Below are 114,915 nucleotides of genomic sequence, written 5' to 3' on the forward strand. Positions count from 1 at the left end.
GGCTTTAAGTTTATCGGTGAAAAGATTAAGGAATACGAGGCATCAGGCCAGTATACCTTCCAATTCGGTTATGAAGAGAGCTACGGTTATTTAATCGGGGATTTTGCCCGCGATAAGGACGCCATTCAGGCTGCGCTTTTGGCAGTTGAAGTTTGCGCGTTCTATAAAAAACAGGGAATGTCTTTGTATGAGGCGCTCATCAATCTCTTTAACGAGTATGGTTTTTATCGTGAAGGGCTGAAATCCCTGACGCTGAAAGGCAAACAAGGAGCAGAGCAAATTGAAGCGATTCTTGCTTCCTTCAGACAAAATCCGCCGCAGAAAATGGCGGGCAAACAGGTTGTCACAGCAGAAGATTACGCTGTAAGCAAACGGACGCTTCTGACTGAAAACAAAGAAGAAGCCATCGACTTGCCAAAATCAAATGTATTGAAATACTTCCTGGAAGACGGGTCTTGGTTCTGTCTTCGTCCTTCTGGAACTGAGCCGAAGGTGAAATTTTATTTTGCCGTAAAAGGGTCATCTTTGGAAGACAGTGAACAGCGTCTTGCCGCCCTTTCTGAAGATGTAATGAAGACGGTGGATGAAATTGTTGAGTCGACGGCAAAATAATTCAAGTATGAGCTGGGTCATTGTAAATGATCCAGCTTTTTCTTTTTCTCATTCAAAAGTCTGAAAGAAAATCATCCTACAAGTGAAGTAATGAAATACAAAAAACTGGTATAATCTTAAATACAAGATCAATGCCGGAGTGAGAAACGTGAGCAAAACGAGGATGGAAAAATTAAAAACGCTGAAAACGATTGCGGAAACCTTAAATCAAGGGCACGATATCAAAGCAACACTGGATGAGGTTTTAAAAGAGTTGCTGAGTCTGACAAACCTTCAATCCGGATGGATTTTTCTGATCGAAGAAGATGGGTCTTATACGTTAGCGGCCGACGCTTATCTGCCCCCGGCTTTAAGCCGCAAGGAAAAAGTGCTGATGTGCGAAGGGGAGTGTTACTGCCTGACGAAATTCAATAACGGAGGGCTTAGAAAGGCTGCAAATATCATGAACTGCAAACGCATCGAATCAGCAGAAAACCTGCATTGTTTTGACACAGAAGGGATTACGCATCATGCAACTGTGCCTTTAGAAGACGGGGACAGAAGATTCGGATTGTTAAATGTAGCGGCGGCCGGAAAAACCATGTTTGATGAGGAAGAGCTGCATTTACTTGAATCTGTCGCCTTTCAGATCGGAACGGCAATCCAGCGTATGAGGCTTTCCGAATATCAACAAAAAAATGCTCTTTTAATGGAGCGTAACCGACTCGCTCAGGAGCTTCACGATTCTGTCAATCAAATGCTGTTTTCCGTCAGTTTAACTGCCAAAGCTGCGAAGACACTAACAAAAGATGAGAATTTACAGCAGATGATTGATTTCATCCAAAACCTATCACAGGACGCGCTCGCAGAAATGAAAGCGTTAATTTGGCAGCTTCGCCCCGGAGGATTGGAAAAAGGGCTGGCTGAAGCCATTAAAAGCTATGGTGCGCTCATTGGATTGAAGATCATTTTTACACAAAAAGGCTGTCCTGTTCTGACTGATGAGCAGGAGCATATGCTATGGCGTGTCGTACAGGAAGCTTTAAATAACTGCAAAAAGCATGCCGGAACGGATACGGCGTATGTCAGTCTGAGGGCTTCTTTGTGCCATGCGGAGCTGGATATAATCGATCATGGGGCAGGATTTCGCTATGAAGCGCATGCCGGTCTGCCTTCACTTGGCATCAAGGGTATGAAAGAACGGGCGGAAAAAGCCGGCGCTAAGTTTTGGATTGAGTCAGCGCTTGGAACTGGAACAAAGCTGTCCATCAGGCTTCCGCTAACAAGCCGAAAAGGAGGGGCGGTATGAAAATTGTCATTGCTGATGATCATCATGTTGTCAGGAAGGGTCTGCGTTTTTTCTTTGCCACCCAGGATGATATTGAAGTTGTCGGAGAAGCTGCAACTGGAATAGAAGCTCTCCGTGTTATCGAAGAGACAAAGCCGGATCTTGTGCTAATGGATCTGTCTATGCCCGAGATGGACGGCATTCAAGCCATTAAAAAAGCAATACAGCAATTTCCGGAGACGAATATCATTGTGCTAACGAGCTACTCTGATCAGGAGCACGTCATCCCCGCGCTTCAGGCAGGCGCGAAGGCGTATCAATTAAAGGATACGGAGCCCGAGGAATTGGTGAAAACACTAAGACAAGTGCATGCTGGCGAATACAAGCTTTCTACAGCTATTATGCCCCATGTGCTGACACATATGAAAAATCAGCACGACCCGGAAAAAGAAAAATACTATCAATTAACAAGAAGGGAAAAAGACGTTCTGACTGAAATAGCAAACGGGAAAAGCAATAAAGAAATCGCAGCCGCCTTGTTTATTTCAGAAAAAACAGTAAAAACCCATGTATCGAATCTTTTAGCAAAACTTGAAGTGGCCGATCGCACGCAAGCAGCGCTTTTCGCAGTGAAATATAATCTGAATGGAGAGATCTCAAAATGAACATGTTAGTCATAAATGGCACGCCTAGAAAACATGGCAGAACAAGAATTGCTGCATCCTATATTTCAGCTCTGTATCACACGGATTTGATTGATCTAAGCGAGTTTGTATTGCCGATTTTTAACGGTGAAGCTGATCAATCTGAACTGTTGAAGGTACAGGAACTTAAGCAACGCGTTTCTAAAGCGGATGCGATTGTATTATTATCGCCTGAATATCACAGCGGCATGAGCGGCGCTTTAAAAAATGCCTTGGATTTTCTAAGCAGCGAACAATTCAAATATAAGCCCGTTGCATTATTGGCAGTAGCGGGAGGCGGAAAAGGCGGCATCAATGCGCTGAACAATATGAGAACTGTGATGCGGGGTGTCTACGCCAATGTCATTCCGAAGCAGCTGGTGCTTGATCCGGTGCATATTGATGTTGAACATGCTACAGTGGCTGAAAACATTAAGGAAAGCATAAAAGAGCTTGTCGAAGAACTCAGCATGTTCGCAAAAGCAGGAAATCCCGGCGTCTAAACGCCGGGATTTGTTTATGTGAGAAGGGCTATTTGATCTTCATAAGTCAGCTCTGTGGCATGATCAATATAACGGAGAAGGGAATACAGCATCTTTTCTAAAACGGCGTAATCCTGTTCAAAATGATACGCATGCAGAAAATGCTCAATTCGTTTTGACAACAAATCGTCCTCTGTACGCACCATTAAAATTAATAAATTATCCCATTGAGAACGATGGGTGTAATAAAGCGCTTTATCGTAATCGGCATAATCCATGAATCGCTTCTCCTTTCTTGGGTGAGAAGTTCATGATTAGTTTATGCCGCATCCTCTGTAATTGACGGGGCAAAACTTGGCGTCTGCGGCAGTAAAGGGGTAGCAATATGAGGGAGACATAAAATCAAAATGCCTGAATGAAGATATCGCTTTTGGTAAACCTATGAGGGAATATATTCTGGGTACAGGAGACTGAAAAAAATGAAATCCCTGCCGTATACCATCGCGCTTCTTTTTTGCGGATTGATTATCGTGTCAATGGCTGCAAAAGGTCATTCAACGTACACAAACGAGTCCGTTCAAAAGTGGGAACAGCTTGCCTGGAGCAAAATTCAGGATGAATATAAGGGCGCTTCATTTTCTGATTATGCTTATATGGGGCGTACAGAGGTGAATGATCAGCAGACGAAAGATGTCTTTCGGGTGACAGTCAGACAGAAAGATGACACTTTTTCTGTTCGGGCCGAAGTCTATTTTCATCCGGTGACAAATCATATGATCAGCATCAATGTCTTTAGGCTCTAATAAAAAACTGTACAGCCGTTTAAGGCCGCACAGTTTCTGTTTTTAGAAATATCGTTTTGCACCGAGATAGCGCTGTTTCCAGTAAGAGTTATTCATATTGGAAATGACAACTCCGGAATCGTTGGCATTTATGAATTCCCCGTTGCCTAGGTAAATTCCGACGTGGGAAGGGCCGGCTTTATATGTTGTAAAGAAAACGAAATCTCCGACAGCAGGCTGGCTAACTGATTTCATTGTGTTCCAATATCCCGCTGCCGTTAATCTAGATACGGATGTGACTTTGTTCAGTACATAATAAATGAATCCGCTGCAGTCAAACCCGGACGGTGTCGTGCCTCCCCAGCGATACGGAACCCCAAGCTGCGCTTTAGCGGCTGAAATCATTGTGTTAATCTTCGCACTCGTTGAGCTGGTGGTGTTTGAAGAACCGGATGAAGACGATGATGAAGCTTTTCCGGAAATGACCAGCTTTTGGCCAACCTGCAAGACATCCGTTTTTAAATTGTTTTTCTCACGAATTTGCTGAGCTGTTACATTAAATTTTTGAGCAATCACCCATAAGGAATCACCGCTTTTCACCGTGTATGTAGTCGTCGTGCCGGAGCTTGCATTTGACGAAGAAGACGACGATGATGAAGAGCCTGAAGATGCTTTACCTGTCAGCTTTAATACTTGTCCAACGTACAGCACATCTGATTTCAGATTGTTGATATTACGGATTTGCTGTACAGTCAGGTTATAGTTGTTTGCGATTTTCCAAAGTGAATCACCGCTTTTAACGGTATATTTAGTTGTTGCTGAAGTTTGGTTCGATTTGGATGAATTGTCTTTAGAAGACGTATCAGAGCCGCTTGATTTTGTTTTCAACACCTGATTCACGTAAATGGTGTCTGATTTTAAGTTGTTCAAGACCTTCAATTCAGCGATGGACATATTGACTTTGTTTGCAATTTTCCAAAGTGAATCTCCAAGCTGCACCTTATATGTTCCCGTAGAAGATGAAGAACTTGAACTCTTATTAGAACTGCTTTTTGAACTGGAGCTTGAACTCTTATTAGAACTGCTTTTTGTACTGGAACTTGAAGAAACAGTACCGGACACCTTTAATTTCTGCCCAGCACGAATTAAATCGCTGCTTAGTCCGTTTAATTTTTTCAGTTCCTGCACCGACATTTTAAACTCATTTGCGATCAGCCAAAGTGAATCTCCGCTTTTCACTGTGTAAACAGAACTTCCGCTCTTCTTGGTTGTTGAGCTTGAAGTAGATGAAGAAGTGCTGGAATTGCTGCCTGGAATAGTAAGCGTCTGGCCGATCGACAGAACAGTAGTCGAAAGATGATTGGCGGATGTGAGGGCCGCCACACTGGTGTTATAGGTTTGGGCCAGTTTCCATAAAGAATCTCCGCTTTTGACCTTAATCGTTGCTGCTTCAGCTGGTGTCACTACTAAAGTTGTGCCGACAATCGCAGATGCTGTCAGCCCTGCTGCTAATTTCTTTTTCATCTTAGCTCTCCTTTTTCCCCCAATGATTTTGCATTTGCTGTTTCTTTTTTATATCGGCACATTTGTCTCATCGTTTTGCCTTTTTATAAAAATAGCCAAATTATCTTAACAATAAGGGGGAAAAAGGGCATAAAAAAAGAAGGAATCTTGATCTATTCCTTCATTTTTAAAAGCTTCATGATATCTTCTTTGTTTTTGACGAGGTCGCGCAGTGTGTATTTGTCTAAAACTGCGAGGTAGGCTAAAAGCGCTTCATTCAGCACATGTTTTAAGCCGCAAACCGGGGAAATAACGCAGAGATTCTTGTTCGCATCAAAACATTCAACAATATTAAAATCGTCCTCCGTTTTTCTGACAACCTCACCGATGTTGATGTCTTCAGGTTCCATGCCTAATCGTATGCCGCCGCCCCGTCCGCGTATCGTTTCTACGTAGCCGAGCTGGCCGAGCCTGTATATGACTTTCATGAGATGATTTTTTGAAATAGAATACGTTTCGGCAATCTGTTTTATATTTGAAAGTTCTCCGGGACGCTCTGCAGCCAGAAAAATCAACACTCTTAATGAATAATCTGTATAATTGGTTAACTTCATAATAAGACCTCAGAATAAGACATTTTCTATATCTTATCATAATCGATTGAAAAATGAAAAAAAAGGAATTAAAAAACATGCACCCAGCTGGGTGCATGTTTTTTGCTTACAGGTCATTCGGCGGATTTTGGTTTTTACGGTTTTTTTCGATTTCTGTGTTTTGCATTTTGCGTTCAAATGTAGACAGATAACGTGATGCAAAATCCTTACCGCCAAGGCCGAAGGATAAACCAAAAGCGAGTGCGAAGCCGCTAAGAACGATGATGAAGGCGGAATTGACGATTGTCGCAGCGACACCAAGCTGATCCAGGGCCATAAAGAAAGCAAGTGCGATAATCGTATATTTAGCAATAGGCGCTAAAGACTTGAATTCCTGACCTTTTATCATGCTTGCGAGCACTTTTCTCACCAATTCTCCTGCGTAAAGGCCGAGTCCGAGAATGAATACGGCGACAAGGACATTCGGCAGATACGCGATGACGCCGGTGGCAATTTGTACGAGAAAGTGCAGCCGAACAATTTGAAGCGCCTCAGCTGTAAAGAGCAGAATGACAATGATTTGCGCAATCATACCGACAACTTGAGACAAGGACAGCTTTGCAGGCGTTCCGGCTTCCATGCCCATTTTCCCTAAGACAGAATCAAAGCCTGCGCGATGGAGCAGTCCGGACACCATGGATTTCACCCATTTTCCTGTCCAGATACCCGCTAATACAAGCACGATGGCAATCATGATGTTCGGAAGCATGTTTAAAATCGTATTCAGCATAGAGACAGCCGGTTTTGAAATGCCGGCGACATCCAGCTGATCAAGCGCTGAAATGACCACCGGAATCATAATCAGCACATAAGCGATTGTTCCGATGACTGCTGAAAGGCTTGTGTCTTTTAAGTAAATTGATAAACCCATACGTGCCGCGAATCTTTCCGTGCCGATGCTTGCAAGGAAATTCGCAATGATATCACGGACAAGGCGAGCAACAAGCCAGCCGATTAATACGATAAGCGCCGCTGCAAATAATTTCGGCAGAAAAGCGAGCACGCTTTCCATCATATTTGTAAAAGGACCTGAAATGCCGCTGATTTTCAAAGAAGATAAGACCCCTGGCAGAAAAACAAGCAGCACGAGATAAAAGACAATTTGTGAAGCGGTATTGACAGCCTGGTGAATATCTTTTCCTTCAGACACCAAATTCCACTTGCGCAGTTTGTCACTCGTGTTCAGCTTCATCCCGATTTTTTTGACAAGGAAGCTCAAAACAGAGGCTGCAGCCCATCCTAACAGCAGAATGAGTCCGGCTTTCAGCACGCTTGGGATCGCAGCTGCAATCGCCGAAAGCATACTGACAAACGGCGATGCCACTGTTGTCAGGTGCAAAATGTTAAAGAATAAAATAAAGACGATGATCAATGCGATAAAATAAACGACCTTGCTTATGACTTTTTCCGAGGAATAGCGTGAAGGCTTTTTCCCAGCAAAGAGCTTGTCGTCGATTTTTGTTTTGCTGAGTCCTTTGTATACCGCTTTTTCAATGATTTTAGCAATAGCCCAGCCGATTAATAAAACGAGTAAAGCAATGATTACGTTTGGCAGCTTACTGAGATAAGAAGAAAGCACGTCTGCTACATTCAATTGGTATCGCTCCTTTTTCGTAGTATGGTGTGTGTTTACCCACTGATCCAATAAGCAAACAGATGAATGTGCCGGGGGAATTTTTTCTTGCCCGAGTGAGACTATCATCTTTTGTATGGCGGGCTCATACATTATAGATAAGTCCAAGTAGGGGGGATTCGGTTGAACGCGGAGGAGAAGAAGGGATTACAGCGGGCAATTGAGGAAATTACCGAAATTGCAAAAGGATTCGGCCTTGATTTCTACCCGATGAGATATGAAATCTGCCCGGCTGAAATTATTTATACATTTGGCGCGTACGGGATGCCGACAAGATTCAGCCACTGGAGCTTCGGCAAGCAGTTTCATAAGATGAAGCTGCACTATGATCTAGGGTTAAGTAAGATCTATGAGCTGGTCATTAACTCAGATCCATGCTACGCTTTTTTGCTGGACAGCAACTCACTGATCCAAAATAAATTGATTGTCGCACACGTTCTTGCCCATTGCGATTTCTTCAAAAACAACTGCCGTTTCCAAAACACGAAGCGCGATATGGTGGAAAGCATGGCGGCAACGGCTGAACGGATAAAACACTATGAGCAGGTTCACGGGATTAAAGAAGTGGAATCTTTTTTAGATGCGATCCTTTCGATTCAGGAGCATATCGATCCGTCGTTGGTCCGACCAAAGCTCCAATGGAGTGTGGATGATGAGGAAGAGGAGATTGAAGAGGCAGCCACGCCTTACGATGATCTATGGTCTTTGGATGAAAAGAAACCGAAAAAACAAGTGAAAAAATCGAAAAAACCGTTCCCGCCGCGGCCTGAAAAAGATATCCTGCTTTTTATCGAGGAGCATTCCCGAGAGCTGGAGCCATGGCAGCGTGATATATTAACGATGATGAGAGAGGAAATGCTTTATTTCTGGCCTCAGCTGGAAACCAAGATTATGAATGAGGGCTGGGCTTCCTATTGGCACCAGCGAATTATACGTGAGCTTGATTTAACCTCTGATGAAGCGATCGAGTTCGCCAAGCTGAATGCAGGTGTCGTTCAGCCGTCCAAAACAGGCATTAATCCTTATTATTTAGGGCTAAAAATATTTGAAGACATTGAGGAGAGGTACAACAACCCGACGGAGGAAATGAAGAAAATGGGCGTGCAGCCTGACTCCGGCCGGGAGAAAATGTTTGAGGTCAGGGAGATTGAATCCGATATCTCTTTCATCCGCAATTATTTAACCAAAGAATTAGTCATGCGCGAGGATCTTTATTTGTTTCAAAAACAGGGCCGAGATTATAAAATCATCGATAAACAGTGGAAGTCGGTGCGCGACCAGCTCGTAAGCATGCGGGTAAATGGCGGTTTTCCATATTTGACAGTAAACGACGGCGATTATATGAAAAATAACGAGCTCTATATTAAGCATTGGTATGAAGGAATAGAGTTAGATTTGAAATATTTGGAGAAGGTGCTTCCTTATTTATTCCAGCTTTGGGGAAGAAGCGTGCACATTGAGTCTGTGCTTGAGGATAAGGAAGTCATGTTTTCGTACGACGGAAAAGGTGTTCACCGCAGATATTTATAAAAAAGAGGATGCAGCGTTCTGCATCCTTTTTATTTTCCAGTTTTTAAAATCTTAAATATGATGTTTGCCTGGTCCGTATTGTTAATCAATCCGCGGAATTTTTCTTTTCCGGGGCCGTACGCGTATACCGGTACTTCTTCGCCGGTATGATCGGTACTCGTCCATCCGCTGTTGGAGCGAGTATTAAAAATCTTGATGATGGCTTTGTAGGCCCCTTTGCTTTTGTCAGCCTGTGCAGCTGCTTCAACGCTTTTGATTTCTTCAGATGTGACTTTCAGATTGCCATAGCGGGCGAGCACATCTTTAACCGGCTTGCCTTCACTGATTTTTTTGGCCATGAATTCAGGTGTTTTCTTAGCGGAGAGAATCGGTTCTGCGTGCCAATTCTTTTCCCCGTTTGCGCCAATGGTAAAGCCGCCGGTTGTATGGTCAGCAGTTGCAATCACAAGTGTATGTTTGTCTTTTTTCGCAAATTCAATCGCGGCTTTATAGGCCTGTTCAAAATCTTTAACCTCGCTCATGGCTCCTACTGTATCATTGTCATGGGCCGCCCAGTCAATCTGGCTCCCTTCGACCATCAAGAAAAATCCTTTTTTGTTTTGGTTCAGGCGATCAATTGCTGAAACCGTCATTTCTTTGAGAGACGGTGTTTTGCTGTCACGGTCGAGCGCTTTAGCAAGCCCTCCATCTGCGAAAAGCCCGAGCACCTGCTGATCTTTATTTTTTTTCAATGCTTGTTTAGTTGTCACATAGCTGTAGCCGGCTTGTTTGAATTCCTTTGTCAAGTTTCTGTCCTTGCGGTTAAAATAAGATTTTCCGCCGCCGAGCAGCACGTCTATTTTATGTTTGCCTTTTATTTTGTCATCCATATAGCTGTTGGCGATTTGGTCCATGTTTTTCCGTGATTCATTGTGGGCGCCATATGCGGCTGGAGTGGCGTGGTTAATTTCAGACGTGGCGACAAGCCCTGTTGACTTGCCTTGCTGTTTGGCCTCTTCAAGTACAGATTTCACTTTTTTTCCGTTTTTATCGACGCCAATTGCATTGTTATATGTCTTAACGCCTGTCGCTAATGCTGTTCCGGCTGCTGCTGAATCTGTAATATTATAGTCAGGGTCATCCGGATGCGTCATCATCATGCCTGTCAGGTTCCGGTCAAATTCTGTTAACTTCGGGTTATTCGGTGTGTCACCGTTATTTTTCATGGAACGGTAGGCTCTTATGTAAGGCGTCCCCATGCCGTCGCCTATCATCACAATGACATTTCTGATCTCAGCTTTGTCTTGTTTTTTGGCGCTGGCCTTTTCTGTTTGCTGAAGCTCAGCTCCGGCAAAGATTCCAGCTGTAAGGACAGAAACAGCGGCGATTGGCAGAAGTTTTGATTTCATATTTTGAAACAAACTCATTATTTTCATGCCTCCTTTAATGTATTCCGTTTATCATGTTAGGGAAATTTTGTTAAATGCGGCTGTTGATCATGTAAACAATAAGTAAAGCCTTGTAAGGAAATGAAAAAACGCTTTTCGTTATCTTGCCTTATTTGATGTAAAGCATTCATTTTTCAGAAAAATCTTTACCTCTCTGTCTTTGCATGATATGTTTGTTTAAATAAAAAAACTGCGGATAACCACAGCTCTCCTCGAATATTCTTTATCACTCATTTTTCCGATATGTGAGCCGACCCCGAAAGTTTTTCATTTATTTCCTTTATGTTGAAAAACATCCCATAAAACATGACAAAAGCACTCGTTTTTTGTCACCTTTGCAACGAAAATGAAATATTTAATACCCTTAAAAACTTTTTTTTAGAACGAATAATTAAGAAATTTGTCACATGAAGTCAAGACTATTTCTGATGGGAATCTATCCTTATAATAGAAATCAATAAGATTAATTAAAAAAAAGAGATACATATATAGAGAGTTAACATTTGGGGAGGAAAATATGAAAAAGCAAATCATTACAGCTACGACAGCAGTCGTTTTAGGATCGACGTTATTTGCAGGAGCGGCATCTGCACAAAGCATTAAGGTGAAAAAAGGCGACACGTTATGGGATCTTTCAAGAAAATACGACACAACGATCAGTAAAATTAAATCAGAGAACCACCTTCGTTCAGACATTATTTATGTGGGACAAACTTTATCGATTAACGGCAAATCTACAAGTTCAAAAAGCAGCAGTTCTTCTACCTCTTCTTCTACATACAAAGTAAAGAGCGGGGACAGCCTTTGGAAAATTTCAAAAAAATACGGCATGACAATCAATGAACTGAAGAAGCTGAATGGCTTAAAATCAGATTTGCTTCGTGTTGGACAAGTCCTGAAACTGAAAGGTTCAACTAGTTCAAGCAGCTCCAGCTCATCAAAAGTGTCATCGTCTTCAACTTCTACTTATAAAGTGAAGAGCGGAGACAGCCTTTCTAAAATTGCGAGCAAATACGGCACTACGGTTAGCAAATTAAAAAGCTTAAACGGCTTAAAATCAGATGTAATCTATGTCAACCAAGTATTGAAGGTGAAAGGAACAAGCACAAGCAGCTCAAAACCTGCTTCATCTTCATCATCTTCAAGCAGCAAAACGTCATCTACATCACTTAATGTGAGCAAGCTGGTTTCTGATGCAAAAGCGTTAGTCGGAACGCCATATAAATGGGGCGGAACGACAACTTCCGGCTTTGACTGCAGCGGATTCATTTGGTACGTACTGAATAAACAAACAAGTGTGGGCAGAACAAGCACTGCAGGATACTGGAGTTCTATGAAGAGCATTGCCAGCCCGTCTGTTGGTGATTTCGTCTTCTTCACAACATATAAATCCGGCCCTTCTCACATGGGGATTTACATTGGAAACAACAGTTTCATTCATGCAGGATCTGACGGCGTACAAATCAGCAGCCTGAACAACAGCTACTGGAAGCCTCGTTACCTCGGTGCGAAAAGATTCTAATTTTTAGAGAAAACCCGTTCATTGGAACGGGTTTTTTTCATTAGACGGAGCACAGGCGTTTTGGTTGCTCCTAAAAATGAAAATGTGATAAAAAATCCAAGAATTTTTTTTCTTTCTTATTTTCATAAAGGGCAATCGCGTAAGCGCCGGCATAGGGCAGCTGTACAGACTGATAAGGAATTCTGATCATCTGTTTCTCTGCTAACTCACGCTTTACTGTAGATAAAGGCAGAAATGAAACTCCGAGTCCTTCCTTGATAAACCGTTTCGTTATATGTGTTTGAGTGACCTTCATTGTTCTCACAAATGGAAAAGTCATTCTGACTTGACGGAGCAAGTCGTCCCAGTAATCAGGGTGATTGTGGGTCAAAAGCAGGTATTGTTCGAGCACCTCTTTGGCATCAATTTCGTTGTCTTCTATGAAACGCTTATCGGGCGGGGCAACAAGGACGACAGGGTCTTTGTATAGGCAGTGGCAGCTTAAAGAAGAAGACTGTACCTTTAAACAGCTTAGTCCGATATCTGCTTCCCCGGCTTTAATCAGTGACGCGATTTCCGCTGATTCGAAAATTGTAACCGCCATTTCTGTTTCCGTATTCATTGCTGTGTACCGTTTCATGACAGAAGGAAGCACAGTATCTGCAATAAGCGGAGAAACCGCGAGCTGTAAGGTTTGAGAGTAGCCTTGTCTCACTCTGTGAAGCTCTGCCATGCTGTTTTCATAATCATCAAGAAGCCTGAGCGCATACGGCAAATACGCCCTGCCTTCATCAGTCAGCTGGATTTGCCTGCCTTTACGCTCGAACAGCTTGCAGCTGATTTCTTTTTCTAATTGCTTGATATGTACGGTCACAGTAGGCTGAGATAAGAAAAGCGTTTCCGCCGTTTTTCGGAAGTTCTCATATTTTGCAGCGGTCACAAAGGTGTGAAGCCATTTGAAATCCATTTCTATTCTCCCTCTGATTAATATTTTTAATTAATTCCCTTTAAAATATTCATTATTTTTTAAATATTATATTTACTATAATAACAGAAAAGGATAGGGGGAATACAAATGGTACATTACGGATTAAAGGGAATTACATGTGTGGAAACATCCATTAGCCATATTGATGGTGAAAAAGGGCGTCTGATTTACAGAGGGCATCATGCAAAAGACATCGCACTGAATCACAGCTTTGAAGAAGCGGCTTATTTGATTTTATTTGGAAAACTGCCTTCAACTGAAGAATTGCAGGTATTTAAAGATAAGCTGGCTGCGGAACGGAATCTTCCGGAACATATTGAGCGCTTGATTCAATCACTGCCAAACAACATGGACGATATGTCGGTGCTGAGAACGGTTGTTTCAGCATTGGGGGAAAATACGTACACATTCCATCCGAAAACAGAAGAAGCAATCCGGCTGATTGCAATCACGCCTTCCATCATTGCATACAGAAAAAGATGGACGCGCGGTGAACAAGCAATTGCACCTTCTTCCCAGTACGGACATGTTGAAAACTACTATTATATGCTCACAGGTGAACAGCCTTCAGAGGCAAAAAAGAAAGCGCTTGAAACCTATATGATTCTGGCCATGGAGCACGGCATGAACGCATCCACTTTTTCAGCACGAGTCACGTTATCTACAGAGAGTGATTTAGTGTCAGCCGTCACGGCTGCTCTCGGCACGATGAAAGGTCCGCTGCACGGAGGCGCTCCTTCTGCGGTGACAAAAATGCTTGAAGACATTGGAAAAAAAGAACATGCTGAAGCATATCTGAAAGAAAAACTCGAAAAAGGAGAGCGCTTGATGGGATTCGGCCACAGGGTGTACAAAACAAAAGACCCGCGGGCAGAAGCTTTGAGACAGAAAGCAGAACAGGTGGCCGGCAATGACCGTGATCTTGATCTTGCGCTGCATGTAGAAGCAGAAGCGATTCGTTTGCTTGAAATCTACAAACCGGGACGAAAGCTGTACACAAATGTTGAATTTTACGCGGCTGCAGTGATGAAGGCCATCGATTTTGACGATGAATTGTTTACTCCGACCTTTTCAGCAAGCCGAATGGTAGGGTGGTGCGCCCATGTGCTGGAACAGGCAGAAAACAACATGATTTTCCGCCCATCAGCAAAATATACCGGTGCCATTCCCGAGGAAGTTCTTTCATAACATATTTTGGCGTTTATTCATTTCTGTCGTGTGGTAACGTTCAGTATCAACCACATGTCTAGGAGTGATGAATGTGAACCCAATGGACAGACAAACAGAAGGACAAGAACCGCAGCATCAGGACAGACAGCCGGGCATTGAATCAAAAATGAATCCGCTGCCGCTGTCAGAGGACGAGGATTATCGAGGAAGCGGAAAACTGAAAGGAAAAGTCGCGATCATTACTGGAGGCGACAGCGGAATAGGGAGAGCAGCAGCTATTGCCTTTGCTAAAGAGGGGGCTGATATCTCCATTTTATACTTAGACGAGCATTCGGACGCAGAGGAAACACGTAAACGGATCGAAAAGGAGAATGTCCGCTGCCTGCTTATCCCGGGAGATGTCGGGGACGAGAACCATTGTGAACAAGCTGTGCAGCAAACAGTGGACCATTTTGGTAAACTTGATATCTTAGTGAACAACGCCGCTGAACAGCATCCCCAGGACAGCATTCTCAATATTTCAACAGAACAGCTGGAAAAAACCTTTCGCACAAATATTTTTTCCATGTTTCATATGACGAAGAAAGCTTTGCCTCACCTGCAAGAGGGGAGTGCCATTATTAATACGACATCGATTACCGCTTATGAAGGGGACACGGCGTTAATTGATTATTCCAGCACAAAGGGTGCGATTGTCTCCTTTACGCGTTCCATGGCGAAGTCGCTTGCAGATAAAGGCATCAGAGTGAATGCGGTGGCGCCCGGTCCGATTTGGACACCGCTTATCCCGGCGACATTCCCTGAGGAAAAAGTGAAACAGCACGGCTTGGATACCCCAATGGGAAGACCGGGACAGCCGGTTGAGCATTCAGGCGCCTATGTTCTGCTGGCGTCTGACGAATCTTCCTATATGACAGGGCAGACCATTCATGTGAATGGCGGCCGTTTTATTTCAACGTAATCAACAAAAAACCAGCTCCAGAGCTGGTTTTTTTGTGTGGTAAGAAATTTCAAAATAAAAAATATGTCGATTTTTCTAACAATTTTGTTTTCATTTTTGCAATTTTATATATAATATTGAGTAGGAGAAAGGAATGATTCGCGACCAGTACAAATATAGTAGAAAAACAGAAAAATGACCATTGTTGCTCATTAATTCAGAAAATTCAAATAAAATATATAAAAATAGATGATCGGGAGTTGAAGGGGAATGAAAGGGAGCGTTTTTAGGAAGAAGAGCATTCAGGATTTAATCGCTGCGACGAGCGGGGAAAAATCTTTAAAAAGAGAATTAGGGGCATTTGATTTAACATTGCTTGGAATCGGCGCCATTATTGGCACAGGGATTTTTGTTCTGACGGGAACAGGTGCAGTCACGGCCGGTCCCGGGCTGACGATTTCATTTGTTGTGGCGGCGTTGGCTTGTTTATTCGCCGCCCTGTCTTACGCGGAATTTGCGTCAAGTGTGCCTGTTTCAGGTTCGGTGTATACATTCACTTATGCGACATTGGGAGAGCTTATGGCCTTTATTATCGGGTGGGATTTAATTTTAGAATACATGCTGGCGGTAAGTGCAGTGTCGGTCGGCTGGTCTGGTTATTTCCAATCGTTTTTATCAGGGCTCGGCATTCATCTTCCGGTTGCTTTAACAGCGGCACCGGGCGCAGTGAAAGGCACTTTTACCCTGTTTAATCTTCCTGCATTCGTCATTGTAATGGCGATCACATATTTGCTTTATTTAGGCATCAAAGAATCAAAAAGAGTCAACAATATCATGGTTATCTTGAAGATACTGGTTGTTCTGCTGTTTATCGCGGTGGCAGCCGTTTACGTGAAGCCGCACAACTGGCAGCCGTTTATGCCAATGGGCTTTGGCGGCGTGTTCAGTGCAGCGGCGCTCGTATTCTTTGCTTTTATCGGATTTGACGCTGTTTCCTCTGCTGCGGAAGAAACGAAAAATCCCGCGAAGGATCTGCCTAAAGGCATTATTTTCTCTTTACTGGTCTGCACGATTTTATATGTCACAGTATCAGCAATCATGACTGGGGTTATCCCGTTTGCTCAATTTGCGGGTGTGGATCATCCGGTTTCTCTTGTTCTTCAAAGCGCAGGGCAAAATTGGGTGGCAGGCATCATTGATATTGGCGCCGTGCTGGGAATGACAACAGTTATGCTCGTGATGCTTTACGGGCAGACCCGCGTCATGTTTGCCATGTCGCGTGACGGACTTGTGCCGGGTTCACTTTCTAAAGTGCATCCAAAGCACAAAACACCTTATGTAGCCACTTGGTTTTTCGGAACGATGTCGGCGCTTCTCGGCTCACTTGTTCCGCTGGATGAACTTGCAAAGCTGGTAAACATCGGGACGTTGTCGGCATTTGTCCTGATTTCTGTGGCAGTTATCGTTTTGAGAAAGAAGCAACCGGATCTTCCGAGAGCCTTTAAATGCCCGGGAGTTCCGTTTATCCCAGGCCTGGCGATTCTGTTCTGCCTGTTCTTGATTTTAAATCTGGGATGGGTGACGATTGTCCGCTTCCTAGTGTGGCTGTTAATCGGCTTGGTAATTTATTTCCTGTATTCAAGAAAGCATTCAAAATTAAATCAATAAATAACCTTTTGATAAAGAGAGCGGCCATACAGGCCGCTCTCTTTTCTGTTCCTGGCAAATGAATCTATAGAAATGAAGACAAAAATAAGAGATAATATAGGCTGGAAAGGAAGTGACGTTTATTGTCTGAGCAAAAACCAGTCCAATGGGCTTCGAAAATTGGTTTCGTCATGGCAGCGGCCGGCTCGGCTATCGGCTTGGGCGCGATTTGGAAGTTCCCTTACGTAGCGGGGACCAATGGGGGAGGAGCCTTTTTTCTTATCTTCGTGTTATTTACCATCCTCTTAGGCTATCCGCTTTTGGTGGGGGAATTTATTTTTGGAAGACGGAACCAGACGAATGCCATTGATGCATATAAAAAAGAAGCGCCGCGATCAGCTTGGTTTCTTACGGGGTGGATCGGCGTAGCCGCGTGTTTCTTAGTGCTGTCGTTTTACAGTGTAATCGGGGGATGGATTTTGCTGTATATCGTAAAAACGGCGTCAGGCTCACTGTCCGGGCTTTCTCAAGCACAGTATGGCGCTCTTTTTGCTTCTATTATCCAAAATCCGGTGCAGACGCTCGCGGCTCAGCTTGTCTTTATGGTACTTACTGTCATCGTTGTCGCAAGAGGGGTTCAAAAAGGGATTGAACGGGTAAGCGCGGTGATGATGCCGATTTTGTTTTTATTGTTTATTCTGCTCGTTCTTCGGTCTCTTACGCTTAATGGTGCAATGGAGGGCGTAAAGTTTCTGCTTGTGCCTCATTTCGGCGATCTGACTCCGGAATCCATATTATTCGCGCTGGGACAGGCCTTCTTTACGTTAACACTGGGGGTTTCGGTGATGGTGACCTACAGCTCCTATTTGCCGAAAACACAAAATATCCCTCGTTCGGCAGCCTCCATTGTCTTGATGAATATCATTGTGACACTCTTGGCAGGTTTGGCTATTTTTCCGGCGGTTTTTTCATTCGGTTTTCAGCCAAATGAAGGACCGACACTGCTGTTTACAGTGCTTCCGGCCGTTTTTGAACAGCTTCCGTTCGGCACGTTGTTTTTTATCGGTTTTCTCGTTGCGTTTTTATTTGCAGCCTTAACCTCAGCATTTTCGATGGTTGAAATTATCGTTGCCACAATCGGAAAAGGGGACGAAAAGAAGAGAAAAAAACTGTCATGGACGAGCGGGCTTTTGATCTTTTTGGTCGGAATCCCATGCTGCTTGTCTTATGGCGTATTGAGTGATGTGCACCTTTTTGGCAAAACATTTTTTGATATTGCCGATTTTACCGTCAGCAATGTTTTGATGCCTTCAGGCGCTCTGTTAATTTCTCTATTTATCCCGCTGAAAATTTCGAAAAGCGAACTCTTGGCTGAAATGCGAAATGGATCAAATGCAGGTAAAGCATTCTTTTACACATGGTTTTATTTGCTTCGTTTTATCGTGCCGCTTGCCATTATTATCGTGTTCTTAAATTTAATCGGAATTTTATCATTTTAAAAAACAGGCTCCGTTTCCGGGGCCTGTTTTTTATTTAATAAGATGATATCAACGGTGCCCATGCCGTTTTCAGATTTTGGATGCCGAGCCTGATATCCTCTTCTGACAAACCGCCATAACCGATTAAGACAGAAGCAAAAGGCGTCTGTTCTTTATATGAGGGAGACACGGGATAGATGGTTACACCGTGGTCTGCGGCTGCTTGTATTGCTTCTTCCTCACTTGCTGGAAACAAAAGACGCAGCAGGATGTGAAGCCCCGAGTTCTTACCGAGAATCTCAACGGTGTTTCCTAGTTCAGAGCGGATGGCTTCTAACAGGACAGCGTGTTTTTTTCGGTATAAGCTTCTCATTCTATTTATGTGTTTTTGCCACTCTCCGGTTTCGATGAAGTCTGCCAGTGTCAATTGCGAGTGAACAGAGACGGTCTGCTTCATTAACTGAGCACTGTTTTTGATCGGTTCCATGAGTTCAGGGGGCACAATCATGAAGCTGAGCCGCAAGGAAGGCAGAAGTGACTTTGAAAAAGTGCCCAGATATATGACTCTGCCATTCGGATCAAGACCCTGTAAAGACGGAATGGGATGGCCGCTGTAGCGAAATTCTCCATCGTAATCATCTTCTATAATGAATGAATTTGTTTCTGCCGCCCATGCCAGCAGCTCCTGTCTGCGGGTAATCGTCATAATGGTCCCAATCGGAAACTGATGCGAAGGAGTCGTATACATGAGATAAGGATTCTGACGGTAGAGCTCATCCGGCAGGACGCCTTCTGCATCAGAACAAATCGGAGTGACATCCATGTGATTTGCTTCAAACATCCTTCTTGAACGGTGAAAGCCTGGTTCTTCAAAACCGATTTTTGTACCTGGCTTTAGCGAAAGGCAAAGAATTTGCAGAAGCACGGTGGTTCCCGCGCCGATGATAATCTGGCCGGGCTCGCAATTTACTCCCCGAGACAGCCTGACGAATCGGGCAATCATGTGTCTGAGTTCGTATTCTCCTTGAGGGTCGCCAGAGGTGTGAAACGATCCGGAATAGCGCTCAAGACTTTTTACTATGCTTTTTCTCCATGCGTTAAAGGGAAAGAGGGTCGGATCAACGCTGCCCTGATGGAAGTCAATAGCAGGTGCGTTCTTTTGCTGTAATCCCGGCTGTACAGACTGCTGAAAAGGGTCAGGAGCTGTCGGGAAGCCTGGTTCTACTTCCGCCGCGAACCAGCCGATTTTCGGCTTGCTTTTGACATAGCCCTCAGCAGTTAATTGCTCATAAGCTCGTTCTATAGTTGCCGTGCTGACATCGAGCAAGCTGGAGAGCCTGCGTTTTGACGGAAGTCTTGTTCCCTTTGTTATTCGCGCATGTGAAATTTCTTGTTTAAAAAAGGTATAAAGCTGCTCATACAGCGGTGTTTTGCTCTTTTTATCAAGAAACGGCGTAATATCCATCTCATGTCTCCTTTGTAGCTGGCATGGTCATTTTTTCTGATATTGGCTATTTGGCAAATGCCATTTATTAGCTATGATCATTGTAACGAAAGGAAAGGGGATTGGGAAGATGATCCATATGAAACAATTAACCTCGAAAGAAGAATGGGCTGAGTCGTATCCGATTATGAGTGAATTGAGAACAGAACTGGATATGGAGACGTATTTACAAAGGCTTGAAGCCTGTGTGCAGAAAGAATCGTATATGCTGTTTGCCTTATATGAAAATACAGCAATCAGAGCGCTGTGCGGGGCTCTGCCGAGAGTTTCCATTCATAAAGGAGAGCACTTATGGATTGCGGATCTTGTTACAACGGCACCTTGCCGATCAAAGGGATACGGCAAAATGCTTTTGGATTATGCCTCAGACTGGGCGAGAAAAGCCGGACTTGGTTTTGTCAGTCTTTCATCTGGCCTGCAGCGTAAAGACGCACATCGATTTTATACAGATAAAATGGGTTTTACTATAGAAAGTTATTTGTTCCGAAAACCGGTATAACGAAAAAAAAGACGCCTGAAAAGGCGTCTTTTTTAAAAGCCAAACTGTAAATTCGTATCTACAGATACAATGGTATACACACAAATAATCACAAAGAGATTAAGGATGACGCCGAGCAGGCCGGGACCTGTGCGCCCTCTCTTGATGAAGAGTTCAACAACGCCGAACGGAACGGCAGCCATGGCGAACGGAAGCATTTGATAGGAATAAAACGTGACGTTGCTGATAATGGCCAAATTCAGCAACAGCAGGGACAGAACCGCTGTCCCGACAGAGATCCAGCCGAATACATTGTGTTCTTTAAAAATTCTTACCAGTTCCATAATTCCACCTCGCCGACATTCGCTGATTTTACAGATTTATTTTTCAGCATGCGCTGGATTTCCTTGGTTGGCCCTGTAACGACCGAACCGTATACATTGACACCGTTTTTCTCTACATAATCTAATCGGTTATCTACATTCAGGTCTTTTCGTTTTGAAATGACCTGAGCCCATTTTTCGTGTTTGGACATGAATTTCAGGGCGTTGATAAACTGATCGCCATTCGACTTGCCTTTTGTATTAAGGGCGGCCAAGAACTTTGAATCCTTTCCAGGATAGCCAAGAGGTTCTGTGGAAGCTGTCTTATTTGCCTTTTTCTCTGTTTCGATTGCGTTCCACAAAAAGCTCACATCATAGCCTTTGAATTTGTTATACACGTCTTTTGTCGGATATGCACGGTCATATGAAAGGTAGACCTCTGATACCGTTCCTTCAGGCAATGTGCTTAACGTTTTTTCTGCTTTTGCGGTCGTTTGTTCAGACTTGTTTGAAGGATGTGTAAAGTAATGGCCGGTTTTATTCACTTCTAAGTCATAGTAGTTTACTGCCGGCGCTTTTACTTTGTTATAAAACATTTCAACCCGTTCATTCCCTACGGCAGCCGTCTTCGTGCCAATCTGCTTTTGCAGCGGGAATTCCGTATTCATTCCAAATAGCTTCACTTGGCTTTTCAGTCCGGAAGTATCAACAAGAACATTCGGCATGGTCAGGGCTACAGTGACTGCGGCAGTTTCCATAAACTCATTGCCGGTGCTGTGTTTTCCACCCATTCCGTAATAGAGGTAGCTTCCCAGCGTACAAAGCGGCAAAATCATCAATGTCGAAATGACGGCAAGCACAGAAATTCGCAAATAAGACTTGCGTTTGCCGTAGGCTAAAATCGCTTTTTGTTTTTCAGGACTGATGCTGAGATCCCAATCGTTATCGTCCTCTAGTTCGCTGTCAATCAGTTCCTGATATACTTCGAGCTTCTCAAGTTCTTCCTCAAATGCAGTCATTTCCTGGTCGCTCATTTCCCCATTTTTATATTGATCAAAACGCTTTTTAAATTCTTCATTCATCATTAACACCTCTATTATAAAGTGCTTTCAGCCGCTGTCTGGCACGAAATAAAACACTTTTAAAATTCGCCTCTGAAATATTCATAATATGGGATGCTTCTTTGTAGTTTAACTCTTTTAAATAATATAGCGTTAAGGCCTCCCGATAATTATCGGGGAGCTCGGACATATAACCAGTCAGCACTTCCTTTATCTCTACCTGATGGGCAGGACTTTGAACAGCATTTTGAAAGAGGCTTCCGATTAAGTCATCAGAAATGGTTACTTCTTTCTTATGCTTTCTGACGTAATCAATGAAGGCGTTTCGCGCCACTTGAAAAAGCCAGGGCTTTACTTTGCTGTGATCATAGGAGTGAATGTGTATGTATGCCCGCATAAAGGTTTCCTGCAGCAAGTCTTCAGCAAGATGCTTGTCTTTTGTCATGGAGAGCAGGAACCTGTAAACATCATTCATGTACATTTGGTAAATTTCATCGATCGTCACTGCCTTTTCTCCCCTCTATGTTATACACGCATAAGAAAGGTTTAAAGTTGCACATTACATGCAAACGGCTTTTTTATACCTAATCAAACACCATTACTATATAGTACCCAAAAATGGCCGCAAAAGATAGTGCGGAGAAATGTTTAACATTTTTTCCAGAGGGGAAAAGATAGTGAAAAAGTGAAGGAGTGGCACAATGGAATATACCAGTATAGCAGATACAGGAATAGAAGCCTCTAGAATCGGCCTCGGCACATGGGCCATTGGCGGAACGATGTGGGGAGGCACTGACGAAAAAACATCGATTGAAACAATCCGCGCCGCTCTTGATCAGGGGATTACACTGATTGACACCGCACCGGCTTACGGCTTCGGGCAGTCCGAGGAAATCGTCGGAAAGGCAATCAAAGAGTATGGCAAAAGAGACCAGGTGATTCTCGCAACGAAAACGGCTCTGGACTGGAAGAACAACCAGCTGTTCCGCCATGCGAACAGAGCGAGAATTGTAGAGGAAGTTGAGAATTCTTTGAAGCGGCTTCAAACAGACTATATTGATCTTTATCAGGTGCATTGGCCCGATCCGCTTGTGCCAATTGAAGAAACGGCTGAAGTCATGAAGGAATTATATGATGCGGGAAAAATCCGGGCGATTGGCGTCAGCAATTTTTCAATTGAGCAAATGGATACATTTCGCGCCGTCGCACCTCTCCATACGATTCAGCCTCCATATAATCTGTTTGAAAGAGAGATGGAAGAGAGTGTTCTTCCTTATGCGAAAGATAACAAGATAACAACATTATTATACGGCAGTTTATGCAGAGGGCTGTTAACAGGCAAAATGACCGAAGAGTATACATTTGAGGGCGATGATCTGCGTAATCACGATCCAAAATTCCAGAAGCCCCGCTTTAAAGAGTATCTTTCTGCTGTCAATCAATTGGATAAGCTGGCGAAGACACGTTATGGAAAATCAGTGATTCACTTGGCTGTCAGATGGATCTTAGATCAGCCGGGAGCGGATATCGCTCTTTGGGGAGCAAGAAAGCCTGGGCAGCTTGAGGCCCTATCTGAGATTACAGGCTGGACGCTGAACAGTGAAGATCAGAAAGATATCAATACTATATTGGAAAATACGATATCAGACCCTGTCGGACCGGAGTTTATGGCCCCGCCGACCAGAGAGGAAATATAACAAAAGCTGAGGGCGAATCCTCAGCTTTCAGCGTGTCGACAAACCCTCGCATTCGTTGTCAGGCCTGCGCGTCGGTGCTCACGAATGATGAAGGGACAGCGGCTAAATGCTTAGGCGTCCTGCCCAAACACCGCTGTCATCACATCCTGTGAAAGTCTGCTCCATGCTAGCCTTTCCTAGACTCAAGGATTTTCAATCACGCTGAATAGATGACAAAAACATAAAATGAAAACCATTTTATGATTTTATCAACAATCTAAAAGCTGAGGGCGAATCCTCAGCTTTTTGGCGTTTTAACGGGAGAAATCTTAAAAATTAGTACCAGGTAATAAAAAATGTTGTTATAATAGATGACAGAAAGAATCATTGATTACGACAAAGGAAGTGCGATATGTATAAGTTTTGTGCAAATGCTTTAAAAGTTATTCTTTCTCTTCGCGGAGGAGTGAAGGTGTATAACAAAGAAAACCTTCCGGCCGATTCAGGTTTTGTCATCGCGTGTACACATTCCGGCTGGGTTGATGTGATTACACTCGGAGTCGGGATTCTTCCTTATCAAATACACTACATGGCGAAAAAAGAGCTTTTTCAAAATAAATGGATCGGTTCGTTTCTGAAGAAAATTCATGCCTTTCCGGTAGATCGGGAAAATCCCGGGCCAAGCAGTATTAAAACGCCGATTAAGCTGCTGAAAGAAGGAGAGATCGTCGGTATCTTCCCAAGCGGAACAAGAACCTCTGAGGATGTGCCTTTGAAAAGAGGTGCGGTGACGATTGCGCAAATGGGGAAAGCGCCGCTTGTCCCCGCTGCATATCAGGGCCCTTCAAGCGGAAAAGAATTATTCAAAAAAGGAAAAATGAAGCTGATTATCGGTGAGCCTCTTCACCAGGCTGATTTTGCCCACCTGCCTTCAAAGGAAAGACTTGCAGCAATGACAGAGGCTTTGAATCAGCGGATTAAAGAACTAGAGAATAAGCTTGATCAGCTATAAGGCGTTCTGAGAGATTGCCCTGAACTGTGAAAATAAGAAAAGCACCTTATACAAGGTGCTTTTCTTATTATGCTTCCTGCTGGTTAGCTGTCTCCAGAAGTTCTTCTTCTTGAAGCTTTTTCACTTCAATATATGCGACGTGGTGGCCGTCAATTTCATTAATGATGAATTCGCAGCCTTCTTCGATGATGGAATCATCTTTTTCAACATCGTATTTTTGAGTAAGGAACCAGCCGCCGATTGTGTCGACTTCTTCGTTCTCTAAATGAATGCCCAGCAGGTCGTTTACTTGGTCAATTAACACTTTTCCGTCAAGAATATAATGGCCTTCGCCGATTTTGCGGATTTCGCTAATTTCATCAATATCAAATTCGTCGCGGATTTCACCGACAATTTCCTCAATGATGTCCTCAACCGTCACAAGCCCGGCAGTACCGCCGTATTCATCAGACAAAATGGCCATGTGGACCCTCTCTTTTTGCATTTTGACAAGCAGGTCTTGGATCGGCGCAGATTCAATGACATGAATGATCGGGTTGACGAATTGAGAAATGGTGGAATCAACAGATACCTCACCGCTGATGCAGGCGGTCAGCACTTCTTTAATGTTAATAACCCCGATAATGTTATCTTTATCGCCCTCTTCCACAGGGTAGCGGGTATATTTTTCAATCTGAATGATGTCCATCATTTCAGAAATCTTGATATCATGCGGAAGGCTGACAATTTCGGTCCGCGGAATCATAATTTCTTTCGCGAGCCTGTCGTCAAATTCAAAGATTTTATTCACATATTTAAACTCTGATTGGTTGATTTCACCGCTTTTATAGCTTTCAGACAAAATGATTCGCAGCTCTTCTTCTGAGTGAGCCAGTTCGTTTTCTGAAACGGTCTCCAGGCCAAATGCTTTGGTCAATAACCGTGCGGAATTGTTCAAAAGCCAAATGAATGGGAACGCGATGCGGTAAAACCAAATCAGCGGTTTCGCAAACAGCATAGACACTGCTTCCGCCTTTTGGATAGCAACTGTCTTAGGTGCAAGTTCTCCGACAACAACGTGTAAGAACGTGATAATGGCATACGCAAAAATAAACGATATGACATGTGAAAGGGAACCTGGAACGTTCATTTGTACGAAAAGCGGGTGAAGCAGCCTTTCAATCGTTGATTCACCTAAAACCCCTAATCCGATGGAAGTCAATGTAATTCCGAGCTGACACGCAGATAAATATTCATCAAGATGCGTGGTCACTTTTTTTACGGCTATTGCTGCTTTATTTCCTTCCGCGATCAGCTGATCGATCCGTGAGCCTCTGATTCTGATAATGGCAAACTCAGATGCCACGAAAAATGCCGTCAGGGCGATTAAAACAGCAACTAAAATCAAATTCACTATGTCCAATTAGAACCTTCACTCTAGCAATGAGAATGAAGGTAACACCTCCTGTTAGATAAAATGGTTTTAACTTAACAGCAGCATAAATGATTGGAACACGGCGAGCTTTTCAGGCGGGAGTTTGCTTTTCAGCTTGTCACGATCCTCGGGCTTCAGCCGTTCAAACCGATGCAAGATTCCGGAGATGTTTTGATTCATATGATCAATTTCTAATGCCAGATTTCCAATTTCATCATCAAGTTTAGCTGAAGAGGGAAACTGGTTCTCCAGTCGATCTTTAATATCGGACAGGGCCAATCGCTGCTTCTTGCAATCTACAATAAATATAAGTCGTTTGAGTGCATTTTCGTCGTAGTAACGGTAATTTGAACAGGATCTGGCCGGCGTAAGCAGACCGAGATTCGTATAATAATCAACTGTCCGTTTCGTTACTCCGGCGAGTGCCGCTAGTTCACTGATGCGATAAGTCTCAGCCCCATCTATATCCCTCCCAACCATCACGTTATAGTTATGAGAATAGTTTAATATATGAACGGTGTCTTGCACAAGTTTATTGTTTTTTTCAGACCGGAATTGGAAGTTGTGGAATTCATCATCTGATTGAAGTAACATAGGAAGATAGAATTTTCAAATTTTTATATGCGGAAGGGACAGATGAAATTGGCTGGGTTATCCCGGGAAGTTGAAGAAAATTTAAATAAAGGATCATGGATTCGCAAGCTGTTTGATGAAGGTGCAAGGCTGAAGAAGGAGTTCGGGGAAGACCAGGTATTTGATTTTTCACTCGGCAACCCGATTGTTGAACCGCCTGAAGCTTTTAAGAGAGCGTTAATAGAGGAAGCTGAAAAAGGCAGCCACGGATACATACAAAACCAAGGGCTTCCTGCAGCGAGAGAAAAAGTCGCGCAATTTCTGGGGTCACGTTTTGAAGCTGATTTCTCAGCGGAGCGTATCGTCATGACGGTGGGCGCGGGAGGCGCTTTGAATGTTGCGTTAAAAAGCATCGTAAACCCTGGGGAAGAAGTCATTATTCTTGCACCTTATTTTGCCGAATATAAGTTGTATATTGAGAACTACGGGGGAAAAGCCGTCAGCTGCCCGTTGACAAGCCGGTTTGAGATCGACATTGAAGCGGTAAGGCAATCGATCACTCCACAGACGAAAGGGCTGATCCTCAATACACCGCATAACCCCACAGGCACTGTTCTCAGCCAGAAAAATATAGACGATTTAGGCGCTTTATTAAAAGAAATAGAAGAGAAGAGCGGCCAGACGATTTATGTGCTGTTTGATGAACCGTACAGTCAATTAATCTATGATGAAGAGCTTGCAAATCCGTTTCAATCGTACCATCGTGTGATATTGGCTAGCTCATTCAGTAAAGATCTAGGCATAGCCGGGGAGCGGCTCGGGTATATCGGATTGGACAGCCGAATGCCGGATGCGGACCTTTTGATCAACGCTTTTGTGTATTGTAATCGAACGCTTGGATTTGTGAATGCCCCTGTCATGATGCAGCGGGCTGTGGCACGAATGGATGATTTAAGAGTAGACGCGAGCGCTTATAAAGAGCGCCGGGATTTAATGGTAGACATTTTAAAAGAAGCCGGTTTTGAATTTGAAATGCCAAAGGGAGGTTTCTTTGTTTTTCCAAAATCGCCGATTGAAGATGAAGTTGCATTTTGCGTGCATGCCGCCCAAAAATACAAATTATTAATTGTGCCGAGCAGCGGTTTTGGAATGAGCGGGCATTTCCGATTATCCTTCAGTGTGCCGATCGAGCAGATTAAAAACTCACGGGACATTTTCATTTCTTTATATAAAGATTTTGCTTAAGAAGGCAAAGAAAAGAAAACAGTTTTCAAGGCTGTTTTCTTTTTATATCCGCAAAAACCTTCGTCTTCCAATCCAGACAGGCGCAGAATTGACAAGCAGGCATGCAGTTAAGGCTTTCTTCATGATAAAAGTCTAAAAATTAAAAATCATTTTTGGAATGAGTTGTGTTACAATAAAATATACAATTTATAATCAAACTTTGACTTTTGGAGGTGGTATGATGGGGCCCTCTGCTTAGGCAACAATACACCGCGTACCTCAATGTTAAGGAAAAATGATTATATCAGGAGGTGACTCCTTATCCTTTGTTGAGAGGATAGGGTTAAATGGACGATATTGACAGTCTGATTTTAATTGGCGTGCTCATTGCTTTAACCGCGTTTTTCGTTGCAAGCGAGTTTGCGATTGTTAGAGTAAGGAGATCCAGAATAGATCAGCTTATCACAGAAGGAAACAAACGGGCGATACTCGCAAGGCGTGTCATTACAGATTTGGATGAATATTTATCCGCATCCCAGCTGGGCATTACATTGACATCAATTGGACTTGGCGTACTGGGTGAACCGGCCTTTGAACGGCTGCTGCATCCATTGTTTGAACCGCTCGGCTTGCCGGACTCGGTTTCACATGCAGTCTCTTTTGCAGTCGCGTACGGCTTGATCACGTTCCTGCACGTTGTTGTAGGTGAACTGGCCCCGAAAACGGTCGCGATTCAAAAGGCAGAACAGCTGACTTTACTGATAGCGGGCCCTTTGCGTTTATTCTATTTGCTCCTGTTTCCGTTTATTTGGATCCTCAATGGATCGGCGCGGCTTTTATGCGGGATGTTCGGTTTGAAGCCTGCGTCAGAACATGATGGTTCCCATTCTGAGGAAGAACTCAGGATGCTGTTATCTGAGAGTTTAAAAAACGGAGAGATTAATCCGTCTGAATATAAATATGTGAATAAGATTTTTGAATTTGATAATCGGATCGCCAAAGAAATTATGATACCGCGGAAGGAAATGGCTGCTGTGTCAACTGAGATGACGATGGCCGAGATGCTTGAAGTCATGCTGAAGGAAAAATACACGCGCTGGCCAGTCACAGATGGAGACAAAGACAGTGTGATCGGTTTGGTCAATACGAAGCATTTGTTTTCTGATTTGCTGTTTATGACAGAAGAAGAACGAATGAAGATGACGATCCATCCGTATGTGAGGCCGGTCATCGAAGTGATTGAAACGATCCCGGTTCATGACTTGCTGATTAAAATGCAGCGCGAGCGCATTCATATGGCTATATTGTCGGATGAATACGGAGGAACCTCGGGACTTGTGACGACAGAGGATATTCTTGAGGAAATTGTCGGAGAGATCAGAGATGAATTTGATGAAGATGAACAGCCGCTGATCCAAAAGCTTGGCGACGGCCATTATGTGATGGATGGAAAGGTTCGGATCGATCAGGTGAACAGCCTTCTTGGCGCATCGATTCAAGAAGACGTCGATACGATCGGCGGGCTGATATTAAAAGAAAACATCGATATTGAGGCTGGTGAATCCATTCGCATCGGTTCATATACGATAAAGGTGCTGAAGATGGACGGCCGATTAATCAAGCAAATCGATATAAAAGAAGAAGCCGGCAACACAACCGGGATTACGGCGCACCACAAGCTGCCGCTGCCTGAGCCTGTGATGCTGAACAGTGCAACCTTGAGCGAGAAATAAGCTCAAGGTTTTTTTATATTGTGATTGTCCAGCCGCACCAAAATGCCAAAAGCGACCCGCAAAGTGTCAGGGCGATGTACAAGATGCTTTCTATTACACGTTTGGCCATAAGGAGTTGAATACTTTCAACGCTGAAAGTGGAAAAGGTCGTAAAGGCGCCAAAAAACCCTGTGCCGATGATAAGCGAGAGCGAAGCATTTGCAACGTGAAGTCCTGTAAATATTCCGAGCCCGAGAGCTCCGAGAATATTGACTGTCAGTATGCCAATGGGCAGGCTGAGACCTTTGGTTTTGGCGGTTATGACATTGCCAAGCCAGAAGCGAAGCATTGCACCAAGTCCGCCCCCTATGAAAATACCCGCTAGTGTCATCTTTCCTGCAGCCCCTTTCTTTGCTGAATGCCTGCTATGCGCCGTCCCGCAAAAACACCAATCAGTGCAAATATGATCCCTGATATCAATGAGGCTGCCACATATAAAAGAGCCAATGAGGGTTGTCCTTGCAAAAGCATCACTGTTTCCTTAGAAAACGTGGACATTGTTGTGAAGCCTCCGCAAAAGCCGGTGCCTAAAAAAGCCGACAGCAGAGGCCGTTTTGCCCCGGTCATAAAAAATCCGGTCAAAATGCCTAATAGAAGGCTGCCTGCCGCATTTTCCAGCCAGGTTGCCGCCGGGAACTGACCGGTGTGTATCCATAAGTTTAATCCGTATCGGAGGCAGGCGCCAAGCGCGCCTCCGATAAAAACCGCGCTATATATTTTCATGTTTGCCATCCTTTATGATGAAATCCGGGTAATCTGTAACGATGCCGTCCACGCCCATGGCTTGTAATTTTGCCGCTGTCTTTTGATTGTTGACAGTCCATGCAAATATGTTTAAGCCATTTTTATGGACGGAGCCGATCATCAGACGGTTGAGCCGTGTGTATTTTATATTGACATAGTTTGCAAAAGAGCGGAAGGCCTTCATCTGATTTCTGGACAGCATACCAAAGTTGGGCCTTGTAATGATGGCTGTCGGAATCGATGGATAAAGCTCGCGGAACCTTTGGACGGAGCGGAACTGAAAGGATTGAACAATATTATTGATAGAAAAAGAAAATTGCCCTAATAGCTGTCCCACCTCTTCTTCAATTCCGACTTGAGACGGATGGCCTTTTAGTTCAATTAAAAGGCCGATTTTTTTGTGGTAGCGCTTGAGCACCGCTTCCAGGGTCGGAATACGCTCTCCTTGAAAAGCGGGACCGTACCAGCTTCCTGCATCGAGTTTTTGCAATTCCTCCAAGGTAAAATCCTTAACAAAGCCCGATCCGTTTGTTGTTCGGTCAACCCTGTCATCGTGTATCACAACAATCTGCCTGTCTTTTGTAAGCTGGACATCCAGTTCGATCATATCTGCATTCATTTTCACCGCAAGGTCAAATGCGGCAATCGTATTTTCCGGAGCGTAGCCGGATGCTCCGCGATGGGCAATGATGTACAAGCTAAGTCAGCTCCTCGTATGGGCATTTCTGTTATTGTATCAAATCCATATATGCACCGCGATACAAACTGGTGAATTTTTTCTGCCATATCGGAATGGTCCGGGCTGAGGAATGCGTATAACTAAAAAAAGACACTCAGCGTATCAGAACACATTTCGTCAGAAAATTAGGTCTTTCGACATGTTCACAACAAAATATGATCCTTTATAATAGCAAAAAAGGAGGCGAGATCATGGGAAAAGGGAGAATCAGAGTGGAGGAAAGAATTAAAGCCGAAACGGATGCTGAAATGCAAAAAGCAACTCTCCTTGATCAGACACAAACGAAAAAAGGTAAGTGACTGTCCCTATTGAATCTGGCTGATAGATGAATTGAGAAATGACCCCGGCGTTTCGCCGGGGTTTTGTGCTGCAAAAGACATTTAAATGAACATCTTTACGAATATTTTAGTATAATAAACAATTGATTGGGATAGAGGGGAGACAGTCATGCCGGATTATCTGCAGCAGTATTTTACGCTTGATAACATCATACAAATCGGCATCAGCTTGGCGATTTTGCTGGTGTTTCTTATACTTAGAAAATTATTCACAAGATATTTCTTTAACCTGCTTTTTAATTTGACAAACCGGCCGAAAACAGAAATTTTTAAACAGGTGGTTCTGGCGTTTGATAAGCCGGCCAGATGGTTTTTTGTTGCCCTTGGGCTGTTTTTAGCGATCCGGTATTCACCGTTTTTAGATGAGCAAATGCCGGTCATCAGCAAAATATACCGCTCACTGATTGTGGCGCTCTTGTGCTGGGGTCTTTGTAATTTGACCGCAACATCGTCGTTTATCTTCCATAAGGTGAATCAGCGCTTCGAGCTTGACATGGATGACATTCTGGCCCCGTTTTTATCCAAATTGCTCCGTTTTGTGATCATTGCGCTCAGTGTCAGTGTGATCGCTCAGGAATTCAATTATGATGTCAACGGATTTGTAGCGGGCCTAGGTCTTGGCGGACTGGCTTTTGCGCTTGCCGCGAAGGATACCATCAGCAACTTCTTCGGCGGTATTATTATTATTACTGAAAAGCCGTTTACAATTGGTGACTGGGTGGAGACGTCGACAGTAACAGGATCAGTCGAGGATATTACCTTTAGGAGCACGAGATTCAGAACAGCACAGGGGGCGCTTGTAACGGTGCCGAACTCTACGCTGTCGATGGAAGCGATCACGAACTGGACAAGAATGACCAAACGCCAGATTACGTTTTCCATCCATGTGTCCTACGCTACGCCGATTGAGAACCTTGAACGCTCCATTCATTCTCTCAGAACAATGCTCTTAGAGCATGAGGGCGTTGATAATGAAACAATCATGGTCAACTTCGATACGTTTGCCGACAGCTACTACAATTTATTTTTTAACTTCTATACAAAAACGACAGTTTGGGCTGAAAACCTTAATATTAGAGAGGATATCAACTATAAAATTATTGAGATTTTAGGTGCAGAAGGTGTCCAGTTTGCATATCCCGGCCAAATGGTTGTTGTCAAGCAAAAGCACGAAAGCGACCCATTCCAGGTGAATCTAAATAAAGAGGAAAAGGAACGGGCTTAAAAGAGAGACTTCGTCTGACAGAGGCGGAGTCTTTTTCATGGTAAAATAAGAGAAAAAGGCGGTGTTGAGTTGGAAGCATTCAAAAGTATTCTACATGAAGCACAGCGAATTGTTGTGCTGACAGGAGCGGGAATGAGCACAGAATCAGGGATTCCCGACTTTCGTTCAGCAGGGGGCATTTGGACGGAAGATGCCTCAAGAATGGAAGCGATGAGCCTTGATTATTTTTTAAGTCATCCGCGTCTGTTTTGGCCCAAATTCAAAGAATTGTTCCAGATGAAAATGAGCGGCAGCTTTGAACCGAATGAAGGACACTTGCTTTTAGCTGAGCTGGAGAAGCAAGGGAAGCAGGTCGATATTTTTACGCAAAACATTGACGGTCTTCATAAAAAAGCGGGGAGCAGGCATGTATACGAACTGCATGGTTCTATCCAGACAGCAGCTTGTCCGGCATGCGGCGCCCGATATGATCTTCCCCATTTGCTGGAGCGGGAGGTGCCGGAGTGCACGGCGGCCGGAAACAATGGGGACATTTGCGGAACGGTTTTAAAAACCGATGTTGTTCTCTTTGGCGACGCCGTCATGCACTTTGACACCCTTTATGAAAAGCTGGATCAAGCAGATCTTTTATTGGTTATCGGCACGTCTCTCGAAGTGGCTCCGGCTAGATTTGTGCCTGAGGATGCAAGTCTGATTCCCGGCATGAAGAAAGTCATCATAAACCTTGAACCAACGTATTGCGACAGCTTGTTTGACATGGTCATCCATCAAAAAATCGGCGAGTTTGCCCGAAGTTTGGGCATAAAAAAGTGAGCCGCCTTATGCGCCTCACTTTTTTATTCATGAACAGGAACCATTGTGTCCTCTAACACTCCGAAGGAATAGCCTTTTTCTTTTAATTTATTGATTAGTACCGGCAGCGCGTTTACGGTAGCGGGAAGATCATGCATGAGAATCACATTCGGGCGGCCTGAAGAGCTGTGTTCCATATTTTCAAGCTGCTCTAACACGGCCGTCACATACTTTGAATTTCGGTATTTCCAGTCCATGCTGTCAATCGTCCAATCCCAGTACACAAAACCGTCTTTCTCAAGATTGCGGATTTGTGAGGGGGTTAGTGACGGCTTGCTTCCGTAGGGCGTTCTGACAAGAGCGGTTTTATATCCTGTAATGTCCTGCAGCGTGTCACGCGCCTCCTGCATTTCTTTTAGCGGAGATGTCGGTGTTTGATAGAACAATCTGTTATTGTGGGTAACGCCATGTAAACCGAGTGCGTGGCCTTCCTTTTCTGCTCTTTTCACAGCTTGTTTGAATTCGTTCATCCGCGGTGACAGCATAAAAAACGTCGCTTTTACATCAGCGCTTTTCAGTACATCGAGCAAGCGGTTTGTAAAGGCTGACGGGCCGTCATCGAAGGTTAAGTAAACCGTTTTATCTCCCATGTCCTGCTTTGTCTGCAGATGTTTTATCAGCAGATCGGGGGAGTCGTTTTTCAGCTTAAGGCTTTCCTTCTCATCTCGAAGCTGTCCGTTAGTTGTGACAGTGACTTCCTTTGCTTTCGTTGAACTGTTGGAATAACCCAAAATAACCATAAGCAAAAGCAGCACACATAAAACTGCTAAACTTGCAAATTTAAAAGCAAGCGAAACTGCAGAAGGAGAAGCCTCTCCTCTCGTTTGTCGCATAACAATCTCTCCATTGGCATAAAATCTCTACATAATGCTGTACAGCAGGCAGCTTATGAAGATGCCTTATGTTTACAACCTATGTATTACCAGTCAAGTATACAGGAATAAAACTGGAAAGCACATAGAAAATTTGTCGAAATGTCAGATTTTAAGGAAAAAATAAACTCCTTTCCGCTATAGATCTCTTGATCTTTCTGTTTTTCAGCTTGTCCAATATGGTAGAATTAGTGATAATGACAGCTTGAATGACATCAGGGACATCTCGAAAAGGGAGGGCTTTTATGAAGGTTTTAGTCAATGGCCGGCTGATTGGGCGCAGTGAAGCATCAATCGATTTGGAAGATCGCGGTTATCAGTTTGGTGACGGCATCTATGAAGTGATCAGGGTGTACAAAGGAGTATTGTTCGGCTTACGTGAGCATGCAGAGCGTTTTTTCAGAAGTGCTGCTGAAATTGGAATTTCACTGCCATTCAGTATAGAAGATCTCGAGTGGGACCTGCAAAAGCTTGTACAGGAAAATGCGGTCAGTGAGGGAGCGGTATACATTCAGACAACAAGAGGTGTGGCCCCGCGAAAACACCAGTATGAAGCCGGCCTCGAGCCGCAGACTACTGCTTATACGTTTACGGTGAAAAAACCGGAGCAAGAGCAGGCATACGGAGTGGCGGCCATTACAGATGAGGATCTTCGCTGGCTAAGATGTGATATCAAAAGTCTGAATTTACTGTATAATGTCATGATGAAGCAAAAGGCCTATGAAGCGGGAGCATTTGAAGCCATTTTACTTAGGGACGGCGTTGTTACGGAGGGTACATCCTCTAACGTTTATGCCGTTATCAACGGCACGGTGCGAACACATCCGGCTAACCGGCTCATTCTCAATGGAATTACACGGATGAATATTTTTGGACTGATTGAGAAGAATGGGATCAAACTGGATGAGACTCCTGTCAGTGAAGAAGAGTTGAAACAGGCGGAAGAGATCTTTATTTCGTCAACGACGGCAGAAATTATTCCGGTCGTGACGCTCGATGGACAATCGGTCGGAAGCGGGAAACCCGGACCGGTGACCAAACAGCTTCAGGCTGCTTTTCAAGAAAGCATTCAACAGGCTGCTAGCATTTCATAAATGAACGAAGAAAAGAGCCCGCTTTATACAGCGGAGCTCTTTTTATTTTTTAACAAATCCAATCAAAATGGAGATCATTGGCGATATATAGAGGAAGAACGTAAACGGGATGTAGTCTATGACTGGAACACCAAGTGCGCTCGCCATAAATGCGCCGCTGACGCCCCAAGGAATCAATGGGTTAATTAATGTTCCGCCGTCCTCTAATGATCTTGTCAGAAATTTTCGCTGGATGTTTCGTTTGTCATATAAAGATTTAAATGATTGTCCCGGTATTAATATCGATAAATACTGTTCGCCGGTTGCCAAGTTGACGCCGATGCTTGAGCAGACAGTTGCTGCAACAAGACGACCTTTTGAGCGGATGCCTTTCATGACGCCTTCCAATAGTGCAGAAATCAATCCGATTTTCTCCATCAATCCGCCGAGTGCAAAAGCAATCATAATGAGAGAGACAGAGCCCATCATGGATTGCAGTCCGCCTCTGTTGATAATTTTAGCGGCTGCCTCATTGTCAGTTTCGAAAGTTGTGCCATTTTGCAAAGCTGTCATAAACGCCTGCAGGCTGCTGTCGGGTACAAAAATAGCAGTCAAAATTCCCGAGGAAATAATTCCGGCAGTCAGAACGGGGATTACTGATACCCGTTTCATTGCCAGCAAAACGACTAAGAGCGGAGAAAGAAGGGCCCACGGTGTCACGTTTGCAGCATCTTTTATTCCGGTTATGACCTGCTGAATATTATCGGTTGAAGCAGCGTCCGCTGACACTGATGAACCGAGAAAGTAAAACAGAACGACAGTGATGAGCAAAGCTGGAATGGTTGTGCCCATCATATGGCGAATGTGTTCAAAGATCGGTATTTCGCCTATTCCAGCTGCAAAGTTGGTTGTGTCCGACATCGGCGACATTTTATCCCCAAAACAAGCGCCGCATATGACTGCGCCTGCTGTCCATTCAAGCGGAACGCCAGCCGCGCTCGCTACGCCAATCAGCGCTACCCCGATTGTGCTTACAGTTGTCAGGCTTGAGCCAACAAGTGTGCTGATGATCATACATGAAAACAAAGCAGTCAACAGAAGGTGGCTTGGTTCAATAAAGGATAGGGCATAAACTGTCACAGTCGGTATTGCGCCGCTGTACATCCAGGCGCCGATTAAGATGCCGATCAGCGCTAGAACAATAATCGGCTGTACGCCGTTTTTGATCCCGTCTACAATCCCTTTTTCAATACTCTTCCAGGAAAATCCAAACCATAAAGCTGCTGCTGAAAGCATGACAACACTTAAAAACAGCGGGATATGAGGTTCTACATGAAGCAAGAATAAGCAAGAAATAATAATGCATAACATGAATATAAATAAACCGACGGCTAACGGAAACGTCAGCTTTTTTTGAGAATCCAAAATAACACCCCATATTTATCTTTAATGCTTTTGTGCTTTTGGGCACGAAAGCATTATAACAGAAAAAAACGAAAATCTATGTTTTTTCACAATTATGAATATAAAAGAAGTGAGCACAGGGCGTGCTCACTTTACAATCAGGACGGGTATATCCGATTTCGCTGAAAGCTTTTCACTTACACTTCCGAATATTAGCTTTTTCAGCCTGTTTCGGTCTCTGCTTCCGGTTACGATCATATCGGCAGAAATGCGGTTTGCATGCTCGATAATTGATTCAGCCGGATCGCCTTCTAATATATCGATATCTCCATCTGCCTGCTGTTCATTCAGCATCATTCTGGCTTCGGCGATGACTTCTTCCGTACGGTCTTCATAGATCATTGGCTCAGGTGATGTTACATCCGATATCAGCGGATCAGGAACACTTGTCATGCCTCCGCTGATATAGCTTGCCTCAGCTGCGGGTCTGGGCGGGTCGATGACGGTCTGGTTGTCTTTCATATCATGTGAATGGGCGACGGTAATAGCGGCATTTACGGTTTTAGCAAGATCAATGGCTGTCTGAAGCGCTTTCTTACTATTTTCACTTCCGTCAAACGCAACGATGATACGGTCAGCATGGAACATCCTTCTCACCCTTTCAAAGCGTCTTACAACACTACTACCCGAATTTGAGCACAATTAACCTTTTCCTATTCAAGTAATGATTGACAATAAAAGGTTTTGTTTATATGATGATAAAAAGATGAAATCAGAATGGAAGGAGGGTTTGCTATGCCAAGGAATTTGCGTGTTTATCAAACAGTTTCATATTGGCGCGGCAAACCTTTTGTTCTGTTTTCGTGAACGGTTTTTTAGGTCGGACCGCGCGCTGAAAAGCGCTGTGCGTAACATATCGGTTAAAAAAGGCATGGAGCTAAACGCTTCATGCCTTTTTATATACAAAATCTAAGGAAAGACAGGTGTATGGGATGTGAAGACAAATATAGAGGCGAGGGCTGTTCGTGCCAAACTGGATGAAAAAAGCTGCAAGGAAAAAATAGAAGGCGGCTGATGAGGAGATGGGGATAGATGTTTTCAGTTTTGAAAAAGCTTGGCTGGTTTTTTAAGGCGTACTGGCTGCGCTATACGATTGCGATTGTCCTTTTATTAGCAGTCAATGTCATTGAAATGTTTCCGCCTAAGCTCTTGGGGAACGCCATAGATGATATGAAAGCAGGGGCGTTTACTGCGGAAGGGCTGCTGTTTTATATCGGTATCTTTTTTGTGCTGACGGCGGCCGTGTATATTATGTCTTATTTTTGGATGCATCAGCTGTTTGGCGGAGCGAATCTGATGGAGAAAATTCTTCGTACGAAGCTGATGGGGCATTTGCTGACTATGTCGCCGCCGTTTTATGAAAAAAACCGGACAGGCGATTTAATGGCACGAGGGACAAATGATCTTCAGGCCGTCAGTTTAACGACAGGGTTTGGCATCTTGACGTTAGTCGATTCTACGATGTTTATGATGACAATCTTTTTGACGATGGGGTTTTTGATCAGCTGGAAGCTGACCTTTGCCGCCATTATCCCGCTTCCAGTCATGGCGATTGCAATCAGTCTATATGGAAGTAAAATTCATGAGCGGTTTACTGAGGCCCAAAATGCGTTCGGGGCGCTGAATGACAGAGTGCTGGAATCTGTTTCAGGCGTGCGGGTGATTCGCGCGTATGTTCAGGAAACAAACGATGTTCGCCGGTTTAATGAAATGACCGCTGATGTTTATCAGAAAAATATGAAAGTGGCTTTTATTGATTCACTGTTTGAGCCGACGGTGAAACTGCTTGTCGGCGCAAGCTATCTGATTGGGCTCGGCTACGGAGCGTTTCTTGTATTCCGGAACGAGCTGACGCTTGGAGAGTTAGTGTCCTTTAACGTTTATCTCGGCATGATGATTTGGCCGATGTTTGCAATCGGTGAACTCATTAACGTGATGCAGCGCGGCAATGCGTCATTAGACCGGGTAAATGAAACTCTTTCTTATGAAACGGATGTGACAGATCCAAAACAGCCCGCTGATCTTAAAGAGCCTGGAGATATCGTTTTCAGTCATGTCAGCTTTACATATCCAAGCTCAACAAGTGACAATCTTCAGGATATTTCATTTACGGTACGAAAAGGGCAGACTGTCGGGATTGCCGGTAAAACCGGGAGCGGAAAAACGACAATTATTAAGCAGCTTTTGCGCCAGTATCCTCCAGGTGAAGGGAGCATTACATTTTCAGGTGTACCGATTCAGCAAATCCCTCTTGACCGTCTCCGCGGATGGATCGGATATGTGCCTCAGGATCATTTACTGTTTTCACGGACTGTAAAAGAAAATATTTTATACGGAAAACAGGATGCAACTGATAAAGAGGTTCAGCAAGCCATTGCCGAAGCACATTTTGAAAAAGATTTGCACATGCTTCCGTCCGGTCTGGAGACAATGGTCGGTGAAAAAGGCGTGGCACTGTCAGGCGGGCAGAAACAAAGAATTTCGATTGCGAGAGCACTCATGGCGAATCCGGAAATCTTGATTCTGGATGATTCACTTTCCGCTGTAGATGCCAAAACAGAGGCTGCAATTATCAAGAACATCAGAGAAAACCGCAAAGGAAAAACGACATTTATTTTGACACACCGATTATCCGCGGTAGAGCACGCTGACCTGATCCTTGTGATGGACGGCGGCGTCATTGCTGAGAGAGGCACGCATCAAGAACTGCTGGCCAATAATGGGTGGTACCGGGAACAATATGAAAGACAGCAGCTGTTCACGGCCGAAGAAGGGGGAGCAGGGGCATGAAAATAGGAAAAACGTTATGGAGATACGCACTCCTTTATCGAAAATTGCTGATCACGGCCGTCCTATTGCTAGCTGTCGCCGTCGGTGCAGAACTGACCGGGCCGTTTATCGGCAAGAAAATGATAGACGACCATATCCTCGGCATTGAGAGAACATGGTATGAAGCTGCGGAAAAAGATAAAAATGCCGTTCAGTTTCACGGCGTCTCATATGTCAGAGAGGACCGATTGCATGAGCCTGTTTCAAAAGCAAAAGAAGCGCATATTTATCAAGTGGGAATGGCGTTCTATTTTGTTGATCAGGCTGTCAGCTTCGACGGGAATAGAACGGTTTCTGACGGGAAGCTGACGATCACAAACGGAGACAAGAGCCGGGCATATGCTGCCGAAAAGCTGACTAAGCAGGAACTTTTCCAGTTCTATCAGCCGGAAATAAAGGGAATGGTGTTTCTGATCTGCCTGTATGGGGGCTTGCTTGTGTTTTCGGTATTCTTTCAATACGGACAGCATTATCTGCTGCAGATGAGCGCCAATCGGATTATTCAAAAGATGAGGCAGGACGTGTTTTCGCACATACAGAAAATGCCGATTCGCTATTTTGACAACCTTCCGGCCGGAAAAGTTGTTGCGCGGATTACCAATGATACGGAGGCTATCAGGGATTTATATGTCACAGTGCTTTCAACATTTGTGACAAGCGGAATCTATATGTTCGGGATATTCACGGCTTTGTTTCTGCTTGATGTGAAGCTTGCGTTTGTATGTCTGGCAATTGTGCCGATTATCTGGCTGTGGTCTGTCATATACCGGAGATATGCGTCATATTACAACCAAAAAATCCGCTCGATCAACAGTGACATTAACGCAAAAATGAATGAGTCAATTCAAGGCATGACCATTATTCAGGCTTTCCGCCATCAAAAGGAAACAATGAGAGAATTTGAGGAATTAAATGAATCACATTTTTATTTCCAAAACAGGATGCTGAATTTAAACTCCTTAATGTCCCATAATCTGGTCAATGTCATCCGCAATCTTGCGTTCGTCTGTCTGATCTGGCATTTTGGCGGTGCGAGCCTGAATGCGGCCGGGATTGTTTCTATCGGTGTGCTGTACGCGTTTGTCGATTATTTGAACCGGTTATTTCAGCCGATCACAGGCATCGTCAATCAGTTTTCAAAGCTGGAGCTTGCAAGGGTCTCCGCCGGGCGTGTTTTTGAACTGCTTGAAGAAAAGAATACGGAAGAAGCGGGTGAACCGGCGAAGGAGCGCGCGCTGGGACGGGTTGAATTTCGTGATGTGTCATTTGCCTATCAAGAAGGTGAAGAGGTATTAAAGCATATTTCCTTTACTGCGCAAAAAGGCGAAACCGTAGCGCTCGTCGGCCATACCGGATCAGGAAAAAGCTCGATTTTGAATCTTCTGTTTCGTTTTTATGATGCGCAAAAAGGGGATATTCTGATTGATGGGAGAAGCATTTACAACATGTCAAGACAGGAACTCAGATCCCATATGGGCATTGTGCTTCAGGACCCGTACTTATTCTCGGGTACAATCGGATCTAACGTAAGTCTGAATGACGAAAGAATGACTGAAGAAGAGATAAAAAATGCACTGCGGCAAGTCGGTGCTGAGCCTCTTCTAAAGAAGCTTCCGAAGGGCATTAATGAACCCGTGATTGAAAAAGGCAGCACGCTATCCTCTGGAGAGCGGCAGTTAATTTCTTTCGCTAGAGCTTTGGCGTTTGATCCCGCGATCTTGATTTTAGATGAGGCAACGGCGCATATTGATACAGAGACAGAGGCCGTGATCCAGAAGGCGCTTGATGTCGTCAAACAAGGACGCACCACCTTCGTCATCGCTCACCGGCTTTCAACAATCAGAAATGCTGATCAGATTTTGGTTCTTGATAAAGGAGAAATTGTTGAGAGAGGGAACCACGAGGAACTGATGGCATTAGAAGGCCAATATTATCAAATGTATGAACTGCAAAAGGGACAGAAACATTCCATTGCATAACGCTCAAAAAACCCAAAACAATCGTGTTTTGGGCTTTTGGTTTATGTAGTCAATAAGCCAGACCGACACGGTATCCGACATACTTACCTGTAACAAGCTCACGATATAAAAAGTCCGCAGTATCGCCGACCGAAATGCTTGTGCCGCCCTCAGGCAAAACGTTACGCTCCGTACGATAAACGCCGGTTGCTGTTCCGTCCGGGAGGTAAGTGGGGCAGATGATTGTCCAGTCTAATGATGATTCTTTAAGCATTTCGTATACTTTTGCATGCTCCTTAGCTGCGCGGGTCTGCTTTCGTTTCGATTCATTTGTTTCAAACCGGTATTTTCCCGGTTCATATCGGGAATCTAGGATCCCTGCGGTGCCGATCGTAATAAGCCGTTTGATATGCTGTTCCTCCAAAGCGGAGAGAATGTGTGCCATAGCAGTTGACAAGGTATCATCACCATCTGTGCCTAGACAGCTGATCACGATTTCAGCATTCTCCATTATTTTTTTCACATCTTCTAAGCGGCGGGCGTTCCCCATGACAGTTCTGTCTTTTGAAAGGGGAAGATCAGCATGTTGAGATCTGATCAGAGCGAAAATATCAAATCTTTCATCTGCTGCAGCTTGTGTTAAAAAGGCTTGTCCGACGCGGCCGCTGGCTCCTAGTAAAGCGATTTTCATCAAAAAACCTCCTCGCCTTTCATTATAAAAGGATGTTCTCAGTTTGAACAGCGCGGGAAAGAATACCTGTACAAATAAACAGAACGATGGGAAACATATTCATGAATCATGGATACACTTACGAACTGAACCAGCTCCCAATTCACAATGGTGATGAATGACACCCCGATTCCCTCCCTTTTTTTCTAGGATATGTGGAGCAGGAAAAAAGGGTGACAAAATAAAGAGAGCGCGGAAACCGCGCCCTCTATAGCCATTTATTGAATTGTTATTGAACTCTGCCGCCCATTTGCTGCTGAGCGAAAGATACTAAACGTTTTGTGATTTCTCCTCCGACAGAACCGTTAGCGCGAGAAGTTGTGTCCGCTCCAAGGTTAACGCCGAATTCAGAAGCGATTTCAAGTTTCATTTGATCGATAGCCTGAGCTGCGCCAGGAACTAGTAAGTCATTTGAAGAGTTTTGGTTAGCCATGTGTAAAATCTCCTTTTTATTTAGTATGGTTGGGTTAACTGGAGTTGCACCAGATCTGTGAACCCTTATCGGGTGTCACTGCCGCCTCGGCGTAACCCAATGCTTTGCCGGCTTGTTACTACGTATTATGTTAAAATGGCCGGAAACTCATGCGGAGAATTGTGTGGTAAATCTTGAGAAAGAAAAAAAGCTTAGCCGTTTAGGCTAAGCTAGTCATAAATATGAAAAAGCATCAGTTCATGTATCTCGTTTGTAAGAGCAGGCTCGTCAGCGCGGGCGGGAAACAAGTCTCCCCATTCAATCTCACCGCTCTTATGATAGATGCCTTCATAATGGGTCCCTTTATAATAAAATGAAATTTTCCATCCGGGCAGCTTTTCTTTTGGGAACAAAGGTTTCCAGCTGAAATGAGAAATCATTACGGCCACGCTCCTTACATTTGGTATCAATTGACCTAAATAAAAACGGCTTATGTTCATTGTATCATTGTTTCAGAACATCATTGAAGAGGCCTTAATATGCAGATTGTCCCAGCTTTGGATAAAGATAAGCCCGCTTTATTAAAAAAGCGGACAGGTTACGAAGGCCACAATGCTTCAGGAGATGTGATTGCCTTCTCAGATAAATATGACGCGTATTCAAAGCTTCTTCGTTTTGTAAGAGAATCAACATTATGCAAATTTGGATGAGAAAAAATGCTTCGGCCTGGGCGCGAATTCGCTTCAAACATCCATACTTTACCGTTCTGATCAATGCCAAAATCGAAACCGATCTCCCCGATAAACCCCTCGATATGATCATGAAGGACATGGCTTGCCGTCAGTGCCGCTGCAGAAAGCTTTTTTATGACCTCAACTCTTTCAGCGGGATCATCGTATACTTCCGCAAGTGTCTTTACAGTGCCGCCGTTAGAAAGGTGTGTTGTAATGCTGTTCTTTCCGGAAATTTTTACGGCGATTGCTGTCACTGTCCATTTTCCTTTTCTGTTTTTATTGGTATGGACACGGAAATCCGCTGGTTTGCCTTGAAATTCGATGAGATCAACACCTTGCTGAATGAGAAAGTCGGACGTGTTGTGCTGTTTTTGAAATTCTGCAAGGAATGAGGCGGCATCGGAATAATCAATCGAAGTAAATGTTTTGGCGTCATTCGTATGCTTTACCGTCAGGCCGCCATCTGTTCTTTTCAGCTGATAAATGCCGGTGCCGAGTGCTCCATTTGCCGGTTTGATATAGACTTTTTTGTATGCGCCACAGAGCTCATCTATCAGCTCCACAGACGGTGTCAGCTCGGATCTAGGCAAAAAGGGTGCCGTTCTCGGATCTTTTTCGAGCAATTGATGAACGTTCCATTTATTGAAAAACGTTTTATTAAACCATGGGATCTGATATTCATCGATCAGCCTCTTTTTTGTATGTTGCAAGAGAAGTGAATCTTCAATTTTTCGGTTCGGCAAACGGTCATAAACGACGTTCGGCAATGGAACGATTTTTTTCTCCCAGCCATTTTCCCTGTAAAGGAGGCCTTCAATCGTGCCTTCCTCCCAGTTGATTTGGTGCGCGCCAAAAACGAAGCAGTAGCCTCCGGCTTGCTCGTGTAACGTGACAAGCTTAGAAAAAAAGAGGGAACGATCCTTAAATGGACGTTCAAGAGATACAGTAAACCCTGCCGTAAAGATGCCGACTAACGGCCCGATATGCACTGTATGATCATGAATCAGTATATCAGCCCTGCTTCGGTGGGGAAGCAAAAGCTCATGAAACAGATTTTCAGAGAGAAGCACGGTTTGTTCCAGATGCCGTCTGTAAGCAACGTGGCATCTGACAACCTTCGTTCCGAATGCGGCATGCAAAAGTCCGTCTTGCTTCAGCGAAGAGGGCAGAAACAGGGTGTTTTCACTGGTTTTGTCTATGCCGATCAAAAACCGTTTAGGATTCACGCGGAAGAACTCCTTTCTGGCTTTGCTCAGAAAACAGAAATTGGCAGCGCTTTAGGGGACAAGTGTACAGCTGTTCTTTTTGCTCGGGAGAGACACGCAGAATTGACTTCCTGCCCGGTTTGGAATTGATATCTAAAATCCAAATTCTCCCGTCCTTTGCAAGACATATATCAAGACCGAGTTCAAACAACGGCCCGTAGCGCTCGTCAAGATAATACGGAACCGATTGGGTAATCGAAAACACATCATCTAGTAAAACCACTTGCTGTTTTTTCGGTATATCTTCAAACCAGGAGTCAAATGTCAGCGCATCAGATCCGCCTGACAAATTGGCCAGCAGTCCGTGTTTGTATCCGCGTCTTACTGCCTTTCCGACTGTATTCCATTCACCTGCTTCGTTTTTTTCCATAAACAGACGAATATCACAAGGGTATTGTTCCTTATCTTGAATGTTTAAGTAAGGCTGAAGCAAATATTGATGCTGAAGCACTTTTTTGCACCATGTCTTAAAAGAAGTCTGGTTGGAAAACGTTTTTGTCTGCTTATCCTTTCCAATGTGATAAGTAGCTGTGATGTTTTTCTTGCCCAGCTTCAAAAGAATCACGCCTCTGCCTCCCGCGCCGAATGCCGGTTTAAGGATGCAGGCTTTTTCTTTGGATAAAAAGGAGTGAATTTGTTCGTAGCGGCTCACCTTTATCGTTTCGGGAATATAGGGATTGATTACAGAGTGCTGCTGCAAATCGTGAAGGACGGTCCACTTATCGGGAAGACCCCGCCCGATAAATTCCGTTTTCGGATATTTTTTGAGCCACTCAACGATTGGTTTTGCTTTTTGGGAATGTGAATCCTTGCCGTAAAAACAGCGATCATAAATATAATCTGGAATCGCCATTTCAGTTTCGTTCCATGTGCTGCTGGCCGAATGATAGACCGATGCTTTGACACGCAAAGTGTCAGGTGAAATATCAAATGGTGTAAACCGGATGAAACGTATGCCGAATTCGGGTGCTCTTTTGGCCAGTTCTGCGGAATAATCCGCTTCATGCTGGCGGGATAAGGACATAAAACCGAGTGTTATCATGGTGAGACTCCCCCTTTTATTCAAAAGCTGCCGGCGGGTGTCCGCAGCTTTACACTAAATACATGTAAGACGAACGCAGCTGACGGTATTCTACTTTACAGAATACGATTCTCCACCTTGCCCTATTCCAAAAGAACAAGCTGATTTTCTAAGAACAGGAATTTGTCTCCTCGTTTGCTAAGTGATTGCATGAGCCTCTATAATACGTATAGGTACATAATCTATATGAAAAAAGCTGAAGCACAGATGGAGGAAGATGAATAGGAATGGGTATTGCAGGAACCTTTATTTTTATGATCGTGATCGGCGCTGCCATTGGAGCGGTGACCAATCATTTAGCAATTCAAATGCTGTTTAGGCCGTATAAAGCGTACTATTTGTTTGGGAAACGAGTTCCTTTTACGCCCGGGCTGATTCCAAGACGGCGAGATGAACTTGCAAAACAAATGGGACTGATGGTAGTCAATCATCTCTTAACCCCTGAAGGCATTAAAAAGCGGCTCGTCTCTGATGCAGCCAAAACGCAGGCTCTTCGAATGGGGGAACAGCTGATTCAAAGGCTGTCACTTTCTGAAGTGACAGTAAAAGAAGCGCTTGAAAAAGCCGGGATGAAGCGCCCCGAAAAAGCTGCTGATGCATGGATCAGCAGCTGGACCGATGATAAGCTGAATAAGCTTTTCCGCCAATACGGGGACCAATCGTTAAAAGAGCTGGTGCCTATAGAGGTGCAGGAAAAGCTTGAGGAAAAAATTCCGATGATTTCAGGATATATATTGTCACGGAGTGTCCGTTATTTTGAAAGTGATGAAGGAAAAATCCGTCTTGGCAATATGATTGATGACTTTTTAAAAGAGCGCGGCATGCTTGGAAGCATGGTGCAAATGTTTCTTGGCAATTCAAGCCTTGCGGATCGCGTGCTGCCGGAGCTGCTGAAATTCTTGCGGAATGAGGAAACAAATAAATTGCTTTCTGATCTCTTAAAAAACGAATGGGGCAAGCTGAGGGAGTATACGTTTAATGAAGCAGACGAAAAATGGAATGCAAAGGCGCTCATTTTCAGTTTGAAACGAAGAGTGCTGCAAGCATTTTCGACTGCCCCTTTCTTCAACAATACGATTGGCACGCTTACCGTCCGCTATGAATCTGAGCTGACCCAGCAAATGCTGCCGGCACTGTTAGACAAATTGCTTGAAGGGATTTCGTCCAATCTTGAAAGTGTCTTAAAACGGTTGCGTCTTGAGGAAATCGTGAAGGAGCAGGTGGATCAGTTCCCGGTGGAGCGTCTTGAAGAAATGGTGCTGTCCATTTCAAAAAAAGAATTTAAAATGATTACCTATTTGGGGGGCCTTCTCGGCGGAATGATAGGCGCGATTCAAGCACTGTTTGTCATCCTTTTTTAAGAAGAAATGGGTTTTGATTAATGAAAGGAGCTCCATAGTCTGTTATAGTGGAGTGGTATGTCAAACGGCAATGATGAAAGGAGCTATTTACAATGGCTGTTAATTTTTATGATGTAGCGTATGATCTGGAAAATGCATTACGCGGGAGCGAAGAGTTCACCCGTTTAAAAAACCTTTACGACGAAGTTAACGCAGATGAATCAGCGAAGCGCATGTTCGAAAACTTCCGTGATGTACAGCTTAGACTCCAGCAAAAACAAATGGCAGGAGAAGAGATTACACAAGAAGAAGTGACGCAGGCTCAAAAAACAGTTGCGCTTGTACAGCAGCACGAAAAAATTTCTCAGCTGATGGAAGCGGAGCAGCGCATGAGCATGCTGATTGGTGAATTGAACAAAATCATTATGAAGCCTTTAGAAGAGCTTTACGGCAGTGTTGAAGGCTAATAAGCAAAATCCCTTCTTGGATAAGAAGGGATTTTTTATTCATTCAGCAAACTTGGAAATCCAATGAATCTTTTACCTCTCCATTGATGATGACTGATAATGTATGAATTCCTTTGTAATGCTTTCTGGTGGTTAAATCCTTAAAGGATTGGATTCTTGTGTATGACTTCGTTTCGTTTTTTCGTATATTTGTTTCTGTTATTTTAAATACTTTCTGATGACGCTGGCCTCTTGCTTTTACAAAATCAATTGCGTACTCAATTCTTACTTTTTGATCCCTGTCTGAATGAATATAGAAAGAAAATTCAAGGCTTTCGCCAATAACTATACGTTTGGGCTGGCATGTTAAATCATGTAGTTGTATCGAATCAGCATTTTCATAACCAAAAAGCGCTAAGGCCTGTTTATCACCCTTTTTTAATAAGGTCCGATAGGCGTGTTTGATAATCCAGTCTGTATGGGGATGTGTTCCGTACCATTGATCTGCGACTTTTCTCAGTAAATGAGGATGCGTTTTTGATATATCATTAAGGTTGTTGGCCACGCTTTTCCTTACATATAAGGACTCGTCCTGCATCAGCTTCTCAAGGATCGGCAATACGGGGGAAGGGTCCGATTTCAAAGCCGGTATCGATTTTCCCCATGGCAGGCGGGGCCTGCTGCCTTCGCTCGCAAGTCTTCTCACGTGTTCATTTTTATGCTCAGACCATGCAAGCAATTGTGCAATCATCTTTTCTTGATCTAACAGCAAAAAAGGCCTTACAGCAAATTCTGAGGTCGAATATTGCGTAAAGTATTCCAATGCCTTTATTGATTCTTCCCAATGCGCTAACCCGTACTGTTCCACATAATCTGGAAATAAAATTCCGCTGAGTCCTTTAAAATGAGGGGCTGTATCCCGTAAAATTGTGAGCGCTTCAACGTATTGTTTTGGCAAAGTTTCGTATAAAGAAACTGTCACGCGGCGCATCCGCTCTTTTAAAGTGAGTTCAGGCCAGTCCTCCAGCCGTAATGTACCCAAGAATCTGTTTTTGTTAAAATCAGGATAGGATGACCTTACATGATGGATCAACTGAGATATCAGTTCTTCATTATATATTTCTTTTAAATCAGCCATATAAACACCGCTTTTTCGTTTATTATTTATATTGTATGGGAATGTACGTTCTGGATCAAGTGTATAGTCCTAAAAATTAACAACTGATCCTACCACGGATATACAAAAGTTGGTTACTTTTTTTAGTTAAAAAAACCCTTGTCATCGGAAAGGAAAACTGAGATAATAACATTGAAAGCGCCTACACTTACCTATTTCAAATGGATACGGTCGCATATCATGCCGTTATATAGAGGGGATAAGCAACAGAGAGTAAGTGTTCGGAGCGCATCATTGGTCAAACAAGGGGTTCCTGATACATGATTTTTCGTAAATCGAAATAACGATATTAGGGAGAATGGCTGCTTCGATCGTATCCTATCAACAAGCCATACATAAAGTCTGCTGAGCCAGGCTTTTTTTGCTTTAAGAAAAGGTTGTTCTAAACACAGAGACAGGGTCATATCCTATACACAAGTACAGTCATCAAGGAGGGGGACATCTCTGTGTCAAAACAATTGCTTGCCTTAAATATAGATGGAGCGCTGCTTCGGTCGAACGGGAAGATTCATCAGGCAACGAAAGACGCGATTGAATATGTAAAGAAAAAAGGGATTTACGTCACACTCGTGACCAACCGTCATTTTCGCTCAGCACAGAAAATAGCGAAATCGCTAAAGCTTGATGCCAAGCTGATCACCCATAGCGGGGCATATATCGCTGAGAAAATTGACGCCCCGTTTTTTGAAAAAAGAATTTCTGATGATCATACCTTTAACATTGTTCAAGTGCTGGAGAGCTATCAATGTAATATTCGGCTTCTTCACGAAAAGTATTCCATCGGAAACAAGAAAAAGGTGAATTCGAATTTATTGGGGAAAGCACTCATTCATCCGTCTGACCCGATCTTTTATCCAGTCCAGTTCGTTGAATCATTAAGCGATCTCCTCATGGATGAGCCGGTGAGTGCACCCGTCATCGAGGTGTACACGGAGCACGACATTCAGCATGACATTACAGAAACGATTACAAAAGCCTTCCCTGCGGTGGACGTGATTCGCGTAAGCGATGAGAAGCTGAATATCGTCCCGAAAGGTGTCTCGAAGGAAGCGGGTTTGGCCCTCGTCGCTTCAGAGCTGGGCCTGAGTATGGATGATGTCGTGGCCATTGGGCATCAGTATGACGATCTGCCGATGATCGAACTTGCCGGTCTTGGGGTAGCGATGGGGAATGCCGTTCCGGAAATTAAGAGAAAGGCAGATTGGGTTACAAGGTCCAATGACGAGCAAGGTGTCGCTTATATGATGAAGGAATATTTCCGAATGCAGCAGCGAAAAGGATTTCTTGATAAGTTCCACATGAAACGTGTGTAAAAAAGCCGCTCGCGCCCTGACAGGTGCGGCGGCTTTTTTGCCGGATTGATTTTAGCAGTTTATTTCTGTACACTAAAGAAAGTTTTGAATCTGATAAATTAGGTGATGAAGTTGCAAATTAAAATAGAAGGCATACATGATGACCGCCTGCATCGGCCTCTTCAAAATATTGCAAATTTGTTTTATGAAGAGTGCGAGCTTGCGTATGGCGGAGAGGAGCCCGCAGATTTTGTCATTTCTTTAGCGTTGTCACAAACGGATGAGCATGTGACGGTTTCGGGAGAAGTGAAGGGAACTGGCATAAAGGAACAGCATACAAAATTCTTTTCTCCCGGCATGACTGAAAAAGAAGCTTTTAAGCAAGTGAAAAACACAATTTCTTATGTGTATCTCAATCTTCTTCAGGCGCATACGGGCATTACGCAGAAGTGGGGAATCCTCACAGGAATCCGGCCCACAAAGCTGCTTCATAAAAAACTGCAAAGCGGAATGTCCAAGGAGCAAGCGCATGCTGAGTTGAAAAAAGACTATTTAATTCATGATGAAAAAATCATGCTAATGCAGGAAATTGTTGACCGTCAGCTGGCGGCAGTTCCGGATTTGTACCGAGTAAAGGATGAAGTCAGCATTTATATCGGCATTCCGTTCTGCCCGACAAAATGCGCGTATTGCACATTCCCTGCGTATGCCATCCAAGGACAGGCGGGCAGAGTCGGCTCATTCCTATGGGGACTGCATTACGAAATGCAGAAGATCGGTGAATGGCTGAAGGAGCATGATGTTAAGGTTACAACCATTTACTTTGGCGGCGGGACGCCGACAAGCATTACAGCGGAGGAGATGGATCTGCTGTATGAAGAAATGGTCCGCTCCTTCCCGGATGTGAAAAACATTCGTGAGATTACGGTGGAGGCCGGTCGTCCTGATACGATTACAGAAGAAAAACTCGCCGTTTTAAACAAATATGACATTGATCGGATCAGCATCAATCCGCAATCCTATGAAAACGAAACGCTAAAGGCGATCGGGCGGCACCATACGGTTGAAGAGACCATTGAGAAATATCATCTGTCACGCCAGCACGCCATGAATAATATCAACATGGACTTGATTATTGGTTTGCCTGGGGAAGGCGTGAAGGAGTTTAGGCACAGTCTTTCAGAAACAGAAAAACTGATGCCGGAATCCCTTACCGTTCATACTCTTTCATTTAAACGGGCGTCAGAAATGACGAGAAACAAGCATAAGTACAAAGTTGCCGGCAGGGAAGAGGTTTCTCAAATGATGGAAGACGCGGTAGCCTGGACGAAAGAGCATGGGTACGTGCCTTATTATTTATACCGCCAGAAAAACATTCTTGGAAACCTTGAAAACGTCGGATACTCTTTGCCGGGACAAGAAAGCATCTACAACATTATGATTATGGAAGAGGTCCAGACGATTATCGGCATCGGCTGCGGCGCTGCTAGTAAATTTATTGATCGGGATACAGGGAAAATCACGCATTTTGCGAATCCGAAAGATCCGAAATCGTACAATGAGCGCTTCGAGCACTACACGGACGAAAAAATCAAATATTTAGAGCAGATTTTTGAAAAAACGACAAAGCAGCACTGATTACAGTGCTGCTTTTTTTATCCCTGTTTTTTTGCGGGCTGAACCTCAGGCTTCCATTTAAATACCTTGTTCAGCAAGCGGTAAATTCGTTTTGATTCCTTTGTGACAAGCGGTCCTAAAATCGCCAGAATGAGGACATATAATGCGGCAAACGGCTTTAATGTGGCTGACAGTCCGCCGGCTATTCCGAGATTCGCAACGATAATCGAAAATTCTCCCCGCGATACGATCGTCAGCCCGATATTCGATGAAGCCTTATGAGAAAGCCCTGCGCGTCGTCCTGCCACCATTCCAGCGATAAAATTTCCCAGAATGGTCAAAATCACTGCACCCAACGCAAGCCAAACCGCTTCACCGAGCGAAAACGGATCGATGCTGAGGCCGAAGCTGAAAAAGAACATCGCACCGAAGAAGTCGCGAAACGGAACGACGAGGTGTTCAATCCTATCGGAATGCTCTGTTTCTGAAAAGACCAAACCGAGCAGCAGCGCGCCGATTGCTTCTGCTACATGAATCGTCTCGGAAAACCCGGCGATAAAAAAGAGCGCTGCGAAAATGACGATAATAAACACTTCGTTTGAGCGAATGTCCAACAGTTTGTTCAACAGCGGCGGGAGTTTTCTTGCTGCGATAAAAAACAGCAGCATATAACCGAAGGCGATCAAAATGGACAAGAGCGCACTCCCTACGGATGTCGCATCACCTAGTACAAGGCCGGAAACAACGGACAGATATACGGCAAGGAAAATATCTTCAAACATGATGATGCCGAGAATCAATTCGGTTTCCGGATTGGCGGTTCTTTTTAAATCAACGAGCACTTTTGCGACAATCGCACTTGACGAGATTGTGATGACGCCTGCGAGGATGAGGACTTCCAGAAAGGAAAATCCGGTGATAAACCCGTAAAGCAGTCCGAGGCTGAAGTTAATCAAAATATAAATCGTCCCGCCGACCGCGATTGATTTTCCTGATTTGATTAACTTCCCGACAGAGAATTCGAGTCCGAGATAGAAGAGGAGGAACAGTACGCCCATTCGCCCGAAAAACTCGATGATTTCACTGCTTTGAATAAATGTTAGATCAATAATCCCTATTTTCGGCGCGTGCGGTCCAACAAGCATTCCCAGCACAATCAGAAACGGAATAATCGAAAATTTAATTTTATTGGCGATCACACTGGCGATTGCCACAAGCACAAGTGCAGTTCCGACTTCAAATACAAGATGGTCCATCGGGGCTCACACGCCCTCTCCAGAAAGAAAATCGTGAATCAGTTTCTTCAGATGCTTTCTCTCACCTGAGAGGACAAGGGTGTCATTTTCTTCAATAATCGAATCGGCTCCGGGATTTAGGAGCTTTTCCTGGTTGTGTTTGATAATGGCAATCACAGTGACATCGTAATTCTGGCGAACATCAAGCTCTCCGAGTGTGCGCCCGATCGATTTGGCGCCTTTTTCGACCTTAAACCATTCAATAATCAGATCGCTGAAGGCCATTTCGATGGACTCCAGAGCTTGCGGTTTATAGACCATGCCCCCGAGAATAGCTGCAATTTGCCTTGCTTCAGAATCATCCAATGAAATATTTGAAAGAAGCTCATCCGGATCCCGGTCATTAAACCGGTAAATTTCCCTTCTTCCGTCATCATGAATGATTATCGTCATTTTTTCGTGGCTTCTTGTTTCGATTTCAAACTTTTTGCCGATGCCCGGCAGATCGTTTTCTTTAATATTCAATGAAAATCCCTCCGAATGTAGTGTTGGCAGTATGGGGTGAGTTACAAATAAAACTTGAGCAAATTATATTCGGAGGTAATTAGACTGGTATTTGACAGGGACGGCCAAAGCCTTTTCCAGCCTGTTTATCAGCGGTTCGTCAAGTGGTTTGACAGAGAGCTGCCTGACAGACTGCGCCAGCGGGCTGTACTCTTTGATCAGCTCAGCCGGGTGCATGCTGCCCGGCGACGGCGTTTTTGCCGATTGTGTTTCCTGCGGATATGAGGACATAGGCACATAGCTGTCAGTGCTTGCTTCAAACTGGGAAGGCAGAACCACGTCCGAAGGGGGAAAGTACACCATAAATAAACTTAACAGAAAACTGATCAGCAATTTATCCATGTTCCTTTCCTCCCTTCTCATCAAGATATCCCTTCTTTTTCACTATATAAAACTTTATGTTTCCATTCAAACAATATGCATTTTTCAGTATCTATTGACCTTGAAAAATAAAAAGGTTTATTTGAGGATGGCGGGGAATGTATAGGAGAAAGAAAAAAAGTAAGCGCATACATGGAGGTGCTTTATATGGAGTTTGTTCAATATGCATGTAATGGGGCCGTTGCAGAGATTATCCTGAATCGGCCAGATGCCCATCACGCCCTGAATGAACAGATGCTGTCTGAATTGAAGGAGGCAGTCGAAATGGCGGCTGAAAGCGAGGCGCTCATCGTTCTCCTGAGAGGAAGCGGCAAAGGCTTTTCGGCCGGTGGTGATATCAGGATGATGACGTCAGAGCATGACCCTGATCAATTTAAACGGCTGATGGATACGATTGAGGCTGTCACCCTGAATTTATATCAGATGAAGAAAGTGACAATTGCAGCCATTCATGGCGCTGCTGCGGGACTGGGCCTGAGTTTGGCGCTTTGTGCGGACATTGTGCTCGCTGAAAAAAACGCCGTCCTCGCGATGAATTTTATCGGCATTGGGCTTGTTCCGGACGGCGGAGGACATTATTTGCTTAAGAAAAGAATCGGTGAAGCAAAAGCGAAAAAACTGATTTGGAGCGGAAAAAAACTATCTGCTTCAGAAGCTGCCGATATGGGGCTTCTTGATGGGACATTTGCCGGAGACCCTGTCGAAGGCGCAAGACCCATTATCGAAACCCTGTTGGCCTCCCCTCTTTTGGCGATGATCGAAACGAAAGCTATTTTTCAAAGCCTCCAGATTGAAGAACTGAAAAAAGTGCTATCCCTTGAGCGCAGCGCCCAAGAGAGAATGAGAAGGACCAAGGATCACCAAGAAGGAATCCGTGCATTTTTAGAAAAACGGGAGCCGAAGTTTCAAGCGTAACAGATCAGCCGGAAAGCTGATCATCTGTGAAACAAAATCAGCTTTCCGGCTGCATTTACTAAACGATGAGTATGACTATGAAGCTCTTTTTCTTTTAAGAGGGCTTCACCATGCGTTTTTGCCGCTTCTTCATGTTCTGCCTCGAATCGCTCGTTTACCAGCGTGTTCCCCGAAGGATCAAATACGGTAAGGAAATAATCAGCCATCAGGTTTCTCCTCCATTTTAAGGTTTATCAGTCTTTCTTCATTTATATTCTAAAAAGGAAATCAAAATCCTTTATTATGCTTTATCCAAAATTAGTATATAATGGGTCAGGGAAGGAGGAGATTCAGTGCTTACAATTGATCACGTAACGAAGACATTTGGAGATTATAAAGCCGTTGACGGATTGGACTTAGATATTCCGGAACAGCAAATGTTCGGTCTGTTAGGCGCAAATGGAGCGGGAAAAACGACGACGTTTCGCATGATCCTAGGATTATTAAGCATTACGGAGGGCTCAATCAGCTGGAAGGGCCGACCTGTGAATTATCATATCAGCAACAAAATCGGTTATTTGCCGGAAGAGCGGGGCCTTTATCCGAAAATGAAGGTAAAGGATCAGCTTGTCTATCTCGCCAGATTAAAAGGGATGGAGAAGCGGGAGGCTGTAAAAGAGCTCGGGACATGGCTTGAACGCTTCAATATTACAGATTACGAGAATAAGAAGGTGGAAGAGCTTTCAAAGGGGAATCAGCAAAAAATCCAATTCATTTCGGCAGTTTTGCATAAGCCGGAGCTGCTTATTCTTGATGAACCTTTCAGCGGCCTGGACCCTGTCAATGTTGAGCTGCTAAAAGAGGCTGTGATCTCGCTGAAAAACAGCGGCGTTTCTATTTTATTTTCAAGCCACCGGATGGAACATGTGGAGGAGCTTTGTGAGAACCTTTGCATATTGCAGAAAGGAAGACCGGTCGTGCAAGGCAAGCTGAAGGAGATCAAGCGCTCCTTTGGCAAAAAGAACGTCACCATTCACTCCGATGACGATCTAAGCTTTTTGCAGTCTCATGAAGGCATTCTACAATGGAAGGAAACGGCCGACGGCGTCAAGCTGCAGATTGCCAATGAAGACATTTCTCAAGAGATTTTTGCGATGCTACAGGGAAAAGGGTTTATCAGAAAGTTTGAGCTTGAAGAGCCGTCACTGCATGATATTTTTATAGAAAAGGTGGGGGCCGTCTATGAATAAATTTTGGATCATGCTTTCTCATACATACAAAAATAAGATTATGGCAAAATCCTTTATTATTTCGACTGTCATCACGGTGCTGCTTGTTTTAGTTGTAACGAATCTGGAGTCGATCATTTCTTTGTTTCAAGGTGACGATGCGAAAGAAAAAATCGCCGTTGTTGATGAAACAAACGAATTATATCCGGTTTTTTCAAAGCAGCTGAAAGCGGTGGATACTGACGGCGATCTTGATGTGAAACTGTCGAAGCAATCGGAGGATGAGGTCACAAAGCAAGTCAAAGATGAATCACTCGATGGCATGCTCATCATCAAACGAGATGAAAAAGGGACCATTTCAGGAACATATAAAGCGTTAACGATTTCTGATGAAAGCACGTATCAAACGCTGCAGCAGGCGCTGACGCAAACCAAAACAGCTGTCGGAACAGCGGAGCTCGGCGTGTCGCAGGAAACGATTAGCAGCCTTTATGCGCCCGTTACTGTGGGGCAGAAGGCGCTGAAAGAAGGGGCAAAGTCTGAGGAAGAGCTTGGCCAGACGGTAGGGCTTGTTTACATTATGCTGTTCGTCATTTATTTTTCGGTGATTATGTATGCCAGCATGATAGCGATGGAGGTCGCAACCGAAAAATCTTCGCGAGTTATGGAAATCCTGATCTCAAGTATGCCGCCGATCCAGCAAATGTTTGCAAAGCTGCTTGGTATCGGGCTTGTCGGGATCACACAGCTTGCTATTATTATAGGAGCCGGTTCTCTGTCGCTTAAGCTGAATCAAAAGAGCGAAACGGCTTCATCTGTCGGCGGATTCCTTAATCTGACCGACGTATCTGCAACCACTGTCATCTATGCTGTCATTTTCTTTTTGCTCGGATACTTTTTGTACGCGACACTTGCCGCGTTTCTCGGCAGTGTCGTCAGCAGAATAGAGGACGTGCAGCAAACGATCACGCCGATGACGCTTTTGGTTGTCGCCGGTTTTATGATCGCGATGTTCGGTTTGAATGCGCCTGACGCAGGATTTATTACGGTAACTTCGTTTATTCCGTTCTTTACGCCAATGATTATGTTCCTGCGCGTCGGCATGCTTGATATTCCGTTCTGGCAGGCGGCTGTCGGAATCGGAATCACACTGCTCACCATTGTCATACTGGCCGTTATCGGCGCCAGAATTTATAAAGGCGGTGTATTAATTTACGGCAATTCAAGCGCGTTCAAAGCGATCAAACAAGCGCTACGTTTAGCGAAAAACTGATTGGAAAACAGCCTGGGGATTCTCAGGCTGTTTCTTTATTGACAGAACGTGCATTCGCAAGAATTCGGTGCTAAAATAAGGGTACTTCATCCTGGAAAGGAGCAGAATGTTGACTGATCTAACCTTTATTCATGCGGCAGATCTTCATCTTGACAGCCCGTTTTACGGGATATCGCATCTGCCGGAGCCGATTTTTGCCCGGATTAAAGAAAGCACGTTTGCAAGCGTGAGACATATGATAGACGCCGCAGTGAGAGAACACGTTGATTTCATTTTGCTGGCGGGAGATCTGTTTGATGAAGCCAATCGAAGCTTAAAGGCTCAGCTCTTTTTGAAAAAACAGTTTGATAGACTCAGAGAGTGCGGAATTTCGGTATACGTCATCTTTGGGAATCACGATCATCTTGGCGGGGAGTGGACGCCGATTGAATGGCCTGAGAATGTCCATATTTTTTCGTCCGCTGTTCCAGAAGAAAAATCGTTTTTTAAAGAAGGCAGGCGCATAGCAAGCATTTACGGCTTCAGCTATCAAGCCAGAGCGGTGACGGAAAACCAAGCCGCCCGCTATCGGAGATCAACTGATGCACCGTTTCATATCGGCATGCTCCACGGCACGCTGTCAGGATCTGAAGGACACGATCCGTATTGCCCGTTTACACATGACGACCTCGTGAAAAGCGGGATGGATTATTGGGCGCTTGGCCATATACATAAACGCCAAGTTCTATCTGCCGAGCACCCGGCAGTCATTTACCCGGGAAACACGCAAGCACGCCATATGAAGGAGACGGGAGATAAAGGCTATTATCTCGTTCATGTGACAAACGGAGATATATCTCATGAATTTCAGAGAGCGCATGATGTTCTGTGGGAAAAAGCGGCGGTTGATGTGACGGAGGCAAAGAATATGACCGCCCTCTTCCAAATGGTGGAGGACACGTTTTCGAAGCTGCGGAAAAAGGGGAGCCCTGTTTGTGTAAGGCTTGTTTTACAAGGGACGGCGCCGGAATGGCTGCTGGAGGCGCCAAAAGGCACCTTGGATGAGTTTCTTGAAGCTCTTCAGGAGCAAGAAGCGGAGGAGGAACATTTCGTTTGGCCTCTTAGATTGGACGATGAGACAGAAAACGAAGCAAACCTAACAAACCTTGATCCTTTTTTTGGCGGTTTATTTGAAGACATTGATCGCAGCGATCTGTCAGACGTGCTGGAAGGGCTTGAGCGGCATCCAGTGTATAGAAGGCACGCGGACCGGTTTAGCCAAGAGGAGGTAAAAGAAATAAAAGAGCAGGCACAGATATTATTGAAAAAACAGCTTAAGGTGCTTGATACATGAGGCGGTGACAGCTTTGCGAATTATATCTTTACATATCTACCAATACGGAAAATTTTCCAATCGAACCTTTCACTTTTCCGCCTCTCCTGTCCAAGTCATCTACGGATTAAATGAGGCAGGAAAAACGACGATGATGTCATTCATTGAAAGTATGCTGTTCGGTTTTCCGAAAACGAAAAAGTATGAACCGAAAACAGGCGGTGTCTACGGCGGTGTTCTTGAAGCTGAACATCCTGAGTATGGGGTGCTGAAGATCGAACGGACGAAAGGGACTGCCGAAAAACTAAGCGTGTACACAGAAAAGGGCGAAGTAAAGCAGGGAGATGTTTTAAAGCAGCTGTTCCAGGGCACAGACAGGTCGTTGTACAAAGCCATATATTCGTTCGACGTATTCGGGCTGCAGGAAATTCACGCCTTTAATCGGGACAAGATAGGGGAATTTTTGCTCTTTTCCAGCTTGTTTGGTGCTGAAGCCGTATCAAAGCTTGATTCAAGGCTGACGAAGGAAAGCGAAAGGCTCTATAAACCAAATGGGCGAAACCCTCAATTGAATCAGGAGCTGGAAACGCTTAAGCAGCTGGCAGTGAAGCTAAAACAGGCTGAAGCAGAGGAAGCGGGCTATCATCAGCTTCTCGGGGAAAAACGAATGCTTGAAGCCCGCCTTGCAGCCGCGGAAACCGAATTGAAAGAGACGGCGGGACATATCCGAATGATTGAGGGAGCGATTGAGCGAAAACCATTGCTAAATGAAAAAGCGACACTCGAACAGGTGATTGCAGAATGTCCGGAACATGCAGGACAATTTCCTGCTGACGGCCTGCATCAGCTGGAAAAATATGAATCCCATCTTCACCCGAAATCAGCACAGCTTGAGGCGCTTCGGGTGAAGCTGGCGGAGTTGGACAAACAGAGGCAAAAACTTATCCCCGATAAAGAACTATTGGCGAAAGAAACGCTGATACAAGAGCTTTCGGCAGCGTTTCATATGTACCAATCCTGGGGAGAACAGCTGGCCGCCATTCAGGCACAGCTGCGCCAGACGTCTGCGCAGACAGCGGCAGGGCTGGAACAGCTCAATAAAACGGATGAAAATGAGCTCCTGAATATGAACACCTCATATGATTATGAATGGCAGCTTCAGCAAGCGGTGCAGCAATATGTACAGGCAAGAGACAGAAAACGGCAGCTTGACGAGACGTTTGAACTTGCCCGGCAAGAGCTGGAAGACGCGGAAAAGGCCGTTCATGCCGCTTCGTCCGCGATTCTTGAAAACAGCCAAAGAAAAGATAAAGAAGCGGCTCTTAGAGCATATGATGAAACACAGGGGCAGCACCAAGAGCAAGCGAAGCTAAGAGAACAGCTGAAGTTTTTTGAAAGACAGCAGGCTAAACAGAAAAAGACTGTTATTGCAGCTGGTATGTTGTTCATCGTTCTCTTTTCTCTGCTGCAGCAATGGATTCCCGCCATAAGTTTCGGCGCTGCACTTATTGTGTATTGGCTTGTATCAGGAAAATCGTCTTCTCGAAACAGCCGAGAGACAAGACAGCCCATGACGGATATTTCACCAGCAGAAGCTGAAATGCTTAGAGAAGCGTTATGGGAGGATGACCGCAATAAGCAGCACCTTCTCACACAGCGTGCAGCGCTCCAGCAAAAAGAGGCGGCGTATGAAAGGGTCATCCAGCAGTTTGAACAGTGGGAAGCCGAAATGGCGCCGTCCTTTACACAGGTTGAGCGTTTTATGAATGAGCTCGGATTTAAGGAAGATCCATCATTTTTGCTTGATGCATACAGCTTAATGAAGGATGTTAAAAAAGAAGTGAAGAAAAAGCATGAGCTGACCATTGAAGCAGGCAGGCTGAAAAAGCACCGGAGAACATTCGAAGAACGCGTCAGTATGCTTCTCCCCGTGAATCAGAGTCAGGATATCTCCATTTCGGACGCCCTTCACACATTGCGGAAAAACATTGAACGTGAAAAAGAAATTGAGAAGCAAAAAAAGGAAATTGAAACAGATATTCATTATACAAAGGAACAGATGCTTGAACTTGAGCAAGAAATACAGTATTTCCACGCACAGATTGAACAGTTATTTGCCGCGGCTGCTGCAAAAGACAGAGATGCGTTTTTTGCCATAGCCGACATCAGCAGGCAATTGAAGGATACGGAGAACAAGCTTCATCACGTAAACGCACAGCTTCAAGGCGGGCACCCGGAGGAACTTGAACTGGCGGATTCCAATACGCTTTCTGAATTGAAAGATAAGCAATTTGTTGAGAATGAAAGAAAAGAGCGGCTGACTGAGGAGATCGAGCAGCTCCGCAGCCAAATCGCACTGCTCTCAGTCAAACAGGAACAATTAGAGGCTTCGGGATTGGTCTCAGACCTCAAGCTTCAAACCGAAATGCAAAAAGAACGTGTGAAAGAAACGGCTAAAAAATGGGCCTCCATACAAATGGTCAAACAGGTGATCAAAAACAAATTGGAGCGGCATAAAAAAATCGAGCTTCCGCGCCTTCTGGAGACGGCGGGAGAATTCTTCCGTCCTCTGACTGACGGAAACTACCAAACCATTTATTTTTCCGAAACGGATGATTCGATCATGGTTATGCATCGCGATGGAACTGTCTATCATGCGGAAGAGCTGTCACAAGGGACATGTGAACAGCTGTATACAGCGATCCGATTTGCTTTGGCCGTTACGCGCCAGGATGGGTCAATGCTTCCGTTCCAGCTTGACGACAGCTTTGTTCATTTTGATCAAGAAAGGCTGAAACGTGTATTACATGTTCTGTATGATTTATCCAAAGGCGGTAGGCAGATTTTGTATTTTACATGCCATGAGCACGTAAAAGATGCATTTCATAGCAGCCAAATCATCCATTTGGTGTCATAAAAGAGGTTCTATAGCTGAAAATCGGTATGTGATATACTGGTATTATGTAAGATACGGAGGGAGCTTTAATAGAATGGCTAAAGGGATTATGCTACATGAGGTTGGCGAACAGGTGGACCAGTATCTATTGATTAAATCCTCGACGAAAGGGATTGCAAGCAATGGAAAACCGTTTTTGACGCTGATGCTGCAAGACCAGTCAGGCGATATTGAAGCGAAGCTGTGGGATGCCAAGCAAAGTGATGAAGTGACCTATGCGCCGCAGACGATTGTTAAGGTCGTGGGGGATGTTCACCATTACCGCGGACGCACCCAGCTGAAGCTAAGAAATATCAGACCGGTAAGCGAGCAAGAAAACGTCAATATTGATGATTTTTTAGAAACCGCGCCGATTCCGAAAAATGAAATGATGGATACCATCACTCAATATATATTTGAAATGAAAAATCCGAATATCCAGCGAATCACAAGGTTTTTAGTTAAAAAACACGAAGCTGAGTTTATGGATTATCCGGCGGCTACGAAAAACCACCATGAGTTTGTCTCAGGTTTGGCGTATCATGTTGTCTCTATGCTGAACCTGGCGAAAGCAATAGCAGATTTATATCCGTCTCTTGATCGTGATCTGCTTTACGCCGGTGTTATCCTGCATGATCTTGGAAAAGTGAAGGAGCTGTCCGGCCCTGTTTCCACTTCATATACGGTTGAAGGCAATTTGCTCGGCCATATTTCCATCATGGTGACAGAGCTTTCTAAAGCGGCTGAGGAGCTTCAAATCGATTCTGAAGAGGTGTTAATTCTTCAGCACTTGATTTTGAGTCACCACGGCAAAGCAGAATGGGGCAGCCCGAAACCGCCGATGGTGAAAGAAGCGGAAATTCTTCACTATATAGACAATCTGGATGCAAAAATGAATATGATGGACAGAGCGCTTGAGCGCGTGAAGCCGGGCGAGTATACTGAACGTGTATTCGCACTGGAAAACCGTTCCTTTTATAAACCGACATTTCATAAATAACTTAAAAAGGACTGATGCTGACATATTCAGCTCAGTCCTTTTTGATGTGTCTTTCCCGCACATAACTCGTCTCATTCCCGCATATGGTTAAGAATAAAGAATCTATGCAAAGGGGGAGGAGCCCGTGTTATTTTTTCCATGGTGGGTGTATCTTTGTATTGTAGGCATCATTTTCAGCGCATATAAACTTGTGGCGGCAGCCAAAGAGGAAGAAAAAGTAGACCAGGCTTTTATTGAAAAAGAAGGGCAGATTTATATGGAGAGGATGGAAAAGGAGCGAGAACGCCGCAGTTCTCAGCAGCATGAAGAAGAAAATCAAAACCATTCCATCGCATAAAAAAAGCTGTGCGGCTCAATGAGCTGCACAGCTTTTTTATTATTTAGAACTGCTTGAAGAAGTGCTGTTGCTTGTTGAAGATGTATTAAATGTGTCTTTCAGATCTTTATCTTTTACTTCGATGTCAGCTTTCTTCATGACTTTTTGAACAGCTTCCTGAACAGCTGCGTTGTCATTTAATTTTTGTTCAAGCACTTCAGATTTCAGTTCTTTTTTCATATCATCATATTTGCCGCGTTCTTCTGTCTTTTTAATGATATGGTAGCCGTATTGCGTTTTGACAGGATCACTGACTTCACCTGTTTTTAATTTGAATGCAGCTTTGCTGAATGTTTCGTCCATTTGGCCTTCTTTTGCGAACCAGCCAAGATCCCCGCCTTTTGAAGCAGAGCTGTCTGTTGAGTATTCTTTCGCAAGGTCTTCAAACTTCTCGCCTTTTTTCAGCTTTTTCTCTACTTCTTCAGCTGTCTTTTTATCAGCAACAAGAATGTGGCTTGCACGGATTTTGCCTTTTAAGCCTTCCCAGTACTCTTTGATATCGGCGTCTGTTACTTTGATGTTATCTTTAGCCGCTTTTTGTGTCAGCAATTCATATTTTACTTGTTCTTTCAGGTAATCCTTGCCATATTGCTTTTCGAGGGCAGTATATTGATCGCCAAGCTGCGTTTTGTATTCTTTCAGCTTGTTGTCAATTTCTTTATCCGAAACTTTATACTTCTTGTCCAATACTTTTTCTTGCACTAGCTGTGTCAGTACGCTTGCGCCAGCTGTTTTCTTCATGTTTGTGTAAAGCTCGCCTTTTGTTACATCGCCTGCGTCTGTTTTTGCGATAACTTCTTTGTCGCCGCTGCTGCAAGCACTGAGAGCGAGGATGCTTGTAGCAGTGATAGCTGCTATTGCGATTTTCTTCATTGTTTTCAAACACTCCTAATCATTCCAAATTAAATTACCTATGCGTATCATAACATATTGTGGCTTTCTGTAAAAAGATTTTAAATAAAGGGCATTCGTCTAGTCAAACTTTTGCTGATGACATACTTATATATTGATCAAGAAAAGGAGGTATGTAACATGAGCGGAGGATACTCTAACGGATTCGCGTTGCTCGTAGTACTGTTCATTTTGCTTATCATCGTAGGTGCAGCTTACATCTACTAAGCAGCCCGAGGATCGCTTGCAACATAAGCGATCCTTTATTTTCACTAGCGCCTAATCGTTTCAAACATGAATTGCATAACATGTAATTGGTAAATAAAGCTTATTACAGGAGGTGCTTTTTAAGATGGGTGAAGTATTTGCAGGCGGATTCGCTTTATTGGTTGTGTTATTTATTTTATTGATTATCATCGGCGCTTCTTGGCTGTACTAATCAACATAAAAAAGCATAGCTGCTTCATCAGCAGCTATGCTTTCTTTCGTATTTACACTGTAAAGGAGATCTCCACAAACGAAGAGATCAGTAAAATTAATATAGATACATTAATAAATCGGAATACCTTATCTTGCCGCTCTTCAGGAATCTCTCTGACAAGGCATAATGTATTGGTGAGCCTGTTTATGAAATATAAAATAAACACGGCAGCCACGATAAAATAGAATAAAATGATGGGAGATTCCCCCTCTCTCTGAACTGTCCCATATTACATTACCAAATATTTATTAAAAAAGATAGAATGCAAATTGAAAAATCGCCACCAGCACCGGGGTTTGACTACTTTTCAACAAGAATATCCAAGCCGTCTGCTTCCTGATCAATAAAAGCGGTTTTCGGTGCTTTTATCAGCTTGAGAGCCAGCAGGAAATCAGGCAGACAGTAGCCGGCGTGAATGCCCGAGATCATGCAGAAATAATGAGCATGATTCGGAAATGCCAGTGCTGCGTAAAACAATACCGGTGTAATCAGCAAGAACGGGCTGACGAGTGAAATCAGCATTGTTGTTTTTGGTATACGTTTCCATGTGCGCATGCGCAATATGTAAAACTTTTTTTCTATTTTTCTTTTTTTGCAGATGATTGGCAGGACATGGATGACTTTATGTACAAATAAAATAACGACGAGCAAACCGCCGAATAAAGATACATATTCATCGCTTAAGCTTGTGCCAGGCCGCAGCAGCTCAAAAGCTAAAAAGGTAGATATAAAAACCAAAATCATAAAACATACAGCAGTTAATATTATGCGAACGGCGCCATAATCCTTCATGAGATTTATGGTCTTCCAGCAATTCATCAAAGTCATCCTTCCATACATCTTGAATAGAATCTCAAAATAATTTACTCCTCCCAAGAGAAAAAATCAATGCTTTTTTAAGAAAAAATATCATCCGGCAGGTATTTTTTTGAAACAAGCAAACAAACTGCGAAATATGGGGTTAGAACTTTCTTCTCAGTGAATTATCAGCTAAAATAAGATTAAAGATAGAAAGAAGTGGTGTGGATGGATTCGATGGATCATCGCATTGAGCGATTAGAATATTACATACAATTATTAGTGAAAACAGTTGATATGGACAGGTACCCCTTCTATGCGCTTCTCATTGATAAAGGGCTGAGCAAGGAAGAAGGGGAAGCGGTTATGAGGATATGCGATGAATTGTCGGAAGAGCTGGCAACACAAAAAGCGCAAGGATTTGTAACCTTTGATAAGCTCCTTGCGCTTTTTGCCGGACAGCTGAATGAAAAATTAGATGTTCATGAAACGATTTTTGCCCTGTATGAGCAGGGGCTTTATCAAGAGTTGATGGAAGTCTTTATCGACATCATGAAGCATTTTGATTAACTGTTTACAGGTTCGAGCTCTTCAGCCGGTTCATCCGCCGCACTGTCCTTTGCTTTTTTCTTCAGTTTTCCGTTTACGCTTTCAAAGTCATTGTCAATATTGGTGAGTGACGTTTCGAAAATTTCCATAAAATCATCGCCGTAGATATGGCGTATCATACACATCATTTCTGCCACTTCAGGAAATTTTCCGAATAAATGATACAAAGGCTGTGACCCTTTAAAAACAGCGTTGCGTGTCGGATCAAATTCCTCAAGCAAGCTCCAGAATACCTCGGTGCCTTCCTCAGTCAATTGGACATATGTGTTCCTTTTATCATTCAGCCGTTTGGAGAACCTTAAATATCCCCGTTCTTCCAGCTTTTTTGAAAAGTTGAATGCGGTTGATACGTGCATGACCCCGAACTTCGCGATTTCAGAAATGGAAGCTCCATTCAATTGATACGCAATCCATAAAATATGATGCTCATTAATATTCAGGTCATACGGTTTGAGCCATTGCTGCCAATCCTTCTCGATCGATTTCCAAAGAGCCTTGCTAAGCTGAGCCATTTTCTGGGTGAAGACCAGAGCTTCTTTCACATCATAGGGCGGTTCCACTCGATTCATTACGTCACCTGCTTCTCTTTTTCTTTTTCTCTATTATGCCAATAAAATAAAGATTAATAAAGATGAAAATGTAAGAATTTTTTAATAAATTCACAAACCATTGCGGCGGAAGGGTTTTTCGGCCAAAAAAAATACGGGTCCAATTTTGGCCCGCATTTTTTTCTTTTGAATAGGATATTAGTTTTGTAAGGTTTTCTCCAGCTGTCTGATTTTCTCTTCGATATCGGCAATTTCTTTTTGCAGATCCTGCTGGTGAGGCTTGATCTCTTCCTGCCATTTTTTAATTGACGTTTGGAGCTCGCCGCCCACGTCTTTAATAACATCCGTGCTTTCTTTTGCCGCTTTGATCAGCTGGTCTTTTAATGCAAGCCCGTCTGACTTTAAGCGTTTGATTGTTTCTTCAAAAGAATCATAATTGGTTTTCATTTTTTCACGCAGCTGCTTTCCTGAGGAAGGTGCAGTAAGAAGAACCGCTGCTCCTCCGATGATGCCGCCTACGAATAGTCCTGTTAATAGAGAACGTCCGCTCGCCATTTCAATCACCCCGTCTTTTTCTTCAAAATAGGATTCATTCAGCATTTTTCATTTTTGTTGAAAGCCTGAACTTCTATACATAGCTTGCTTTATTTTAGCATATTTTTTAAGTGAAAAGGAGGGAGAAGGTTGTCTGTCTTTTTGATTGTGTTATCCTGCATCACTCTTGCCTTCGCTTCAGGCGCTGTTTACTATATCAGACTTCTCAGCCAGGCTGCTTCTTATCCGCCCAAGAAGGTTATCCGGCAGAAAGCGCTTGTTTGTTCAACCGGAACCGCCTTTACACTATGTCTTATCTTTTTCACAAAACTCCTCGCTTAAAACATGCTGACATGCTGCGGGCGCTCTGTTCAAAAAAACCTCTCCCGGAAGCGGAAGAGGTTTTGTGTGACAATTATTTAGCAGCTTCCATAAAGCTTGAACGCCTTAAAATGGTTTGCACAATCGGATAAATAATGATCATTGAGATTGTATTCAGCACTGCGGCCGGCAGAACAACAGCCGCGAACAATGCGGCGAAACCGCCCGACAAACCGACGATCAATAAAGCTGACGATAGAAACACAATTCCTGATAAGATGGTCCCGATCACTGTCAGCACAGCGGCTGCACCTGTTTTTCGGCTCTTTCTGAACAAGAGAAACAGGGAGAAGAACAGAAACGCTGATACCGGTTTATCAATGATGTTAGGGATCTGTCCGGCTGGAAACGCGGTTGTAAGCGCGGAAATGATTCCGGTCACGATCCCGATGACGAGTACATTTTGCACCCGCGGGAACAGCAGAATGCCCATGAACATCATGATCAGCATCATATCTGGTTTCATGCCGCCTAAAAAGGGCGGAATAATGGAATGAAGCGCTGCGCCGATTGCGGCAAACAGAGCCATAATGACTAACTCTTTTGTTTTCATAACTATGCTCTCCTCTGCTAAGCTTTTTGCCCTCCAATAATATGCTCATCATTTATTGCGAAGGCTTTACAGAATGTGTTATGCAAACAGTATACCAAACGGACGGTTTGCATAGCCAGACTTTTTACTCATTTTCCTGCTGGAATTTCTTCATGAACGCAGCTAATTTTTCACAGTCTTCGAGAGAGACCGCGTTATAAATAGAAGCGCGGCAGCCTCCCACCGAACGGTGTCCGCCAAGGCCGATCATCTTCGCATCTTTTGCTTTCTGGACGAATGTTTTCGTTAATTCGTCATCCCGAAGCGTGAAGGTGACATTCATGCGTGAGCGGCTGTCCTTTCTGGCATGTCCTTTATAGAAGCCGTTGCTTTCATCAATACAGCTGTAGAGAACCTGCGCTTTTTGTTCATTGCGCTGTTCAACAGCTTCCACACCGCCGTTTTCCTTGAGCCATTCCAAAACGAGGCTCAGCATATAAATCGCAAATGTCGGCGGGGTGTTGTAGAGTGAATCCGCTTTGACATGCGTGGAATATTTCAGGATTTTTGGGACGTTCGCATTTTCATTTTTCAGCCAGTTTTTTTTCATGATGACTACAGTCACGCCGGAAGGGCCGAGGTTCTTTTGGGCGCCTCCGTAGATCACATCAAATTTGGACACATCGATTTTTCTGCTTAAAATATCGCTGGACATGTCGGCTACGAGCGGAATTGGAGAATTCGGAAACTCCTGCCACTGAGTGCCGAAAATTGTATTGTTGGATGTGATATGTAAATATGCGCCGTCTTTTACATCCGTAAGGTCAACCTCTGGAATATAGCTGTAATTGTCTGTTTCACTTGTAGCGGTGATAGACGTGTTCCCGAACAATTTCGTTTCTGCCAGTGCTTTTTCAGACCAAGCGCCTGTCATGACAAAATGTGCGGTTTTTTCAGGTGTTAAAAAGTTCATCGGAAGCATTGAGAATTGAAGGCTTGCCCCGCCTTGAAGAAACAAGATATCGTAATCTTCCGGAATGCCCATCAGTTCGATTAAGAGGCTTTTCGCTTTTTGGTGCACCGCTTCATACTCTTTGCTGCGGTGGGAAAGCTCCATAACAGACATGCCGGATTCGTTAAAATCAATAAATTCTTTCTGTGCTTTTTGCAGAACTTCCAGTGGCAGCGCTGCAGGACCTGCGTTAAAATTCGTTGTACGTTCCATTATGATCTCTCCCTGTTTTCCACGTTAATGTATAAAATAATACAATTATCCTATCACAAAAATTCAGTTTTTTGATAAAAAATTAGAATTATCAAAAGAAATTGACGGATGTTTGCGAAATGTTCACAAAATAAAATAACCTCATCTTATGATGAGGCCAGGCGTTTTGCGATAGAGGAAGAGATGTTCTGCAGATCCTCCGGTTTATAATCATCAGCATGCGTTTTCCAAACCGCTCCGAATCCATCTCCTTTTCCATAGCGAGGGATAATATGCATATGGTAGTGGAACACAGATTGTCCAGCTTTTTCGCCGTTATTGTTCAGCGTATTTAAGCCGATCGGTTCAAATTCATCCCGGATAGCGCGGGCGATTTTCGGAACAGCATGGAAATATTGTTTTGCTAATTCATCTGTAAATTCATATACATTCTCAATATGTGTTTTCGGAATGACAAGCGTATGGCCTTTTGTCACTTGGCTGATATCAAGAAAGGCAAGTACATGTTCATCTTCATACACCTTTGCGGATGGAATGTCGCCGGCGATAATTTTACAAAAGATACAATTCTCTGCACAATGCATGAGGGTTCCTCCTTATGAAATTGTTTAGTATGTATACACTCATCGTACCACAGAAATGCAGAAAATAGAAAACAGGATGAACGGCGAGCGTTCACCCTGAATGCAGAGGAAGAGCTTATATGAAGAAAATGTGTTATGCCTTTGGTAAGCACCTCATTTGTCAATAAAATGAAGACTTGTTTAATGCCTAACGATTCCTGCGATAAACACCTCATTTGACAATTTGCTTCATACATGAAGAATTCATCAATTCAGTGAAGAGAAATGGTTTGAGCATTGGACATGTTTATTTTCTATCCAACTGTTTCTAAGACGTCTTTGACAAACACCTCATTTTTCAGTTGATATGCTTTTCCTCTACAACTTTTATGATGTCCAGAACCCTGTCTCTTTATGACAGCAAATTCATCATTTGTTAAAAGGGAATTGTTTCAAATCAGGCCTTGTTTTTGGTACTATGAAGAAAAACACTATAAGGGGAGAAACTATGTCTCTGCTATCGGTAAAAGACTTAACCGGCGGATATACAAGGAATCCGGTTTTAAAAAACGTATCATTCACCCTTGAACCGAATCAAATTGTCGGCTTAATCGGGCTGAATGGTGCTGGTAAAAGTACAACAATCAGACACATCATCGGGCTTATGGACCCGCATAAAGGTTCAATCGAATTAAACGGTAAAACGTTTGCTGAGGATCCGGAAGGCTACCGTTCACAATTTACCTATATACCTGAAACACCTGTTTTATACGAAGAATTGACGCTGATGGAGCATCTTGAACTAACAGCCATGGCATATGGGCTGTCAAAAGAAACGATGGAGAAAAGGCTGCCTCCGCTTTTAAAGGAATTCCGAATGGAAAAGAGGCTGAAGTGGTTCCCGGCCCATTTTTCTAAAGGAATGAAGCAGAAGGTTATGATTATGTGCGCATTTTTGGCAGAGCCTGCGCTCTACATTATTGATGAGCCTTTTCTGGGGCTTGATCCGCTTGCCATTAACGCGCTGCTTGAACGGATGAATGAAGCGAAAAAAGGCGGGGCGAGCGTGCTGATGTCAACACACATTTTGGCAACGGCAGAACGCTATTGCGATTCGTTTATTATTTTACATAACGGCGAGGTGCGGGCGCGCGGCACGCTGTCAGAGCTCAGAGAGCAGTTTGGAATGAAGGACGCGGCGCTGGACGATTTGTATCTTGAGCTTACAAAGGAAGACGTTGGCCATGAATAATATGCTTGATATTTGGCAGTCGCGGCTGCAGGAGCATATCAAAGAAACAAGAACATACATGAAATATATGCTCAACGATCACCTCGTCATTGTTTTGATTTTTTTTCTAGCGGGCGCTGCAAGCTGGTACAGCAAATGGATACGGGACATTCCTGCTCACTTTCCGTCCTTTTGGGTGATGGCCGTGCTGTTTTCGCTCGTGTTGACAAGCTCTTATGTGCGAACGCTTTTGAAGGAGGCTGACCTTGTTTTCTTATTGCCTCTTGAAGCAAAAATGGAGCCTTACTTGAAGCAGGCGTTTGTCTACAGCTATGTGTCTCAGCTGTTTCCGCTTATTGCGCTGAGCATCGTTGCGATGCCGCTTTATTTCGCAGTCACACCGGGGGCTTCGCTCGTATCGTATGCCGCGGTCTTTGTCCAACTGTTGCTGCTGAAAGCGTGGAATCAGGTAATGGAATGGCGCACGACTTTCCAGAACGACCGCAGCATGAAACGGATGGACGTCATCATTCGATTTGCGGCGAATACACTCGTTCTTTATTTTGTTTTCCAATCTGTTTATATGTATGCGCTTCTCGTCTATGTCATTATGGCTGTTCTTTATCTGTATATGTCTTCCGCAGCAAAACGGAAAACATTTAAATGGGAGAGCCATATTGAGTCCGAATTGAGACGAAAGCAGCGTTTCTATCGGATTGCCAACCTGTTTACTGATGTGCCGCATTTGCGAAAGCAAGCCAAACGCAGAGCTTATCTCGACTTTTTGCTGCGGCTTGTGCCGTTTGAACAGCGCAAAACATTTGCCTATATGTTCACCCGCGCCTTTTTGCGTTCGAGTGATTATTTGGGTATTCTTGTCAGATTAACGATCGTTTTCGCGCTGATCATTATGTATGTCTCAGCTAGCCCGCTGATTGCAGCGGTTTTGACTGTGTTTGCCATTTTCATTACGGGCATTCAGCTTCTGCCGCTCTTCGGCCACTTTGACCATCTGGCGCTTCAAGAGCTGTACCCTGTGAAAAAAGAAACAAAGCTGAAAAGCTATTTCTCTCTATTAAAAACTGCACTTAGTATTCAAGCGATGCTGATGTCTGCTGCATCTGCCTATGCTGCCAGCTTGACCGGTTTTTTGTACGCGCTGATCGGTTCTGTCGTTCTGATTTTTGTTGTTTTGCCTTCTTATATGACAACCAGGCTGAAAAAGCACGGAAAGCTGTGAACTGAAAAGGGGTAATCAAATGACAGATAATCAGCTGCTGATGCAGGAAGCTTTGGAATGGAAAATGCATTTTTTGCGAAAGGATTCCATGTTTGAACGCTTTTCGAAGCGTGTCCAGACGAAGGTGAATGAACGGATTCCTGAAAAAATCCATACGGTCGTCACCGAGAGTGTAAGAAAAATGGTAGAAGCGACAATGGCCGGCTCTAATATCATCACTTATAAAAAGGATACAAGTGCACTGTCGCTCAGTGAAAAAAACGAATTGGCGAAAAAAACGATTGTTTCTTATCAGAAAGTGGCAGCTGCTGAGGGAGTCGGCACCGGAGCGGGCGGCATTTTTTTAGGCATTGCTGATTTTCCGCTGCTGCTTTCAATTAAGATGAAGTGTTTATTTACCTTGTCTTCCATTTACGGCTTTGATGTCAAGGATGCACAAGAAAGGATATTTTTGCTTCTCGTGTTTCAGCTTGCGTTTTCGAGTGATGATGGCCGTAAATCGCTTTTTTCTGTCATCGAAAATTGGGAGACGGAGAAAAAGAGCATCGACTGGAGAGTGTTCCAGCAGGAATATCGCGATTATATTGACGTCGTGAAGCTTTTTCAGCTTTTGCCGGGCGTAGGAGCGGCAGTCGGCGGAATTGCCAATTATAAGCTGCTTGCTCAGCTTGGAGAAACGGCAAGACATGTTTTTCATCTGAGGATATTAAAGGAAACAGCCGGAGAATAAACACTCCGGTGTTTTTTTATAGCTGATGATAGGTGATCGCAGCGCCGGCAAGGACCTTGGCCGCTGTCAGCATGGCTTTTTCGTTGATATCAAATTTCGGATGGTGGTGGGAATAAACTCGATCTGGCTGTTCGGGAGCGGCACCTGTAAAGAAAAAAGTGCCTTTCACGTTTTGTAAGTAATAAGCAAAATCCTCGCCGCCCATTTGCGGTTCACCGTCAATGACCTGCTGAACGCCCTCGGTATTCTTTGCGGTGCTCACCAAGTGGCTCGTTTCGGCAGGATGGTTCACAACCGCCGGATAACCCTGTTCATAGGTGTACTCATAGGACGCGCCGTGCATGCTGCATATTCCTTTTACAACCGCTTCAATTTCTTTCTCCAGAATGTCTCGGACATTTTCATCAAAAGAACGCGCTGTGCCGATGAGTACTGCTTGGTCTGCGATGACATTAAACGGATTGTCGGCGATGAAGGAGCCTGTCGAAATGACGGCGGATTGAATCGGATTGACTTTGCGGCTGACAATGTGCTGCAAAGAGGAAACGATTTGCGAACCGATCAGGACGGCGTCTTTAGTATCATGCGGATGAGCGCCGTGGCCGCCCTTTCCGAAGACTTTAATCGTAAATCGGTCTGCCGCCGCCATTACGGCGCCGGGGCGGCAGAGAATAGTTCCGAGCGGCTCAGTTGCCCAAAGATGAGTGCCGAATATCACATCCGCGTTTTCGAGACATCCGTCATCAATCATTGGCTTTGCGCCTCCCGGATAATATTCTTCTGCATGCTGGTGGATCATCACAAATGTTCCCTTCAGTTCATGTCTGTTTTGGTGAAGGACCTTGGCCACTGCGAGAAGAGCTGCGGTGTGGCCGTCGTGGCCGCATGCATGCATGACACCAGGCACTTTGGAGGCGTAAGGGACATCTTTTTCATCTTGAATGGGGAGAGCGTCAAAGTCGGCCCTCAAAGCGACTGTAGGGCCGGGTTCGCTTCCTTCTATATATGCTAAAACCCCTCTGCCGCCAACGTTTGTGCGGATTGGGACTCCTAACGATTCATAATAGGAAGCAATAAATGCGGCGGTTTTTTCTTCTTGAAATGAAAGCTCAGGATACATATGAAAATGGCGCCTGATCTCAACCATTTCTTCAAAACAGCCGTCGAGCTGTTTGTTTATCTCTTTCTGCAGTGTGGATATGGACAAAGCCGCTTCCCCCTTTTCTATGTTTTCCATGATTGTATAGAAAAAGTCTGAATATTTCAACTCATGCTGTTTTAAAGCATCATCACAGCTGCGAGGGTTGTCACCAAAAGGCCAATCGCAACGGGAATAAAGTTTTTTCTGGCAAGCTCAAAAGGATCAACTTTGCAAATGGCCGCGGCGGGAATCAACGCCCATGGGACCAGTGTTCCTCCGCCCACCCAGATGGCAGAGATTTGTCCGAGCGCGGTCAGAACGGCGGGATCGGCATGGAGAGCGGACGAAAAGAGCTTTGCGATGGAGCCGGCGAGAGAAATGCCAGAAAATCCTGAGCCGTCAAGGCCTGTTATGGCTCCAGCGGCAGTTAATGCAGCGGCGGCAAGCTCCTTTGACATAGGCATCATATGGGATAAAGCAATGCCAAGATCGTTGACAATGCCGTGGGAACCTTTAGGGAGTGAAGTGCCCAGTATGCTTTCATAGCCTGAGTCGCCAAGATAAAAGAAAGCGGCAATCGGGATGACGGGGCCGAAAACCTTAAAACCGAACTTAAATCCGTCAATAAAATAGCCGGTGATTTTTTCAAGCCCTTTATGCTTATACACGAAAAAATGAACGGTAAAGAGGATACAAATTGCAGACCCGCCAATTAACGCGGTTGCATCATTTCCTTGTAGGTTAAACAAGAGCATGCAGGCGATATCTGCAAGAAAGGCAAGCGGAATCAAAAAAGCCAGTATGGACCGCAGGCGTTTTGGCAAGTACAGCGAGTTGTCTTGTTCGCCGGAAAGAACGGGGGAAAAAGAAGCGGGATGCACCTGTTTTTTGCGTTCGCGCTGAATCATGATAAAGGCAGCGGTTGTTGTTGTCATACCCATAATCAGCACAAGCGGAATGCTGGCCGAGACGACATCACCGACTGGAATGCCTGCTGCATCTGCAGTCAGCTTTGGCGCCGCCTGAATGACAAAGTCTCCTGAGAGGGCAAAACCGTGTCCGAATAAGTTCATGGCCATGGCCGCGGCAAGAGGCGTCAAACCGGCACGTGCGGCTGCGGGGAGCAGGACGGCGCCGATCAAAGCGACACCCGGAGAAGGCCAGAAGAAGAGAGAAATGGCGAACATCAGGCCCCCAATCAGCCAATAGGCAGTCACGGGCCCTCTCACAAGGCTTGCAAAGGGAGAAATCATCGCTTCATTTATCCCTGTTTTTGTTAACAAATCACTCATTGAAACGATAAAGCAAATGATGAAAATCGTGGGCAGCAGTTCGCCGGCCGCATAGATAAAGCTGTGGAATAAACTGCTGACAGAAGCTGAAAGTGAATGGCTGGCCCATAGCGATATGATAAAAATGCCGAATAGAGAAATAAATGTCGTGTCTTTTCTCAGCAGCATAAATAGGATAATTGCACCGATAAAAAACACATACAGAACATGGACAGACAAAATCCCGACTTCCATCATCGATCACTCCTTCCGCTTACAGATTATTCATAGGCGGGCGGAAGGTGCCGGGACAGAGGGGAGGGTTATGATGGAAGATGAACATTGATCTGTTTCAGCTGCTCAATCAGATGATGCCTTAATACTCTATTCGCTTTTTGCAGATGTTTTGGGAAGCATTCAGGAGAAAAAATGACGCACCCATCAGCAAGCCAGTTTTTTCTATAGGCGATGATGCTTTCCGATGGCTCTAAATATGAATCATCCTCGTGCTGCATCTCGTAATCATCAAATCCGAACTGAAAACCGCAGCACGGGCAGATTTCATGAGAATGATTGCCTTCATGATCATATGGCGGTTCAGCCAATCCCTTAAACCCGCAGACTGGGCAAGTATGCTTCATTTTGCTTTCCTCCCAATAAAATAAGCTGCCGGACATGCCGGCAGCTATTCGACAGCGAAATATGTGGTGACATAGGAAGGCCGGGAGAAGATCGACGTTGTGTCAATTCCGGCAGATGTATCGCGTTTTTTGTGGGCTTCTTTGTAAGAACCGGACTGCTGCCAGTCTTGAAAGGCGCTTTCCGTTTCCCACAAGGTCAGAATGACATAGGTGTCACTGTCAAGCGGACGGAGCACTCGAATTGCTTCAAAGCCAGGCTCGTTTTCGACTTTTCCCGCTCTGTTTTTAAATCTGTTTTCAAACAGCGGACGCCCTTCCTGGGTAACGGCAATATTGTTCAATACTGCAAAACCGGGATGTTTGATCTCTCCGACTTGGTCAATGACTTCATAAGCGTGTGGTGCTTGGAAAACGGTATCTCCGTTTGTTTCATGAATTAAAATGGCGTTTTCCTGCCCCTGCATCAAAAGGATATTTTCTGAGGGATGCTTCTGTACGATCGTTTTTAAAAAATCGGCTGTCCCATATGTAATATAAACCTTCATATCAGCCACCTCCTGCTTGCTAGTATATCAAAACAATGGTATAAGTTTCTATTGGCGAGTGCTTCGGACATAATTCCAAACAATTTTTCCCATACTACCTTTAGAAAGGCGAGGTGAGTTCATGTTTAAGATAAAGAAAAAGAAACTTTTTATACCTATCATTATTTTAGTGTTAACTGCTTTTCTCGCTTTAATAGGATATATTTCAATTATTTTTCTCGGCCATTATGTCATAGATGAAAAAAAGCTTATTCTTCATGCTTCTTCAAAAATTGTTGATCAAAACGGAGATGAGGTTGCAAGCCTGTATACAGAAAATCGCGAACCGGTCTCGATCAATGAGATTCCAAAGCAGGTCAGAGAAGCGTTTATCGCTGTTGAGGATAAAAGGTTCTATGAGCATCACGGCATTGATGCAAAATCTGTCGGAAGAGCAGTGTATCGCGATATATTAGCAGGCGGAAAGGTGGAAGGCGGAAGCACGATCACCCAGCAGCTTGCCAAAAATATTTTTCTGACACATGACAAAACGTTTCTAAGAAAAACAAAAGAAGTGATCATTGCGATTAATCTTGAACGGGATTACAGCAAGGACAAGCTGCTTGAAATGTATTTGAACCAGCTTTACTTCGGACACGGGGTCTACGGCATACAAGCGGCGTCCCACTATTATTTTAATAAAGAAGTAAAAGATTTGACTGTATCTGAAGGCGCTGTTTTGGCCGCTATTCCGAAGGCGCCTTCTACGTACTCTCCGATTTTGCACCCTGATAAAAATAAGGAGCGGCGTGATACAATTCTAGGTATGATGAATGACCAAGGCTATATCAGTGCGAAAGAGGCTGTCACCGCACAGGGCCGAACGCTTGGGCTGCATGTGAAGAAACAGTCGGAAACACCTTGGTTTGACAGCTACATTGACCTTGTGATCAAAGAGGCGGAAGACAAGTATTCCATTTCCGGAGAGCAGCTTCTTCAAGGCGGATACACGATCAAGGTGCCGCTCGATTCGAAGCTGCAGAAGACGGCTTACCAGGTGATGAAAGAGGGAAGCTATTATCCCGGAACAGATCAGAATGCCGAGGGAAGCGCGGTCTTTATTAATAACAAGACAGGCGGTGTAGAAGCGGCCATCGGCGGAAGGGATTACACATCCAAAGGATATAACCGCGTCACAGCTGTCCGCCAGCCGGGTTCCACATTTAAGCCGCTTGCCGTATACGGACCGGCGATGCAGGAAAAGAAATTTAAGCCATATTCTCTATTGAAGGATGAGTTGCAGTCCTACGGAGATTATACTCCGAAAAACTATGACAGCCGGTATGAGGGTGAAGTCACTATGTCTGACGCCATTACGTACAGCAAAAACGCGCCGGCTGTCTGGACGTTGAATGAGATCGGCGTTGAAACAGGAAAATCTTATTTGAAAGCAAACGGCATTGATATCCCTGATGAAGGACTTGCTCTCGCTCTAGGCGGCTTGGAAAAAGGCGTTTCGCCGCTCCAGCTTGCCGGCGCGTTTCATACATTTGCCGCGAATGGAACGTATACGGAACCCTTCTTTATCTCGAGCATAATAGATGAAGACGGAGAAACAATAGCCGATCATATAGAGGAAGGAAAGCGGGTTTTCAGCAAGCAGACGTCTTGGAATATGACGAGAATGCTGCAGCAGGTAGTCAAAAAGGGAACGGCCACGTCCGGCACCTATCACGGTGACCTGGCGGGAAAAACAGGTTCTACATCTTATACAGGCGTCTCCGGCGCGACAAAGGACGCCTGGTTTGCAGGCTACACGCCGAAAATAACCGGGGCAGTCTGGATGGGCTATGACAAAACGGATCAAAACCATTATTTGAAAGCCGGAAGCTCATACCCGACGCGGCTGTTTAAGGATATTTTGACACAGGCAGGAGAAACCGGTCATGTGTTCACAAAGCCTAAAAACGTTAAAGAACTGGAAAGCCCGATTGAGCTGAAGCCGGTCAAAACACTCACAGCCGATTACACATTTAAAGCAGCGGGGCTCTTTACTATTGAATTAAAGTGGGACGCTCAAGAGGATGATCGGGCCGTATACAGAATTTATGTAAACAAGGACGGCGAGGAGACGCTTCTTGATTCGGTTGAAGGGAAGGGAAGCTATGAAATTCCTTATGCCAACTTATTTTCGGGCGCGTCTTATAAAATTGTGCCTTATAATACACAGACAAAAAGAGAAGGGGAAGGAACCGATTACGTTCAGCCAAAATTGTTTTCCTCTTAATGGAATTCGGCGATTTTTTGAACTTTGAGCTACATTTCTATACCATTTGCCTAAAACAAGGTATAGTGTAATAAGTCAAGAAATACGAACGTATGGTTGCCGTATGAAAGGTGGAAATCAGATGAGTAAACGAGAAACGTTTAACGAGACGTTTTTAAAAGCTGCGCGGGGAGAAAAAGCGGATCACACGCCTGTGTGGTATATGAGGCAAGCAGGGCGCTCACAGCCGGAATACCGCAAGCTGAAGGAAAAGTACGGATTGTTTGAGATCACACATCAGCCCGAACTTTGTGCGTATGTCACAAGACTGCCGGTTGAGCAATACGGAGTCGATGCTGCAATCCTTTATAAAGATATCATGACGCCGCTGCCGTCAATCGGTGTGGATGTTGAAATCAAAAACGGGATCGGTCCTGTGATTGATCAGCCCATCCGGTCTCTGGCGGACATTGAAAAACTCAGCCAAATTGATCCGGAACAGGACGTGCCGTACGTGCTTGAGACGATTAAACTGCTTGTCAATGAGCAGCTGAACGTCCCGCTCATCGGTTTCTCAGGTGCGCCTTTTACGCTTGCAAGCTATATGATCGAAGGCGGCCCGTCGAAAAACTACAATAAAACAAAAGCCTTCATGTACAGCATGCCAGATGCATGGAATCTGCTGATGTCCAAGCTTGCCGACATGATCATCGTGTACGTGAAAGCGCAGATTGAGGCAGGCGCAAAAGCGATTCAAATCTTTGATTCGTGGGTCGGCGCATTGAATCAGGCAGATTACAGAACATACATCAAACCCGTAATGAACCGGATTTTTTCAGAGCTCGCAAAGGAGAATGTGCCACTGATCATGTTTGGCGTTGGCGCAAGCCATCTTGCAGGTGATTGGCATGACCTTCCTCTCGATGTTGTCGGGCTTGACTGGAGACTCGGCATTGATGAAGCCAGATCAAAAGGAATTACTAAAACAGTGCAGGGCAACCTAGACCCGTCCATTTTGCTTGCGCCATGGGAAGTCATTGAGCAGAAAACGAAGGAAATACTTAATCAGGGGATGAAATCAGACGGCTTCATTTTCAATCTTGGCCATGGGGTATTTCCTGATGTCAGTCCCGAGGTTTTGAAAAAACTGACAGCATTTGTCCATGAATATTCACAAAACAAAAAAATGGGTCAATATTCCTAAGCATATCTTTTGGTATCTTAATGATATCCTGTCAAAATGTTTGTATCAGATCATTAAAGAGGGTGTAAACAGTGAGTAGAAAGAAAATGGGGCTTCTCGTGATGGCGTACGGCACGCCTTATAAGGAAGAAGATATTGAACGTTATTATACACATATCAGAAGAGGCAGAAAGCCTGAACCTGAAATGCTTCAAGATTTGAAAGACAGATACGAAGCGATTGGCGGCATTTCACCGCTTGCCAAAATCACAGAAGAGCAGGCGCATAATCTGGAACAGCACTTGAATGAAATTCAGGATGAGATTACGTTTAAAGCGTATATCGGACTGAAGCATATCGAGCCGTTTATTGAAGACGCCGTAGCAGAGATGCATAAGGATGGCATTACAGAAGCAGTCAGCATCGTGCTGGCGCCGCATTTCTCCACGTTCAGCGTTCAGTCCTACAACAAACGTGCCAAAGAAGAGGCTGAAAAACTCGGCGGCTTAACGATTACGTCAGTTGAAAGCTGGTACGATGAACCGAAGTTCGTGAAATATTGGGTTGACCGAGTGAAGGAAACATATGCGTCAATGCCTGAGGATGAAAGAGAAAACGCGATGCTTATCGTATCCGCACACAGCCTGCCGGAAAAAATCAAAGAATTTGGAGACCCGTACCCGGACCAGCTGCATGAATCGGCGAAATTAATTGCTGAAGGCGCAGGCGTTTCCGAATATGCTGTCGGCTGGCAAAGTGAAGGGAACACGCCTGATCCTTGGCTCGGACCCGATGTACAGGATTTAACACGTGATTTATTCGAACAAAAAGGCTATCAAGCATTTGTATATGTTCCTGTTGGATTTGTCGCGGATCACTTAGAAGTGCTTTATGATAATGATTATGAATGCAAAGTGGTGACTGACGATATCGGCGCAAGCTATTACCGGCCGGAAATGCCAAATGCCAAGCCTGAATTTATTGATGCTTTGGCAACAGTCGTATTAAAAAAATTAGGACGTTAAAGAAGGCGATGAACATGAGTGACGGCAAAAAACATGTAGTCATCATCGGCGGCGGCATTACCGGTTTAGCCGCCGCCTTCTATATGGAAAAAGAAATCAAAGAAAAGAATCTGCCGCTTGAGCTGACACTTGTTGAGGCAAGTCCGAGAGTCGGCGGGAAAATCCAGACTGTCAAGAAGGACGGCTATATCATCGAAAGAGGGCCAGACTCATTTCTGGAACGAAAGAAAAGCGCCCCGCAGCTTGTTAAAGACTTAGGTCTTGAGCATTTGCTTGTCAACAATGCGACCGGACAATCCTATGTGCTTGTAAACCGCACCCTGCATCCAATGCCGAAGGGCGCTGTAATGGGGATACCGACAAAAATTGCGCCGTTTGTTTCTACGGGTCTGTTTTCCTTGTCCGGGAAGGCGAGAGCTGCTATGGATTTCATCCTGCCTGCAAGCAAAACAAAGGATGATCAGTCATTGGGAGAATTCTTCCGCAGACGTGTCGGAGATGAAGTGGTCGAGAACTTAATCGAGCCGCTTCTATCAGGGATCTACGCAGGCGACATTGACAAGCTCAGCCTGATGTCGACATTCCCGCAATTTTACCAGACGGAACAAAAGCATAGAAGCCTGATTCTCGGCATGAAAAAAACAAGGCCTCAAGGCTCAGGCCAGCAGCTGACGGCAAAAAAACAAGGGCAGTTCCAGACTCTGTCAACCGGTTTGCAGACCCTTGTAGAAGAGATCGAAAAGCAGTTAAAGCTGACGAAGGTGTATAAAGGCACAAAAGTGACCAAACTCAGCCATAGCGGCTCTGGCTATTCGCTCGAACTGGATAACGGCGTCACACTTGATGCTGATTCAGTAATTGTGACTGCTCCGCATAAAGCGGCTGCGGGAATGCTTTCTGAGCTTCCTGCCATTTCTCATTTGAAAAATATGCACTCCACATCCGTGGCAAACGTCGCTTTAGGCTTCCCTGAAGGCTCCGTCCAAATGGAGCATGAGGGCACGGGTTTTGTCATTTCAAGAAACAGTGACTTTGCGATCACAGCCTGTACGTGGACGAATAAAAAATGGCCGCACGCAGCGCCGGAAGGCAAAACGCTGCTTCGGGCATATGTCGGAAAAGCTGGAGACGAATCCATTGTCGATCTATCAGATAATGACATTATCAACATTGTGTTAGAAGACTTAAAGAAAGTCATGAACATAAACGGCGAGCCGGAAATGACATGTGTCACCCGATGGCATGAAAGCATGCCGCAGTACCATGTCGGCCATAAGCAGCGTATCAAGGAGCTGCGTGAAGCACTTGCATCTGCGTATCCGGGTGTTTATATGACAGGCGCTTCTTTCGAAGGTGTCGGCATTCCCGACTGCATTGATCAAGGAAAAGCTGCCGTGTCTGACGCGCTTACCTATTTATTCAGCTAAAACCTCCGCTTTATCGCGGAGGTTTTTTTGATGTGCAATGGCAATATTGTGTAAAAAAATGATTGAATTGAACAGCAGGTTATGATACATTTGCATATGTACTTAATGACTAAAATGTTCAAACGGTCAGTTTCGAGGTGAATACAATGTCAATAGATCGAAAAAAGCTCATTTTGGAGGCGGCTACAAAGTCTTTCACGCAGTTCGGGTATAAAGCGACGACAATGGATCTTGTCGCAAAACTTGCGAACGTGGGGAAGGGAACCATTTATACTTTTTTCAAAAACAAAGAAGAGCTGTTTGACGAGATTTTCACTACTTTATTAAAGGAAATGAAGCAAAAAGCGGATGAAGCGATGGAGCCGAACCTTCCGTTCCATGAAAATGTGCACAGAGCGCTGTTTGCCATTCTGGAGTTCAGGAAAACACATCAGCTGACGATTAAAATTTTCCAAGAGAATGCCGAGATTGGTACAATGGCAGTTCAGGAAGTGATCCAGAAAATGGAGCGAGCCATACTGTCTTATATCAAAAGTAAGATTGAAGACGGGATCAAAAGCGGCGCAATCAAGCCGTGCGACCCTGAACTGACAGCCTTTGTGATGCTGAAGCTTTATATCGCGCTCATTTTTGACTGGGAAAAACAACACCCCCCGCTTGATAAAGAGACAATTGCGGGACTGCTTGAATTGTATGTTGTCAAAGGATTGTCAGCGAACTAGATAATCCTTTCTCTTTGCAAGAAAATGACCATTTTTCATGATGAGTCAGTTTTAGAATGGAGGCATCAGGATGAACACAATACGAAGTCAGTGGAAAGACATCGTAACAAGTAAAAAATTATTGATTCCCATCATCGCCATTTTGTTTGTCCCGCTTATTTACAGCGGCGTATTCTTAAAGGCTTATTGGGACCCGTACGGCACAGTTGACCAGCTGCCTGTCGTTGTCGTCAACCAAGACAAGGGAGCAACGTATGAAGGAGAAAAACTTCAAATCGGTGATGATCTGGTCAAAGAATTAAAGGATAATAACAACTTTGATTGGCATTTTTCCAATGATCTCGACCAATCGTTAAAGGACTTATTGAATCAAAAATATTATTTAGTTGTCGAGATTCCTGAGGATTTTTCTAAGAATGCCAGCACTGTATTAGACAAAAATCCGAAAAAATTGGATCTGAAATACCATACAAATGCAGGTTCTAACTATGTAGGGGCAACGATCGGCGAAAAAGCGATTGATAAACTGAAAGCCTCTGTTTCAAAAGAAGTGACCGAGCAATATACGAAAGTTATTTTTGATAACTTTAAAGATATCGCAAAAGGTTTGAGCGACGCGAGCAGCGGCGCGAAAAAAATTGATGACGGAACAAAGGATGCGAAAAACGGAAGCGCCCAGCTGAAAGAAAATCTGGCGAAGCTGAAGGAAAGCACCGCTACCATCAGTGACAAAACAGCGCAGCTTGCAGATGGAGCGGCTCAGGTGACGAGCGGCATCCAATCGCTTGACAGCTCCCTCGGAAAATTCCAGGACAGCAGCAACCAGATTTATGATAAATCTAGTCAACTTGCAGCAGGATCAGGCGAGCTGACAAGCAAGATGAATGAACTTCTTGCTGGACTTCAAAATGTGCAGAAGGGTACGCCTAATCTTACTAACGGGCTGGATCAGCTCAACAGTAAAGCCCAAGAAGCTTCTGAGAAAGCAGCAAAAGCGGAAAAGCTCATTAATGCGCTCGATTTAACGAAGCTTGAAACTGCTGTAAACAATCTGGAAAAATCAGAAACTGCGATGAAGGAATTTAAGAAACAGCTGTCTGACTTTGAACACAGCTTAAAAAACCGTGATCAGGCATTCAAAAATCTCATCAATTCGAGTGATTTCTTAACAGCGGAGCAAAAAAGCCAGTTGATCAGCTCTGTTGAAAAGCAGCTTCCGCAAGTTGATGCGCCTGATTTTGATGAAATTTTAAGTGGGCTTCCTTCAGCTGATCAGCTGCCTGACATCGCAACGATAAAAAGCTCTCTTGAAGACGTGAAAGCGCAGGTGGCGCAGGTGAAAGCCATGCCGGAAGCTACATCTAAGCTTTATAACGGCGCAAAAACAATCCAAGATGCAATTGACAGATTAACTGAGGGAGCTGATAAGATATACAATGGTTCACAGAAGCTGACAGATGGCCAAACTAAACTGACAGCCGGCATCGGTGAATATAATAAGCAGTTCGCAAAAGCAAAAGCGGGCTCAGAGCAATTGGTGACAGGAAGCAGCCAAGTATCCGGCGGATTGTTTAAGCTGTTAGACGGGTCTAAACAGGTCCAAAGCGGATCATCAAAACTTGCAGACGGATCTGCATCACTTGATACAGGTTTAGGCAAGCTATTGGACGGCACAGGAGAGCTGTCTAGTAAGCTGAAGGATGCGGCTGACCAAACAGGAGATATCGATGCTGATGATCAAACATATGGCATGTTTGCGGATCCGGTTAAAACCAAAGACGATGCCATTCATTCCGTTCCTAACTACGGTACAGGGCTGACACCTTATATCCTGTCAATGGGCTTATATGTCGGCGGCATCATGCTGACGGTTGTCTTCCCGCTGAAGGAAGCGTCAGGGCGTCCGAGAAATGGTTTTGAGTGGTTCTTCAGCAAATTCAATGTCATGATGCTTGTAGGAATCATTCAATCATTGATTGTGGCGACGGTTCTTCTATTGGGAATTGGTCTCGAGGTAGAGAGCACGTGGAGATTTTACGTGTTTACGATCATTACGAGTCTCGCTTTCCTGGCGATAATTCAATTTTTGGCTACAACGATGGGCAACCCGGGGCGATTTATCGCAGTCATTATTTTAGTGCTGCAGCTGGGAGCGAGCGGAGGAACCTTCCCGCTTGAATTGCTTCCGAATTTCTATCAAGTCATCCACGGCGCATTGCCGATGACCTACAGCATTAACGGATTCAGAGCGGTCATTTCAAACGGTGACTTTGGCTACATGTGGCAGATGGCCGGCGTCTTAATCGGCATCGCCCTCGTCATGATTGCACTAAGCATTACTTACTTTACAATGTTAAGCCGGAAGGAAGAATCATCAGAAGAACAGCCGGCTTCATAAAGAAAAAGAACTTGTTTCCTTGGAAACAAGTTCTTTTTTTTGTTACATTCCCCATTTAATAAGCAATCCTGTATAGGTTAATCCGCCGCCAAACCCGAAAAGCAAAACGATTTGATCTTTTTTCAGCTTCCCGGCTTTCACTGCGAGATCGAGCGCCAAAACAATTGAAACCGAAGACGTGTTTCCGTAGTGCTCAACACTAGTGAGCGTTTTTTCAATCGGGAACGGTGTTTTTTCACAAATTGACTCGATCATGCGCAAGTTGGCGCTGTGAGGAACAAACCAATCGAGATCATCAGAGCTGAGTCCTGCTTTATGTAAAAGCCGTTCAAATTCGCCAGGGACGGTTCTTGCGGCCCATTTATATACCTCGCGTCCGTTTTGCACCATTTTTCCAGAACCGACAAGCTGCACACCGTTTATTTCATTTCGCAGTCCGGCACGATACAAAATATCGCCGCCGTTCCCGCTTGTTCCTTGTACAGACGCAAGAAATCCCGGCGTCTCTTCATCTCGTTCCACTAACAGCGCACCAGCGGCATCGCCGAACAGAACGCATGTCGTTCGATCGGTATAATCCGTTACCTTTGATAACGTTTCTCCGGCGATGACGAGAATTTTTTGATGAAGGCCTGATGTGATCAATCCATTTGCCAAATGGAGGCCGTAAGTCAGTCCGGCGCACGTCGCATTAATATCCAGCGCGCCGGTGTTTTCCCAGCCGAAATATTCCTGTACGCGGCATGCCGTACTCGGAAAGGCGTAATCGGATGTGGTTGTGGCAACGAGGATCATATCGACATCATCAAGTGTTCCTTTATAACGGCTCTTGAGATTCTTCACCGCTTCTATGCATAAATCAGAGGTAAATTGATGTTCATCCGCAATCCGGCGTTCTCTCATTCCTGTGCGCTGAACGATCCATTCATCAGAGGTATCGACGATCTTTTCTAAATCTGCATTGGTTAAACGTCTGCTCGGCGCATAGGTGCCGATAGCTGTAATTTTTGCTTTTGACATATGAATCACTCCTTATGGTCAGATTATAACACTAGATATTAGTATCTGGTACTAAAAAGAAGGTTTTTTTACAAAAAAAGAGAAGTGTAGAATAGGGAATCTATGAAAAAGAAAAAGGAGGCTGAAAAATGGTCAGTCAAGAAGCAGTAGTCTTTTTGGCATTATCCGGGGCTATTGCGTTTCTGTTGCCAATCGGGCTGATTGTATGGTTTAAGCGAAAGTATGGCGCCTCGCTCAAAGTGTTTTTTATTGGCGCTCTCACGTTTTTTGTCTTCGCTCAGCTGCTGGAAGGCGGCGTTCATGTTTATGTACTGCAAGTGAATGAAATGACGAAAGAAGCGATGCAACATCCATTATGGTATGGCATTTACGGCAGCTTGATGGCCGGAATTTTTGAGGAGTGCGGAAGGTATATGATGATGCGATTTTTTATGAAGCGCCATCATACCTGGGCGGATGGTCTGGCTTTCGGGGCAGGCCATGGCGGGCTTGAAGCCATCCTGATTACAGGCTTGTCCTCTATCTCACTTATTGTATACGCATTTGCAATCAATAGCGGGACGTTTGAACAGCTTTTGGTCAATGGCGACGTCAAACAGGCGCTTTTGCCGATACAGGAGCAGCTGCTGCATACTCCTTCGTATGAATGGATGCTGGGCGGAATAGAAAGAATCAGTGCCATTGCCGTCCAAATTGGGCTGTCTCTGCTTGTTTTGTACGCGGTTAAAAGCCGCCGGCCGCTGTTTTTGTTGTATTCTATTCTTTTACATGCACTGTTTAATGTACCGGCGGTTTTATATCAGAGAGGAATCATAGAGCATGCTGCAGCTGTTGAAATCATTATTGCTCTGCTAGCGGCCGTATCAGTCTACTGGATTGTGAAAGCAAAAAGGCTGTTTCAATAAAAAGCCCAAGCAGCAGCAAAGCCTGCTTGGAAACATGTGAATGGAAATATTCAGTAAGCATGGGTCATCAGAATATTTCTGATTCAGTCTTTAGCAATGACAGCAAGAATGTCTGTGTTTTTTACAAGAGAAACAATGGTGTTTCTTTTTCTTCTTCTCGCAAGGGTCATGGCATTCTTTCTTTTTCTTGCAATAGTCGTGGAAATCTTTATCGAACCACTCGTCAAAGAACCAAAAATCATCGAACCAATCGTGACAACGACATTTCTGTTCATGTGAATGACGACAGCACATAGAAATCCCTCCTCTTCCCATGCTCTCTACAGCATATGAGAGATTGATAGGAAAAGATTGGACGGGTCCCTCGGGAAAAGAGTATATTTTAAGTAGAAAATAAAAGGAGGAATGCCCTATGACGTCCGTACGTAAAACGATGGAGCTCATTAAAGAACTTGTATCGATCCCAAGCCCGACAGGAAATACATATGAGGTGATCAATTATATTGAAAGCCTTTTAAAAGAATGGAAGGTAGAAACGGTTCGGAACCACAAGGGCGGCTTAATAGCAACGCTTCCAGGACGCGAGACATCCCGGCATCGCATGCTGACAGCGCACGTTGACACCCTCGGCGCTATGGTGAAGGAGATTAAAGCGGACGGCCGGCTGAAAATCGACTTAATCGGCGGGTTTCGCTACAACTCGATTGAGGGGGAGTATTGCCAAATTGAAACCGCCTCGGGAAAAACGTACACAGGCACAATTTTAATGCATCAAACGTCTGTGCACGTATACAAAGACGCGGGGAAGGCTGAGCGGAATCAAGAGAATATGGAGATCCGCCTAGATGAACCTGTTCACTGCCGGAAAGATACGGAGGAGCTTGGCATTGGCGTCGGAGACTTTGTGTCGTTTGATCCACGTGTCGAGATCACATCAAGCGGATTTATTAAATCGCGCCATTTGGATGACAAAGCAAGCGTCGCCTTATTGCTCCGCTTAATTCATGAAATTCAAACAGAAGACATTGAGCTGCCGTATACAACTCATTTTCTTATTTCCAATAATGAAGAAATCGGTTACGGCGGGAATTCGAATATTCCTCCTGAAACAGTTGAATATTTGGCGGTTGATATGGGGGCTATCGGTGACGGGCAGGCGACTGATGAATATTCAGTATCAATCTGTGTGAAGGATGCGAGCGGGCCGTATCATTATCAGCTCAGAAAGCATTTAGTTCAATTAGCCGAGAAGCATCATATCGACTATAAGCTTGATATATATCCGTACTACGGGTCTGATGCGTCAGCAGCGATCAAATCCGGGCATGATATTGTGCATGGCCTCATAGGGCCGGGAATTGACGCTTCCCATGCATTTGAACGCACCCATAAATCATCTCTTCGCCATACCGCTAAGCTTCTGTATTACTATGTACAGTCACCAATGGTATAAGGGGGAGGACCAATGAAGATTTATAAGCTGAAAAGCACATTCGGCTGGGAAGGTGATGACGGGTTGGGAGAACAGCTGATTCAGCAGATCCTTGCCGGAGAAAAAACCGCCACGTGCGCGCCGAAATCATTGTATTCAAAAGATGAATTGAGGGACGTTTATCAAACAGCGGGGCAGCTTGTTACCGTTTATGATAAACATGACAATCCAAGATGCAATATAAAAGTGACAGATGTCTTTGAAACCACCTTTGGTGCACCTGATATGAGGTTAGTCAAAGGAGAGGGCAATGGAGACCGAATTGAGGAGTTTCAAGAGGATCATCGGATGGCATGGGCGGAACTGATCAAAAGCGGTGAACTGGAGCTGAATGAGAATACTGTTTTGATTACAGAGCTGTTTGTGCTTGTTAAAGATTAAAAAAGCCTGCGGGGCAAGAACCCCGCAGGCTTTTCATTAACCAGAAATGGTTGCGTTTTGTTCTGTTTTCGATTGGGACATAACAGTTTCTGCTTTCGCAGGATTAAACATGCCTTCCCATTTAGACATCACAACGGCAGCAAGCGCGTTACCAGTCAGGTTGACAACTGTACGTGCCATATCCATGATGCGGTCTACGCCGGCAATAAAGGCAAGTCCTTCAGCCGGAACGCCGATGGTGCCAAGCGTCGCAAGCAAGACAACAAAAGAAGTACCAGGCACGGCAGCCATCCCTTTGGATGTCACCATTAAGACGAGCACAAGCGTAATTTGGTGCCAAATCGTCAAATCAATGCCATATACCTGTGCTAAAAAGAGTGCGGCAATAGATTGATAGAGAACGGAACCGTCTAAGTTAAACGTGTAACCGATCGGAATGACAAATGAAACAATGCCTTTCGGACATCCAATTTTCTCCATTTTTTCCATGATGCGCGGAAGAACCGTTTCAGAGCTGGACGTACTGAACGCCAGTAAGATTTCGTCCTTCATGTAAGCAAGGAACTTGAAGATGCTGATGCCGGCAATTTTTGCGACAATCCCGAAAATAACAATTAAGAAGAAAGCAAGCGCGACATAAACCAATCCGACGAGCTTTCCGAGAGAGATAAGAGAACCGAGTCCGAATTTAGACACAGTCACTCCGATAAGAGCGAAAACGCCGAATGGCGCCACTTTCATCACAAGGTTTACAACGTGGAACATGGCATGGGATACACCTTCAAAAAAGGCTAATACAGGCTTGCCTCTTTCACCGATCGCGGAAATACCCAATGCAAATAGTACTGTAAAGCAGATGATGGCTAGAAGATCCCCTTCGACCAATGACTGGAAGAAGTTTGTCGGCACAATATGGAGGAACGTTTCCGCCACTGATTTATTACTTTGTTCTTTTTCAGTTTCAACATATTGACTGATGTCCGATTTTTGAGCTTCGTGTATATTAACTCCTGTACCCGGATGGAAGATGTTTGCAAGGGCTAGTCCGAGAATAATGGCAAAAGTCGTGATGATCTCGAAGTACAGAATCGTTCTGAAGCCTAATTTACCGACTTGCTTTCCATTTCCTGCACCGGCTACACCGATGATTAAGCTGGAGACAACAATAGGAATCACTATCATTTTGATTAAGCGTAAAAAGAGATCCCCGATTGGCTGCAGGTAAGTAGGCAATGCTGGGTTGCCATACCAAATGACGCCAACAATGACACCTAGAATAAGTCCAACGAATATTTGTGTGGCTAATCCAAACTTAATTCTTTTCATAGATTACCTCCCAAAAAACAAAGTATCAACATATATCATGAATAGACATATATTTAATCTCACTATTAGATCAAATTATAATAGATAAGAAATCAATTCGTCTATAGTAAATTATATTTCGAAAATAAAGAATATTCAATGGCATTATGATAATCACCAGAATTATCTAAAAACAGGTGAGCTTTGACCTAACCTGACTATTATTTCAAAATTAAGAGATATGTGAAAAAATAAGAAAATCCCACGCGTAAGGCGCGGGATTTTCGCTCATTACAAATCGTTTACTTTTATACAGTCATTGCAGATATTACCATAGCACTCATGCTGCTCTTCTATCTTTTTTCCGCATTCCGCACACTTTTTCGAAGGCAGGTTTCTAAAAAATTCTGTGATTTTCCCCAGCATAACCAATCCCTCTTTCCCCTTTGTAGTGATTTCATTGTAATATAACAGATCACAAAAATCAATAACTGTTTTGATACAATGTTTAAAACATGCTTTTTTCAAGAAAAATGGGTATATTGAAGGAGGATCAATTTTTTTGAAAAGATAGGAGGACATTATGAAAGTTACAGTTATCGGATGCTATGGCGGTTTTCCGGCCGCAAATGAAGCGACGTCAGGCTATTTGTTTCAGTCAGGTGATTACTCTCTGCTTGTTGATTGCGGCAGTGCCGTTTTGTCTAAGCTGTTCGGATATGTGCCGGCGGAAAAGCTGGATGCGGTCGTTCTGTCTCATTATCACCATGACCATATCGCTGATATCGGGCCGCTGCAATTTGCCAAGCAAGTCGGTTCGTTTCTCGGCAAAGGAGAGCATACGCTTCCGATTTACGGACATGATGCTGATATAGAACAGTTTCAAAAGCTTACATATAAAACACATACGAAAGGGATCGCCTATCAGCCGGATCAGCCGCTGACTGCCGGTCCATTTACGATCACCTTTTTAAAAACGATTCACCCGGTGACGTGCTATGCCATGCGGATTACTGACGGCAGCCACACTGTCGTTTATACTGCTGATTCCAGCTATCAGGATTCATTTATACCGTTTTCGAAAGGTGCTGATTTATTGATCTCGGAATGCAATTTTTATGCCGATCAAGACGGAACAAGTGCAGGCCATATGAACAGCCTGGAAGCCGGGCGCATTGCAAAAGAAGCGGGAGCGGGAGAACTGCTGCTGACACATTTGCCGCATTTTGGCGTGCATGACAACCTTCGCAAAGAAGCGAAAACCGTTTTTAACGGAGAAGTGAATATTGCGAAATCAGGTTTTGTGTGGGAAGGATAAAGGAGGAGCACCATGTTATTTATAGACAATCAAAATATCAATGATCCGCGGATTAATCTTGCTATCGAGGAGTACTGTGTAAAGCATTTAGACCCTGAACAGCAATATTTGCTCTTTTATGTGAATCAACCGTCTATTATCATTGGGAAAAACCAAAATACAATAGAAGAAATCAATACAAAATATGTTGAGGAAAACGGGATTATCGTCGTCCGCCGTTTATCAGGCGGGGGCGCTGTGTACCATGATCTGGGGAACTTGAACTTCAGCTTTATTACCAAGGATGACGGGGACAGCTTTCATAACTTTAAAAAATTCACTGAGCCGGTGATTCAGGCGTTACATCAGCTTGGGGTTGAAGCGGAATTAAGCGGCCGGAACGACATTGTAGTGGATGGCCGGAAAATATCCGGAAACGCTCAGTTTGCAACGAAAGGCCGTATTTTCAGCCACGGCACCCTCATGTTTGATTCAGCTATAGATCATGTTGTATCAGCATTAAAGGTGAAAAAGGATAAAATTGAATCAAAAGGCATCAAATCGATCAGAAGCCGAGTGGCAAACATCAGTGAGTTTCTCGATGATAAAATGACCACCGAAGAATTCCGCAGCCATTTGCTTCGCCATATTTTTAACACAAACGACATTGGAAACGTGCCGGAGTATAAACTGACGGAAAAAGATTGGGAGACCATTCATCAAATTTCGAAAGAGCGCTATCAGAATTGGGATTGGAACTACGGCCGCTCGCCGAAATTTAACCTTAATCATTCGAAACGTTATCCGGTTGGATCGATCGATTTGCGCCTGGAGGTCAAGAAAGGCAAAATCGAGGACTGCAAAATCTTCGGAGATTTCTTTGGTGTCGGTGATGTATCTGAAATTGAAAACCTGCTGGTCGGAAAACAATACGAACGCAGCGTCATCGCTGATGTGCTCGAAGGTGTGAATCTCAAGCATTACTTTGGGAACATTACGAAAGAGGATTTCCTTGATCTGATTTATTAAGGCAAAACACATCGTTTGAAAGAGCGGTTGTGTTTTTGAAATAATGGAGGCAGGAGGGATTCACATGAAAGTGTTTTTAATCGGAGCGAACGGACAAATCGGGCAAAGACTCGTCTCTTTATTCCAAGATAATCCTGATCATTCCATCAGAGCGATGGTCAGAAAAGAAGAACAGAAAGCGTCTCTTGAAGCTGCCGGTGCAGAAGCTGTGCTTGCGAATCTGGAGGGCAGCCCGGAAGAAATCGCCGCTGCGGCAAAAGGTTGTGACGCGATCATTTTCACAGCCGGTTCCGGCGGCAGCACAGGTTATGATAAAACGCTGCTGGTGGATCTCGATGGAGCGGCAAAAGCCATTGAAGCTGCGGACATTGCCGGAATCAAACGGTTTATTATGGTCAGCGCCCTGCAAGCCCATCACCGTGAAAATTGGAATGAGGCACTCAAGCCTTATTATGTGGCCAAGCATTATGCTGATAAAATTCTGGAAGCGAGCGGTTTAACCTATACGATTATCCGTCCGGGAGGCCTTCGCAATGAGCCTGGAACGGGAACTGTTTCAGCAGCGAAGGATCTGGAGCGGGGATTTATTTCTCGTGATGACGTTGCAAAAACGGTCATTGCCTCTTTAGATGAGAAGAATACGGAAAATCGGGCCTTTGATCTGACAGCAGGAGATACGCCGATTGCCGAAGCATTGAAGAAACTATGACAGTACTGACACTCAGGGCTTTTTGCTCTTGAGTGTTTTTTTCAGTTTCTCTATAATGGAGGAGAAAGCTTGGCTTCAATAATGAATGACTATTCATTCACTTTAAGGGGTGGGAGAATGAATCTTGTTTCAAAATTGGAAGGAACAGCATCTGAGAAGCCCGACAGCATCGCATGCAGGTTTAAAAATCACATGATGACGTATCAAGAGCTGAATGAACATATTCAGCGATTTGCGGACGGCCTTCAGGAAGCCGGTATGGAGAAAGGGGACCATCTAGCTTTGCTGCTTGGCAATTCGCCTGATTTTATCATCGCGTTTTTTGGCGCTTTAAAAGCTGGGATCGTGGTTGTTCCCATCAATCCGTTGTACACGCCGACAGAAATTGGTTATATGCTGACAAATGGCGATGTAAAGGCGATCGTGGGCGTTAGCCAGCTTTTGCCGCTTTATGAGAGCATGCATGAGTCGCTGCCAAAGGTTGAGCTCGTCATTTTATGCCAGACGGGGGAGACCGAGCCGGAAGCTGCGGACCCAGAGGTCAGGATGAAAATGACAACGTTTGCAAAAATATTGCGGCCGACATCTGCCGCTAAACAAAACCAAGAACTTGTCCCTGATGATACCGCGGTTATTTTATATACGTCAGGAACGACTGGAAAACCGAAAGGCGCGATGCTGACTCATCAGAATTTGTACAGCAATGCCAACGATGTCGCAGGCTATTTGGGAATGGATGAGAGGGACAATGTGGTCTGCGCTCTTCCCATGTTTCACGTGTTTTGTTTAACTGTCTGTATGAATGCACCGCTGATGAGCGGCGCAACTGTCTTGATTGAGCCTCAATTCAGTCCGGCATCTGTTTTTAAGCTTGTTAAGCAGCAGCAGGCGACCATTTTTGCCGGTGTGCCTACAATGTATAACTACTTGTTTCAGCATGAAAACGGAAAGAAAGATGATTTTTCTTCGATCCGGCTGTGCATTTCGGGAGGCGCGGCCATGCCAGTCGCGTTGCTGACGGCGTTTGAAGAAAAATTCGGTGTTACCATCTTGGAAGGCTACGGGCTCTCGGAAGCATCACCCGTCACGTGCTTTAACCCATTTGACAGGGGCAGAAAACCGGGCTCCATCGGGACAAGTATCTTACATGTCGAAAACAAGGTCGTAGATCCGCTCGGACGCGAGCTGCCCGCTCACCAGGTCGGCGAATTGATCGTGAAAGGCCCCAATGTGATGAAGGGCTATTATAAAATGCCGATGGAAACAGAACATGCATTAAAAGACGGGTGGCTTTATACGGGGGACTTGGCAAGACGGGATGAGGACGGCTATTTTTACATTGTTGACCGGAAAAAAGACATGATCATTGTAGGAGGATACAATGTGTATCCGCGGGAGGTGGAGGAGGTGCTGTACAGCCATCCGGACGTCAAGGAGGCGGTTGTCATCGGCGTGCCGGACCCCCAAAGCGGGGAAGCGGTAAAGGGATATGTGGTGCCGAAACGCTCTGGGGTAACAGAAGAGGATATCATGCAGCACTGTGAAAAGCATCTGGCAAAGTACAAGCGGCCTGCTGCCATTACGTTTCTTGACGATATTCCGAAAAATGCGACGGGGAAAATGCTCAGACGGGCACTGAGAGATATTTTGCCCCAATAAAATGAAAAAGCGAAGCGGTTAGCTTCGCTTTTTCATTTTCAATCCTTTGCTTCTTTTTTAATAATATTTAGCAGCGCCTTTGTATCATTTTTGCTTAATTTGTAGTATGTGCCATCCTTCAAAAAAACGGCTTGCTGGCTTCCGTCAATCCATAGTCTGAATGAGTCATACCGGTCTTTATGAAACTTGATTGTCCCTTCGTAATCAGGGGCTGATGTTTTTTCTGTCTTCACCTGTTTTCCCTGATTCATAATATCCAGCATATCTTTGACGTGCTGTCTTTTTTCAATCTCGATATCTTCCTGGCCGCTTGAAGACAGTGTGATCAAATCCGCGTCTACCGATTGATACACATCGCCTGATCGGCTGTAAAGATAAAAAAATGCTATAAACACAAGACCGATTACCACGATGGCTGCCACTATTTTTTTCATTTGCATCACTCCAAACATTGTTAGTTTTCCCAGCGATCGGGCTTTCCATGCTTAAAAGGGTGGAAAAGTGCGGAACACAGCTTGGTTCTAAGAATTTGAATTTATGATTACAATAGAAGTAACGGGTTGATGTGAGGAGTGAGGCGTTATGCGCAAGTGGATTGCGGCAGCAGGACTTGCTTACGTGCTGTACGGGCTGTTTTTTTATTGGTATTTTTTCCTGTCGGGTGATTCCGCAATACCGGAAGCCGTGAAAGGGACGCAGGCTGATCCGGCTTCCTTCATGAAGCCGTCTGAGCTGGCAGTGGCCGAGCAGTATTCGAATGTCAAGAATTTTTTGTTTTTTATCGGGGTACCACTTGATTGGTTTCTGTTTTTTGTTCTGCTGGTCAGCGGTGTTTCAAAGAAAATCAAGAAATGGATGGAAGCGGCCGTGCCTTTTCGGTTTTTGCAGACCGTTGGTTTTGTGTTTGTGCTTTCGCTGGTTACAACATTGGTGACGCTGCCTTTAGATTGGATAGGCTATCAAGTATCGCTTGACTATAACATTTCCACACAGACAACGGCCAGCTGGGCTAAGGATCAGGTTATCAGCTTTTGGATCAGCTTTCCAATCTTTACGCTTTGCGTTCTCGTTTTTTATTGGCTGATCAAAAGGCATGAAAAAAAATGGTGGTTATACGCCTGGCTGTTAACAGTGCCGTTTTCGCTTTTTCTGTTTTTTATTCAGCCGGTCATTATCGATCCTTTATACAATGAATTTTATCCGCTTAAAAACAAAGAGCTTGAAAGCAAAATTTTAGAGCTGGCAGATGAAGCCAATATTCCGGCTGATCATGTATATGAAGTGAACATGTCAGAAAAAACAAATGCGCTGAATGCCTATGTTACAGGAATTGGGGCCAATAAACGGATTGTATTGTGGGATACGACACTGAACAAACTTGACGATTCAGAAATCCTGTTTATTATGGGCCACGAAATGGGCCATTATGTCATGAAGCACGTTTACATCGGTCTGGCTGGTTATTTGCTCGTGTCACTCGCCGGATTTTATGTCATTGATAAGCTTTACAAGCGGACGGTTCGCCTAACCCGCAGCATGTTTCATTTAGAAGGGCGGCATGATCTTGCGGCACTTCCGCTGTTATTGCTTTTGTTTTCTGTTTTGAGCTTTGCGGTTACGCCTTTTTCTAATGCTGTCTCGCGTTATCAGGAGAATAAGGCTGACCAGTATGGGATCGAGTTGACAGAGAACAGAGAAGCCGCTGTTAAAACGTTTCAGGATTTGGCCGTGACGGGGCTGAGCCAGGTTGATCCTCCGGTGCTTGTGAAGATTTTCAGAGGCAGCCATCCGTCGATCATGGAACGGATTCAACATGCGGAGAAAGAAGAGAATGCGCCGGAACATCAGGATGCTGACAAATAAAAAGAAGCAGGTATGGAGGAACCTGCTTCTTTTTGCTATTATTGTGCAGCTGCTTGTACGTTGATTAACCCTTTTCCATAGTAGAAAGAGTTTCCAAGATATGTTGCAGTGCTTTCTAAACGATCACGGACTTGCGCGTTTGTCCAAGTCGGATGCTTAGAAAGAATTAGCGCTGCTGCTCCGGCAACGTGAGGAGTCGCCATTGACGTTCCGTTGTAAGCACCGTAAGTGCCTCCAGGAAGTGTGCTTTGGATGGATACGCCAGGAGCCATCACATCAAGCTCGGAACCTGCGCTTGAGAATGAAGCTCTTTGGTTGCTGCTGTTTACCGCACCTACCGCAATAGTAGAAGGATATTTTGCAGGGTAGCCGACTGTGCTTGAGCTTCCGGACGAACCTTCGTTTCCGGCAGCGGCAGCAACGACGATACCGCTGGAAACGGCTTTGTCAACGACTGTTTTCAGCGCTGTAGAACCAGTAGGTCCGCCAAGGCTCATGTTGATAACATCCATATTGTTGGAAATGGCCCACTCAATGCCGTTAATAATCCAGCTATATTGGCCGCTTCCTGTTGAATCAAGCACTTTTACTGCATATAATGATGCGCTTGGCGCTACGCCCAGAACACCGATTGAGTTATTAAGAGCGGCAATCGTACCGGCTACATGCGTACCGTGGGAACTGCCGTCCTGGTATGGGTTTGTTTCAGAAGGTACGAAGCTTGCTCCGCCTCTGACGTTTAAGTCAGGATGAGAAGAGTCAATACCGCTGTCGATAACAGCTACTTTTACGTTAGAGCCTGTGTAGCCTTGAGAGTGAAGAGCCGGTGCTTTAATTTGAGAAATGCCATAAGGAACAGATTGCGCATATTCATGTGCAATATGATCTTCTTCCACATATGCAACGCTCGGATCTTTTTTCAGTTCTTTTACAGCTTTTTCATCCAATGTTGCTGCGGCCGCGTTAACATACTTAAATTGCTTTTGAACCTTTCCGCCTTTTTCAGAAATAACATCCTTTTTCTTGGCGGAACTCATGGCACTCATTGTCTGTTTAAATCCGACAATGTATTTCTTTTCTGTACTGCTTTTTCCGGCAGCCTGCGCAGACATGTTGCTGAACGCCATCGTAAAGATTAATGTTAACGCAAACAACAAGCTGATCCACAATTTTTTGCTTCTCACTCTTTACCCTCTCCTTTTAAAAAATTCAGAGTAGACTTACTTAAAAGACTATTCTGTGAATTTATTGTAATAGATGGAATAATATTTTAGTAGACCCATTTTTTTGAGATGATTTTATCTCTATTTAGGTATATCATCTCTCGCTATTTCCGTAGAGACTCGAAATAACTATTTTCATACAGAAAAGAACGAAAATAGACATGAGTAAATGTTCATTATGCTGAAATGTCATGCTTTTTTAGGTTAAATGCTCCTGAGTCCCGGCAAATTCCTGTCGAAAAAATTCGTTCAAATGACCTGCATATGCTTCCGTGAGAACAATGGATATTATCGTGATATTTTTTCAAAACATGATGATAAAAGTATTCTGAAAAATAAACTTTACAGAAAAGGGATAGAATAAAAAAATTATTGAGAGGGAGGAAGAAATGAGATGAACATTCGCCAAGCAAAGACATCAGATGCGGCCGCCATTGCGCCGTTGTTTAACCAATATCGGGAATTTTATAGACAGGCATCCGATTTGCAAGGGGCAGAGGCTTTTTTGAAAGCTCGTTTGGAAAATCACGAGTCTGTTATTTTGATAGCAGAAGAAAATGGAGAATTCATAGGCTTTACCCAGCTCTATCCAACGTTTTCTTCTGTGTCAATGAAAAGGATCTACATATTAAATGACTTATTTGTCGTTCCTCATGCGCGTACAAAGGGAGCCGGCGGCCGGCTGCTTTCTGCCGCAAAGGATTATGCAGAGGAAAACGGGGCAAAATGTTTAACACTTCAGACTGAGCACCACAACCGGAAGGCAAGAAGCTTGTATGAGCAAAACGGCTATGAAGAGGATACCGGATTTGTCCATTATTGTCTCAATGTGCCGGCGAAATGAAAGCTGCGGCTTGATGATTTGGTTTTTTGAACGTTCTTCGGTTACGATAGAAATGAAAAGGAGTGTGCCGAATGTCAACGTTATTTCAAGCATTGCAGGCAGAAAAAAATGCCGATGATGTTTCAGTCCATGTGAAAACCATATCAACAGAGGATTTGCCGAAGGATGGTGTCCTGATTAAAGTTGCTTATTCCGGCATTAATTACAAAGATGGTCTGGCCGGAAAAGCAGGAGGCAATATCGTCAGAGAGTATCCGCTTATTTTAGGCATTGATGCTGCGGGTACGGTCGTCTCTTCCAATGATCCGCGTTTTGCGGAGGGGGATGAGGTGATCGCGACAAGCTATGAGCTCGGTGTCTCCCGTGATGGCGGATTAAGTGAATACGCTTCGGTGCCTGGTGACTGGCTGGTGCCTTTGCCACAGAATCTATCGTTAAAAGAAGCGATGGTGTACGGAACGGCGGGATTTACTGCGGCGTTATCAGTGCATCGGCTTGAACAGAACGGTCTGTCTCCGGAAAAAGGCAGCGTGCTAGTCACAGGAGCAACCGGCGGTGTCGGCGGTATTGCGGTATCGATGCTGAACAAGCGGGGCTATGATGTGGTGGCAAGCACCGGAAACCGGGAGGCGGCTGATTATTTGAAACAGCTCGGTGCAAGCGAAGTAATCAGCAGGGAAGATGTCTATGACGGAACGCTTAAGGCGCTGTCCAAGCAGCAATGGCAGGGAGCGGTTGATCCAGTCGGCGGAAAACAGCTTGCCTCGCTTTTAAGCAAAATTCAATACGGCGGATCTGTCGCAGTGAGCGGCTTAACCGGCGGAGGAGAAGTTCCGGCAACGGTGTATCCTTTTATTCTTCGCGGAGTAAGCCTGCTCGGAATCGATTCAGTATACTGTCCGATGGACGTCAGAGCCGCTGTTTGGGAGCGCATGTCTTCTGATCTCAAGCCTGATCAGCTGCTGACCATCGTGGACAGGGAAGTATCATTGGAAGAAACGCCGGGTGCGTTAAAAGATATTTTGCAAAATCGCATTCAAGGAAGAGTGATTGTGAAGCTTTAACAGGATCAGCTTGCAGAGAATGTTATTTTTCTGCAAGCTTTTTTGTGGACAGGATGATCAGCTGCTGAACTGCTGTGTCGTGAAACAAGATTTTCCTGTAAGCCGAACTTTCTCTTCTCATTTTAAAAATAATTGGTGATAATGATTCTCATTCCGTGTTATACTACTCTTGGACATCTTAACCATTGAAACTACCAACAGGAGAGACTGGAACATATGAAAAAAACACTGATTATTCTTACAGTTTTACTTCTTTCTGTCTTAACGGCTGCTTGCTCGTCTTCAAGCGGCAATCAAAACAGTAAAGAACATAAAGTGGCGGTAACACATGATTTAGGGAAGACAAATGTGCCTGAGCATCCGAAGCGGGTTGTTGTTCTTGAGCTAGGTTTTATTGATACACTGCTTGATCTCGGCATTACGCCTGTCGGGGTTGCCGATGACAACAAAGCGAAGCAGCTGATCAACAAGGATGTGCTGAAGAAAATTGACGGCTACACATCTGTCGGCACTCGCTCACAGCCAAGCATGGAAAAAATCGCTTCATTAAAACCCGATTTAATTATTGCTGACACGACCCGGCATAAGAAGGTGTACGATCAGCTGAAAAAAATAGCGCCGACGATTGCGCTTAATAATTTAAATGCTGATTATCAGGATACAATTGACGCTTCACTTACGATTGCAAAAGCAGTCGGCAAGGAGAAGGAAATGGAGAAAAAGCTGACGGCGCATGAAGAAAAGCTTAGCGAGACAAAGCAGAAAATCAGCGCGAACAGCCAGTCCGTGCTTTTGATCGGAAATACAAATGATACGATTATGGCCAGGGATGAAAACTTCTTTACATCAAGACTTTTAACACAGGTCGGCTATCGATATGCAATCAGTACGTCAGGCAATAGCGATTCAAGCAATGGCGGCGACTCTGTGAATATGAAAATGACACTGGAGCAGCTGCTGAAAACAGATCCGGATGTGATCATCCTGATGACAGGAAAAACAGATGACCTCGACGCCGACGGTAAACGCCCGATCGAAAAGAATGTCCTTTGGAAAAAACTGAAGGCAGTGAAAAACGGGCATGTATACCACGTGGACCGTGCGGTGTGGTCTCTGCGCCGCAGTGTAGACGGGGCGAATGCCATTTTGGACGAGCTTCAAAAAGAGATGCCGGCTGCTAAGAAATAAAAGAAAAGACAGGCAAACGCCTGTCTTTTTCTTATTTGATAAAGCCGGATAAGTGGCTGTTGATATTATAGTCTTTTATCCGCCATTTTTCTTCTGCAAATTCAATGTTGCTGAGGCAGGCGTTGACGAGACGGGTGCTTTGAAGCTCCGGGTCACCGCCGGATATTTCCGTCAGCAGGGCGTGAATTGCCGCACCGTGCGCCACGATCAGCACCTTCTTGTTTGGATACGCCTGGTTCACTTTTGCCAAACCGCCCATCAGTCTGTCAGTGAGTTCTTCTAAGGTTTCCATATTCGGATAGATGTTATCCGGATAGCGCTTTGTCCGTTCCTCCAGCGGCATGCCCTCCGCGTCGCCGTAATCGCGCTCCTTAAAATCATCCATCTCGACTATCGGAAGATGCAGATATTCATTAATAATTTCCGCGGTTCTTTTCGCTCTTTTCAGCGGGCTCGTCACAATAATATCCCAAGAAAAGTCCTTTACATATTCTCCGGTTTCTCTTGCTTGGCGTTCACCTGTTGCGTTTAGCGGGATATCGGTTTTGCCTTGGCATTTTTGCTGCAGGTTCCAATCGGTTTCTCCATGTCTTACTAAACAAACGGCTGTCATAAAATCCCCTTCCTGACTTTATTCATATCGCTATTATACTAAATCGAAAGCGTGTGTCCTATGAAAAAGCCTATGCAAGAACTTCAAATAATAAAGCCAGCCCGATTCCGCCGCCGCTTCCGATGGCTGCAACCACATATTGACAGTCTGTCCGTCTTTTCGCTTCATAAAACAATCTGGTTACCAGAGCTGCACCTGATGCACCGTATGGATGGCCAAGAGCTAATGCGCCGCCGCGCACATTGATTTTTGAAAAGGGAATGCCGAGTTCTTGCGAGCAGACATAAATTTTGACGGCAAAGGCTTCATTGATTTCAAATAAATCGATATCATCAGGTGTTACATCGTGTGTATGTAAGAGGTTACGGATCGCATCAACCGGTGCCGCGGGCGGATAGTTGGGGTGAGTGCCGCTGACAGCGCTGCCGATAAACCGAAGCACAGGCTTAAGTCCGAGGGCTGCCGCTTTTTCTTCGTCCATTACCAAAAGAGCGGCTGCTCCGTCTGCTATGCCGCTGCTGTTGGCTGCTGTGACTGTTCCGGAGCTGGTGTCGAAAACCGGCTTTGCGCGGGGAATAATCGCTTTTATCGGACGTGTTTTCAAAAATGCTTCGTCTGTCTCCAATTCCCCGAGAGCAACAATTTCTTCACGGTAAAATCCTTCATCATGCGCGTTCCTGCTGCGTTGATGGCTGAGAAGCGCGTACTCATCCTGCATGCTTCGGCTGATGGAATAGCGTGCCGCCGTATATTCTGCTGCGATGCCCATGTCTGGATCGCCGATGGCATCTGGAGAAAAGCGGGCCCGTTCTGAAAAAGGGGATTGGCTGCTGCTTTCTGAGCCGCCCGCGATATACATCGTGCCGGCTCCCGCTTGAATTAGGCTGCAGGCATAGCGCACAGCTTCAAGGCCGGAGCCGCACTGTCTGTCAATTGTCATTCCGGGAACCGATAAAGGCAGTCCGGCTTGAAGGGCTGACAGTCTGGCGAGGTTGCCGCCTCTGCCAGTAGCGTTTCCGAGAATGACCTCGTCAACTTGATCCTCTAGCTTTCGGCTGAGACAGCGGATGATGGGAGCCGCCAAATCCTCCGGCAGGAAGGGCTTCAGCAGTCCGTTTTGATTTCCAAAGATCGTTCGTTTTGCATCAACAATAACCGCATTCATTTATACTGTACACTCTCTTCCAGCCATTTTTTCACTCTGGAACGGGCAATTTTTCCGCTGCTCGTTTCCGGCAAGCTGTCTGCAAACACCCATTTTTTCGGAATTTTATAGGAGGCTAATTTCTGTTTACACCAGGCTTTCAGTGTTCTGGCATTAGCGTTTCCAAGAATGACAGCTACAGCGATTTCTCCCCAATACTCGTTGGGAATGCCAACGACAGCCGCGCTTTCAACCTCTGGGCAGGCGAGAAGCACACGTTCAATTTCTTCTGGGAAAATATTTAATCCTCCGTACACGATCATCCCGTTTTCTCTTCCTGATATGTATAGAAAGCCCTCTTCATCAACGTAGCCCATATCATCCACTGTCATCCATTCATCTGGTGTGCTGCCGTTCACATAGCCGGAAAACCTCATCGGGCTTTTGACAAATATTTTTCCGATTTCTCCTGGCTGGCAGCGTTCTCCTCCAGCATTGCGGATTTCGATCCGGACATTATGAAAAGGGCGGCCCGCTGAATGCGGCTTCCGTTTGCTGTCTTCCGGTGAAGAAAACGTCACAAAACTAAGCTCCGATGTGCCGTAAAAATCGTACAGCTTGAGATGAGGCCATGCAGCGGCAAGCTTCTCCTTGGATTCTGCCGGCCAGTCTGCGCCGGATGAAATGATTTTGACGGGACTGTCGGGAAAACCCTCAATCCTTGTGAGGGCGTCTGTCATCGTCGGTACGGTATAGAGAACACTGATGGATTCACGGCTCAGCCATTCCTTCGTTTGAGCAGGGGAGAACTTTTTCAGTAAACAAACGGTTCCTCCGAGAAACAAAGTGCTGACTGCCCCGTATAAGAAGTGAGAGGACATTAACGTCCCGGGAATCAATACCGTGTCATTTGATGAAATCGAAAAATCTGTTTCTGTACAGGTAAAGCTCTCTATCCATGAGCGGTGAGATCGCGTAAAGGCCTTCGGTTTTCCTGTCGAGCCCGACGTAAATCCCATATAAAAAGGGTGCTCCGGATCAATGGTAGGCAAGGGATCAGCGGCTGATTCAGAAATATCTGCCATACAGTTATCCAGCAAAACAACAGGTGTCTGGCTATCTGTCAGTTTGTTTTTGAAAAAGGCTAAAGTAACCACAAGATCCGCATTGCTTATGGACAGCCGCTCCTTGCATTCAGCCGCGCTCCAGCGTGTGTCGATGGGAATGGCCGTGCATCCAGCCGCTGCGGCTCCGGCAAACAGCTGTAAAAACGCCACACTATTTGGGAGCAGGAATGCCACACGATTCGGCATGCTCGGCTGTGACCGCAGCCAATTTGCGGTTTGAGAGACAAGCCGATCCCAATCCTGGTACGTGATTTGCTCCGATTCAGTCTGGATCGCTACACGGCCGGGCGATGTTGCGGCAATAGATGAATAGGTATGAGTAATTGTCATGTAGTGTCATCCTCCTTTTGTAAACATCGTATCAGAAAGAGACAAGGCTTGAGTGATTTTTATCGCCAGAAATGCAGATACAGCCGCTTTTATCAAATCACCAGGCACATATGCAAGGCTCATGAAGGCGGCCTGTGACAAATCAATATGCATGATAAAAGCTTGTACCGGTATACCAAGCAGATAAATAAAGATGATGCCGAATACGATATGAGTGAAAAAGAGACGCAATACTGTCACCTTCCGCAGCCTGTTAGCGGCTAAACTGATCAGCCATGAAGCGAGGGGATAAGCAATCAAAAAGCCTGCGCTCGGTCCGAAAAAAACGCCAAAACCGCCTCGTCCGCCGGGCAACAGCGGCGCTCCGAAGGCGACGAGCAGCAAAAAGACAAGCTGGCTTAAGAAAGCAGACTTTGGCCTGAGGATGCTGCCTGCCAGCATGACACCAAGCGTTTGCAATGTAATCGGAACAGGTGTAAAGGATAAGAAGAGAGGGGGCATAAAGCCGAGCACTGCCATCAGTGCGGTGAAAATCGCAATATGCATCATGTCGATTAATTTCAGCATGTGAAATCCTCCAAACAGTAATCAAATATGGTTATACAATAAATGCAGGCAATTATTATGTCAACTGATTTTTAATTTAAGTTTACATAATGAACGCAAAAAAACCGGCCGTATCGCAGACCGGTTTTTGATGGTTATTCTTCTGTCAGGATGACAAGCGAATCAACGGAAGCGGTCACATGGGAAACGGCGCGGCTGACTTCCTGAAGCCCTCCAAGAAAGGCCTGCAGATCGACATCGATTTTGCCTGATTGCTCTTTGCTGATTTTCATGCTGTGGACGATTTCATCGAATAAGCGGTTAATTTGCGTCATTTTTTCTTTACTTTCGCTGACTAGCTCATTCACGTCTTTGATATGCTTCGATACAATGTTGATTTGTGTATTCGTATTGTTCACAAGCTCAGAAACAGTAGAGACGGTTTTTTTCGTATCCTCAGAAAGCTTCCGCACTTCATTTGCCACGACAGCAAAGCCTTTGCCGTGTTCTCCGGCGCGGGCGGATTCAATAGATGCATTGAGCGAGAGAAGGTTTGTTTGTTCAGCTATGCCTGTGACGATGCCGAAGATTTTTTCAATTTGCTGCGCGATTTCATCCAGCTTGACCATTTCTTTTTCGATTTGGACAAGGCTTGTGTCAATTTTGTTCATCTGTTTTTGCTGGACTTCTAGCTCTTTTTTTCCGCCGATCGACTTTTCTTCAACAGTGCTGGATGTTACAGTGCCGGCTTTGGATGCTTGAGAAATGCCCTCAGATTTGTCCACAAGCTCTTGAACTGATCTGCTTGTTTCTGAAAACAGATTGGCAATCGATCCAGAGGTTTCTTGAATTTTCTGATGAAGAAGGTTTTTCTTTTCTTCTTGTTCATCACGGGTCTGGTTGTACTCGCTTTGAAACGCTTCAAGGACAAGCTGCTGTTCTAAGTTCAAGATTTTTGTTGTTGCTTTAATGGCTTTTAGCAGTTCTTGCTGATTTGTAATGGACGCTTCATAAATGTCAATCATTGACAAAAGAAGCTCTTGAAACGCACCCATATACCATTTTGGCAAAAGGCCGATTCTTAAATGGATGGAGGCGATTCGGTTACGCTTTTCAATGAATTCATCATCGATAACGCCTGCAAACATTTCCTGAATATGCCGTTTTAACGTTTGTTTTAAGCGGTCAACTGAGCTGTGATCATTAATGATATCCATCAATGAGCTTTCATGGTCAAGGTTTTTATAAAACGCATCAACGATATTTACGATATTTTCTTGAATGAGTGGCTGAAGCTGCTCTAACACGTAAAGCTCAGCATCTCCCAACCTGACCATTTTGAGCTGTTTTTTGACATCTGCATGTTTGTTTGTGAGCTGAATGCGGTTTTTTTGCTGTCTGTTTGAATCTGAAAAGTAAGCTGTTTCTTGTTTTCTGTCTTTTTTAAATAACAATACAATGATCCCCCTTGGGAAAAATATAATTTTTACTTTTTGGCTTTTTAAGCCTTTTTCTTTTTTATCGGCCAAGGGAAACATGAATGAAGCTGCAGATGAAAAATATTTGAAAAACCGTTCATTAAAATGAACGGTTTAATCGAGATCTATTTGTTTTAATGGTTTAATGGCCGGACCCTCTACAACTTCGCCAGATGGCTTAAAGCGTGATCCGTGGCACGGACAATCCCACGTATGCTCACTGTCATTCCACTCGACCTCGCAGCCTAAATGGGTACAAGTCGTATCAACGAGATGGAGGCAGCCTGTCTCATCCCGAAATGCTCCCGCTCGCCTGCCGTTTATGGTGACGGCTTTCCCTTCTCCTGGCGAAATGTCTTCAAATTGGACATCAGGCTTTTCAAGCTTTCCTTTAATCAAATGCTTGGCGACATCGGCATTGTAGGAAATCACTTTCTGCAACCCGGGATTCAGATGGAAACGGGACGGAGTGAAAATGCTTTCGTATGGATTGTCTTTTTTCTCCACAAGGTCTGACAATAGAGTGGCTGCGACTGCTGAGGACGTCATGCCCCATTTTTTGAACCCGGTCGCTACTAGAATATTGTCCTCATTTTCCGACATCGGCCCGATAAACGGGATTTTGTCGATCGTCACTAGATCTTGGGTGGACCAATAATATGGAATGCTTTCGATGCCGATGGTGCTTTCGGCCAGTTGTCTTAGTGTTTCATAATGTGTAGACATGGCTTTTCCCTGGCCTGTTTTATGGCTTACTCCGCTGAAGAGAATCAGCTTTTCACCGTTTACAACCGTATAGCGGAGCGCCACTGACGGCTGATCGATACTCAAATACATGCCCTCGGGATACTCGATCTTCGGCTTGATGGCAAGGACATAAGATCTGTCGGAGTACATTCTCGCAGCATATAATCCGCCTCCGTCATAAAAAGGGAAGTGGGAACAGCATATGATAAAGCGGCTCTTAATGGCGTGCCGGCTTTTTGTTACCACTTCGGGCCTTTCGCCTTTTTTGATATCAAGCGCAACGGACTCTTCATAAATTCGGCCGCCTTTTTGAACAATTTGCTCCAGAAGCGCTTTTAAGTATTGAAGCGGATGAAATTGAGCTTGATTCTTCATGACAAGCGCCAGCTTAGAACCTAAGGGAATTGGAAGATCCTTGATAAGGTCTCTCTCAATTCCCAGCTTTGTGTATGCCTCATGCTCGGTGCGGATTTTTTGAACAGCGTTTTCATTTGCCGTATAAAGATATGCGTCTTGCTCGATCCATTCGCAATCAATTTGATGTTCATCCACAATGCCTTTTATGTAATCAATTGCGTTTTGGTTTGCTTCATAATAAAGCCTCGCATGGTTTAATCCGAAATTGCGGATAAATTCGTCGTATATCATGTCATGCTGTGCGGTAACTTTAGCAGTTGTATGCGCAGTGGTTCCGTTAAGAACCTGATTTGCTTCAATCAAAACGACACGGAAGCCTCTCTTCGTAAGTTCATATGCCGTTGTGATTCCCGTAATCCCGCCTCCGATAATGGTGACGTCACATTCAGTGTCCTCTTGAAGTGCAGGAAAAGAAGGCAGGTCAGTTGATGTTTTCCAGTATGTTTCAGGTGCTTCCTTTGCAAAATGTTGATTAGCCAAGCCGTTATACCTCCAATCAGATTTATTCTTAATTTTTCCATATTCTATCTTTTCATACATAGGAAGCAGGCATTGTTCATAACATAATAAGGTTGAAAAGGAGTGATTTCATTGGCGAATCAAAAAAAGAAAACATTACCGCCTCAGCACCAGAACCAGCAGCCTGGTTTTGAATATCTGATGGACCCGCGTCCGGTTTTTAATAAGCCGAAGAAAGCGAAAAAATTAGAGGGCAAAACCGCTATTATTACTGGAGGAGACAGCGGGATTGGACGCGCTGTCTCGGTGTTATTCGCAAAAGAAGGGGCTAATGTGGTCATTGTGTATTTGAATGAACATCAGGACGCCGAGGAAACAAAGCAGTATGTAGAAAAGGAAGGAGTAAAATGCCTGCTGATTGCAGGAGATGTCGGGGATGAAGCGTTTTGCAATGATGTGGTCGGGCAGGCAAGCCAAGTGTTTCCATCCATTGATATATTGGTTAACAATGCAGCTGAGCAGCATGTCCAGCCCAGCATTGAAAAAATCACCAGTCACCAGCTGATCAGAACCTTCCAAACAAACATTTTTTCCATGTTTTACTTAACAAAGGCAGTGCTGCCTCATTTAAAAAAAGGGAGCTCTATTATTAATACCGCCTCAATTACCGCCTATAAAGGCAATAAAACGCTGATCGATTATTCAGCGACAAAAGGCGCGATCGTTACGTTTACAAGGTCCCTTTCCCAGTCGCTTGTTCAGCAGGGCATACGGGTCAACGCAGTGGCACCGGGTCCCATTTGGACACCGCTTATCCCGGCCAGCTTTGCCGCAAAAGACGTGGAAGTGTTTGGTTCAGACGTGCCGATGGAACGCCCGGGACAGCCGGTCGAAGTGGCGCCAAGCTATCTATACCTTGCCAGCGACGATTCCACATACGTCACAGGGCAGACGATTCACGTCAATGGCGGAACAATTGTGAACGGATAATAAAAAGCCAATCCTTGAAGGATTGGCTTATTCGCTCTGCTTGAGCGCTGCATATTCTTTAGAGAGCGTAAGAAACGCATCTTTATCTTTTTCGTCCAAGGCTTTGTTAATTTGGTCCGTCAGCATGGCAAGCCGACGGTTATACAAGGATTCATCGAGCACCATTTGAATGTAAATATCCGTCATTGTGACATCGAATTCTTTTGTTTTTTGCGTGTTGCGGGACTTCATGAGCTCAGTGTACGATTTTTTCTCTTTCATAAAGAATCCCCCCAATGCCTTTTTTATAGTATATGGATAACGGTCGAAAAAATCAATAAATTTTTATAATTTTTAGACAACTAATACTTGGCAATCTATCGACATATCCTGCAAAATGCCGTAAACCGGCAAGTCTTATGAAAGTAAAATCGGTTTATTACTAGTCATTTAGTACCATTAAATATCATTAAAAGATGATTTTATCTTAAATGTTAAAAAAACCTGTCGTTTTACAAAAACAGATGATAGATTATTAGTATAAATTTTGCAGAAAAAGGATGGAGGCCATAATATGAGTCAGAAAACAGACGCACCTTTAGAATCGTATGAAGTGAACGGCGCAACAATTGCCGTGCTGCCAGAAGAAATAGACGGCAAAATCTGTTCCAAAATTATTGAAAAAGATTGCGTGTTTTATGTCAACATGAAGCCGCTGCAAATTGTCGACAGAAGCTGCCGATTTTTTGGATCAAGCTATGCGGGAAGAAAAGCAGGAACTTATGAAGTGACAAAAATTTCACACAAGCCGCCAATCATGGTGGACCCTTCGAACCAAATTTTTTTATTCCCTACACTTTCTTCGACAAGACCCCAATGCGGCTGGATTTCCCATGTGCATGTAAAAGAATTCAAAGCGACTGAATTCGACGATACGGAAGTGACGTTTTCGAATGGGAAAACGATGGAGCTGCCGATTTCCTATAATTCGTTCGAAAACCAGGTATACCGAACAGCGTGGCTCAGAACCAAATTCCAAGACAGAATCGACCACCGCGTTCCGAAAAGACAGGAATTTATGCTGTACCCGAAAGAAGAGCGGACGAAGATGATTTATGATTTTATTTTGCGTGAGCTCGGGGAACGGTATTAGAAAAATAGGAAGGAGCTGACCCACAGGGCAGCTCCTTTCATAAAGCTATGCCGTCGGAATTCCTCCGGTGATGCCATATACCTGAGATGTCACATAGCTTGAATTCTCTGAAGCTAGAAATACATAAACATCGGCCAATTCCACTGGCTGTCCAGCGCGATTTAATGGAGCTGGCGGCGTGCCTTGTCCGAATTTCGGGATGTTTTCCGTCGGCTGTCCGCCGGAAATTTGCAGCGGTGTCCAAATTGGTCCGGGCGCAACTGAATTTACTCTGATGCCTTTGGAAGCAAGCTGTTTTCCCAGTCCGACGGTAAAGCCGATAATGGCGTTTTTCGTTGCTGCGTAATCTAACAGCATCGGGCTTGGATTATAGCCTTCAACTGAGGTAGTTGTGATAATTGAAGCTCCCTCCGGCAAATACGGAAGCGCCGCTTTTACAACCCAGTAAAGGGAAAAGACGTTCACTTCAAAGGTTTTATAGATTTGTTCAGTAGGCAGATCTTCGATGTTTTCGACCGCTTGCTGTTTGCCTGCAACAAGTGCTAGCACATCAAGTCCGCCGAGTTCGTGATGCGACTGTTTGACTAGATCTTGGCAAAAGGATTCGTCGCTCAAGTCTCCGGGGATCAGCACTGCTTTTCGGCCTTCTGCTTCAATCAGTTCTTTTACCTCTTCAGCATCTGGCTGTTCCTCGGGCAAGTAGTTAATGGCCACATCGGCACCTTCTCTGGCGTAAGCAATTGCGGCAGCGCGGCCGATACCGGAATCGCCGCCCGTGACAAGCGCTTTTCGACCCGTTAGTTTACCTGATCCTTTGTAGCTTTTTTCTCCGCAATCAGGGACAGGCTTCATGTTCTTTTGCAGGCCTGGCGGTTCTTGATATTGTTCGGGAAATTCATCATGAAAAAATACTTTTATAGGATTCGTAAGATTTGAATCAGACATCAGCAACGCTCCTTTTCTGTTTGGTGTACATTCGTATGTGTACCCCTGAGCATAAGCAGAAAAACATGTTTTGGCAGTTTGAATAGTGAAGGAAAAAGAAAACAAGAAAAAACAAAGCCTTCTTCCATATTTATCTTGTCAAATAAGACTATATGAATTATGATAAATTCGAGCTATAAATCAACTAAATATTGGGTATTGGGAGAGTGAATCGTCATGAAAAAAGCGGCGGCGGTTTTGCTGTCACTCGGTCTCGTTTTCGGTTTTTCATACGGAGCTGACCATGTGGCGGAAGCCAAAACAAAGGTGAAGGTCTATAAGAACTGCAAGGAGTTAAACAAAGTATACAAAGGCGGAGTGGCTCGCACTTCGAAGGCGAAAAACAAAGGCGGAAAAACAAAGTACAAGCCTTACGTCTCTAAGGACCTTTATGATGCCAATAAAAAGAAAGACCGCGATAAAGATCTTATCGCCTGTGAACGGTAAATAAGAAAAAGCAATCTGGTGTCCAGATTGCTTTTTTTATGCTTATGCAGCCTGATCGGCCGCAGCGCTTTTCGCCTTCCTTGTCATAAGGCTGACTGCCATCATGACCGAGATATTCAAAAGCAGGGCAACGATGCCAACATTCAGGTCTTTTGCGGCTTGCGGCAGCGCCGGAAATAAAGTGCCGATCGTCGTTTCCGTCATTGTAATATAAGTAACTGCTCCGACACCTGCAATAATGCCGGCGAAGGCTCCTTGCTTTGTCACCATATTATGCTTGAACAGGCTGAACAAAAGGGCGGGGAATAGCTGTGTGACAAGGCTGTAGCCCATCAAAAGCAACGTAACGATGGTATTCCCGCCTTTGAAGGTAAAATACACTGAAATCAACGCAATCACCGGCACTAAAAACTTAGCAAGAGCCGATACCTGCTGTTCTGTCGTGCGGGGCGCGATTACCTTGTACACATTTTTTGCAAACAGCGTGGAGGCGGACATTAAGATCATAGACCCTGGCACAAGTGCTGTCAGCAGTCCGGCAGCACCGATAATTCCGACAAACCAAGGGTCAAATGTTTGCAGAGACAGTCTCAAAAGCGACAGATCCCCGTCTGCGCCTTTCAGATCTGGAACTTGCAGGATAGCCGCAAAGCCGACGAAAAGGACAAAGAGCAGGACCAGCTGGTACAAAGGCATGATGATGGCGTTTTTACGAAACACTTTTGGATTTTCAGCTGAATACGAGGCGGAAAACGTGTGAGGCCACATGTAAAACCCGAGCGCTGTCAAGAGTACGGTTGAACTGAACCACGCCGCACTTTGTCCCGATTCGGGGAGCGTAAGAAAGCCAGGCTTTGCCGTTTCAATCTGCTGAAACATGTCTTGAAATCCGCCGTAGTAATGAATTGGCAAATACACACCTAAAAACAGAACGACAACCAGAATCATGATGTCCTTCACAACCGATATCCAGGCAGACCCGTGAATGCCTGAAACCATAACATAAACCGTGATGGAAACAGCGCCGATCCAGATGGCGGCGGTCGGGGTGATTTTGCCGTACGAGGTTTCCGATACAATCAGCCCGAGGCCTTTCAGCTGCAGTACAAGATAGGGAATGAGTGCGGCGATGCCGACCAGTGAAACGAGAATGCCAAGCAGCGGACTGTTGTATTTTTTTGTGAAAAAATCAGACTGCGACATCAGTTTATGCTGTTTCGCGTACGTCCAAACTGCTGGAAGAAGCCAGTAAGAAAGGATGTAGGCCAGACATCCGTAGGCGATGATATAAAAGGCTGGACCGCCTTTTCCGTAGGCCCAGCCGCTGCCGCCGAGAAACGTAAAAGTAGTATAAATTTCGCCTGCCATCAAAAGGAAGACGAAAACAGTTCCGAAGCCGCGCCCTCCGACCGTCCACTGCTCCAGGTTCATGTCTTTTCCTTTTTGGGCGCGTATACCGAGAAAAATACTCAAAAGCAGGACACCGAAAATGATGATGAGAGCTGCATTCATTCTGCTTCCTCCTTTTTATTTTCCTTGTCGAGGACATACACAATCGCCATCAGCGCAGAGGTCAAAAGAGCCCACATCACAATATAGGCAAGAATAAACGGCATGCCGAACACATAGGGGGTCATCTTATTTGCAAAAGGGATGCCGAGTAAGATTCCGATAAAGGGCAAAGCGGCAAGAACGTGAATCAGTTTCATAGAATCCTCCTTCTATTTAGGATTGGGGTGTACAAGCCCAAGCGTACTGAAAATGATGGCGCAGATATGGCAGCACATGTCATTTGTTGGCGTGAAAGGCTGTGGTTCGAATTATAAATAAATTTATTTTGTTTGTATAGTGTGAATTGTCTGAAATTAATGCTCTGAATCGCCCGAAGAGGGAACGGGCAGTATGATTCAAAAGGCTCAGAGTCTGTCTGGGGCAAATAGATAGTATGTTAATAATTCGCTGACCTGCTCACGGATTCGCGGATTAAAATAGCGGTGGTTTTCTTCATAACCGTCGATGACAAATACATAGAGCGTAAAGGCCTCATCGCGTTCCACCTCGCGGATCGCAATTTTCCTTTTCCTCAGTTCTTTTCTGACCTCCATCAAATCCTTTTGTGCTATTTTTAATGATTCGCCGATAAGCTGTTTATAAGGATGCTTCAATTTTAATGTGCTTTCTTCAATTCCGGCGAGATCACGGTTAAAAATCGTAATGGCCATGGGCAAAAAGAGAGCCCGTTCAATTAAATCGTATATTTCCTCCTGCAGATTTGGCATGTTGACTCCTTCTTTCTAAGGGAACGTTTGTTCTATTTGTATTCTATATCGGCTGGTGAAATGTTTCAAGACAGAAAAAATCACCAAAACTTTTTAGTTTTCTGCTGATAATGTGTAGAATAAGGATAGACAAACCCGGTAAGGAGTATAAATGTTGGAGCATTTTTTATCCTATTTGACACAAGAACATTTAACTGAATTATTTCAAAGCTATAGGGCTTTCGGTCCGCTCATTGCTGTGCTGCTGCCTTTAATTGAAGCATTTCTCCCGTTTTTGCCGCTGATCGTGTTTGTGGTGGCGAATACGAACTCGTTTGGCTTGTGGGAAGGATTCATCCTGTCCTGGGCGGGGTCAACTGCTGGTTCCATTCTCGTATTTTTAATTGTCCGTCAATACGGACAGAGAAAATTTCTTGGATTTATCCGCAGTCATCCGTCTGTCAGAAAGCTGATGTTATGGGTGGAAAGACACGGCTTCGGTCCCATGTTTCTTCTGCTTTGTTTTCCATTTACACCGTCAGCCGCGGTGAATGTTGTTGCCGGTTTGTCAAGGATCGGAACGCGGCCGTTTATTTTGGCGGCAGCCTCGGGGAAGCTTGTCATGATTTTTATGATCAGCTTCATCGGATATGATCTGCACGCGCTGATTACACAGCCGATTCGAACGGTCATCGCCGTATTGGTGATCACTGTCTTATGGTATGTCGGCAAAAAGGTGGAGCGGTATCTGCATGTAAGAGCCAGTCAGCGTGAGCATGATGGAGGGAGACAGTAACATGAAAAAACGGTTTTGGTTTCTTGCCGGTGTAGTGTCCGTTGTTCTCGCCATTCAGGTTAAAAATGCTGTCTTTATTGATTACAAGGTAGAAGGCGTCAGTATGAACCCGACTTTCCAGGAAGGAAACGAATTGTTGGTCAATAAATTTTCGCATCGATTTAAAACCATCCATCGTTTTGACATCGTCCTTTTTAAAGGCCCTGATCATAAAGTGCTGATTAAACGGGTAATCGGCTTGCCCGGTGAAACGATCAAATATAAAGATGATCAGCTGTATGTGAACGGAAAGCAGGTTGCTGAGCCATTTTTGAAGCATTTGAAATCTGTTTCTGCCGGCAGCCATGTAACGGGTGATTTTTCTTTGAAAGATGTGACGGGAACAAG

The 114,915-nt window shown here is 44.5% G+C and carries 119 protein-coding genes and 2 pseudogenes (2 of these 121 cut by a window edge); 63 read left to right on the forward strand and 58 right to left on the reverse strand.

All coding sequences use genetic code 11. The features are described from left to right. From pgcA to yhdA, 4 genes are all read left to right on the forward strand, one after another. On the forward strand, positions 1-612 hold the 3' end of the coding sequence (gene pgcA / locus NYE56_RS04635) for a phosphoglucomutase (RefSeq protein ID WP_042977697.1). Its footprint begins 1,134 nt before the window's first position; the window shows 612 of its 1,746 coding nt (coding positions 1,135-1,746); its start codon lies beyond the left edge, outside the window; it ends in the stop codon at positions 610-612. Positions 613-760: 148 nt separating this feature from the next. Beyond that, positions 761-1,900 (forward strand): two-component system sensor histidine kinase YhcY, encoded by a 1,140-nt coding sequence (gene yhcY / locus NYE56_RS04640; RefSeq protein ID WP_185184175.1) that lies wholly within the window; start codon positions 761-763, stop codon positions 1,898-1,900. Beyond that, complete coding sequence (yhcZ, locus tag NYE56_RS04645; protein ID WP_021479675.1) at positions 1,897-2,544, forward strand: two-component system response regulator YhcZ; 648 nt, start codon at positions 1,897-1,899, stop codon at positions 2,542-2,544. The genes yhcY and yhcZ overlap by 4 nt, the downstream gene beginning before the upstream one ends. Next, positions 2,541-3,065, forward strand: coding sequence for an FMN-dependent NADPH-azoreductase (gene yhdA, locus NYE56_RS04650; protein ID WP_047182341.1), 525 nt, complete (start codon positions 2,541-2,543; stop codon positions 3,063-3,065). The genes yhcZ and yhdA overlap by 4 nt, the downstream gene beginning before the upstream one ends. 14 nt (positions 3,066-3,079) lie before the next feature. Here yhdA and NYE56_RS04655 read toward each other — a convergent pair whose 3' ends face one another. Then, positions 3,080-3,322 carry a YhdB family protein gene (locus tag NYE56_RS04655; RefSeq protein WP_003233373.1) on the reverse strand — a complete coding sequence of 81 codons (243 nt, stop codon included), beginning with the start codon at positions 3,320-3,322 and terminating at the stop codon, positions 3,080-3,082. A gap of 201 nt (positions 3,323-3,523) precedes the next feature. Here NYE56_RS04655 and NYE56_RS04660 point away from each other — a divergent pair, with 201 nt between their 5' ends. Then, positions 3,524-3,847: a YqzG/YhdC family protein gene (locus NYE56_RS04660; RefSeq protein WP_341283531.1), complete on the forward strand. Its 324-nt coding sequence runs from the start codon at positions 3,524-3,526 to the stop codon at positions 3,845-3,847. A 42-nt stretch (positions 3,848-3,889) separates the two neighbouring features. On the opposite strand, the gene lytF is transcribed toward NYE56_RS04660, so the two are convergent. The 3 genes from lytF to NYE56_RS04675 form a co-directional block, all read right to left on the reverse strand. Beyond that, a complete protein-coding gene (gene lytF, locus NYE56_RS04665) occupies positions 3,890-5,350 on the reverse strand; it encodes a peptidoglycan endopeptidase LytF (protein WP_341283532.1) in 1,461 nt (486 codons plus the stop codon). A 152-nt stretch (positions 5,351-5,502) separates the two neighbouring features. Next, the gene (nsrR, locus tag NYE56_RS04670) at positions 5,503-5,943 is read right to left on the reverse strand and encodes a nitric oxide-sensing transcriptional repressor NsrR (RefSeq protein WP_014479293.1); all 441 of its coding nucleotides are present in this window, start codon (positions 5,941-5,943) and stop codon (positions 5,503-5,505) included. A 106-nt stretch (positions 5,944-6,049) separates the two neighbouring features. After that, positions 6,050-7,576, reverse strand: a complete 1,527-nt coding sequence (locus NYE56_RS04675) for a mechanosensitive ion channel (RefSeq protein ID WP_445684722.1) — start codon at positions 7,574-7,576, stop codon at positions 6,050-6,052. A 162-nt stretch (positions 7,577-7,738) separates the two neighbouring features. Between NYE56_RS04675 and spoVR the strand changes: the two genes are divergently transcribed. Then, positions 7,739-9,145, forward strand: coding sequence for a stage V sporulation protein SpoVR (gene spoVR / locus NYE56_RS04680; RefSeq protein WP_014479295.1), 1,407 nt, complete (start codon positions 7,739-7,741; stop codon positions 9,143-9,145). Between the two features lie 29 nt (positions 9,146-9,174). Here the strand turns inward: spoVR and phoA are convergent, their stop codons facing one another. Next, positions 9,175-10,560 (reverse strand): alkaline phosphatase PhoA, encoded by a 1,386-nt coding sequence (gene phoA, locus NYE56_RS04685; protein ID WP_341283534.1) that lies wholly within the window; start codon positions 10,558-10,560, stop codon positions 9,175-9,177. 529 nt (positions 10,561-11,089) lie between these two features. On the opposite strand from phoA, the gene lytE reads away from it, so the two are divergent. Then, positions 11,090-12,094 (forward strand): peptidoglycan endopeptidase LytE, encoded by a 1,005-nt coding sequence (gene lytE / locus NYE56_RS04690; protein ID WP_021479670.1) that lies wholly within the window; start codon positions 11,090-11,092, stop codon positions 12,092-12,094. Between the two features lie 70 nt (positions 12,095-12,164). Here lytE and citR read toward each other — a convergent pair whose 3' ends face one another. Next, positions 12,165-13,040: a transcriptional regulator CitR gene (citR, locus tag NYE56_RS04695; RefSeq protein WP_003233357.1), complete on the reverse strand. Its 876-nt coding sequence runs from the start codon at positions 13,038-13,040 to the stop codon at positions 12,165-12,167. A 108-nt stretch (positions 13,041-13,148) separates the two neighbouring features. On the opposite strand from citR, the gene citA reads away from it, so the two are divergent. The 4 genes from citA (at position 13,149) to NYE56_RS04715 (ending at position 18,317) form a co-directional block, all read left to right on the forward strand. Beyond that, positions 13,149-14,249 (forward strand): citrate synthase CitA, encoded by a 1,101-nt coding sequence (gene citA, locus NYE56_RS04700; RefSeq protein ID WP_341283535.1) that lies wholly within the window; start codon positions 13,149-13,151, stop codon positions 14,247-14,249. Between the two features lie 73 nt (positions 14,250-14,322). Next, a complete protein-coding gene (locus NYE56_RS04705) occupies positions 14,323-15,192 on the forward strand; it encodes an SDR family oxidoreductase (RefSeq protein ID WP_341283536.1) in 870 nt (289 codons plus the stop codon). 249 nt (positions 15,193-15,441) lie between these two features. Next, positions 15,442-16,839, forward strand: coding sequence for a branched-chain amino acid transporter BcaP (gene bcaP, locus NYE56_RS04710; RefSeq protein ID WP_003233350.1), 1,398 nt, complete (start codon positions 15,442-15,444; stop codon positions 16,837-16,839). Between the two features lie 122 nt (positions 16,840-16,961). Further along, complete coding sequence (locus NYE56_RS04715) at positions 16,962-18,317, forward strand: sodium-dependent transporter (protein ID WP_003233348.1); 1,356 nt, start codon at positions 16,962-16,964, stop codon at positions 18,315-18,317. Between the two features lie 34 nt (positions 18,318-18,351). On the opposite strand, the gene pdxR is transcribed toward NYE56_RS04715, so the two are convergent. Further along, complete coding sequence (gene pdxR / locus NYE56_RS04720; RefSeq protein WP_341283537.1) at positions 18,352-19,761, reverse strand: MocR-like pyridoxine biosynthesis transcription factor PdxR; 1,410 nt, start codon at positions 19,759-19,761, stop codon at positions 18,352-18,354. Between the two features lie 109 nt (positions 19,762-19,870). Here pdxR and NYE56_RS04725 point away from each other — a divergent pair, with 109 nt between their 5' ends. Next, positions 19,871-20,299, forward strand: coding sequence for a GNAT family N-acetyltransferase (locus tag NYE56_RS04725; protein ID WP_161985877.1), 429 nt, complete (start codon positions 19,871-19,873; stop codon positions 20,297-20,299). A 32-nt stretch (positions 20,300-20,331) separates the two neighbouring features. Here NYE56_RS04725 and NYE56_RS04730 read toward each other — a convergent pair whose 3' ends face one another. The 3 genes from NYE56_RS04730 to sigM are packed head-to-tail and all read right to left on the reverse strand — an operon-like array spanning position 20,332 to position 22,167. After that, positions 20,332-20,622, reverse strand: a complete 291-nt coding sequence (locus tag NYE56_RS04730) for an anti-sigma-M factor (RefSeq protein ID WP_003233341.1) — start codon at positions 20,620-20,622, stop codon at positions 20,332-20,334. After that, positions 20,610-21,686, reverse strand: a complete 1,077-nt coding sequence (locus tag NYE56_RS04735) for an anti-sigma factor (RefSeq protein ID WP_341283538.1) — start codon at positions 21,684-21,686, stop codon at positions 20,610-20,612. Before NYE56_RS04735 ends, NYE56_RS04730 begins: the two co-directional genes overlap by 13 nt. Continuing rightward, positions 21,676-22,167, reverse strand: a complete 492-nt coding sequence (gene sigM / locus NYE56_RS04740; RefSeq protein ID WP_003224177.1) for an RNA polymerase sigma factor SigM — start codon at positions 22,165-22,167, stop codon at positions 21,676-21,678. The genes NYE56_RS04735 and sigM overlap by 11 nt, the downstream gene beginning before the upstream one ends. A 196-nt stretch (positions 22,168-22,363) precedes the next feature. Here sigM and akrN point away from each other — a divergent pair, with 196 nt between their 5' ends. Continuing rightward, positions 22,364-23,359, forward strand: a complete 996-nt coding sequence (akrN, locus tag NYE56_RS04745; RefSeq protein WP_003245422.1) for an aldo/keto reductase AkrN — start codon at positions 22,364-22,366, stop codon at positions 23,357-23,359. A gap of 391 nt (positions 23,360-23,750) precedes the next feature. Beyond that, a complete protein-coding gene (locus NYE56_RS04750; protein ID WP_003233335.1) occupies positions 23,751-24,350 on the forward strand; it encodes a 1-acylglycerol-3-phosphate O-acyltransferase in 600 nt (199 codons plus the stop codon). Between the two features lie 67 nt (positions 24,351-24,417). Here NYE56_RS04750 and NYE56_RS04755 read toward each other — a convergent pair whose 3' ends face one another. Together NYE56_RS04755 and cueR are read right to left on the reverse strand one after the other, a co-directional pair. After that, positions 24,418-25,752: a hemolysin family protein gene (locus NYE56_RS04755; protein ID WP_009966903.1), complete on the reverse strand. Its 1,335-nt coding sequence runs from the start codon at positions 25,750-25,752 to the stop codon at positions 24,418-24,420. A gap of 60 nt (positions 25,753-25,812) precedes the next feature. Continuing rightward, the gene (cueR, locus tag NYE56_RS04760) at positions 25,813-26,244 is read right to left on the reverse strand and encodes a Cu(I)-responsive transcriptional regulator (protein WP_010886460.1); all 432 of its coding nucleotides are present in this window, start codon (positions 26,242-26,244) and stop codon (positions 25,813-25,815) included. A gap of 156 nt (positions 26,245-26,400) precedes the next feature. Between cueR and NYE56_RS04765 the strand changes: the two genes are divergently transcribed. Together NYE56_RS04765 and NYE56_RS04770 are read left to right on the forward strand one after the other, a co-directional pair. After that, positions 26,401-27,582 carry a pyridoxal phosphate-dependent aminotransferase gene (locus tag NYE56_RS04765; RefSeq protein WP_015383213.1) on the forward strand — a complete coding sequence of 394 codons (1,182 nt, stop codon included), beginning with the start codon at positions 26,401-26,403 and terminating at the stop codon, positions 27,580-27,582. A gap of 326 nt (positions 27,583-27,908) precedes the next feature. Then, on the forward strand, positions 27,909-29,294 hold the full coding sequence (locus NYE56_RS04770) for a hemolysin family protein (RefSeq protein ID WP_029726332.1): 1,386 nt from the start codon (positions 27,909-27,911) through the stop codon (positions 29,292-29,294). Between the two features lie 13 nt (positions 29,295-29,307). Here NYE56_RS04770 and crcB read toward each other — a convergent pair whose 3' ends face one another. From crcB to NYE56_RS04785, 3 genes are read right to left on the reverse strand one after another with little or no spacing between them, the layout of a single operon-like run. After that, positions 29,308-29,664, reverse strand: a complete 357-nt coding sequence (crcB, locus tag NYE56_RS04775) for a fluoride efflux transporter CrcB (RefSeq protein ID WP_268554920.1) — start codon at positions 29,662-29,664, stop codon at positions 29,308-29,310. Continuing rightward, a complete protein-coding gene (locus NYE56_RS04780) occupies positions 29,661-30,056 on the reverse strand; it encodes a fluoride efflux transporter FluC (RefSeq protein ID WP_268554919.1) in 396 nt (131 codons plus the stop codon). The genes crcB and NYE56_RS04780 overlap by 4 nt, the downstream gene beginning before the upstream one ends. Next, the gene (locus NYE56_RS04785) at positions 30,043-30,774 is read right to left on the reverse strand and encodes a glycerophosphodiester phosphodiesterase (protein ID WP_088325504.1); all 732 of its coding nucleotides are present in this window, start codon (positions 30,772-30,774) and stop codon (positions 30,043-30,045) included. The genes NYE56_RS04780 and NYE56_RS04785 overlap by 14 nt, the downstream gene beginning before the upstream one ends. A 233-nt stretch (positions 30,775-31,007) precedes the next feature. On the opposite strand from NYE56_RS04785, the gene NYE56_RS04790 reads away from it, so the two are divergent. From NYE56_RS04790 to srtN, 3 genes are all read left to right on the forward strand, one after another. Next, positions 31,008-31,115: a YhdX family protein gene (locus tag NYE56_RS04790; RefSeq protein ID WP_009966908.1), complete on the forward strand. Its 108-nt coding sequence runs from the start codon at positions 31,008-31,010 to the stop codon at positions 31,113-31,115. 148 nt (positions 31,116-31,263) lie between these two features. After that, positions 31,264-32,379 (forward strand): small-conductance mechanosensitive channel protein MscY, encoded by a 1,116-nt coding sequence (gene mscY, locus NYE56_RS04795; RefSeq protein WP_015252461.1) that lies wholly within the window; start codon positions 31,264-31,266, stop codon positions 32,377-32,379. Between the two features lie 69 nt (positions 32,380-32,448). Beyond that, positions 32,449-33,192, forward strand: coding sequence for a sirtuin NAD-dependent deacetylase (srtN, locus tag NYE56_RS04800; RefSeq protein WP_014476294.1), 744 nt, complete (start codon positions 32,449-32,451; stop codon positions 33,190-33,192). 23 nt (positions 33,193-33,215) lie between these two features. Here srtN and NYE56_RS04805 read toward each other — a convergent pair whose 3' ends face one another. After that, positions 33,216-34,064, reverse strand: a complete 849-nt coding sequence (locus NYE56_RS04805; RefSeq protein ID WP_032725295.1) for a polysaccharide deacetylase family protein — start codon at positions 34,062-34,064, stop codon at positions 33,216-33,218. 284 nt (positions 34,065-34,348) lie between these two features. Here NYE56_RS04805 and dat point away from each other — a divergent pair, with 284 nt between their 5' ends. Beyond that, positions 34,349-35,197, forward strand: coding sequence for a D-amino-acid transaminase (gene dat / locus NYE56_RS04810; RefSeq protein ID WP_341283539.1), 849 nt, complete (start codon positions 34,349-34,351; stop codon positions 35,195-35,197). 42 nt (positions 35,198-35,239) lie between these two features. Here the strand turns inward: dat and nhaC are convergent, their stop codons facing one another. Continuing rightward, complete coding sequence (nhaC, locus tag NYE56_RS04815; RefSeq protein WP_133953578.1) at positions 35,240-36,601, reverse strand: Na+/H+ antiporter NhaC; 1,362 nt, start codon at positions 36,599-36,601, stop codon at positions 35,240-35,242. A 126-nt stretch (positions 36,602-36,727) separates the two neighbouring features. Beyond that, complete coding sequence (locus NYE56_RS04820; protein ID WP_133953577.1) at positions 36,728-37,228, reverse strand: universal stress protein; 501 nt, start codon at positions 37,226-37,228, stop codon at positions 36,728-36,730. A 163-nt stretch (positions 37,229-37,391) separates the two neighbouring features. Between NYE56_RS04820 and NYE56_RS04825 the strand changes: the two genes are divergently transcribed. From NYE56_RS04825 to bmrD, 3 genes are all read left to right on the forward strand, one after another. Beyond that, positions 37,392-37,553, forward strand: a complete 162-nt coding sequence (locus NYE56_RS04825; RefSeq protein ID WP_160244997.1) for a hypothetical protein — start codon at positions 37,392-37,394, stop codon at positions 37,551-37,553. Positions 37,554-37,672: 119 nt separating this feature from the next. Continuing rightward, a complete protein-coding gene (gene bmrC / locus NYE56_RS04830) occupies positions 37,673-39,430 on the forward strand; it encodes a multidrug ABC transporter ATP-binding protein BmrC (protein WP_003245157.1) in 1,758 nt (585 codons plus the stop codon). After that, positions 39,427-41,448 (forward strand): multidrug resistance ABC transporter ATP-binding protein/permease BmrD, encoded by a 2,022-nt coding sequence (gene bmrD / locus NYE56_RS04835; protein ID WP_341283540.1) that lies wholly within the window; start codon positions 39,427-39,429, stop codon positions 41,446-41,448. Before bmrC ends, bmrD begins: the two co-directional genes overlap by 4 nt. A 49-nt stretch (positions 41,449-41,497) precedes the next feature. Here the strand turns inward: bmrD and NYE56_RS04840 are convergent, their stop codons facing one another. From NYE56_RS04840 to spaC, 6 genes are all read right to left on the reverse strand, one after another. Beyond that, entirely contained in the window at positions 41,498-42,118 is a 621-nt protein-coding gene (locus tag NYE56_RS04840) for an SDR family oxidoreductase (protein WP_335449062.1), read from the reverse strand. Between the two features lie 38 nt (positions 42,119-42,156). Next, on the reverse strand, positions 42,157-42,282 hold the full coding sequence (locus tag NYE56_RS04845; protein WP_003245136.1) for a hypothetical protein: 126 nt from the start codon (positions 42,280-42,282) through the stop codon (positions 42,157-42,159). Positions 42,283-42,386: 104 nt separating this feature from the next. Beyond that, on the reverse strand, positions 42,387-42,590 hold the full coding sequence (gene sspB / locus NYE56_RS04850; protein ID WP_003233287.1) for a beta type acid-soluble spore protein SspB: 204 nt from the start codon (positions 42,588-42,590) through the stop codon (positions 42,387-42,389). Between the two features lie 209 nt (positions 42,591-42,799). Further along, the gene (locus NYE56_RS04855; protein WP_010886462.1) at positions 42,800-43,018 is read right to left on the reverse strand and encodes a YheE family protein; all 219 of its coding nucleotides are present in this window, start codon (positions 43,016-43,018) and stop codon (positions 42,800-42,802) included. A gap of 149 nt (positions 43,019-43,167) precedes the next feature. Beyond that, positions 43,168-44,529 carry a spore coat associated protein YheD gene (gene yheD, locus NYE56_RS04860; protein ID WP_341283541.1) on the reverse strand — a complete coding sequence of 454 codons (1,362 nt, stop codon included), beginning with the start codon at positions 44,527-44,529 and terminating at the stop codon, positions 43,168-43,170. Further along, the gene (gene spaC / locus NYE56_RS04865; RefSeq protein WP_341283542.1) at positions 44,519-45,610 is read right to left on the reverse strand and encodes a spore coat associated protein SpaC; all 1,092 of its coding nucleotides are present in this window, start codon (positions 45,608-45,610) and stop codon (positions 44,519-44,521) included. The genes yheD and spaC overlap by 11 nt, the downstream gene beginning before the upstream one ends. A gap of 266 nt (positions 45,611-45,876) precedes the next feature. Between spaC and NYE56_RS04870 the strand changes: the two genes are divergently transcribed. Next, a complete protein-coding gene (locus tag NYE56_RS04870; protein WP_341283543.1) occupies positions 45,877-47,010 on the forward strand; it encodes a DUF445 domain-containing protein in 1,134 nt (377 codons plus the stop codon). A 92-nt stretch (positions 47,011-47,102) separates the two neighbouring features. Beyond that, positions 47,103-47,456: a YlbF family regulator gene (locus tag NYE56_RS04875; RefSeq protein WP_003224239.1), complete on the forward strand. Its 354-nt coding sequence runs from the start codon at positions 47,103-47,105 to the stop codon at positions 47,454-47,456. Between the two features lie 43 nt (positions 47,457-47,499). Here NYE56_RS04875 and NYE56_RS04880 read toward each other — a convergent pair whose 3' ends face one another. Beyond that, positions 47,500-48,573, reverse strand: coding sequence for a DNA alkylation repair protein (locus NYE56_RS04880; protein WP_003233279.1), 1,074 nt, complete (start codon positions 48,571-48,573; stop codon positions 47,500-47,502). A gap of 485 nt (positions 48,574-49,058) precedes the next feature. Here NYE56_RS04880 and NYE56_RS04885 point away from each other — a divergent pair, with 485 nt between their 5' ends. Next, the gene (locus NYE56_RS04885; protein ID WP_341283544.1) at positions 49,059-49,925 is read left to right on the forward strand and encodes a Cof-type HAD-IIB family hydrolase; all 867 of its coding nucleotides are present in this window, start codon (positions 49,059-49,061) and stop codon (positions 49,923-49,925) included. A gap of 111 nt (positions 49,926-50,036) precedes the next feature. Further along, on the forward strand, positions 50,037-51,542 hold the full coding sequence (locus NYE56_RS04890) for a coproporphyrinogen III oxidase (RefSeq protein WP_341283545.1): 1,506 nt from the start codon (positions 50,037-50,039) through the stop codon (positions 51,540-51,542). Between the two features lie 17 nt (positions 51,543-51,559). Here NYE56_RS04890 and khtU read toward each other — a convergent pair whose 3' ends face one another. The 3 genes from khtU to khtS form a co-directional block, all read right to left on the reverse strand. Beyond that, the gene (gene khtU / locus NYE56_RS04895) at positions 51,560-52,777 is read right to left on the reverse strand and encodes a K(+)/H(+) antiporter subunit KhtU (protein ID WP_063334972.1); all 1,218 of its coding nucleotides are present in this window, start codon (positions 52,775-52,777) and stop codon (positions 51,560-51,562) included. A gap of 6 nt (positions 52,778-52,783) precedes the next feature. After that, positions 52,784-53,281: a K(+)/H(+) antiporter subunit KhtT gene (khtT, locus tag NYE56_RS04900; protein WP_003233269.1), complete on the reverse strand. Its 498-nt coding sequence runs from the start codon at positions 53,279-53,281 to the stop codon at positions 52,784-52,786. 63 nt (positions 53,282-53,344) lie between these two features. Then, entirely contained in the window at positions 53,345-53,683 is a 339-nt protein-coding gene (gene khtS / locus NYE56_RS04905) for a K(+)/H(+) antiporter modulator KhtS (RefSeq protein ID WP_010886463.1), read from the reverse strand. A gap of 165 nt (positions 53,684-53,848) precedes the next feature. Between khtS and NYE56_RS04910 the strand changes: the two genes are divergently transcribed. After that, positions 53,849-54,616, forward strand: a complete 768-nt coding sequence (locus NYE56_RS04910) for an enoyl-CoA hydratase (protein WP_341283546.1) — start codon at positions 53,849-53,851, stop codon at positions 54,614-54,616. A gap of 20 nt (positions 54,617-54,636) precedes the next feature. Here NYE56_RS04910 and NYE56_RS04915 read toward each other — a convergent pair whose 3' ends face one another. After that, on the reverse strand, positions 54,637-54,822 hold the full coding sequence (locus NYE56_RS04915) for a YhzD family protein (protein ID WP_015715596.1): 186 nt from the start codon (positions 54,820-54,822) through the stop codon (positions 54,637-54,639). A gap of 126 nt (positions 54,823-54,948) precedes the next feature. On the opposite strand from NYE56_RS04915, the gene NYE56_RS04920 reads away from it, so the two are divergent. The 6 genes from NYE56_RS04920 to yhaL all read left to right on the forward strand — a co-directional run bounded on the left by NYE56_RS04920 (position 54,949) and on the right by yhaL (position 62,681). Next, positions 54,949-55,845, forward strand: coding sequence for an ABC transporter ATP-binding protein (locus NYE56_RS04920; RefSeq protein ID WP_032725309.1), 897 nt, complete (start codon positions 54,949-54,951; stop codon positions 55,843-55,845). Further along, a complete protein-coding gene (locus tag NYE56_RS04925; RefSeq protein ID WP_003244912.1) occupies positions 55,838-57,097 on the forward strand; it encodes an ABC transporter permease in 1,260 nt (419 codons plus the stop codon). Before NYE56_RS04920 ends, NYE56_RS04925 begins: the two co-directional genes overlap by 8 nt. 106 nt (positions 57,098-57,203) lie before the next feature. Continuing rightward, positions 57,204-58,430, forward strand: coding sequence for a metallophosphoesterase family protein (locus NYE56_RS04930; protein WP_341283547.1), 1,227 nt, complete (start codon positions 57,204-57,206; stop codon positions 58,428-58,430). Positions 58,431-58,434: 4 nt separating this feature from the next. Further along, the gene (gene sbcE, locus NYE56_RS04935; RefSeq protein WP_341283548.1) at positions 58,435-61,326 is read left to right on the forward strand and encodes a DNA repair/recombination ATPase SbcE; all 2,892 of its coding nucleotides are present in this window, start codon (positions 58,435-58,437) and stop codon (positions 61,324-61,326) included. 73 nt (positions 61,327-61,399) lie between these two features. Further along, positions 61,400-62,344, forward strand: a complete 945-nt coding sequence (gene yhaM, locus NYE56_RS04940; protein WP_003245698.1) for a 3'-5' exoribonuclease YhaM — start codon at positions 61,400-61,402, stop codon at positions 62,342-62,344. A gap of 124 nt (positions 62,345-62,468) precedes the next feature. Next, complete coding sequence (yhaL, locus tag NYE56_RS04945; RefSeq protein WP_003233252.1) at positions 62,469-62,681, forward strand: sporulation protein YhaL; 213 nt, start codon at positions 62,469-62,471, stop codon at positions 62,679-62,681. Between the two features lie 39 nt (positions 62,682-62,720). Here yhaL and prsA read toward each other — a convergent pair whose 3' ends face one another. Then, positions 62,721-63,593 (reverse strand): peptidylprolyl isomerase PrsA, encoded by an 873-nt coding sequence (gene prsA, locus NYE56_RS04950; RefSeq protein ID WP_268554904.1) that lies wholly within the window; start codon positions 63,591-63,593, stop codon positions 62,721-62,723. A 159-nt stretch (positions 63,594-63,752) separates the two neighbouring features. On the opposite strand from prsA, the gene yhzE1 reads away from it, so the two are divergent. Beyond that, positions 63,753-63,839: a sporulation protein YhzE1 gene (gene yhzE1, locus NYE56_RS04955; protein WP_003327753.1), complete on the forward strand. Its 87-nt coding sequence runs from the start codon at positions 63,753-63,755 to the stop codon at positions 63,837-63,839. A gap of 124 nt (positions 63,840-63,963) precedes the next feature. Beyond that, complete coding sequence (yhzE2, locus tag NYE56_RS04960) at positions 63,964-64,050, forward strand: sporulation protein YhzE2 (protein WP_003155248.1); 87 nt, start codon at positions 63,964-63,966, stop codon at positions 64,048-64,050. 52 nt (positions 64,051-64,102) lie between these two features. On the opposite strand, the gene NYE56_RS04965 is transcribed toward yhzE2, so the two are convergent. Both NYE56_RS04965 and NYE56_RS04970 read right to left on the reverse strand, forming a co-directional pair. Continuing rightward, positions 64,103-64,285, reverse strand: coding sequence for a hypothetical protein (locus NYE56_RS04965; RefSeq protein ID WP_024571667.1), 183 nt, complete (start codon positions 64,283-64,285; stop codon positions 64,103-64,105). A gap of 107 nt (positions 64,286-64,392) precedes the next feature. Continuing rightward, positions 64,393-64,911, reverse strand: a complete 519-nt coding sequence (locus NYE56_RS04970; protein WP_003245590.1) for a DUF3267 domain-containing protein — start codon at positions 64,909-64,911, stop codon at positions 64,393-64,395. Between the two features lie 207 nt (positions 64,912-65,118). On the opposite strand from NYE56_RS04970, the gene NYE56_RS04975 reads away from it, so the two are divergent. Next, on the forward strand, positions 65,119-65,460 hold the full coding sequence (locus NYE56_RS04975; RefSeq protein ID WP_009966921.1) for a YhaI family protein: 342 nt from the start codon (positions 65,119-65,121) through the stop codon (positions 65,458-65,460). Here NYE56_RS04975 and NYE56_RS04980 read toward each other — a convergent pair. Next, positions 65,457-66,068, reverse strand: coding sequence for an HTH-type transcriptional regulator Hpr (locus tag NYE56_RS04980; RefSeq protein ID WP_003239501.1), 612 nt, complete (start codon positions 66,066-66,068; stop codon positions 65,457-65,459). The genes NYE56_RS04975 and NYE56_RS04980 overlap by 4 nt on opposite strands. A gap of 177 nt (positions 66,069-66,245) precedes the next feature. Then, a complete protein-coding gene (locus tag NYE56_RS04985) occupies positions 66,246-66,602 on the reverse strand; it encodes a YtxH domain-containing protein (RefSeq protein WP_003245875.1) in 357 nt (118 codons plus the stop codon). 129 nt (positions 66,603-66,731) lie between these two features. Here NYE56_RS04985 and NYE56_RS04990 point away from each other — a divergent pair, with 129 nt between their 5' ends. Continuing rightward, positions 66,732-66,923 (forward strand): hypothetical protein, encoded by a 192-nt coding sequence (locus NYE56_RS04990; protein WP_014476318.1) that lies wholly within the window; start codon positions 66,732-66,734, stop codon positions 66,921-66,923. A 73-nt stretch (positions 66,924-66,996) separates the two neighbouring features. Here the strand turns inward: NYE56_RS04990 and trpP are convergent, their stop codons facing one another. The 3 genes from trpP to NYE56_RS05005 all read right to left on the reverse strand — a co-directional run bounded on the left by trpP (position 66,997) and on the right by NYE56_RS05005 (position 69,303). Then, a complete protein-coding gene (gene trpP / locus NYE56_RS04995) occupies positions 66,997-67,515 on the reverse strand; it encodes a tryptophan transporter TrpP (RefSeq protein WP_341283549.1) in 519 nt (172 codons plus the stop codon). 124 nt (positions 67,516-67,639) lie between these two features. Then, a complete protein-coding gene (serC, locus tag NYE56_RS05000) occupies positions 67,640-68,719 on the reverse strand; it encodes a 3-phosphoserine/phosphohydroxythreonine transaminase (protein ID WP_024571663.1) in 1,080 nt (359 codons plus the stop codon). A 146-nt stretch (positions 68,720-68,865) separates the two neighbouring features. Beyond that, positions 68,866-69,303 carry an HIT family protein gene (locus NYE56_RS05005; RefSeq protein WP_003233231.1) on the reverse strand — a complete coding sequence of 146 codons (438 nt, stop codon included), beginning with the start codon at positions 69,301-69,303 and terminating at the stop codon, positions 68,866-68,868. 487 nt (positions 69,304-69,790) lie between these two features. On the opposite strand from NYE56_RS05005, the gene ecsA reads away from it, so the two are divergent. From ecsA to NYE56_RS05020, 3 genes are read left to right on the forward strand one after another with little or no spacing between them, the layout of a single operon-like run. Next, positions 69,791-70,534 (forward strand): ABC transporter ATP-binding protein EcsA, encoded by a 744-nt coding sequence (gene ecsA, locus NYE56_RS05010; RefSeq protein WP_251186876.1) that lies wholly within the window; start codon positions 69,791-69,793, stop codon positions 70,532-70,534. Beyond that, entirely contained in the window at positions 70,527-71,753 is a 1,227-nt protein-coding gene (gene ecsB / locus NYE56_RS05015; RefSeq protein WP_335449077.1) for an ABC transporter permease EcsB, read from the forward strand. Before ecsA ends, ecsB begins: the two co-directional genes overlap by 8 nt. 19 nt (positions 71,754-71,772) lie before the next feature. Then, positions 71,773-72,483: an EcsC family protein gene (locus NYE56_RS05020; protein ID WP_038427569.1), complete on the forward strand. Its 711-nt coding sequence runs from the start codon at positions 71,773-71,775 to the stop codon at positions 72,481-72,483. A gap of 16 nt (positions 72,484-72,499) precedes the next feature. Here the strand turns inward: NYE56_RS05020 and sndC are convergent, their stop codons facing one another. The 4 genes and pseudogenes from sndC to hmoB all read right to left on the reverse strand — a co-directional run bounded on the left by sndC (position 72,500) and on the right by hmoB (position 76,081). After that, positions 72,500-73,690 carry an N-acetyl amino acid acetylase SndC gene (sndC, locus tag NYE56_RS05025; RefSeq protein ID WP_029726312.1) on the reverse strand — a complete coding sequence of 397 codons (1,191 nt, stop codon included), beginning with the start codon at positions 73,688-73,690 and terminating at the stop codon, positions 72,500-72,502. Positions 73,691-73,761: 71 nt separating this feature from the next. Further along, entirely contained in the window at positions 73,762-75,153 is a 1,392-nt protein-coding gene (locus NYE56_RS05030; protein ID WP_268554899.1) for a hypothetical protein, read from the reverse strand. A gap of 65 nt (positions 75,154-75,218) precedes the next feature. Continuing rightward, positions 75,219-75,536 (reverse strand): annotated as a pseudogene (locus NYE56_RS05035) (hypothetical protein). A 44-nt stretch (positions 75,537-75,580) separates the two neighbouring features. Next, positions 75,581-76,081 carry a heme-degrading oxygenase HmoB gene (gene hmoB, locus NYE56_RS05040; protein ID WP_003244748.1) on the reverse strand — a complete coding sequence of 167 codons (501 nt, stop codon included), beginning with the start codon at positions 76,079-76,081 and terminating at the stop codon, positions 75,581-75,583. A 121-nt stretch (positions 76,082-76,202) separates the two neighbouring features. Between hmoB and NYE56_RS05045 the strand changes: the two genes are divergently transcribed. From NYE56_RS05045 to NYE56_RS05070, 6 genes are all read left to right on the forward strand, one after another. Then, a complete protein-coding gene (locus tag NYE56_RS05045; protein WP_123373325.1) occupies positions 76,203-78,347 on the forward strand; it encodes a transglycosylase domain-containing protein in 2,145 nt (714 codons plus the stop codon). 121 nt (positions 78,348-78,468) lie between these two features. Then, positions 78,469-79,530 carry a uroporphyrinogen decarboxylase gene (gene hemE / locus NYE56_RS05050; protein WP_268554898.1) on the forward strand — a complete coding sequence of 354 codons (1,062 nt, stop codon included), beginning with the start codon at positions 78,469-78,471 and terminating at the stop codon, positions 79,528-79,530. 71 nt (positions 79,531-79,601) lie between these two features. Then, positions 79,602-80,534 (forward strand): ferrochelatase, encoded by a 933-nt coding sequence (gene hemH, locus NYE56_RS05055; protein WP_014479346.1) that lies wholly within the window; start codon positions 79,602-79,604, stop codon positions 80,532-80,534. Between the two features lie 14 nt (positions 80,535-80,548). Beyond that, on the forward strand, positions 80,549-81,961 hold the full coding sequence (gene hemY / locus NYE56_RS05060; RefSeq protein WP_032725328.1) for a protoporphyrinogen oxidase: 1,413 nt from the start codon (positions 80,549-80,551) through the stop codon (positions 81,959-81,961). Positions 81,962-82,107: 146 nt separating this feature from the next. Continuing rightward, positions 82,108-82,683, forward strand: a complete 576-nt coding sequence (locus NYE56_RS05065) for a TetR/AcrR family transcriptional regulator (protein ID WP_014479348.1) — start codon at positions 82,108-82,110, stop codon at positions 82,681-82,683. A gap of 70 nt (positions 82,684-82,753) precedes the next feature. Beyond that, positions 82,754-85,081, forward strand: coding sequence for a YhgE/Pip domain-containing protein (locus NYE56_RS05070; protein ID WP_341283550.1), 2,328 nt, complete (start codon positions 82,754-82,756; stop codon positions 85,079-85,081). 42 nt (positions 85,082-85,123) lie between these two features. Here the strand turns inward: NYE56_RS05070 and fabHB are convergent, their stop codons facing one another. Beyond that, entirely contained in the window at positions 85,124-86,101 is a 978-nt protein-coding gene (gene fabHB / locus NYE56_RS05075; protein WP_123373329.1) for a beta-ketoacyl-ACP synthase III FabHB, read from the reverse strand. A gap of 128 nt (positions 86,102-86,229) precedes the next feature. Between fabHB and NYE56_RS05080 the strand changes: the two genes are divergently transcribed. The 3 genes from NYE56_RS05080 (at position 86,230) to NYE56_RS05090 (ending at position 88,879) form a co-directional block, all read left to right on the forward strand. After that, entirely contained in the window at positions 86,230-87,006 is a 777-nt protein-coding gene (locus NYE56_RS05080) for a YhfC family intramembrane metalloprotease (protein ID WP_341283551.1), read from the forward strand. 412 nt (positions 87,007-87,418) lie between these two features. After that, positions 87,419-88,459: a M42 family metallopeptidase gene (locus NYE56_RS05085; RefSeq protein WP_160244081.1), complete on the forward strand. Its 1,041-nt coding sequence runs from the start codon at positions 87,419-87,421 to the stop codon at positions 88,457-88,459. Between the two features lie 12 nt (positions 88,460-88,471). Beyond that, positions 88,472-88,879, forward strand: coding sequence for an ASCH domain-containing protein (locus tag NYE56_RS05090; RefSeq protein ID WP_133953561.1), 408 nt, complete (start codon positions 88,472-88,474; stop codon positions 88,877-88,879). A gap of 36 nt (positions 88,880-88,915) precedes the next feature. Here NYE56_RS05090 and gltT read toward each other — a convergent pair whose 3' ends face one another. After that, positions 88,916-90,205 (reverse strand): glutamate/proton symporter GltT, encoded by a 1,290-nt coding sequence (gltT, locus tag NYE56_RS05095; protein WP_003245579.1) that lies wholly within the window; start codon positions 90,203-90,205, stop codon positions 88,916-88,918. 270 nt (positions 90,206-90,475) lie between these two features. After that, positions 90,476-90,610 carry a protein YhfH gene (yhfH, locus tag NYE56_RS05100; RefSeq protein ID WP_003244802.1) on the reverse strand — a complete coding sequence of 45 codons (135 nt, stop codon included), beginning with the start codon at positions 90,608-90,610 and terminating at the stop codon, positions 90,476-90,478. Positions 90,611-90,767: 157 nt separating this feature from the next. Between yhfH and NYE56_RS05105 the strand changes: the two genes are divergently transcribed. The 4 genes from NYE56_RS05105 to lcfB all read left to right on the forward strand — a co-directional run bounded on the left by NYE56_RS05105 (position 90,768) and on the right by lcfB (position 94,878). Beyond that, positions 90,768-91,502 carry an MBL fold metallo-hydrolase gene (locus tag NYE56_RS05105; protein WP_335449089.1) on the forward strand — a complete coding sequence of 245 codons (735 nt, stop codon included), beginning with the start codon at positions 90,768-90,770 and terminating at the stop codon, positions 91,500-91,502. Between the two features lie 12 nt (positions 91,503-91,514). Then, the gene (gene lplJ / locus NYE56_RS05110; RefSeq protein ID WP_014479356.1) at positions 91,515-92,510 is read left to right on the forward strand and encodes a lipoate--protein ligase LplJ; all 996 of its coding nucleotides are present in this window, start codon (positions 91,515-91,517) and stop codon (positions 92,508-92,510) included. Between the two features lie 64 nt (positions 92,511-92,574). Beyond that, complete coding sequence (locus NYE56_RS05115) at positions 92,575-93,219, forward strand: SDR family oxidoreductase (RefSeq protein ID WP_341283552.1); 645 nt, start codon at positions 92,575-92,577, stop codon at positions 93,217-93,219. Between the two features lie 117 nt (positions 93,220-93,336). Further along, a complete protein-coding gene (lcfB, locus tag NYE56_RS05120) occupies positions 93,337-94,878 on the forward strand; it encodes a long-chain-fatty-acid--CoA ligase LcfB (RefSeq protein WP_341283553.1) in 1,542 nt (513 codons plus the stop codon). Positions 94,879-94,916: 38 nt separating this feature from the next. Here lcfB and NYE56_RS05125 read toward each other — a convergent pair whose 3' ends face one another. Beyond that, positions 94,917-95,312 (reverse strand): hypothetical protein, encoded by a 396-nt coding sequence (locus NYE56_RS05125; RefSeq protein ID WP_003245187.1) that lies wholly within the window; start codon positions 95,310-95,312, stop codon positions 94,917-94,919. A gap of 148 nt (positions 95,313-95,460) precedes the next feature. On the opposite strand from NYE56_RS05125, the gene NYE56_RS05130 reads away from it, so the two are divergent. Continuing rightward, entirely contained in the window at positions 95,461-96,741 is a 1,281-nt protein-coding gene (locus NYE56_RS05130; protein WP_341283554.1) for a M48 family metallopeptidase, read from the forward strand. Positions 96,742-96,779: 38 nt separating this feature from the next. Here NYE56_RS05130 and aprE read toward each other — a convergent pair whose 3' ends face one another. Next, a complete protein-coding gene (aprE, locus tag NYE56_RS05135; RefSeq protein WP_029726299.1) occupies positions 96,780-97,925 on the reverse strand; it encodes a subtilisin AprE in 1,146 nt (381 codons plus the stop codon). Positions 97,926-98,358: 433 nt separating this feature from the next. Here aprE and NYE56_RS05140 point away from each other — a divergent pair, with 433 nt between their 5' ends. From NYE56_RS05140 to NYE56_RS05150, 3 genes are all read left to right on the forward strand, one after another. After that, on the forward strand, positions 98,359-98,808 hold the full coding sequence (locus tag NYE56_RS05140) for a GNAT family N-acetyltransferase (RefSeq protein ID WP_015252428.1): 450 nt from the start codon (positions 98,359-98,361) through the stop codon (positions 98,806-98,808). A 71-nt stretch (positions 98,809-98,879) separates the two neighbouring features. Further along, the gene (locus NYE56_RS05145) at positions 98,880-99,872 is read left to right on the forward strand and encodes an NADPH:quinone oxidoreductase family protein (protein WP_003233163.1); all 993 of its coding nucleotides are present in this window, start codon (positions 98,880-98,882) and stop codon (positions 99,870-99,872) included. A gap of 216 nt (positions 99,873-100,088) precedes the next feature. Then, positions 100,089-101,060, forward strand: a complete 972-nt coding sequence (locus NYE56_RS05150; protein ID WP_003233159.1) for an ABC transporter substrate-binding protein — start codon at positions 100,089-100,091, stop codon at positions 101,058-101,060. Positions 101,061-101,091: 31 nt separating this feature from the next. On the opposite strand, the gene phoE is transcribed toward NYE56_RS05150, so the two are convergent. The 7 genes and pseudogenes from phoE to NYE56_RS05180 all read right to left on the reverse strand — a co-directional run bounded on the left by phoE (position 101,092) and on the right by NYE56_RS05180 (position 107,942). Then, the gene (phoE, locus tag NYE56_RS05155; RefSeq protein WP_003233157.1) at positions 101,092-101,673 is read right to left on the reverse strand and encodes a phosphatase PhoE; all 582 of its coding nucleotides are present in this window, start codon (positions 101,671-101,673) and stop codon (positions 101,092-101,094) included. A 70-nt stretch (positions 101,674-101,743) separates the two neighbouring features. Further along, the gene (locus NYE56_RS05160) at positions 101,744-102,838 is read right to left on the reverse strand and encodes an acetyl-CoA C-acyltransferase (RefSeq protein WP_341283555.1); all 1,095 of its coding nucleotides are present in this window, start codon (positions 102,836-102,838) and stop codon (positions 101,744-101,746) included. Next, the gene (locus NYE56_RS05165; RefSeq protein WP_341283556.1) at positions 102,835-104,274 is read right to left on the reverse strand and encodes an acyl-CoA synthetase; all 1,440 of its coding nucleotides are present in this window, start codon (positions 104,272-104,274) and stop codon (positions 102,835-102,837) included. Before NYE56_RS05165 ends, NYE56_RS05160 begins: the two co-directional genes overlap by 4 nt. A 6-nt stretch (positions 104,275-104,280) precedes the next feature. Further along, complete coding sequence (locus tag NYE56_RS05170) at positions 104,281-104,841, reverse strand: biotin transporter BioY (protein ID WP_003233151.1); 561 nt, start codon at positions 104,839-104,841, stop codon at positions 104,281-104,283. A gap of 134 nt (positions 104,842-104,975) precedes the next feature. Next, entirely contained in the window at positions 104,976-105,491 is a 516-nt protein-coding gene (locus NYE56_RS21305) for a methyl-accepting chemotaxis protein (protein WP_445684729.1), read from the reverse strand. Between the two features lie 240 nt (positions 105,492-105,731). Beyond that, a pseudogene (locus NYE56_RS21310) lies at positions 105,732-106,358 on the reverse strand (protoglobin domain-containing protein); the annotation flags it as partial. A 54-nt stretch (positions 106,359-106,412) separates the two neighbouring features. Further along, complete coding sequence (locus tag NYE56_RS05180) at positions 106,413-107,942, reverse strand: FAD-dependent oxidoreductase (protein WP_335449105.1); 1,530 nt, start codon at positions 107,940-107,942, stop codon at positions 106,413-106,415. A 111-nt stretch (positions 107,943-108,053) separates the two neighbouring features. On the opposite strand from NYE56_RS05180, the gene NYE56_RS05185 reads away from it, so the two are divergent. Further along, a complete protein-coding gene (locus NYE56_RS05185) occupies positions 108,054-108,911 on the forward strand; it encodes an SDR family oxidoreductase (RefSeq protein ID WP_341283558.1) in 858 nt (285 codons plus the stop codon). Between the two features lie 27 nt (positions 108,912-108,938). On the opposite strand, the gene NYE56_RS05190 is transcribed toward NYE56_RS05185, so the two are convergent. Further along, the gene (locus NYE56_RS05190; protein WP_003233142.1) at positions 108,939-109,172 is read right to left on the reverse strand and encodes an IDEAL domain-containing protein; all 234 of its coding nucleotides are present in this window, start codon (positions 109,170-109,172) and stop codon (positions 108,939-108,941) included. 292 nt (positions 109,173-109,464) lie between these two features. On the opposite strand from NYE56_RS05190, the gene comK reads away from it, so the two are divergent. After that, complete coding sequence (gene comK / locus NYE56_RS05195; protein ID WP_003245329.1) at positions 109,465-110,043, forward strand: competence transcription factor ComK; 579 nt, start codon at positions 109,465-109,467, stop codon at positions 110,041-110,043. Between the two features lie 45 nt (positions 110,044-110,088). On the opposite strand, the gene NYE56_RS05200 is transcribed toward comK, so the two are convergent. Continuing rightward, a complete protein-coding gene (locus tag NYE56_RS05200; RefSeq protein ID WP_341283559.1) occupies positions 110,089-110,988 on the reverse strand; it encodes an SDR family oxidoreductase in 900 nt (299 codons plus the stop codon). Between the two features lie 216 nt (positions 110,989-111,204). On the opposite strand from NYE56_RS05200, the gene NYE56_RS05205 reads away from it, so the two are divergent. Continuing rightward, complete coding sequence (locus NYE56_RS05205; RefSeq protein ID WP_003224373.1) at positions 111,205-111,474, forward strand: excalibur calcium-binding domain-containing protein; 270 nt, start codon at positions 111,205-111,207, stop codon at positions 111,472-111,474. 42 nt (positions 111,475-111,516) lie between these two features. Here the strand turns inward: NYE56_RS05205 and NYE56_RS05210 are convergent, their stop codons facing one another. The 3 genes from NYE56_RS05210 to NYE56_RS05220 all read right to left on the reverse strand — a co-directional run bounded on the left by NYE56_RS05210 (position 111,517) and on the right by NYE56_RS05220 (position 113,753). Further along, positions 111,517-112,986 (reverse strand): sodium:solute symporter family protein, encoded by a 1,470-nt coding sequence (locus tag NYE56_RS05210; protein WP_341283560.1) that lies wholly within the window; start codon positions 112,984-112,986, stop codon positions 111,517-111,519. Next, positions 112,983-113,183, reverse strand: a complete 201-nt coding sequence (locus NYE56_RS05215) for a DUF3311 domain-containing protein (RefSeq protein ID WP_341283561.1) — start codon at positions 113,181-113,183, stop codon at positions 112,983-112,985. The genes NYE56_RS05210 and NYE56_RS05215 overlap by 4 nt, the downstream gene beginning before the upstream one ends. Before the next feature lie 207 nt (positions 113,184-113,390). Continuing rightward, on the reverse strand, positions 113,391-113,753 hold the full coding sequence (locus tag NYE56_RS05220; RefSeq protein ID WP_268554870.1) for a hypothetical protein: 363 nt from the start codon (positions 113,751-113,753) through the stop codon (positions 113,391-113,393). Between the two features lie 151 nt (positions 113,754-113,904). Here NYE56_RS05220 and NYE56_RS05225 point away from each other — a divergent pair, with 151 nt between their 5' ends. Then, positions 113,905-114,528 carry a TVP38/TMEM64 family protein gene (locus NYE56_RS05225; protein WP_341283562.1) on the forward strand — a complete coding sequence of 208 codons (624 nt, stop codon included), beginning with the start codon at positions 113,905-113,907 and terminating at the stop codon, positions 114,526-114,528. Position 114,529: 1 nt separating this feature from the next. Continuing rightward, positions 114,530-114,915: the 5' portion of a signal peptidase I gene (gene lepB / locus NYE56_RS05230; RefSeq protein ID WP_003233128.1), read on the forward strand. The gene runs 121 nt beyond the window's last position; the window shows 386 of its 507 coding nt (coding positions 1-386); the start codon lies at positions 114,530-114,532; the stop codon falls past the right edge of the window.

This window comes from Bacillus sp. FSL R5-0603, from assembly GCF_038050295.1.
Classification (GTDB): Bacteria; Bacillota; Bacilli; order Bacillales; family Bacillaceae; genus Bacillus; species Bacillus subtilis.

Coding starts and splice junctions, on each gene's coding strand:
- yhcZ (WP_021479675.1), top strand. CDS start 1,897: ATGAAAATTGTCATTGCTGATGATCATCATGTTGTCAGGAAGGGTCTG.
- yhdA (WP_047182341.1), top strand. CDS start 2,541: ATGAACATGTTAGTCATAAATGGCACGCCTAGAAAACATGGCAGAACA.
- NYE56_RS04655 (WP_003233373.1), bottom strand. CDS start 3,322: ATGGATTATGCCGATTACGATAAAGCGCTTTATTACACCCATCGTTCT.
- NYE56_RS04660 (WP_341283531.1), top strand. CDS start 3,524: ATGAAATCCCTGCCGTATACCATCGCGCTTCTTTTTTGCGGATTGATT.
- lytF (WP_341283532.1), bottom strand. CDS start 5,350: ATGAAAAAGAAATTAGCAGCAGGGCTGACAGCATCTGCGATTGTCGGC.
- nsrR (WP_014479293.1), bottom strand. CDS start 5,943: ATGAAGTTAACCAATTATACAGATTATTCATTAAGAGTGTTGATTTTT.
- phoA (WP_341283534.1), bottom strand. CDS start 10,560: ATGAAAATAATGAGTTTGTTTCAAAATATGAAATCAAAACTTCTGCCA.
- lytE (WP_021479670.1), top strand. CDS start 11,090: ATGAAAAAGCAAATCATTACAGCTACGACAGCAGTCGTTTTAGGATCG.
- citR (WP_003233357.1), bottom strand. CDS start 13,040: ATGGATTTCAAATGGCTTCACACCTTTGTGACCGCTGCAAAATATGAG.
- citA (WP_341283535.1), top strand. CDS start 13,149: ATGGTACATTACGGATTAAAGGGAATTACATGTGTGGAAACATCCATT.
- bcaP (WP_003233350.1), top strand. CDS start 15,442: ATGAAAGGGAGCGTTTTTAGGAAGAAGAGCATTCAGGATTTAATCGCT.
- pdxR (WP_341283537.1), bottom strand. CDS start 19,761: ATGGATATTACGCCGTTTCTTGATAAAAAGAGCAAAACACCGCTGTAT.
- NYE56_RS04725 (WP_161985877.1), top strand. CDS start 19,871: ATGATCCATATGAAACAATTAACCTCGAAAGAAGAATGGGCTGAGTCG.
- NYE56_RS04730 (WP_003233341.1), bottom strand. CDS start 20,622: ATGGAACTGGTAAGAATTTTTAAAGAACACAATGTATTCGGCTGGATC.
- NYE56_RS04735 (WP_341283538.1), bottom strand. CDS start 21,686: ATGATGAATGAAGAATTTAAAAAGCGTTTTGATCAATATAAAAATGGG.
- akrN (WP_003245422.1), top strand. CDS start 22,364: ATGGAATATACCAGTATAGCAGATACAGGAATAGAAGCCTCTAGAATC.
- NYE56_RS04750 (WP_003233335.1), top strand. CDS start 23,751: ATGTATAAGTTTTGTGCAAATGCTTTAAAAGTTATTCTTTCTCTTCGC.
- cueR (WP_010886460.1), bottom strand. CDS start 26,244: ATGGTTGGGAGGGATATAGATGGGGCTGAGACTTATCGCATCAGTGAA.
- NYE56_RS04765 (WP_015383213.1), top strand. CDS start 26,401: ATGAAATTGGCTGGGTTATCCCGGGAAGTTGAAGAAAATTTAAATAAA.
- NYE56_RS04770 (WP_029726332.1), top strand. CDS start 27,909: ATGGACGATATTGACAGTCTGATTTTAATTGGCGTGCTCATTGCTTTA.
- crcB (WP_268554920.1), bottom strand. CDS start 29,664: ATGACACTAGCGGGTATTTTCATAGGGGGCGGACTTGGTGCAATGCTT.
- NYE56_RS04780 (WP_268554919.1), bottom strand. CDS start 30,056: ATGAAAATATATAGCGCGGTTTTTATCGGAGGCGCGCTTGGCGCCTGC.
- NYE56_RS04790 (WP_009966908.1), top strand. CDS start 31,008: ATGGGAAAAGGGAGAATCAGAGTGGAGGAAAGAATTAAAGCCGAAACG.
- mscY (WP_015252461.1), top strand. CDS start 31,264: ATGCCGGATTATCTGCAGCAGTATTTTACGCTTGATAACATCATACAA.
- NYE56_RS04805 (WP_032725295.1), bottom strand. CDS start 34,064: ATGCGACAAACGAGAGGAGAGGCTTCTCCTTCTGCAGTTTCGCTTGCT.
- dat (WP_341283539.1), top strand. CDS start 34,349: ATGAAGGTTTTAGTCAATGGCCGGCTGATTGGGCGCAGTGAAGCATCA.
- NYE56_RS04820 (WP_133953577.1), bottom strand. CDS start 37,228: ATGTTCCATGCTGACCGTATCATCGTTGCGTTTGACGGAAGTGAAAAT.
- bmrC (WP_003245157.1), top strand. CDS start 37,673: ATGTTTTCAGTTTTGAAAAAGCTTGGCTGGTTTTTTAAGGCGTACTGG.
- bmrD (WP_341283540.1), top strand. CDS start 39,427: ATGAAAATAGGAAAAACGTTATGGAGATACGCACTCCTTTATCGAAAA.
- NYE56_RS04840 (WP_335449062.1), bottom strand. CDS start 42,118: ATGAAAATCGCTTTACTAGGAGCCAGCGGCCGCGTCGGACAAGCCTTT.
- sspB (WP_003233287.1), bottom strand. CDS start 42,590: ATGGCTAACCAAAACTCTTCAAATGACTTACTAGTTCCTGGCGCAGCT.
- spaC (WP_341283542.1), bottom strand. CDS start 45,610: ATGATAACACTCGGTTTTATGTCCTTATCCCGCCAGCATGAAGCGGAT.
- NYE56_RS04870 (WP_341283543.1), top strand. CDS start 45,877: ATGGGTATTGCAGGAACCTTTATTTTTATGATCGTGATCGGCGCTGCC.
- NYE56_RS04875 (WP_003224239.1), top strand. CDS start 47,103: ATGGCTGTTAATTTTTATGATGTAGCGTATGATCTGGAAAATGCATTA.
- NYE56_RS04880 (WP_003233279.1), bottom strand. CDS start 48,573: ATGGCTGATTTAAAAGAAATATATAATGAAGAACTGATATCTCAGTTG.
- khtU (WP_063334972.1), bottom strand. CDS start 52,777: ATGGACCATCTTGTATTTGAAGTCGGAACTGCACTTGTGCTTGTGGCA.
- khtS (WP_010886463.1), bottom strand. CDS start 53,683: ATGAGAAGGGAGGAAAGGAACATGGATAAATTGCTGATCAGTTTTCTG.
- NYE56_RS04910 (WP_341283546.1), top strand. CDS start 53,849: ATGGAGTTTGTTCAATATGCATGTAATGGGGCCGTTGCAGAGATTATC.
- NYE56_RS04915 (WP_015715596.1), bottom strand. CDS start 54,822: ATGGCTGATTATTTCCTTACCGTATTTGATCCTTCGGGGAACACGCTG.
- NYE56_RS04925 (WP_003244912.1), top strand. CDS start 55,838: ATGAATAAATTTTGGATCATGCTTTCTCATACATACAAAAATAAGATT.
- NYE56_RS04930 (WP_341283547.1), top strand. CDS start 57,204: ATGTTGACTGATCTAACCTTTATTCATGCGGCAGATCTTCATCTTGAC.
- yhaM (WP_003245698.1), top strand. CDS start 61,400: ATGGCTAAAGGGATTATGCTACATGAGGTTGGCGAACAGGTGGACCAG.
- prsA (WP_268554904.1), bottom strand. CDS start 63,593: ATGAAGAAAATCGCAATAGCAGCTATCACTGCTACAAGCATCCTCGCT.
- yhzE1 (WP_003327753.1), top strand. CDS start 63,753: ATGAGCGGAGGATACTCTAACGGATTCGCGTTGCTCGTAGTACTGTTC.
- yhzE2 (WP_003155248.1), top strand. CDS start 63,964: ATGGGTGAAGTATTTGCAGGCGGATTCGCTTTATTGGTTGTGTTATTT.
- NYE56_RS04970 (WP_003245590.1), bottom strand. CDS start 64,911: ATGAATTGCTGGAAGACCATAAATCTCATGAAGGATTATGGCGCCGTT.
- NYE56_RS04975 (WP_009966921.1), top strand. CDS start 65,119: ATGGATTCGATGGATCATCGCATTGAGCGATTAGAATATTACATACAA.
- NYE56_RS04980 (WP_003239501.1), bottom strand. CDS start 66,068: ATGAATCGAGTGGAACCGCCCTATGATGTGAAAGAAGCTCTGGTCTTC.
- NYE56_RS04985 (WP_003245875.1), bottom strand. CDS start 66,602: ATGGCGAGCGGACGTTCTCTATTAACAGGACTATTCGTAGGCGGCATC.
- trpP (WP_341283549.1), bottom strand. CDS start 67,515: ATGAAAACAAAAGAGTTAGTCATTATGGCTCTGTTTGCCGCAATCGGC.
- serC (WP_024571663.1), bottom strand. CDS start 68,719: ATGGAACGTACAACGAATTTTAACGCAGGTCCTGCAGCGCTGCCACTG.
- NYE56_RS05005 (WP_003233231.1), bottom strand. CDS start 69,303: ATGCATTGTGCAGAGAATTGTATCTTTTGTAAAATTATCGCCGGCGAC.
- ecsA (WP_251186876.1), top strand. CDS start 69,791: ATGTCTCTGCTATCGGTAAAAGACTTAACCGGCGGATATACAAGGAAT.
- ecsB (WP_335449077.1), top strand. CDS start 70,527: ATGAATAATATGCTTGATATTTGGCAGTCGCGGCTGCAGGAGCATATC.
- NYE56_RS05020 (WP_038427569.1), top strand. CDS start 71,773: ATGACAGATAATCAGCTGCTGATGCAGGAAGCTTTGGAATGGAAAATG.
- NYE56_RS05030 (WP_268554899.1), bottom strand. CDS start 75,153: ATGATGGAAGTCGGGATTTTGTCTGTCCATGTTCTGTATGTGTTTTTT.
- hmoB (WP_003244748.1), bottom strand. CDS start 76,081: ATGAAGGTTTATATTACATATGGGACAGCCGATTTTTTAAAAACGATC.
- NYE56_RS05045 (WP_123373325.1), top strand. CDS start 76,203: ATGTTTAAGATAAAGAAAAAGAAACTTTTTATACCTATCATTATTTTA.
- hemE (WP_268554898.1), top strand. CDS start 78,469: ATGAGTAAACGAGAAACGTTTAACGAGACGTTTTTAAAAGCTGCGCGG.
- hemY (WP_032725328.1), top strand. CDS start 80,549: ATGAGTGACGGCAAAAAACATGTAGTCATCATCGGCGGCGGCATTACC.
- NYE56_RS05065 (WP_014479348.1), top strand. CDS start 82,108: ATGTCAATAGATCGAAAAAAGCTCATTTTGGAGGCGGCTACAAAGTCT.
- NYE56_RS05070 (WP_341283550.1), top strand. CDS start 82,754: ATGAACACAATACGAAGTCAGTGGAAAGACATCGTAACAAGTAAAAAA.
- fabHB (WP_123373329.1), bottom strand. CDS start 86,101: ATGTCAAAAGCAAAAATTACAGCTATCGGCACCTATGCGCCGAGCAGA.
- NYE56_RS05080 (WP_341283551.1), top strand. CDS start 86,230: ATGGTCAGTCAAGAAGCAGTAGTCTTTTTGGCATTATCCGGGGCTATT.
- NYE56_RS05085 (WP_160244081.1), top strand. CDS start 87,419: ATGACGTCCGTACGTAAAACGATGGAGCTCATTAAAGAACTTGTATCG.
- NYE56_RS05090 (WP_133953561.1), top strand. CDS start 88,472: ATGAAGATTTATAAGCTGAAAAGCACATTCGGCTGGGAAGGTGATGAC.
- gltT (WP_003245579.1), bottom strand. CDS start 90,205: ATGAAAAGAATTAAGTTTGGATTAGCCACACAAATATTCGTTGGACTT.
- yhfH (WP_003244802.1), bottom strand. CDS start 90,610: ATGCTGGGGAAAATCACAGAATTTTTTAGAAACCTGCCTTCGAAAAAG.
- NYE56_RS05105 (WP_335449089.1), top strand. CDS start 90,768: ATGAAAGTTACAGTTATCGGATGCTATGGCGGTTTTCCGGCCGCAAAT.
- lplJ (WP_014479356.1), top strand. CDS start 91,515: ATGTTATTTATAGACAATCAAAATATCAATGATCCGCGGATTAATCTT.
- NYE56_RS05115 (WP_341283552.1), top strand. CDS start 92,575: ATGAAAGTGTTTTTAATCGGAGCGAACGGACAAATCGGGCAAAGACTC.
- lcfB (WP_341283553.1), top strand. CDS start 93,337: ATGAATCTTGTTTCAAAATTGGAAGGAACAGCATCTGAGAAGCCCGAC.
- NYE56_RS05125 (WP_003245187.1), bottom strand. CDS start 95,312: ATGAAAAAAATAGTGGCAGCCATCGTGGTAATCGGTCTTGTGTTTATA.
- NYE56_RS05130 (WP_341283554.1), top strand. CDS start 95,461: ATGCGCAAGTGGATTGCGGCAGCAGGACTTGCTTACGTGCTGTACGGG.
- NYE56_RS05140 (WP_015252428.1), top strand. CDS start 98,359: ATGAACATTCGCCAAGCAAAGACATCAGATGCGGCCGCCATTGCGCCG.
- NYE56_RS05145 (WP_003233163.1), top strand. CDS start 98,880: ATGTCAACGTTATTTCAAGCATTGCAGGCAGAAAAAAATGCCGATGAT.
- NYE56_RS05150 (WP_003233159.1), top strand. CDS start 100,089: ATGAAAAAAACACTGATTATTCTTACAGTTTTACTTCTTTCTGTCTTA.
- phoE (WP_003233157.1), bottom strand. CDS start 101,673: ATGACAGCCGTTTGTTTAGTAAGACATGGAGAAACCGATTGGAACCTG.
- NYE56_RS05160 (WP_341283555.1), bottom strand. CDS start 102,838: ATGAATGCGGTTATTGTTGATGCAAAACGAACGATCTTTGGAAATCAA.
- NYE56_RS05165 (WP_341283556.1), bottom strand. CDS start 104,274: ATGACAATTACTCATACCTATTCATCTATTGCCGCAACATCGCCCGGC.
- NYE56_RS05170 (WP_003233151.1), bottom strand. CDS start 104,841: ATGCTGAAATTAATCGACATGATGCATATTGCGATTTTCACCGCACTG.
- NYE56_RS21305 (WP_445684729.1), bottom strand. CDS start 105,491: ATGAACAAAATTGACACAAGCCTTGTCCAAATCGAAAAAGAAATGGTC.
- NYE56_RS05190 (WP_003233142.1), bottom strand. CDS start 109,172: ATGAAAGAGAAAAAATCGTACACTGAGCTCATGAAGTCCCGCAACACG.
- comK (WP_003245329.1), top strand. CDS start 109,465: ATGAGTCAGAAAACAGACGCACCTTTAGAATCGTATGAAGTGAACGGC.
- NYE56_RS05200 (WP_341283559.1), bottom strand. CDS start 110,988: ATGTCTGATTCAAATCTTACGAATCCTATAAAAGTATTTTTTCATGAT.
- NYE56_RS05205 (WP_003224373.1), top strand. CDS start 111,205: ATGAAAAAAGCGGCGGCGGTTTTGCTGTCACTCGGTCTCGTTTTCGGT.
- NYE56_RS05210 (WP_341283560.1), bottom strand. CDS start 112,986: ATGAATGCAGCTCTCATCATCATTTTCGGTGTCCTGCTTTTGAGTATT.
- NYE56_RS05215 (WP_341283561.1), bottom strand. CDS start 113,183: ATGAAACTGATTCACGTTCTTGCCGCTTTGCCCTTTATCGGAATCTTA.
- NYE56_RS05220 (WP_268554870.1), bottom strand. CDS start 113,753: ATGCCAAATCTGCAGGAGGAAATATACGATTTAATTGAACGGGCTCTC.
- NYE56_RS05225 (WP_341283562.1), top strand. CDS start 113,905: ATGTTGGAGCATTTTTTATCCTATTTGACACAAGAACATTTAACTGAA.